Origin of the sequence: Streptomyces sp. NBC_00287 (genome assembly GCF_036173105.1) — a bacterium.
Lineage (GTDB): Bacteria > Actinomycetota > Actinomycetes > Streptomycetales > Streptomycetaceae > Streptomyces.
Map to the genome: position 1 here is coordinate 5,925,525 of NZ_CP108053.1, position 114,135 is coordinate 6,039,659.

Here is a 114,135-nt window from a genome sequence, read left to right on the forward strand (position 1 = left end):
CGGCCCGAGGCACAGTGGAAGCCCTGCCACCGCCGCACGTTTGCGTCGGTGGCGTATGCCCGTTTGTGGCTTCCGTAGCCGCGCTGGAACTGGTCGGCGGGCAGGACCGGGGGGTCGCCGCCCTCGACGAGGCCGGGCGGCCGTACGCCCTCAATGCCGTGGCCGGCGGTCTCCTGCCCGCCGTACTCGATCATCCGCTGCTCGGTGTCGGCGACTTCGCCACCCGGGACGTGGAGGTCCGGCATGTGCCGCCTGCCGCACCCGGGTTGCCCGTTCTGCTGCTGCTCCGGGATCTTGCGCGGGCCCGCACCACCGCCCGGCTCTTCGGGGTGACCGAGCAGGAGTTGCGTACCTTGCGGCACCTCGACGGCGGGTGTACGGCGACGGAGGCGGCCCGGCGGATGGGGCTGGCCCCGGCGACCGTGCGGGGGTATATCGCCTCCCTGCACCGGAAGTTGGAGGCGGGGCACACGGCGGCGCTGCTGCGCAGGGGGCGGGATCTCGGGATGCTCGGGGAATAGCGGGCCGCCTGAGGCGACATGTCGCGATACGTCAGAATTGACGGATGGTCATCGGCCTGGCGTGCTCGCTTCACTGGCGGAAGGCGCCCCGCGCGTGGGCAGCCGCCAAGGGGGACTCTCATGACCACGACTCCGTCGCGTGCGCCGACCTCGGCCGCCGAGCCGGGGGCGCCGGCCGGTACCGGGCGCGTTCTGCTGGGGATCACCACCGTGCTCGGGCCGTTCCTGCTGGCCCTCGGTGTCGGCATCATCCCGTACAGCACCGGGGGCTCGGAGGAGGAGATCGTCCGGGACATCGCCGACGACCGGACGCTCACCCAGGTGAGCCTGTGGTGCTGGCTGTTCGGGTCGATCGCGCTGGTGGTCGGCACGCTGGTGGTGGGGCTGCTGGCGATGCGGTACTCGCCCAAGCTCGGGCTGTGGGGGCTCGTCCTGCTCGGCACCGGGCTGCTGGCCATCTCCTCGGCACCGGAGCTGGACGCGGTCGCCCTGGGCGGGCTCGAGGAAGGCGTGAGCCAGGAAGCCCTGGCGAAGGCCGGGGAAGGGACGTACGGACTGCTGGTGGTCGCCGTACCGACCTTCTACTTCGTCGTCGCCCATGTCCTCGGGGCGATCCTGCTCGGCGTCGCCCTGCTGCGCGGCCGGGTGATCGCTCCCTGGGCGGCCTGGCTGCTGATCCTGTCCATGCCGGTCAACGTGGTCGGATACGCGGGCGGCATCATGCCCCTGACCGTCCTGTCCTTCGCGATGATGGGCGTCGCCTTCGCCCTGGCCGGACTCGTCGTCGTCCGGCACGGCATCGGCTGGACGCGCACCACCTAGGGTCCACCGAAGCGGGGGACGGGGAAAACGAGGCGCCCGGCGGACTGTCTGCTCCAGTCCGCCGGGCGCTTCGGGATGTCGTACGGCTGCTCAGTCCTTGATCTCGCAGATCGCCGCGCCCGAGGTGATCGAGGCGCCGACCTCGGCGGCCAGGCCCTTGATGGTGCCGGACTTGTGGGCGTTGAGCGGCTGCTCCATCTTCATGGCCTCCAGGACGACGACCAGGTCGCCCTCCTTGACCTCCTGGCCCTCCTCGACCGCGATCTTGACGATCGTGCCCTGCATCGGGGAGGCGAGGGTGTCGCCGGAGGCGACGGGGCCGGACTTCTTCGCCGCGCGGCGCTTGGGCTTGGCCCCGGCGGCGAGGCCGGTGCGGGCCAGCGACATGCCGAGCGAGGACGGCAGGGAGACCTCCAGGCGCTTGCCGCCCACCTCGACGACGACCGTCTCACGGCCCGCCTCGTCGTCCGTGTCCACGTCGGCGGGGGCGGCGAAGGGCTTGATCTCGTTGACGAACTCGGTCTCGATCCAGCGGGTGTGGACCGTGAAGGGGTCCTGGCTGCCGGTGAGTTCGGGGGCGAACGCCGGGTCCTCGACGACCGCGCGGTGGAACGGGATGGCCGTGGCCATGCCCTCGACCTGGAACTCCTCCAGGGCGCGGGCGGCCCGCTGCAGGGCCTCCTTGCGGGTGCGGCCGGTGACGATCAGCTTGGCCAGCAGGGAGTCCCAGGCCGGGCCGATGACCGCGCCGGACTCCACGCCCGCGTCCAGCCGGACGCCGGGGCCGGAGGGCGCGTTGAACGTGGTGACCGTGCCGGGCGCCGGGAGGAAGTTACGGCCCGGGTCCTCGCCGTTGATGCGGAACTCGAAGGAGTGGCCGCGCAGCGCCGGGTCGTCGTAACCCAGCTCCTCGCCGTCGGCGATCCGGAACATCTCGCGTACGAGGTCGATGCCGGCGACCTCCTCGGTGACCGGGTGCTCCACCTGGAGACGGGTGTTGACCTCCAGGAAGGAGATCGTGCCGTCCATGCCGACGAGGAACTCGACGGTACCGGCGCCGACGTAACCGGCCTCCTTCAGGATGGCCTTGGAGGAGGAGTACAGCTCGGCGACCTGCTCGTCGGAGAGGAACGGCGCCGGGGCCTCCTCGACCAGCTTCTGGTGGCGGCGCTGGAGCGAGCAGTCACGGGTCGACACGACCACGACATTGCCGTGCTGGTCGGCCAGGCACTGGGTCTCCACATGCCGCGGCTTGTCCAGGTAGCGCTCGACGAAGCACTCGCCCCGGCCGAAGGCGGCGACGGCCTCACGGACCGCCGAGTCGTAGAGCTCGGGCACCTCTTCGAGGGTCCGGGCGACCTTCAGACCGCGGCCACCGCCACCGAAGGCGGCCTTGATCGCGATCGGCAGACCGTGCTGCTCGGCGAAGGCGACGACCTCCTCGGCGCCGGAGACCGGGTCCGGCGTGCCGGCGACCAGCGGCGCACCCGCGCGCTGGGCGATGTGCCGGGCGGCGACCTTGTCACCGAGGTCCCGGATGGCCTGCGGCGGCGGACCGATCCAGATCAGCCCGGCATCGAGAACCGCCTGCGCGAAGTCGGCGTTCTCGGAGAGGAATCCGTAGCCGGGGTGGATGGCGTCGGCCCCCGACTCGCGCGCCGCCTTGAGGACCTTCTCGATGTCCAGATAGCTAGTGCCCGGGGTGTCACCGCCCAGGGCGAACGCCTCATCCGCGGCGCGGACATGCAGAGCGTCCCGGTCCGGGTCGGCGTATACGGCCACGCTCGCGATACCGGCGTCCCGGCATGCCCGGGCCACGCGGACAGCGATTTCGCCACGGTTGGCGATGAGCACCTTGCGCACGATTGAGGCTCCCTCCTTGAAACAAGCCGAGTTTAGGGACTGCCGACACGGCACTTCGACCCGTCCCCAATGGTGAGCTTGCCCACACGGAGCGTGATTCGAGGCTCGCTCGACCCGCGAAATCCCTTGTCGCACCGTGGTACGCGGGACTCCTCCCGGAAACCCTAGCCGCCCGCTGTGGTCAAGGTCTCTGTCATCAGGTGCTGCGGGCCACTCCGTTTCTTTGTGGAGTCCCTACGAATGGCCCAACGATTCTTTGCCCCTCTCAGAACCCTTGTCCCGAGGTTTACCCGTTAGTAGCGTTCGCTTGTCTCGAACGTACTTGGAGTAACCGCAGTCCTGCTAGGACGGCGCTAGAGCGCTCGGAAGTGGGTGGGGGCCGGTGGTGCGCAGACCGGTGGCATGGGTGGTGGCGGTCGTCCTCTTCACCGAGGCGTTCGGCATCGCAGCGGTCCAGTGGTTCCTGGGCGTCGTGGTCGACCGCCAGGACATGTCCCTGGCGGGGCTGGACCCGGATGTGATGTCGGTGTCGTCGAAGATCGGGGGCGTGGTCTTCGGCTTGTACTTCGCGCTGTGCGGCGTGGTGGCGCTGTTGGTCGCGCTACGGGATCGCCCGGCGGCCGGGCTCGGGCGGGTGCTGTTGATCAGCGCGGCGGTCGTGCACGGGCTGCTGGGGGCGTTCGCCTGGGGCCTGGTGGGCTGGACGGCGTTCCTGTTCATGGTGGTGGTGCTGGGGCTGATCGTGCTGTTGCTGATGACGTACGACGCCCAGGGCAACGGGGAGCCGGTGGACGCTCGGCCGGAGCCTACGAATGGGGCTGCGCCGGCGTAAGGACGTCCGAGGTCACGTCCACAGGTCGGTGATGGAGATCCCCAACTGGGCCAGCAGCCGTCGGACCAACGGCAGGCTGATGCCGATCACATTGCCGTGGTCGCCGTCGATGCCGTCGATGAACGGGGCCGAGCGGCCGTCGAGGGTGAACGCCCCGGCGACATAGAGGGGTTCGCCCGAGGCGACGTACGCGGCGATCTCCTCGTCGGTCGGCTCGCCGAAGCGGACGACGGTGGAGGCGGTGGCGGAGGCGTGCCGTCCGCTCACCGTGTCCCAGACGCAGTGGCCGGTCTGGAGGGTTCCGGCCCGGCCGCGCATCGACTTCCACCTCGCGGTGGCCTCCTCGGCGTCGGCCGGCTTGCCCAGCGGCTGTCCGTCCAGGTCGAGGACCGAGTCGCAGCCGATCACCAGCGCACCCATGACCTCCGGCTTCGCCGCCACGACGGAGGCCTTCGCCTCGGCCAGGGCGAGGGCCAACTCGGCGGGGGTGGGCGCGGTGACGGCGTCCTCGTCGACGCCGCTGACGATGACCTCGGGGTCCAGACCGGCCTGGCGCAACAGCCCCAGCCGGGCGGGGGACTGGGAGGCCAGGACGAGTCGGCGGCGGGGCTGATCAGTCATGGAGTCAGCGTAGTCCGGCCACGAGCATGGCGAGCACCATGGCCAACGCCACGAGCACGCCGAGTCTCCGCAGCATGTTCTGCACATCGCGGAGTTCTTTCGGCGGCTCGTCTTCGGGGTCGGACCAGAGCATGCCACTAGCGTGGGGCTTGGGCCGTTCAGGGCGCCTGAGTATGCGTACTTAATTGGCGCCCTTGGTTCCACGACTGTGCGCGGTTCCCCGCGCCCCTGAGGAGTTTTACCCAGGCCAGTACGTACGTGCCCACGTCGTCGGGCCCGGTTGCGGCAAGCGGTGTGCCGCGATCCTCGCCGGGTCGGACCACGAGTCCCGTTCCGTGGGCGCGCCGGGCGGCACCGATGCTGCCGCCGCGGCGCGGGCGCGGACCACCGCCAGGGCGGCGGCCAGCTCCTCGGGGGTCGGGTTGCCCCGCAAGACCTTGATCGTCACAGCGGCTCCTTAGAGGGGGATGTTGCCGTGCTTCTTGGGGGGCAGGGACGCCCGCTTGGTGCGGAGCTGGCGCAGGCCGCGCACGATGTGGCGGCGGGTCTCCGACGGCATGATCACGGCGTCGATGTAGCCGCGCTCGGCCGCGATGTAGGGGTTGAGGAGGGCGTCCTCGTACTCCTGGATCAGACGGGCGCGGGTCGCCTCCAGGTCGCCGTTCGTCTCGGCCTCGGCGATCGTGCGGCGGTGCAGGATGTTGACCGCGCCCTGGGCGCCCATGACGGCGATCTGGGCGGTCGGCCAGGCGAGGTTGAGGTCGGCGCCGAGGTGCTTGGAGCCCATGACGTCGTAGGCGCCGCCGAAGGCCTTGCGGGTGATGACGGTGATCAGCGGGACCGTCGCCTCGGCGTAGGCGTAGATCAGCTTGGCGCCGCGGCGGATGATGCCGGTGTGCTCCTGGTCGACGCCGGGCAGGAAGCCGGGCACGTCGACGAAGGTGAGCACCGGGACGTTGAAGGCGTCGCAGGTCCGCACGAACCGCGCGGCCTTCTCGGACGCGTCGATGTCGAGACAGCCGGCGAACTGCATCGGCTGGTTGGCGACGATGCCCACCGGCCGGCCCTCGACCCGCCCGAACCCGGTGAGGATGTTCGGCGCGAACAGCGGCTGCGTCTCGAAGAACTCGGCGTCGTCCAGGACGTGTTCGATCACCGTGTGCATGTCGTACGGCTGGTTCGCGCTGTCCGGCACGATCGCATCCAGCTCGCGGTCCTCGTCGGTGAGTTCGAGGTCCGCCTCCTCCGGGAAGGCCGGGGCCTCGGAGAGGTTGTTGGACGGCAGGTACGACAGCAGCTGCTTGACGTACTCGATGGCGTCCTTCTCGTCCCCGGCCATGTGGTGCGCCACGCCCGAGGCGGAGTTGTGGGTACGGGCGCCGCCGAGCTCCTCGAAGCCGACGTCCTCACCGGTGACGGTCTTGATGACGTCCGGGCCGGTGATGAACATGTGCGAGGTCTGGTCGACCATGACCGTGAAGTCGGTGATCGCGGGGGAGTAGACCGCCCCGCCCGCACACGGGCCCACGACGAGCGAGATCTGCGGGATGACCCCTGACGCATGGGTGTTGCGGCGGAAGATCTCGCCGTACGCGCCCAGCGACGCGACGCCCTCCTGGATCCGGGCGCCGCCGGAGTCGTTGATGCCGATGACCGGGCAGCCGGTCTTCAGCGCGAAGTCCATGACCTTGACGATCTTCTGGCCGTAGACCTCGCCCAGCGCGCCGCCGAAGACGGTGAAGTCCTGCGAGAACACGGCGACCGGGCGGCCGTCGACCGTGCCGTACCCGGTGACGACGCCGTCGCCGTAGGGGCGGTTGTGCTCCAGGCCGAAGTTGGTCGACCGGTGCCGGGCGAACTCGTCCAGCTCGACGAAGGACCCCTCGTCGAGGAGGAGCTCGATGCGCTCACGGGCCGTCAACTTGCCCTTGGCGTGCTGCTTCTCGACGGCACGTGCGGAGCCGGCGTGCGTCGCTTCATCGATGCGGCGCTGAAGATCCGCGAGCTTGCCCGCGGTGGTGTGGATGTCGATCTGCTCTTCCGGCTCGGACATCGGGATCGCGGCTCCCTGCCTGCTCAAAAGGGGGGACGGTTACTCATCCGTAGAGTAGTGGCGCGCCTACCAATCGGCAGTGCGGCGTTGGCCACACCTAGGGTGGCTTGCATGACGCCGCGCGATGCATCAGACGACAGCCGCTGGTCCGACCTGGAACGTCCTCCGCTCAATGGCTCGGCACTGCGCCGGGCGCTGGTACGGGCGGACGGACTGTGGTGCGACGTGGAGGTGGTGCAGCGCACCGGCTCCACCAACAGTGATCTGGTGGCTCTGGCCGCGAAGGGCGGGGCCGAGGAGGGCGCGGTCCTGGTCGCCGAGGAGCAGACGGCAGGCAAGGGGCGGCTCGACCGGCAGTGGACGGCACCGCCTCGCTCGGGCCTCTTCTTCTCCGTCCTGCTGAAGCCGACGGGCGTCCCGGTCACCCGCTGGGGCTGGCTGCCGCTGCTCACCGGGGTGGCGGTGGCGACGGGGCTTTCACGGGCGGCGGGGGTCGATACGGCACTCAAGTGGCCCAACGACGTGCTGGTGACCGTCGGCGGGGAGGAGCGCAAGGCCGGGGGCATCCTCGCGGAGCGGGCCGGGGACGACGGGGTGGTGGTGGGCGTCGGTATCAACGTCACCCTCAAGGAGGAGGAACTCCCGGTGCCGCAGGCGGGCTCGCTGGCGCTGGCCGGGGCGGTGAGCACGGACCGGGATCCCTTGCTGCGGGCGGTGCTGCGGTCGCTGGAGGACTGGTACGGGCGGTGGCGGTCGGCCGGGGGCGACCCCGCGGTGAGCGGTCTGCAGGAGACGTATGCGGCGGGGTGCGCGACGCTCGGGCGCGTGGTGCGGGCCGAGCTGCCCGGGGACCGGTCGCTGGTCGGGGAGGCGGTCGCGGTGGACGGGGACGGCCGCCTGGTGATCGCCACCGAGGAGGGGGTGCAGGAGCCCGTGGGGGCGGGGGACATCGTGCACCTGCGTCCGGCGTGAGTTCTTCGCCCTTGCCACCGTCACCCCCTCCGGAATCGCCCTGACGGAGTGAGCTAGGGCACACCTGCCGTAAAGTGAAGGCCGGTCGATACCTGACCGCGGCAGATCGGAAGGGCAGCAGGCGTGACCGTCGACGACACGGGCTCCGGCATGGACCCCTACGCCGCCGACCCCGGCGAAGATCCACTCGCCCTGCGTCTTGAACAGCTCATCCTCGGCGCGGAGCGGCGCTACACCCCCTTTCAGGCCGCCCGCAGCGCCGGTGTCTCGATGGAGCTGGCCTCCCGTTTCTGGCGGGCCATGGGCTTCGCCGACATCGGGCAGGCCAAGGCGCTGACCGAGGCCGATGTACTGGCGCTCAGGCGCCTCGCCGGTCTGGTCGAGGCGGGGCTGCTCAGTGAGGCCATGGCCGTGCAGGTGGCGAGATCCACCGGGCAGACCACGGCCCGGCTCGCCGAGTGGCAGATCGACTCCTTCCTGGAGGGCCTGACCGAGCCGCCGGAGCCGGGCATGACCCGGACCGAGGTCACCTACCCCCTGGTCGAGCTGCTCCTGCCCGAACTGGAGGAGTTCCTCGTCTACGTCTGGCGCCGCCAGCTCGCCGCCGCCACCGGGCGGGTCGTGCAGGCCGCCGACGACGAGGAGATGGTCGACCGGCGGCTCGCCGTCGGCTTCGCCGACCTCGTCGGGTTCACGCGGCTGACCCGCCGTATGGAGGAGGAGGAGCTCGGCGAACTCGTCGAGGCCTTCGAGACCACCGCCGCCGACCTGGTCGCGGCGCGCGGCGGACGGCTCATCAAGACGCTCGGTGACGAGGTGCTGTACTCCGCCGACGACGCGGGTGTCGCCGCCGAGATCGCGCTGCGACTCATCGAGACCATGGCGAACGACGAGACCATGCCCGAGCTGCGGGTCGGCATCGCCTTCGGCACGGTGACCACTCGTATGGGCGATGTCTTCGGTACGACCGTGAATCTGGCCTCCCGGCTCACCTCGATAGCTCCTCGGGACGCCGTCCTCGTCGACAGCGCCTTCGCGGAGGAGCTGATCCGTACCGGCGAGGCACCGGCCTCCGAGGCGGAGGCGGCGGAGGCCGCGGCGGCCGCCGAGAAGGAGGGCGAGGAGCCGCCGACGTACCGCTTCGCGCTGCAGCCGATGTGGCAGCGGCCCGTGCGTGGCCTCGGCGTGGTCGAGCCGTGGCTGCTCGCGCGGCGCGACGGGACTCCCTCGTAGCGGAGGCCGTCAGCGGGTCACGCACAGCCCCACGATCGGAAGGCACACACCCGGACGGTCGGTGGGGCTGGGCGACGGCTGCGGGCTCGGGGAGTTCGCGGGCGCGCTGGGAGCGGGCGTCGGCGCGGCTGCGGGCGGCTGTGGGGCGGGGCCCGTCGTCGCGGGCGGGTTCGGCCGGGGTGTGGCGGTGTTCGGGGCCTCGGGGATCGTCGTCGCGGGGTCCAGGGGTGTTACGGGGGTGACGGCTCCCGGAGTCGTCGTCGGTACGAGGCTCGGGGTCGCCGTGGGGGTGGCGCCCAGGCCGCCCATGGCGGTGGTCGCGGACGGGCTGACCTGCGGGACCGTGCCCACGGTCGCGGCGGCGTTCGTGGCGCGGTCCGCTGCCGGGTCCCTGTCCCCGCTGGGGTTCAGCCAGGGTTCCGCCTCCGGGGTGCCGAGGCTGCTGAGCCCCGACTCGGGGGTCAGTCGTACGAGGCTCAGGGCGCCGGCCGCCAGGGCGAGGCCGCCCGCGGCGAGCAGGACCTTGCGGGGACGGGGGCGACGGTGCCGGCCGCGGGCGCCGAAGAGGCGGGTTGGGGTGCCGGTCCCCGTGTCGTCCGTGGTCTGCGTCGCCGACGCTTCCGTAACCGCCATCACGATCCCTCCCCGATGCGCTCGCGCCCCCGTTGCGCCGTGGCGGACGCACGCTATGCGCTCCGGCGGGTGGGGGGAGCGCGGTTTCGGGGGATGTCACCCGAATGGGGTGCCTTCCCCCAGGGAGGCCGGGCTGCGATGATCGGGGCGATCGTTGTTAACCCGCGTTAACCGGAGGGTGTCATGAGCGAGGAGCGGTACGGGGAGTTCGTGCAGGTACGGCGGCACGGGGACGGCGGGCATGTCGCGGAACTCGCCCTGGACCGGCCGAAGGCCATGAACGCCGTGTCGACGGAGATGGCGCGGTCGGTGGGGGCGGCGTGTGCGGCGCTGGGGGCGGACGCGAGCGTGCGTGTGGTGGTGGTGACCTCTACGCATGAGCGGGCGTTCTGTGTCGGGGCGGATCTGAAGGAGCGGAACTCTTTCAGCGACGCGGATCTGGTGCGACAGCGGCCGGTGGCTCGGGGGGCGTACACGGGGGTGCTGGAGCTGCCGGTGCCGACGATCGCGGCGGTGCATGGGTTTGCGCTGGGGGGTGGGTTCGAGCTGGCGCTGTCCTGCGATCTGATCGTGGCGGACGCGACTGCCGTGGTGGGGCTGCCCGAGGTGTCGGTGGGAGTGATCCCGGGTGGTGGCGGTACGCAGTTGCTGCCGCGGCGGGTCGGGGCGGCTCGGGCGGCTGAGCTGATCTTCACGGCGCGGCGGGTCGAGGCTGTGGAGGCACAGGAGTTGGGGCTCGTGGATCAGCTGGTGGAGGCGGGGCGGGACCGGGAGGAGGCGCTGTCTCTGGCGTCGCGGATCGCCGGGAACTCGCCGGTGGGCCTGCGGGCGGCGAAGCGGGCGCTGCGTCTGGGGCACGGGCTGGATCTGCGGGCCGGTCTTGAGGTCGAGGACGCGGCGTGGCGGTCGGTGGCGTTCTCGGGGGACCGGGCGGAGGGGGTGGCGGCGTTCAACGAGAAGCGGAGGCCGGAGTGGCCGGGGGAGTGACGGCCCCCCTGGGTGGGCGCGGCCCGGCAGGTTGACACCTGTTCGCCGTATCAATGTCCCTATTTGTCGCGAACCTCCCTAGCCTGGAGTGATGGGTGAGGAGAACCGGCTGTCGGCCGTTGTGGGGTTGGCGCAGGGGATGGCGGCGGCGCACAGTTCGCGGGAGGCCTGGCGGGCGGCGGCGGTGGGGGCCTGTCGTGCGCTCGGGGGGAGTTTTGCCGCGCTGTCGGTGTGGGAGCGGGAGCTGGGGCGGTTGCGGGTGCTCGTCAATGTGGGGGACCGGGCCCCGGACGAGGTGGAGTTCCCTGATGGCGAGGCTTATCCCGTCCATCAGTTCCCGGAGATCACCGAGTTTCTGCACGAGCGCTGGGCGGGGGGCGGTGAGCCCAACGCCTGGGTCGAGACCGCGGAGGGGCCCGCGGCCGGCCGGCGGCCCGGGTACATCCATCAGCGCGTCGCTGCCCTACGGCGCCGGGGTCGCGGGTGTTGCGTCGTCGCGCCCATCGTGCTGCACGGCCGGGCGTGGGGCGAGCTCTACGTAGCCCGTCCGACCGGCGCCCCCGTCTTCGAACGGGAGGACGCCGACTTCGCCACTGTGCTCGCGGCCGTCGTCGCCGCCGGGATCGCCCAGGCGGAGCGGCTGGAGGAGGCTCGGCGGCTGGCGTTCACCGACGCGCTCACCGGTCTCGCCAACCGCCGAGCCGTGGACGGACGGCTGGACGAGGCCGTCGAACGGCACCGCAAGGAGGGTGTCGTCGTCAGCCTCGTCGTCTGCGATCTGAACGGGCTCAAGCGCGTCAACGACACCCGCGGGCACGCCGTCGGCGACCGCCTGCTGGAGCGTTTCGGCTCGGTTCTCTCCCTGTGCGGCGCCATGCTTCCCGGCACCCTCGCCGCCCGTCTCGGCGGCGACGAGTTCTGTCTGCTCGCCGTCGGCCCGCCCGCCGACGAGGTCGTTCGCGCCGCCGACGAACTGTGCCGCCGGGCCGCCGAGTTGGAGCTGGGCGACGGGGTGGCCTGCGGGGTCGCCTCCACGGCCGATCCCATCGGCCCGGTCCGCTCGGCCCGCCGCCTGTTCCGGCTGGCCGACGCGGCTCAGTACCAGGCCAAGGCGATGCGCGCCACGAAGCCGGTGGTAGCGGGCCGAGAGGGCCCCGACGACCCGGTCGTACAACTGGCCGACGCCCCCTCCACCGAGCCCCCCACAGCAGAGCGCCGCCGCTTCCGCGGCCGCCGCTGAGACCGTCACCGCACGCCCGAGCCCCCCGGGGCTGTCGCTCACCGCCGCTCCGGGCAAACGCCGCCGACCGAACCGATCGCCTCCGCCGTCCCCGACCGATCGCCTCCGGCGTCCCCGACTGATCGCCTCTGGCGTCCCCGACCACCGTTCCCGCCGCCTCCGGCGTCCCCGACCACCGTTCCCGCCGCCTCCGGCGTCCCCGACCACCGTTCCCGCCGCCTCCGGCGTCCCCGGTGGCCGCTTCCGCCGCTTCCGCCGATCCCGATCGCCGCTTCCGCCGTCCCCGCCGCCCCCAACCGCCGCTCACTCCACCCCGCCGCCCCACCGACGTGACCAATCGGTAAGGGGCAAACCCCGTCCCCACTGGTGACATCTTCGAATTCACTGCGTACGCTCCTGAATATGGATATGCACACTGTGGTGGTGGGGACGTCCGGAGTGACCGCGTCCGACGTTCTCGCCGTGGCGCGTGGTGGCGCCCGCGTCGAGCTCAGCCAGGAGGCCGTGGGCGCTCTCGCCGCGGCCCGGGAGATCGTGGACGCCCTCGCGGCCAAGCCCGAGCCCGTCTACGGCGTCTCCACCGGCTTCGGCGCCCTGGCGAGCCGGCACATCAGCCAGGAGCTGCGCGCTCAGCTCCAGCGCAACATCGTCCGCTCGCACGCCGCTGGAATGGGCCCGCGCGTCGAGCGCGAGGTCGTGCGCGCGCTCATGTTCCTGCGGCTCAAGACCGTCTGCTCGGGCCACACCGGCGTCCGCCCCGAGGTCGCGCAGACCATGGCCGACGTCCTGAACGCCGGCATCACCCCCGTCGTCCACGAGTACGGCTCCCTCGGCTGCTCCGGCGACCTCGCCCCGCTCTCCCACTGCGCCCTCGCGCTCATGGGCGAGGGCGACGCGGAAGGGCCGGACGGCGTCGTACGCCCCGCCGGCGAGCTGCTCGCCGAGCACGGCATCGCGCCCGTCGAGCTCCGCGAGAAGGAGGGCCTCGCCCTTCTCAACGGCACCGACGGCATGCTCGGCATGCTGGTCATGGCGCTGGCGGATCTGGAGACCCTCTACAAGTCCGCCGACATCACCGCCGCCCTCTCCCTCGAGGCGCTCCTCGGTACCGACAAGGTGCTGGCCCCCGAGCTGCACGCCATCCGCCCCCACCCGGGGCAGGGCGCCGCAGCCGCCAACATGCTCGCCGTACTGAAGGACTCCCAGCTCACCGGCCACCACCAGGACGACGCCCCGCGCGTCCAGGACGCCTACTCGGTGCGGTGCGCTCCGCAGGTCGCCGGTGCCGGACGGGACACCATGGCGCATGCCCGGCTGGTCGCCGAGCGCGAGCTGGCCTCCGCCGTGGACAACCCTGTTGTCCTGCCGGACGGACGCGTCGAGTCCAACGGCAACTTCCACGGCGCGCCGGTCGCCTACGTCCTCGACTTCCTCGCCATCGCCGCCGCCGACCTCGCGTCTATCGCCGAGCGGCGCACGGACCGGCTGCTCGACAAGAACCGCAGCCATGGGCTGCCGCCGTTCCTCGCGGACGACCCGGGCGTCGACTCCGGGCTGATGATCGCCCAGTACACGCAGGCCGCGCTGGTGAGCGAGATGAAGCGGCTGGCCGTACCGGCGTCCGCCGACTCGATTCCGTCCTCCGCCATGCAGGAGGACCACGTGTCCATGGGGTGGTCGGCCGCGCGGAAGCTCCGTAGCGCCGTGGACAACCTGACGCGGGTCGTCGCGGTCGAGCTGTACGCGGCCACGCGGGGCGTGGAGCTGCGGGAGGGGCTCACCCCCGCGCCCGCCACGCAGGCCGTCATCGACGCCGTACGGAAGGCGGGGGTTCAGGGGCCCGGGCCGGACCGTTTCCTCGCGCCCGACCTCGCTGCGGCGGATGCCTTCGTGCGTGACGGGCGGCTGGTCGCGGCCGTGGAGAGCGTCACCGGGCCGCTCCGGTAGCGGACAGCACGGAGCCCCGCTGCCGAGACGTGGCAGCGGGGCTCCTGATGACTTACTTGAGCTTGCCCAGCTGAGCCGTGACGATCTCCGCCGGGATCTCGGCCGCCTTGCTGGAGTCGAGCGCGGCGAGGTTCAACGTGTAGAACGAGGCGATGGTGTTGCCCTTGCGCACCACCTCGGTGCTGAAGTTGGCCGGGCCTGCGCCGTCCATGTCGACCGCCTGGACGAACGCCACGGACTCGTCGCCCTGGCCGGAGGCCTTCGCGGTGGAGACCTTGGTGACCTTCGTGGTCTCGCCCTCGCCGGTGAAGGTGTACCCGCCGGCGCAGGCCGAGACGCCGTCGGAAACGGCCTTCATGGCCTTCTCGGCGCCGTCACCCTCGTACGAGGACAGGCCCACGAACGTCACATTGATGTCGAAGGCGTCCGCGAAGTCCTCCGGGTCCGCGGCGGCGGTCGACGCCGGGGCCTCCGAGACGGTGTTGGACGCGTGCGCGTCCGTCTCCCCCGGAGGGAGAGCGGCCATGGCCCACACCAGCGGCTCGCACTCGGCCTGTTCCGACGTCACTCCGGTCTTGGACTTGGGGAGGGTGTCGTCCCCGTCCTCGACCTTGTACTTCTTGGCACCCAGGTCCCCCTGGGCAAGCAGCAGCTTCTCCAGCTCCGCGGCGCTCAGCGCCTTCGCGGCCTGCGTCGGAGAGGCGGACTTGTCCTTGCCCGTGCTCTTGGAGTCGTCGGACTCCTCGCTCGAACAACCCGTGATGAGGGCGAGCGTTATCGCGCTCAGGGCGACCGTGGCGCCCATGCGCGCCCCCGAAGATCTCTTCATGAGGCGGACTATGAAGGTTTAGTTAAAGAAACGTCAAGTCGGTTCAGAAACCGTGACGTTCCCGTCGTACCGAATACACCACGAAGCCCGCGCCGAGGGCGAGGGAGAAGGTCCCGCCGACGACGTAGGGCGTGGTGTCGAAGCTTCCGGTGTCGGCGAGTTCGACGGCTGAGGTGTCCGTGGCGGCGGCCCGGGCCTGCTGGGTGACCTGTGTGGAGGGAGCCGTCGAGGGCGCCTCTCTCGCCGGCTCGTCCCCGCTCGCATTCGCGGACGGGACGAACCACAGGGCGCCCAGGAGGGTCCCCGCGGCGGTGGCGGTCAGCAACGGACGGCGAGCGGATGACACGGAATATCGATCCCCTTGTGGCGCTGGCGAATTGGCCGTGTGGAGCGATGCTAATGAAAGCCCGGGGTCGTGGGAAAGTCGTGGGAGCCTCAAGCCATGTTCGGGCCGTACGCTCCGGGCATGAGCACTGAAGAGACATCACGTTTTGTACGGCTTCGGGTGGAACTTGTCCTCGAAGTGGACGACGCGGACGCCCTGACCAAGGCGGCCCTGAAGCGGATCGCGGACGACGCCGACATGCCCGGCGACGAGCGGGCGCACGCCGAGAGCGCTGTGACGGAAGACACCGCGGAGGCGCTCGCCTATCTCGTGGACCCGTTCGACCTGGTCAGTGAGGTGCCCGGGATCGACCTCGCGCAGGCCTCCTGGTCCAGCGAGCAGATCGACTACGACCCCGACTCGCCGGACTGGGACCTCGACGAGGATGATGTCGACGAGGACGACGAAGAAGAGACGGTTGGCTGAGCAGGCTTGGGGAAATCGTGACCCCGGTCGGCAACCGCCGTCCGGGGTTTCGTCGTCTCAAGGGGCGCACTGACCGACACCCACACCACCCGCCGCAGCGGACGTGGTGTGCCCCACACCTCCAAGGGATGTGGAACGGGACGAACCGGTCGTAGCGTTGAAGGTTCTTGACGGGGACTCTCGGGGTTGGGGATTCGGCAACGATGGAGAAGCGTGTGATGACGGACAGTAAGCGGCGCAAGGGCCTGATGGCCGCGTCCGCACTGCTCGGCGGTGTGCTGGTGCTCTCGGCGTGCTCCGGCGGCGACGAGGCCTCCGGAAGCGACGGCGGCAACGACACCTCGCAGGCCAAGGTCGACGAGGCGGCGGCCGAGAAGACCTCCGAGGCCCAGATCAAGATCACGCCCAAGGACGGCACCGACAACGCCTCCATCAACAACTCCGCCGCCGTCACCGTGAGCAAGGGCACGCTCACGGAGGTGACGATGACCGCCGCGGACGGTACCGCCGTCGAGGGCGAGATATCCGCGGACAAGCTGAGCTGGAAGCCGAGCGCCCAGCTGGAGCGGTCGACCACCTACAAGATCGCGGTCACGGCGGAGGACGCCAAGGGCCTCGAGGCCCATGAGAACGCCTCCTTCTCCACGCTCTCCCCGAAGAACAGCTTCCTCGGCTACTTCACGCCGGAGGACGGCTCCACCGTCGGCGTGGGCATGCCGGTCTCGCTCAACTTCGACAAGTCGATCACCAACAAGGCGGACGTCCAGAAGGGCGTCACGGTCTCCACGACCAGCGGCCAGGAAGTCGCCTGCCACTGGTTCAACGAGACCCGCATGGACTGCCGGCCCGACGAGTACTGGCAGGAAGGCTCCACCGTCACGCTGGAGCTCGCGCTCGACGGTGTCGAGGGCGCCGAGGGTGTCTACGGTGTCCAGCAGAAGACGGTCACCTTCAAGATCGGCCGCAACCAGGTGTCGTACGTCGACGCCAACACCAAGCAGATGAAGGTCACGCAGGACGGCAAGGTCGTCAAGACCATCCCGGTCTCCGCCGGTTCGCCCGAGAACAAGACGTACGAGGGCGTCATGGTGATGTCGGAGATGTTCAAGGAGACGCGCATGAACGGCGCGACCGTGGGCTTCACCGACGACGACGGCAAGGGCGAGTACGACATCAAGGACGTGCCGCACGCCATCCGCCTGACGAACTCCGGCACCTTCATCCACGGCAACTACTGGGGCGCCGACTCGGTCTTCGGCAACGTCAACACCAGCCATGGCTGCGTCGGTCTGAACGACACCAAGGGCGCCAATGACAAGGGCACCGAGGGCTACTGGTTCTACAGCAACTCGATCGTCGGTGACGTCGTGGTCGTCCAGAACACCGGCGACAAGACGGTCTCCCCGGACAACGGCCTCAACGGCTGGAACTTGAGCTGGGCGGACTGGAAGGCCGGTTCGGCGGTCTGACCGTCCGGCTCCTGACGCACTGAAGGCGGCTGCCCCTCGTGGGGCGGCCGCCTTCAGGCTTTACCGGTGAACTACCGGCTTACTTGCCGTAGTACGCGTTGTAGATCGAGATGGTCGCCTTGTTGCCCTTCTTGTCGGCGACCTTCGCGTGGAAGGAGATGCCCTTGTCCTTCTCCGGGTTCTTCACCGTGATCTTGCCGCCGGTGACGGTGACCTTCTTCCAGGTCTGGCCGTGGTCGTAAGACACCCACACCGACAGCGACTTGAGGTTGCTGCCCGCTGCGGCGCCCACGACGCTGACCGGGAAGGTCTGCTTCTTACCGGCCTCGACCCGGCTGTCCAGACCCGTCTTCGCGTTGAAGCGGACCGTGGAGGCAGGGAGCTTGAGCTGGTCGGCGGTCGGCTTCTTGGACTTGAACGTCCAGCTCGCGTCGATCCGCGTGGAGGCGGCGGCGACCTTGACGCTCCGCTTGACCGAGGTGGTCAGCTTGTACTCGGCCTCGGCGGACGGGACCTTGAACATCCCCTCGCCGAACAGCGGATCGGTGTTGGAGCCGATCTTCGTGCCGTTGCGGTACAGCTCCGTCTTCACCGAGGTGAAGTCCGAGGAGCCGGCGTGCTTGGCCGCGTCGGCGAACAGCGGCAGGAAGCCGTAGATGCTGTTGCCCTCGCGGAACAGGCCGTAGTCCGCGTTGATGTGCGGACCGAAGACCGCGTTGTTGAACGTCTTCTGGTAGGTCTGGCCCGCCTTGAAGGTCTGCGGGTTGCCCAGCGTGTAGAAGGCGTCGGGGATCGGGTAGCCCTCCGGGCTGCGGCTGCCGTACTGCTCGACGTCGAAGGTCCACTGGATCTTGTCGGCCGTCGAGACGTACAACGTGCGGGTGCCCGGCAGCTTCTGCTCGACCGGCGTGCCGATCACGAGGTCCGTCGGGAACATGCCCCAGGAGACCACGCCACCGGTCTTGCCCGGGGCCGAGGCGCCGAGCCGGTTCTTCACCGTGGCGAGCTCGCTCGCCTTGAAGTGGCGGACCTTGTCGCCCTGGATCTTCTTCACCTTGGCGGTGGTGGCCACGTCGTACTCGGCGCTCGCACCCTTGGTCCACTGGCCGCTCCAGGTCTGCTGGAGACCGGAGACCTCGCCGCCCAGGTGCTTCATCCGCACATTGGCGAAGGTGTCGAAGCCGACGCCGATGCCGATGCCCGCCGGGTCGTACATGTAGTTGATCATCGCCGAGAGCTGCTTGGCCCCGGCGTCCGGCACCGTGATGTCGGCCGCCTGGGTCTTACGGGCGTCGATCGTGACCGAGGTGTTCTTGGTGACGTTCAGCCTCGGCTGGACCAGCCAGTCCAGGCCGCCCTCCAGGTTGCTGAAGTCCTTGGCGATCCAGGCGTCCAGCAGGTACTGGCCCTTGGGCATCCGCAGCGTCGTGGTGCCGGAGGCGACCGGCGGAACGCCGTAGGAGCGGTTGGTGGCCAGACCCGTGTAACCGAGGAGGATGGTGTTGTAGACGTCGGTCGGCTTGCCGTCCTTGCCGATGTGCTTGACGGTGACGTCGTACGACTCCACCTCGCGCTGCACCGCGGCGGCCGTACGGACACTCTGCCCGCCGCCCGTCGCCGTCACATACGCCGAGTAGGCGCCGTCCAGCGTGCCGCCCAGCTTGGTGTTGACCGTCATGTCGACGGTGGCCTTGCCGCCCGCCGGGACGGTCACCGAGGTGGCGCCCAGCTTGAAGAAGCCCGCCGGGGCCGGCTCGCCCTTCGGGTTGGTGGCGGTCGACGACAGCTTCAGGGTGACGTCCTGCGTACCGAGGTTGCGGTACGTCAGCTCCTTGGTGACCGGGGTGTCGTCGGTGTGCGGCCACTGCTGCACCCCGAAGCTCAGCGACACCGGGTCGGCGACCAGGGTCTGCTTGATGGCCTTGTCGACCTGGATCCGGCCCGAACCCTGCTCGAACGGCGTGTACTTGCCGCCCTTGGTGGACGCGGTCAGCGCGCCCTTGAGCTCGGCGTACGTCCACTCCGGGTGCTGCTGCTTCAGGATCGCGGCGGCGCCCGCGACATGCGGCGTCGCCATCGACGTACCCGAGATGCTCAGGTAACCGGCCGGCTTCTCGCCGACCTCCTGCTCGATCAGGCTGCCCTTGGCGGAGGCGGCGGTGATGTCCACACCGGGAGCGGTGACGTCCGGCTTGATGGCGCCGTCGCCGAGGCGGGGGCCGGTGCTGGAGAAGTCGGCCAGCTTGTCCTTGTCGTCGACGGCGCCGACGGTGAGCGCGGCGTCCGCGCTGCCCGGGGAACCGACCGACTCCGGGCCGGAGTTGCCCGCCGCGATGGCGAACAGGATGCCCTTCTCGGCGGACAGCTTGTTGACCGCCGCCTCCAGCGGGTCCACCTCGGGGGTGTCCATGCCGCCGAGGCTGAGGTTGACGACCTGGGCGCCCTGCTCGGCCGCCCACTCCATGCCGGCGAGGATGCCGGAGTCGTCACCGGAGCCGGTGTCGTCGAGGACCTTGCCGTTGAGGACCTGGGCGCCGGGCGCCACGCCCTTGTACTTGCCGCCGGACTTCGCTCCGGTGCCCGCCGCGATGGACGCGACATGCGTGCCGTGGCCGACCTTGTCCTCCGCGGTGGCGGCCGGGGTGAAGTTCTTCGAGGCGATCACCTGGTCCTTGAGGTCCGGGTGGGTCGCGTCGACGCCGGTGTCCAGGACGGCGATCTTGACGCCCTTGCCGTCGTAACCCGCGGACCACGCCTTGGGGGCGCCGATCTGGGCCACGGACTTGTCGAGCGTCGCCTTGCGGGTGCCGTCGAGCCAGATGTGCGCGATGCCCGAGGCGGTCTTGTCGCCGTTGGTGACGGCGTCCCACAGGTCGGGTGTCTCGGTGTACGGCGTCTGGACCGCGTCCGCGTTCAGGGACTTCAGGGTCCGGCGGAGCTGGCCCGCGTCCCGGACGTCTTCCTTGGTGCCGCTCGCCGCGCCCTTGTAACCGACGATCACCTTCAGACCCTTGGCCTGCGACTTGCGGGTCGTCGACTTGTTGAGCTCGGTGACGTCGAACAGCCGCTGGTCGAGCTTGCCGGCGGTGATCAGCCGGGCCGCGTCGGCGGGTATGACGAGCGTGTGCCCGTCGGTCTTACGGATCTGGACGGGTATGTGCTTCCGTCCCTCCGCCCGCTCCAGGCCGATTACCCGGCCCTTGGTGTCCACGGTGACCCGGTCACCCGTGATGAGGGTGATGCGGTGGTGGGCGGAGAGCTGGGCGGCGGAATCGGTCCGCTGCTCGGGCTTCGCCGACGCCGGGCTGGTCATGCCGGCGGCGAGGGCGACGGCGGCTGCCGTGGCGACGGTGGCCGCGCATGCTCTTTTCACTTGTCTGCGCAAGTTTCCCCCTTGCTGAAGTACCGGGCGAATTCCCCTTCACCCGGCCGGGGATGGTCCTGCACAGACGTACGTGCACCCCCCGGAATACGCAGTATGCCGGGGGATGATCAGCGACCTCAATAGACAGGGGACGGACAGAATCGGACTGTTACGAGTCGGTCATTCTACGAGCCCGCGTTTTCCTTGACGGAGATCTTTCCCTTGCGGATGGTCGCGAGACGCGGGGCCTTCTTCGCGATGGCCGAATCGTGCGTGACCACGATGAAAGTGAGCCCGAGCTCCTTCCACATGCGTTCGAGTACGTCCATGATCTCGTCGCGCATCGACTCGTCGAGGTTGCCGGTGGGTTCGTCGGCGAGCAGCACCTTGGGTTGTTTGACCAGGGCTCGGGCGATCGCGACGCGCTGCTGCTGACCGCCGGACATCTCGGAGGGCAGGTGGGTGAGCCGCTCGCCGAGCCCGACGGACTTCAGTGCCTCGGCGGCTCGTTCGCGGCGTTCCTTCACCTTGACGCCCAGTGGGACCAGGGCGGTCTCGACGTTCTCCTGGGCGGTGAGGGTGGGAATGAGATTGAAACTCTGGAAGACAAAGCCGATGTTCTCACTGCGGACGCCGGTCAGTTTGGCCTCGGACAACTTGGCCAGATCTGTGCCATCCAGAACGACCTCACCGGAAGTCGGGCGATCGAGCCCACCGAGCATCTGAAGCAGGGTGGACTTGCCGCCGCCTGTGGGGCCTTGGATGACGAGCCGGTCGCCGTCGGGGATCGTGAGATCGACTCCGTCGAGGGCGTGGACGGTTTCTTTACCGCGTGTGTAGAGCTTGGTGACGTTTCTGAGTTCGTACATGTGGGGTGCTCCTGGGTGGGGTTCGGGGGTGGTGCGAGTGGTTTGCCGGCTGCGGGTGGGTGGGGGCTGGTCGCGCTCACGCGGCGGAGCCGTATATCGACACAGCCCCGCGCCCCTTGGGTGGGTGCAGGTCCGTCAGTTCTTCGTCCAGCCGCGATTGGCTGCGCCGCTCGAGCCGCGGGCCGGCTGCGCCGCTTCAGCCGCGCTGACTGCGCCGCTCGAGCCGCGGGCAGTCGTGCCGCTGGGGCGGCGCCCGCTGGCAAAGAAGGGTGGCAACCCGTCAGCGCCGGGCTGCGCGACCCATCCCCGCCGGCCGCAGCCGACCGGTGCTACTCGACTCGCCTCAGTGCGTCCGCCGGGCGGAGCCTCGACGCGCGCCAGCCGCCGAAGGCTCCCGCTATCAGGCCGCCTGTTACCGCCAGGCCCACCGCCAGGGCGATCGTCGTTGCGCTGACCGGGGCTGTCAGGGCTACTTCCAGGGCGTTCGAGGACTGCTGGGCTGCCGGGCCGCCGCCCATGCCTCCGCCGGGGCCGCCTCCGCCGAAGGCGCCGCCGCCCGTTGTGGCCAACTCCGCTTCCAGCGTCGGGCTGATCGCCGTCACCGCGTATGCGCCCGCCAGGCCCACCGCGATGCCCAGGGCGCCGCCCACCAGGCCGTTCACGATCGCCTCGCCGACGACCTGCCGGGTCACCCGGCCCGACTTCCAGCCCAGGGCCTTCAGCGTGCCGAACTCGCGTACCCGGCGCGACACCGCCGAGGACGTCAGCAGGCCGGCCACCAGGAACGCCGCTACCAGGACCGCGATCGACAGCCACTTGCCGACGCTCGACGCCAGGTCGGACGCCGTCGACAGGGACCCCGACACCGTGTCCGCCAGATCCGCCGAAGTCGTCACCGTCGTACCGGAGATGTTCTTCTGGATCTCCGACTTGACCGCGTCGATCCGCTGGGAGTCGGTCGCCTTGACGTAGATCGTGGTGACCTTGTTCTTCGAGTCGCTCAGCGTCTGCGCCTGCTTCAGCGGGACGTAGAGGTTGGCCGCCGCGTCCCCGCTCTCGGGCGTGGCGATGCCGATCACCTCGAACTTGGTGCCCTTGATGGTGACGGTGGAGCCGACCTTCAGCTCCTTCTCCTTGGCGTACGACGCGTCGGCGACGGCCACCTTGGCGTTGGTCTCCGACGACTTGAACGTACGACCGCTGGTGATCTTCGAGGAGGTCAGCGGACCCAGCGCCGGCTCGGTGACATCCGTGCCGTAGACCGAGTAGTTGTTGACGTCGAACTCGGCGCCACCGCCCTCGACCCGCCCCTCGGGCGCCTGCGTCCCGCCGCCGGGACCGCCCTGCCCCTGGCCGCCGCCCCCGTCCTGCTGGAACTCGCCGCGCCGGAACTGGCCGTTGACCTTGATGACTTGCAGACTCAGCCCGCCCACCGCGTCCGAGACGCCGTTCTGCGCACCGACCTTGTCGACGGTCGAGCTCGCCAGCGTCTGGAAGCCCTGGACCATGACCCGGTCGCTGCTCTGCTCCTCCTCGGAGTCGCTGTCCTGCGCGTCGAACTCGAAGCGTGGCCGCTCCGGTTGGCTGCCCTCGGCGGCGGCCGCCTTGGTGACGGTCATGTCGGTGCCGAGCCCGTACAACGATTCCAGGACCTTGTCCTGGGCCTTGCCCATGCCCGAGGACACGGAGTTGACCACGATGACCAGGGCGATGCCCAGCGCGAGCCCGGAGGCGACGACGAGGGCCGCCTTTCTGCGGCGGCGCAGCTCGCGCCTCAGGTAGGTGAAGAACATGGCCGCAAGCTAGGTACGGCGCGTGATGAAGGGATAAGGCCGAAATAAGAGAAGCATGAGAAGGCTGTCCGCCGGCCAGGAACCGGCCCGCATACGACTGTCAGCGCGGCTGGATTTCGCCCAGCGCTGACACGGACCCATGCCGCGCCGGAAGAGCAGCTTCCATCCGGCTCCCGTGCTTGTGTGGGCGCATGACGGCTCACACGGTGGAATACATCCGGTACCGCATCCCCGAGCAGCAGTCGGCGGAGTTCCTGTCCGCCTACACCCGCGCCGCGACCAGTCTCGCGGCGGCCCCGCAGTGCGTGGACTACGAACTGACCCGCTGCGAGGAGGACTTCGAGCACTTCATCCTGCGTATCACCTGGACCTCGACCGAGGACCACATCAAGGGCTTCCGCACCTCGGAGCTGTTCCCCGACTTCCTGGCCGAGATCCGCCCCTACATCGGCAACATCGAGGAGATGCGGCACTACAAGCCGACCAGCGTGCACGGCACGGGTTCGGCGGTGCCGACGCTGTACGCGTGGGCGGGCGGGGCCGAGGCGCTCAGCCGCCTGACCTCGGCCTTCTACGACAGGGTCCGCAAGGACGACCTGCTCTCCCCGTTCTTCGAGGACCTGGACCCGGCCCACGCCGAGCATGTGGCCGTATGGCTGGGCGAGGTCTTCGGCGGACCGACCGCCTACTCCGACACCCAGGGCGGCCACGGCCATATGGTCGCCAAACACATGGGCCTGGCCATCACCGAGCCCCAGCGCCGCCGCTGGGTCAACCTCATCCAGGACGCGGCGGACGAGGCGGGCCTGCCCACGGACGCGGAGTTCCGGTCCGCGTTCCTGGCGTATGTGGAGTGGGGTACCCGCCTCGCGGTCTACTTCTCCAGCGCCGACGCGAAGCCCCCGGCGGAGCAGCCGGTGCCGAAGTGGAACTGGGGGGCGGCGCCGCCGTATCAGGGCTGAGCGGCCCCGGTCCCCGCCCGCGTCGCGTCCGTGCCCCAGCTCGCCAGGAGCCGGAGCGCCTCCGCGGCCGGGGACCCGGGCTCCGCGTGGTACGTGATCAGGATCTGCTCGCCGTCGTCGGCCAGGCGGAACGACTCGAAGGACAGGGTCAGTTCACCCACCAGGGGATGGCGCAGGCGCTTGACGCCGTAGCTCTTCTCCTTGACGTCGTGGGTGGCCCACAGGCGCCTGAACTCCTCGCTCTTCACGGAGAGTTCGCCGACCAGGGCGGACAGCAGCGGGTCGTCCGGGTGGCAGCCCGCGTCCATACGCAGAAAGCTGACCATGTCGTACGCCTTCTGGTCCCAGTCCACGAACAGCTCGCGGGAGTCGCGGTTGAGGAACACCAGCCGCGCCCAGTTCCGCTCCTGCGCCGGCAGCTGTCCCCAGTCGCCGAAGAGGGCCGAGGCCATCCGGTTCCAGGCGAGGACATCGGAGCGGCGGCCCGTGACGTACGCCGGCACATCCGTCATCGAGTCCAGCAGGTGCTGTAGCGCCGGGCGCACGTGCTGGGTCCGACCCGCCTGCTTCTTCTTGTGCTGTTTCGGCTTCGCCAGATGCGTCAGATGCGCGTGCTCGGCGTCGCTGAGCCGCAGCGCCCGGGCGATGGAGTCCAGCACCTCCGCCGACACATTGCGCCCATTGCCCTGCTCGAGCCGCGTGTAGTACGCCACGGACACCCCGGCCAGCTGCGCCAGCTCCTCGCGCCTGAGCCCCGGCACCCTGCGGTGTCGCCCGAAGTCCGGCAGCCCTACGTCCTCCGGCTTCAGCCGGGCACGCCGGGTGCGCAGAAACTCACTGAGCTCGGCGCGCCGGTCCAGGCCGCCGCCGGGCTCGTGCGGGGATTCGGGCTGTTCGTCCATACCTCCAGTATTCACGGTCGTACGCACACCAGCCTGACCCCGTCAGTAGTAGGAACACCAGACGTACGCAAAGCTGTGACCTGGGTGAATGCTCGCCGACCCGGCAGGCTGGAGGCCGTGCCCGGTGAGAAGGCAAGAGAAGGCAGCCGGGCGCGCAACCCCTAGGAGAACCACTCCCATGACCACTGTCGCTGCATACGCCGCCCCCTCTGCCAAGGCCCCGCTGGAGCGCACCACCATCGAGCGCCGTGCGGTCGGCGAGTTCGATGTGCTGATCGACATCAAGTTCGCCGGTATCTGCCACTCGGACATCCACCAGGTCCGCGAGGGCTGGGGCGAGGCCATCTTCCCGATGGTGCCCGGCCATGAGATCGCGGGCGTGGTCTCCGAGGTCGGACCCGGTGTCACCAAGTTCGCCGTCGGCGACCGCGTGGGCGTCGGCTGCATGGTCGATTCCTGCCGTGAGTGCGACAACTGCAAGGCCGGTCTCGAGCAGTACTGCACCGGCGGCGGCGTGATCGGCACGTACAACGCCGTCGACAAGAACGGCGAGCCCACCTACGGCGGCTACTCCCGGCAGATCGTCGTGGACGAGAACTACACCGTCCGTATCCCGGACGGTCTGTCCCTCGATGTGGCCGCACCGCTGCTGTGCGCGGGCATCACCACCTACTCCCCGCTCAAGCACTGGAACGCCGGCCCCGGCAAGAAGGTCGCGATTCTCGGCATGGGCGGCCTCGGCCACATGGCCGTCAAGATCGCGCACGCGCTCGGCGCCGAGGTGACGGTCCTTTCGCAGTCCCTGCGCAAGCAGGAGGACGGGCTGAAGCTGGGCGCGGACCACTACTACGCGACCAGCGACCCGAAGACCTTCGAGGAGCTTCAGGGCAACTTCGACCTGATCCTGTCCACGGTCTCGGCCCCGCTGAACCTGGACCAGTTCCTGTCCCTGCTCAGGACGGACGGCGCCTTCGTGAACGTCGGCGCCCCCGAGGAGCCCGTCGCGCTCAACCTCTTCTCGGTGATCATGGGCCGCAAGACCCTCGCCGGGTCGGGCATCGGCGGCATCCAGGAGACCCAGGAGATGCTGGACTTCTGCGCCGAGCACGGCTTCGGCGCCGAGATCGAGCTGATCGCCGCGAGCGAGATCAACGAGGCGTACGAGCGGGTGCTGGCGAGTGACGTCCGGTACCGGTTCGTGATCGACACGGCCACGATCTGAGCGGTGTGACCTGCTGAGGGCCCCGGAGACTGCTCCGGGGCCCTCAGCGTCGTCCCTCGGAATGTGTGGTTCCGTGCGCCCCCGGCGTATGCCCGAAGGTCCGCCGGAATGCCTCGATGAACGCGCTCGCCGACGACCAGCCGCACGTATGCGCCACCGCGGTCACGGACATCCCCTCGGCCAGCAGCACCAGCGCGTGATACAGCCGGAGTTGGGTGCGCCACTGCGGGAAGGTCATCCCGAGGTCGGCACGGAAGAGCCGGGACAGCGTCCGCTCACTGGCGCCGACCTGTCGGCCGAGGGCGCCGAGGGTGCGGTTGTCGGCCGGGTCCTCGTGCAACAGGGCGCACAGGGAACGCAGTTGGGGTGCCGTGGGGGCCGGCAGATGCAGGGGCTGCTGAGGGGAGGCCCGCAACTGGTCGAGCAGGACCGCCCGTAGCCGTCCGCGCTCGGGGCTGTCGTCGTGCGGGGCGCGGGTGTAGGCGAGGATCAGCTCGCGCGGCAGCGGGCCGACGCTCAGGACGGTGGGCACGTCGAGGCCGAGCGGGTTGTCGTCGGCGGGCAGACCTACGAGGTGCAGGTCGAGGCTGCCGTGCGCCCGGTGCGCGTGCACGGTGCCGGCGGGTACCCAGACGGCCCGGGTGGCGGGCGCGACCCAGGATCCGGCGTCGGTGGTGACCGCCAGGACTCCGCGGGCCGCGTAGACGATCTGGTGCTCGTCGTGACGGTGGGCGTCGATGGCGGCGCCCGGGGCCAGCCATTGGGCGCGGGTGGGGGCGGTGGACTGATGGCGGACGGCGGCCCGGTGGCGGACGGCGGCCTGGTGGCGGACGGCGGCCTGATCGCGGGTCTGGCGGGTCTTCGGCATTGATTGGCAGATTATCGAAAGCCCGTCAGGCTGCGCGGCGCCGACGATGACGGGGTGCGAAGGAACAAGTCGATCATTCTGCTGTCGGCCGGGCATGCCTGTGTCGACGTCTACCAGGGCGCCGTCGCCTCACTCGTCCCGTTCTTCGTGGCCGAACGCGCCTACTCCTACGCCGCAGCCTCGGGCATCGTGCTCGCCGCCTCCCTGCTCTCCTCGGTGGCCCAGCCGCTGTTCGGCGTACTGACCGACAGGCGGCCCGTGCCCTGGCTGCTGCCCGTCAGCACACTGCTGGGCGGCACCGGAATCGCGCTGAGCGGGCTGTGGGACTCGTACGCGCTGACGCTGGGCCTGATGGCGCTGTCCGGGGTGGGAGTCGCGGCGTACCACCCCGAATCGGCGCGCGTCGCACGCCTCGCGGCCCAGGGCCGTCATACGGCGATGGGCTGGTTCTCGCTCGGCGGCACGCTGGGCTTCGCGGCGGCGCCGCTGCTGGTGGCAGCCGTAGTCGCCACCGGTGGCCTGCGTCTGACTCCGCTGCTGGTGATCCCGGCGGTAGTGGGCAGCGCGCTCTGCCTTCCGGCTCTGCGGGCGCTTCATGGGCCGAAGGGAGGGGGCTGTGACGCGCCGTCTGCGGTGGCACACGACGACCCCCGCTCCTTCGTACGACTGTCGCTGGCCGTGGTCTGCCGGTCCATCACGTTCATCGGCCTGAGCACCTTCGTCGCGTTCCACGTCATGGAGCGCACAGGCGGCGGTACGGCGGCCGGTAGCGCCGCGCTGTTCGTGCTGTACGCCGGGGGCGCGGTGGGCAGTGTGGTGGGCGGAGTTCTCGCCGAACGCCGGGACCGGGTCACGGTGGTGCGCCGGTCGTACCTGCTCACGGTCGTCGCGGTCGCGGGCGTGGTCCTCGTCCCCGGCCCGGTGGTCTACGTCTTCGTGGCGCTGGCCTCGGCGGGCCTGTACGTCCCCTTCTCCCTCCAGGTCACCCTCGGCCAGGACTATCTGCCCACGCGCGTGGGCACCGCCGGCGGCATCACGCTCGGCCTGACGGTGAGCGTCGGCGGCCTGGCCACGCCGGTGATCGGCGCGGTCGCCGACGCGAGCTCCCTGCAGACAGCGCTGGCGCCGTTGGCGGTGCTGCCCGCGCTGGGGTGGCTGCTGGTGCGGGGGCTGCGCGAACCGTCAGGGGTTGTGGCGGGTCCAGACGGTGAGGTCACTGCTCGTCGCCACAGCGAGGGTCTCGCCGGAAGGGGAGAAACCCGCGGCCCGGAAGGTTGAGTAGGAGGAGTGGAAGATGTGCCACCAGCCTTCTCCGTGAGGGCTGTTGTGGAACTGGCCATGGCCGTTGGAGAGCAGGACCCGCTCGTTGGGCCACTCCGGGGTCTGGACGTCCACCTGCCAGCCGTCGGTGCCCGTGTGCAGCCCGCCGCCGAAGAGCCCGGCGATATGAACCCTGGTGCCGGCGATCGGGCCGAGCCCCGGGCAGGTGAGATCGGCGGCCGTGTCGGGGGTGTCGGTCTCGGGGTCCGGGTCCCGGTCGCGGGCGATCTTCTCGCCGGTCACGGCGTCGAAGAGACCGTGCCCGTCGTGCGAGACGACCATCACCAGGTCGTGCCCGGTGTCGGGGTGCGTGGCGAAGCCGATGCCGAGGAGGCCGCCCACGGGGGCGTACGGCATCGGCTGGAACACCGGCCGCCAGGGTTCGGGCGCGGGGACCTCCGGGGCGGCGAGCAGCCGGTCCCGCAGTCTCTGTTGGTATGCGGTGATCACTTCTGCAGCGCCTGGATTCCGTCGTAGGCGGACATCACGAGATCCAATCCCCGGGTGTCCTCGGCGGGTTCGCGCATCTGGCTGGTCACATACGCCACCACCGACCGTGTCTCGGGCTCGATCATCACCAGCGAACCGCCCCAACCGCCCCACCCGTAAGTGGTACCGAACAGGCCATAACCGAGCCCCCAGCGGGCCGGCATGCCGAGCACGAGGTCCTCACCGCTGAACTGCTCCTCCCACGCCCGGTCACAGCCGCCCCGCGACAGCAGCCGCACCCCGTTGACCGTGCCGCCGCAGGCCATCGCCGACTGGACGAGGGCGACCGAGCGGGCGTTGCCGAATCCGCTCGCGGCGGGGATCTGGGCGCGGCGCCAGGCCGTGCTGTTGCCGTCGCGGAGACGGACCCTGGTGACGTCCGCTTCCGCGCTGGTGGCGTAGTCCTCGTCATGGGACGGGGGAGGGACGGTGAGCGCCACCCGGTGGTCGTGCTCGGCGGGCAGCCCGATGTGGAAGTCGGCGCCGAGAGGCCCGGCGATTTCGTCCGCGAAGAATGCGCCAGGGCTGCGCCCGGTGACCCGCCGTACGACCTCGCCCACCAGGAATCCCTGGGTGAGCGAGTGATACCCGGCGCCGGTCCCGGGCTCCCACCACGGGGCCTGCGCCGCGAGCCGAGCCGTGGCGGTGGTCCAGTCGTACAGCTCGTCGGTGGTGAGCGGCGGATCCCAGTCGGGCAGCCCGGCGGTGTGCGACAGCAGATGCCGTACGAGCACCTTCTCCTTGCCGCCCGCGCCGAACTCCGGCCAGTACCGCACGACGGGCGCGTCCACATCGAGCTCGCCGCGGTCGGCGAGGACGAGCGCGCACAGTGCCGTCATGGTCTTGGTGGTGGACCAGACGTTGACGAGCGTGTCCCGCTGCCAGGGCACGCTCCGCCGGGCATCGGCGAACCCGCCCCACACATCCACCACGGGCTCGCCGTCGACGTAGACAGCCACCGCGCCGCCGACGTCGCCGCCGTCCAGCAACTCGGCGAGTGCGGTGGGCACAGCGGCGAACAGATCGTCGTACGAGCCCTGAATGTCGGCCATACGGCCATCAAGCCCGCCCGGCGCTACCGGGCGCAACTGAATTCCGGAGTCACGTGTCCTGCTCAAACACGTTGTTGATCGCCGCTCGCAATTGGAGCCAGGACGGATCCGCCCCGGTCGCGGTGGTCACCGAGGCCAGGTCGTCCGGCTCCCAGGCCCGGTCGCCGTCGGTGATGACGAGGTGTTCCTCCAGGTCGCAGTCCTCGGGAACGTCGGAGGTGGCGTCCAGGAAGGCGGTGACCAGGGCCTCGCTGCCCTTTGCGGGGTCTCCGCCGGGCACGGACAGCAGCACGAGGTCGCCCTCACGACCGGCGACGAGGAGCTCGCCCGTCGCGGTGGCGGCGAGCGCGGTGACCCGGGAACCGGTGAGGACGTCGTGCTCGACCGCCTGCTGACTGTCGATGTTCAGCTCGATGAGCGTCCCGGTCGGCGTGCCGATCCAGAGCACGTCGGGCCGGGCGCCGAACGCGATGTTGTGCCGGGACCACGCGTGCATCTGCTCCAGCCACTCCGGCGGGTACGGGTAGCCCGGGCTGGGTTCGCCGAGGGTGGTCGCCAGAACGCGGTGCAGCGAGGGGAACGCGAATACCTCCAGTGTGTTCTCGTAGGCGTTGCCGCGGATCGCGAAGTGGCGCCCGTCCGCGCTGAAGACCGGCGTCTCGTAGCCGTCGACGTCCAGGATCAGCGCCCGGCGCAGCACGCGCATCGGAGCGGGCGCGGTCTCGTCGTCGACCCGCGCGAAGAGGCCGTGCGTCGCGCCTTGGTCGCTTTGGAGCGTGAGCACCAGCCCTCCGCCGGGATGCTCGGCGACCCCGGTGTCCCACCACAGGCCGGGACGCACTGCGCCCGTGGCCAGGTCGAGCGCGTCGGAACGCTCGTCACCACCCGACGACGGCGACGCCCACAAGGTCCGGCCGTCCGGGCTGAACGCCAGATTGCGGTAGCCGACGGCGGGTTCCAGTACGGAGCACCCCGCGGGAGTCCATCGGACCGCCCCCTCCTCGCCCGCCACCACGAGCAGCGGCTGCTCCGGATGCCAGGCCGCGGTGGGCGTGCGCTTCCACCGCTCCCAGCTCGGGGCATCGTCGTAGCCGGGCAAGTCGGCGCCGACAGTGCCGATTTCGCTCAGCTGCCCCGAGGAGTGATCCCAGATGTGGACAGCCGGGCGTTCCGCATCCAGTGCGGCCACGAGGGGAAGCCGCGGATGGCACATCAGCCGCTCGGCGCAAGCCCCACGCGCGCGTGCCACGTTCTCTGCAACAGTCACGCGGCCACCGTAGTGATCCTCCGACTGCCCAGTTCCGTCGCCCCACTTGATGACGCAAGACCCGCTTCCGAGAGCCACGACGCGACTACCCTGGGTCCACGGTTGGGAGATGGCGTACGGCGGGGGCGATGGGACATGCACATCCAGGTGCTGGCCGAGGGCGATGAGCGGGCGCTGACGGATCTCCGTTCCTGGCTGGGACGTGATCCCGGCACGGCCGGACTGCCCGTGGAGTCGGTGACCGGTGACGGGCCGACCATGGGGGCGCTCGAAGCGCTGGACGTGATCCTCGGCAACGCCACCAGCATCGCGAACTTCGCCGTAGCGTATGCGACTTGGCGTACCACCCGGTCTTCCGGGACGCCGACGGACGACGGGGCGAGGACGTTGGCGCACGGCGACAGCACCGTCGACATCGGCCACCTCTCGGCGGAGGAGCTCGCCGAGCTGCTGCGGCACCTGAACGGTGACGGGGACGGGGACGGCACGGCCGCCGGGCCGGTCTGATGGCGGTCGATCAGTCGGGGTCCCGTGCAGTGCTGTTCGGGGTCCACGCATATCAGCATCTGCCCGCCCTGGACGGCGTACGCCACAACGTGCCCGCCCTGCGGGATCTGCTGACCGCGCACGAGGCGGGCGGATTCGCCGGGGAGCACTGTGTGGCGGTGCCCGCCAACAGCACGCCAGGGGTTCTGCTGGACGCCGTGCAGGACGCCGCGGATCACGCGCGCGGTCTGCTGCTCGTGTATTACGCGGGGCACGGGCACTTCGGCCGGGACGGGCGCGCCCTGTTACTGGGAACCCAGGCCTCCCGTCCGGACCGCCCGCACCACTCGGTCGCCTACGACGAGATCCGCGCGATCGTGGCCGGCTCCCGGGCCCGGCATCGCGTCGTGATCGTCGACTGCTGCTTCAGCGGTGCCGCCCTGCACATGAGCGGACCTGAACAGGGCTTGGGGACACCGGACTTCGATATCGAGGGCGCCTGCGTACTGACCTCGTCCGCCGAGACCGAGCGGTCGTTGTGTCTGGCGGACGGCAGCGTCTTCACCCGGGAGCTGGTCCTGCTCCTGCGCGACGGCCTCTCCGGGGAACTCTCCGACGGGCGGCGCGGCGAGCATCTCTCGACGCTGACCATGGCCGACGTCTACGAGGCCCTGTGCGAGCGGTTGAAGGGCCGTACCGTGGAAGGCCATCGGGTGCCGACACCCCGGATGAGTACCCGGGACAGCGGTCACCGCATCCCCCTCGCCACCAACAGGGCCCGCGATCCACAGGCGGCGTCCGCGTCCGTGGGATTCTCGCGCCCCGTCGCACCGATCACCGCCTATGCGGCCACCCGGTACTTCACCGGCCGCGAGGAGGAGTTGGCGGCACTGGAGCGGGCGGCCGGGCAGCCGGGCGCGGTGTGCGTCGTGCACGGACGCGGCGGCCAGGGCAAGACGGAGCTGCTACGGGCCGCGGCCGCCCGCGTGGCTCCCCAATTCCCGGGCGGCTGCCTGGAGATCGACCTACGCGGCTGGACACCGGACGAACAGCCCCGTGACCCGCACATGGTCATAGCCGAGCAACTGCACCACATGGGCTACGGGCCCGAACGCATCCCCACGGACCTGACGGCGCGAACCGAAGCCTGGCGCCTGTTCCTGAAGCAGCACCCCGTACTGCTCCTGCTCGACAACGCCCGCGACGCCGCACAGCTGGCCCCGCTGCTGCCCTCCGCCGGATCACCCAGCGCGGCCATGGTCTCCAGCCGCTCCGAGCTCCTCGACCTGAGCGCCCACTGGCGGTGCGCACTGCCCCCACTGTCGGCCGAGCACTGCGTCACCGTCTGGCACAAGATGGGCGTCCCGCAGGACACCGGCGATCTCGACCGGATCGCCGCCCGCATCAACGGCAGTGCCCTGGCCCTGGGCCCGGTCGGCACCCGCCTGCTGCGCGGAGCCTCGCCCGCGGCCATCCTCGCCGCGCTGACCGGGCCCGACCGCTACACCGCCTTCCCTCGCCTGGACGCCGCCGAACGCGCCGCCTTTCAGAGCGCCTACAGCGCCCTCGACACCGACCTGCGCAACCTGATCCACCAGTGCGCCTGGCACCCGGGCCCCGATTTCGCCCCCGACTCCCTTGCCGCCATGGCCGGGCGGCCCGAGTACGAGGTCGAGGTCCGGCTCACCGAGATCGAACAACTCCTGATCCGTAAGAACAATCGCTACAGCCTCCACGACAGCAGCCTCGGGTACGCCCGCCAAACGGCCGCGCTCAACTGCGCGCCGGGGGAGGAAGAGGCCAGCAGATGGCGGCTGTACGACCATCTGCGCACGCGGCTCCAACGAGCCCGGAGGGCTCTGGACATCGCCGCTTCTAACGATGAGCAGGACGTGGGGGACGCACGCCAGTGGCTCGATGAACACACCCAGGAACTTCAGGCCGTCGCCCGCGCCGCCGGTACCGGGGGCTGGCCGCAGGCAGACGACTTCCGGGGAGCCGTCGGCGCATCGCTGTATCTGGACAGTCGCTACATCGAAGCCCAGGAGCTCTTCCACATCATCCTAAGCACCACATCCCAGGAGTCCCTGGACCACGCTTTGGCCGCCGAACGCCTCGGCGAGATCCACCGGGTGCAGGGTCGGTACGAGGAGGCCGCCACCGCCTACGAGGAGTCCCTGACCGTCTTCCGGACCCTCGGTGATCGCAGGCGCCTGGGCAACGCCACCCAGGGCCTCGGCGACGTCCGCCAGGTGCAGGGCCGGTACGAGGAGGCCGCCACGGCTTACCAGGACGCGCTGGGCCTCTGCCAGACCATCGATGATCGTCTGGGTCAGGCCAACGCCATCAAGGGCCTCGGCGACATCCACCACATGCAGGGCCGGTACGAGGAGGCCGCCACGGCCTACCAGGAGGCCCTGACCATCTACCGGACGCTCGGTAATCGTCTGGGTCAGGCCAACGCCATCAAGGGCCTCGGCGACATCCACTACACGCAGGGCCGGTACGAGGAAGCCACTACGGCCCACCAGGAGGCCCTCAGCATCTACCAGACCCTCGGCGATCGCCTGGGCCAGGCCAACGCCACCCACGGCCTCGGCAGCGTCCACCAGGCGCTGGGCCGCTATGAGAAGGCCATCGCCGCATTGAGCGCAGCAATGGATCTCTACGCACAGATCGGCGTCACCGACTGGGCCGACCAATGCCGACGGTCCCTCGACGAACTCGGCGACACCGGACCGCCGTAGCCCCCTCCCGCCCCCGGCCCCAGCGTGAGCGCCCCCGAACCGGGTACCTGGGTGCTGTCTGGAGGACCTGGGCCGTGGAACTCACCGACTGGCTGCTGACCCCGGGCGAACGCGGAAACAGCGCCACACGTTTGGACAGCCGCCGACCGGACCGAGCGGCTTGGTCGTACGGGAATGTCGTGCGGCCCCTCATCCACGGCGCGACGTACTTCCCGGCACTCCTCACCGCGATCCGCGCGCAGCGCGCCGGGGACCTGCTCCTGTTCACCGACTGGCGGGGCGACCCGGACGAGCGTCTCGACGGACCCGGCAGCGAAGTCGGTACCGTCCTGAGCGAGGCGGCCGAGCGGGGTGTGATCGTCAAAGGGCTGGTGTGGCGCTCCCATCTGGACAGCTTCCAGTTCAGTGAGGCCGAGAACCGTCACCTCGGCGCGGAGATCGAGGCGGCGGGCGGCGAGTGCCTGCTCGACATGCGGGTGCGCCCCGGCGGTTCGCACCACCAGAAGTTCGTCGTCCTGCGGCATCCCGACCGCCCCGAGCGCGACATCGCGTTCGTCGGCGGCATCGACCTGTGCCACAACCGCCACGACGACGCGTCGCACCGGGGCGACCCGCAGTCCCTGGCCATCGCCGACGCGTACGGCCCGCACCCACCGTGGCACGACGTCCAGCTCGCGCTGCGCGGACCGGCCGTCGGTGACATCGAGGCCGGCTTCCGCGAACGCTGGAACGACCCGGCACCGCTCACCCGCAGCCCGCTCGTCCGGCTGCGGGAGCTCGCTCACGGCGAGGACACCGAGGCGGACCCGCTGCCGCCCCAGCCACCAGACCCCGCGCCCTGCGGCACCCACACCCTCCAGGTCCTGCGCACCTACCCCAACCGGCTGCTGCGTGGCTACGACTTCGCCCCCGACGGCGAGCGCAGCATCGCGCGCGGCTACCGCAAGGCCCTGCGGCGGGCCCGGGCACTGATCTACCTGGAGGACCAGTACTTGTGGTCCCCGCACGTGGTGGAGTGCTTCGCCGAGGCGCTGAGAGCCAACTCCGGCTTGCGTCTGATCGCGGTCATCCCGGCGTTTCCCGAACAGGCGGGTCGGCTCACGCTCCCGATGAACCTGATCGGCCGGATCACGGCCCTGGACAGGCTCCGGCGCGCCGGTGGCGGGCGCGTCGCGGTGTATGGGCTGGAGAACCATGCCGGGACCCCGGTGTATGTGCACGCCAAGGTGTGCGTGATCGACGACGTGTGGGCCTCGGTCGGCTCCGACAACATCAATCTCCGTTCCTGGACCCATGACTCCGAACTCACCTGCGCCGTCCTCGACGAGACCACGGACCCACGCGAGCCGCGCGACCCCGGCGGTCTCGGCGACGGCGCGCGCCTTCGCCCGGAATCTGCGCCTGGAGCTCTCCCACGAGCACCTGGACATGGAGTCCCCCAGAACCTCCCAGGCACCTGACCCGCTCTGTGATCCCCGCACCGCCTACGACACCTTCGCGGCGACCGCCGCCGCACTGGACGAATGGCACGCGGGCGGCCGCCGCGGTCCGAGGCCCCCCGGCCGCCTGCGCACCTACCGACCGCCCACCCTCTCGCGTACGACCAAGGCGCTCTGCACGCCCCTGCACCGCCTCCTCGTCGACCCGGACGGCCGGCCCTTCATGCTGCGGCGCCGCAACGAGTACTGATGGGTTGGACGGGTGCGGAATCGCTCGGAACCCTCGCGCGTTGAGGACACTGGGCAGGGGATGCCGGTGGTGTGCGAGCCGAGTAGCCCGGGTGATCGAACCGACAGACATGGAGGGCCGTAATGGCTGCGCAGACGCAGAGGGCCGTGCTGGCCGGCGGGTGTTTCTGGGGGATGGAGGAGCTGATCCGCCGGCTCCCGGGCGTGACGTCGACCCGCGTCGGATACACGGGGGGTGATGTGCCGAACGCGACGTACCGTAACCACGGCACGCACGCGGAGGCCATCGAGATCCTTTTCGACCCCGAGAGGACCGACTTCCGCGCGCTCCTGGAGTTCTTCTTCCAGATCCACGACCCGAGCACCAAGAACCGCCAGGGCAACGACATCGGCCTCAGCTACCGCTCGGCGATCTACTACGTGGACGACGAGCAGAAGCGGATCGCCGAGGACACCATCGCGGATGTGGACGCCTCCGGACTGTGGCCCGGAAAGGTCGTCACCGAGGTGGAGCCGGTCGGCCCCTTCTGGGAGGCCGAGCCCGAGCACCAGGACTACCTGCAGCGTTACCCGGACGGCTACACCTGCCACTTCCCGCGCCCGGGATGGCGGCTGCCCGCCCGCGCGGAGGACTGACCGCGGGGCGCTCCGCGCCCCGCCCGCGCATTCCTCGGACTCAGTGCGGCAGCGTCGCCGGGCTGCCGCCGTTGGCCTCGTAGCCCGCCACCGCCAGCGCCCGGTACACCGCGAACTCCGCGGCCGGGTCCGGGGAGAGCGTCCAGGGCAGGGCGCCGACATGGCCGTCGACGTGTATCAGCTGGTTCATGGCCTCCGCCCAGCGCTCAGCGCGGACCAGGAAGAACACCAGCAGATGGCGGACGTGCGCCAGCATCGGGTCGTCGGGGCGCGCCGAGTGGACCGCGTGCAGCGCGCCGTGGATCGCCTTCGTCACGACCTCGCTCTGGTAGAAGCCGCTGACCAGATTGACCTCGGGCAGATGCTCGAAGACCGCGAAGAGGGGCATCGCGGCGAGCAGGGAACCCTGGGGTGCGCGGGCCGCCGCGGCCTCCGCGAAGCCGTACGCCTGCTCGCGCGAGCCGTGCCACTTTTCGCACCAGTAGTGCAGCGCGGCCAGATGGGCGCCCATGTGCGTCGGCGCCCGGTCCAGGATCTTCAGCCAGAGCTGCTCGAACTCCGGCTGCTCGTAGGCCAGTCCACGGGCCACCGACAGCTCGACGAGGTACGGGATCGGGTCACCGGGAGCCAGCAGAGCCGCCTCGCCGCAGGCCGCCTTGGCCTCCTCCATGATGATCCGGAACTCGTCCGTGCCGGGTGCCGCGGTGCGCCACGCCTGCTGTACCAGGAACTCCGCGTGCACCGCCGCGCCGCCCGCGTCCTTGGGCTGCTCGGCCCGCCACACCCGCAGCCACTGCCCGCCGGGCGTGTCACTGACCCCGCCGGGACGCTGCTGGAGCTCCAGCGAGGCGGCGCCCGCGAAGGCCTGCACCCGCTGCCAGCGCAGCTCGCCCTCCGTCTCGGTGCCCGCGAGCAGCTGCGAGGCCGCGCGATAGTCCTGGGTGCGCTGCACCAGGTCCAGCACGTCCAGCAGGTCCTGGTCGGGTCCGGGCATCCGGACGTCCAGCTCCTCCTGCCGTACGAAGCCGTAGTTCGCCGGGTCCGCGGCGTCCGGGTGCCCCGGCGGGACCTGCTCGATCATGCCTCGCCTGCGCCGCATGAACGGCAACACCACAAAGCCGATCATGACCAGCGCCACCAGAAGCCAGAGAATCTCCATGCCACAAGCGTTCCAGACCGGACTGACAATTGGCCAACCCGGTCCGCGGCCCTGTGGACGACTGCCTGGGGAAAACTCCTCCGCCCGCCATCAGCGTTGTCGGAGCATTACGCTCGTGACCCATGAGCGACAGGCACATCAGTCAGCACTTCGAGACGCTCGCCATCCACGCGGGCAACACGGCGGACCCCCTCACCGGGGCGGTCGTCCCGCCGATCTATCAGGTCTCGACCTACAAGCAGGACGGCGTCGGCGGCCTGCGCGGCGGCTACGAGTACAGCCGTAGCGCCAACCCCACCAGGACCGCCCTTGAGGAGAACCTCGCGGCCCTCGAAGGCGGCCGTCGCGGGCTCGCGTTCGCGTCCGGACTGGCGGCCGAGGACTGCCTGCTGCGTACGCTGCTCAGCCCCGGCGACCACGTGGTCATCCCCAACGACGCGTACGGCGGCACGTTCCGCCTCTTCGCGAAGGTCGTTGCCCGCTGGGGTGTGGAGTGGTCGGTCGCCGACACCAGCGACCCCGCCGCCGTACGCGCCGCGATCACCCCGAAGACCAAGGCCGTCTGGGTGGAGACCCCCTCCAACCCGCTGCTCGGCATCACCGACATCGCCGCGGTCGCCCAGATCGCCCGGGACGCGGGCGCGAAGCTCGTCGTCGACAACACCTTCGCCACGCCCTACCTCCAGCAGCCGCTGTCGCTCGGCGCCGATGTCGTCGTGCACTCCCTGACCAAGTACATGGGCGGCCACTCCGACGTCGTCGGCGGTGCGCTGATCGTGAACGACGAGGGCCTCGGCGAGGAACTGGCCTTCCACCAGAACGCGATGGGCGCGGTCGCCGGTCCCTTCGACTCCTGGCTGGTGCTGCGCGGCACCAAGACGCTGTCGGTGCGCATGGACCGGCACAGCGAGAACGCCACCAAGGTCGCCGACATGCTCACCCGGCACGCGCGCGTGACGAAGGTGCTCTACCCGGGCCTGCCCGAGCACCCCGGTCACGAGATCGCCGCCAAGCAGATGCGGTCCTTCGGCGGCATGATCTCCTTCCAGGTCGCGGGCGGCGAGGAGGCGGCCGTCGAGGTCTGCAACCGCGCCAAGGTGTTCACGCTCGGCGAGTCCCTCGGCGGTGTCGAGTCGCTGATCGAGCACCCGGGCCGGATGACCCACGCCTCCGCGGCCGGCTCCGCCCTGGAGGTGCCCGCCGACCTGGTCCGCCTGTCCGTGGGCATCGAGAACGTGGAGGACCTCCTGGAGGACCTCCAGCAGGCGCTCGGCTAGATCACCAGCCCGTGAGCGGTGGAGTCACCTCCGACGGTGGCTCCACCCACGGGCGTGCCATCAGCGCCCACACCACGAACGCCACCGTCGCGGCGAACATCAGCAGCCACATCAGCCGCAGCGCTGCTCTGCGGCGCCGCAGTATCTTGGCGCCGCGCCGGACGGCGTCCGCACCGAGGCCGGGCGGCACCGCCGGGGGCGTGCGCTCCATGATCCGCCGTACGGCGGCCTCCCGTTCGCTCCGGTTCATGACGCCGCCGCTCTCGCTCGTACGACCGCCGGGGCGGGCCCCCGCGGCGGATGCAGCAGGGTCGCCGTCGCCCGGTCGCAGATGGTCCGTACCCGCTCGACGGGCAGGCCGAGCAGGGCCGCCGTCTGTTCCTCGGCGACCCCCTCGTACAGCCTGAGGACGAGGATCAGACGTTCCTGCGGGCCGAGGACGGCCAGCGGGCTGTCGGGGTGCGGGCGGGCCCGGCCGAGACCGCCGTACTGATGCCACGCCCCGCGCGCGAAGCGGGTGGCCAGATACTGACGGGCGTGGTCGTAGGGATCCTCGCCGCGCAGCCGGTCCCAGCCGGCGTACGTATGGGCGAGGGCGAGCGCCAGCAGGCGCCGCGCGCGTGGGTTGTCGGCCGGTGCCTCCGCCGTGAGCAGCGTCGCGGTGTGCAGCAGCCGGCCCGCCGCGCCCGCGACGAACGCCTCGAACTCCCGGGCCCGGCGCGCGTCTTGGAACGCATGCCGTTCTCGCACCGCTCCTCCCGCCTGAGGGCGACCCCCTGAGTCAGCGGATCCCGGCCACGCACGGACGTACGAAGGGGACCCGGTTTCATATGAGGCCAGGGGCGGCCCGGGGTCAAGAGTCCGACGGCACGCGCGTGCGCGGGCTCAGGAGGCTCAGGCGGGTGTCGGCTCCGCCCCCGGCAGGCCGTGCGCGGCCATTCGGGCGGACAGTGCGGTGTTGAAGCGTGTGAGGAGCGTGCAGAACGCCTCGCGCTCCTCCGGCGCCCAGTCGTGTGTCAGCTCGGCCATCAACTGACGACGTGAGGAGCGCACTTCCTCCAGCCGGGACTGCCCGCGCGGGGAGAGCTGGAGCACCACGGCCCGCCCGTCCTCGGGGTGCGAGGTGCGCTTGACGAGCCCGGTGTCGACCAGCGGTGCCACCTGCCGGGTGACGGTCGACGAGTCGATCCCCATGCTTGCGGCGAGCGCCTTGACCCCCATGGGGCCTTCCTTGTCGAGGCGGTTGAGCAGCAGGTATGCGGCGCGGTCCATGGAGTTGCGCACCTGCCCGACCCCGCCGAGCCGGGTCTGTTCGGCACGGCGGGCGAACACCGCCACCTCGTGCTGCAGCGTGTCGAGGAGACCGGTGTCACCGACGGTCGACATGTCCATCGACATTCCAGGTGTTGTGGGCATGGCCGGGGGCTCACTTCATGAAGGGTGCTGGGTTGGGGGACAGGTTACGCGGATGGGAGGCGGGCCGTACCGGCGCTGCGCAAACCAGTCTCGGTGGTTGGTCACAGCGGGAGTCCGCACGTGTGAACTGCGAGACTTGAGTCATGAGCTACCGCAAGGCCGACCTACTGCCACCGGTCACGCTCGATGACGTGCGCGGCGCCCAGAAGATGCTCACGGGCGTGGCCCGCGTGACCGCGATGGAGGGCAGCAGACACCTGTCCCAGCTCGTGGGCGCGCCGGTGCACCTCAAGTGCGAGAACCTGCAGCGGACGGGCTCGTTCAAGCTGCGCGGCGCCTACGTCCGGATCGCCGGACTGCTGCCGGAGGAGCGGGCCGCGGGGGTCGTCGCGGCGAGCGCCGGCAACCACGCGCAGGGCGTCGCGCTCGCATCCGCCCTGCTCGGGGTGGCCTCGACGGTGTTCATGCCGAAGGGCGCCCCGCTACCGAAGATCAGCGCCACCAGGGAGTACGGCGCCGAGGTGCGCCTGTACGGACAGGTGGTCGACGAGACGCTGGCCGCCGCGCAGGAGTACGCGGCCGAGACCGGCGCGGTGTTCATCCACCCCTTCGACCACCCCGACATCATCGCGGGCCAGGGCACGGTCGGCCTGGAGATCCTGGAGCAGTGCCCGGAGGTGCGCACGATCGTCGTCGGCATCGGCGGCGGCGGGCTCGCGGCCGGGATCGCCGTCGCGGTGAAGGCCATCCGGCCGGATGTGCGGATCGTGGGTGTGCAGGCGGCGGGCGCGGCGGCGTATCCGCCCTCGCTGGCGGCCGGGCATCCGGTGTCGGTGGAGAATCCGGCGACGATGGCCGACGGCATCAAGGTCGGGCGGCCCGGCGATGTGCCGTTCCGGATCATCGGAGATCTGGTGGACGAGGTCCGTACGGTCACCGAGGACGAGCTGTCCACGGCCTTGCTGCTGTGCCTGGAGCGGGCCAAGCTGGTCGTCGAGCCCGCCGGGGCGAGCCCGGTCGCGGCGCTGCTGAGCGATCCAGGCGCCTTCGAAGGCCCAGTCGTCGCGGTGCTGTCCGGCGGCAACGTCGACCCGGTGCTGATGCAGCGGGTGCTGCGGCACGGCATGGCGGCGCAGGGCCGCTACCTGGCCGTACGGCTGCGTCTCACGGACCGGCCGGGCGCGCTCGCGACGCTGCTCGGGGTGTTGTCAGTGGTCGACGCTAACGTCCTCGACGTGAGCCATGTGCGGACCGATCCCCGGCTCGGGCTCACGGAGGCGGAGGTCGAGCTGCACCTGGAGACGAAGGGTCCGGTGCACTGCGCCGAGGTCGGCCAGGCCCTACGCGAGGCCGGCTACACGGTCATCGACTGAGGTCAGAGGCGCTCAGTCACTCGTTCGAGTAATTCCATTGAGAGACGCGATACATCGCGTTATGGTGTGTGTCGTGCAACCCAGGCTTACCGAAGAATCCCCGACGACGCGGAGACTCATATGCCAGGCGCCATCCATGCCGAAGGTCTGGTGAAGACTTTCGGCGACGTAAGGGCACTGGACGGTGTCGACCTCGATGTACCCGAAGGCACCGTCCTCGGCCTGCTCGGGCCGAACGGCGCGGGCAAGACCACCACCGTCCGCTGCCTGACCACCCTGCTGCGCCCCGACAGCGGCAAGGCCGTCGTCGCCGGTATCGACGTGCTCAAGCACCCCGATGCCGTGCGCCGCTCGATCGGTCTGTCCGGCCAGTTCGCGGCGGTCGACGAATACCTGACCGGCCGCGAGAACCTCCAGATGGTCGGCCAGCTCTACCAGATGAAGGCGAAGCAGGCGAAGGTCCGCGCGCAGGACCTGCTGGAGCAGTTCGACCTCGCCGACGCCGCCGACCGCCCCACCAAGACCTACTCGGGCGGTATGCGCCGCCGCCTCGACCTCGCGGCGGCCCTGGTGGTCTCACCGCCTGTGATGTTCATGGACGAGCCGACCACCGGTCTCGACCCGCGCAACCGCCAACTGCTGTGGGACGTCATCAAGCGACTGGTCTCCGGCGGTACGACCCTGCTGCTGACCACCCAGTATCTGGAGGAGGCCGACCACCTCGCCCATGACATCGCCGTCGTCGACCACGGCCATGTCATCGCCCAGGGCACCTCCGACCAGCTCAAGGCCCGCACCGGCGGCGAGCGCGTCGAGGTCGTGGTGCACGAGCGCGAGCACATGCGGACCGCCTCGGAGGTACTGAGCGGCTTCGGCAAGGGCGAGACCACCATCGAGGAGCACATGCGCAAGCTCACCGTCCCGGTGACCGGCGGCGCGAAGCTCCTCGCCGAGGTCATCCGCGAGCTGGACACCCGCGGTATCGAGATCGACGACATCGGGCTGCGCCGCCCGACCCTCGACGACGTCTTCATGTCCCTGACGGGACACGCGGCCGAGGCGAAGGACAAGGAACCCGAAGAGGAGGCAGTCAAGTGAGCGCCGTCACCGACGCCGTGCCGGTCACGGCCCCCGCACACCCGCTCGTCCAGTCCGCCAGGGACTCCCTGGTCGTGGCCAAGCGGAATCTGCTCCGTATGTCCAGGATCCCGGAGATGGTCATCTTCGGGCTGATCCAGCCGATCATGTTCGTGGTGCTGTTCAGCTATGTCTTCGGCGGATCCATGAACATCGGCGGCACCACGGACTCCTCCGTCTACCGCGAGTTCCTGATGGCCGGCATCTTCGCGCAGACCGTCACCTTCGCCACCGCTGGCGCCGGGGCCGGCATCGCCGACGACATGCACAAGGGGCTCATCGACCGCTTCCGCTCGCTGCCCATGGCCCGGGGCGCGGTGCTCACCGGCCGGACCCTGGCCGACCTGGTGCAGACGGCGCTCACGCTGTTCGTGCTGGCGATAGTCGCGCTTCTGGTGGGCTGGCGGACCCACACCACCTTCGGCGAGGTGCTCGGCGCCTTCGGGCTGCTGCTTCTGCTCGGATACGCGTTCACCTGGGTCGGAGCCCTGATCGGCCTGTCCGTGCGCACCCCGGAGGCGGCCACCTCGGGCGGACTGATCTGGCTGTTCCCGGTCACGTTCATCTCGAACGCGTTCGTGGACTCCAGCCGGATGACCCCCTGGCTGCAGCATGTCGCCGACTGGAACCCCTTCAGCGCCACGGTCCAGGCCTGCCGCGAGCTCTTCGGCAACCCCGGGGTCTCGAACTCCGACGCCTGGCCCATGCAGCACCCGGTGTGGGCGTCACTGATCTACTCGATCCTGATCGTCGCCATATTCCGGACGCTGGCGGTCCGCAAGTACCGCTCCGCGGCGGCATGACGACGCCCCCGGCGTCACTGGGACGCCGGGGGCGCGTCAAGGGCGTACGGGACCGGTGTGGTCAGCCGCTGTACGGCTCGGCCTTCAGGATCCGCACCGAGGCCTTCCTGCCGTTCGGCAGCTCGTACTCCGCGTCCTCGCCGACCTTGTGGCCGATCACGCCGGAGCCCAGCGGGGACTGCGGGGAGTAGGTCTCGATGTCGGAGCTCGCGTACTCACGCGAGGCGAGCAGGAAGGACATGGTGTCGTCCTCGTCACCGTCGAAGGCGATCGTCACGACCATGCCGGGCGCGACCTCGCCCTCCGCCGACGTCGGCGCCTCGCCGACCTGCGCGTTCTCGAGAAGCTGGGTCAGCTGGCGCACACGGAGCTCCTGCTTGCCCTGCTCCTCCTTGGCCGCGTGGTACCCGCCGTTCTCGCGCAGGTCGCCCTCCTCGCGCGCGGCCGCGATCTTGGCGGCGATCTCCGTGCGCGCAGGACCAGTAAGGTACGCAAGCTCGTCCTTGAGCTTGTTGTACGCCTCCTGGGTCAGCCAGGTGACGGACTCGCTGGTCTGGGTCACAGGTGCTCCTCGTCGGTACTGGGAATACAAAGCATCGCCCTACCCAGAAGAATGTTCCTTCACGGATGGGCGAAACCACGAGCCTAACAATTCCATGGCGCCAGGGGGAGGACATAAGCCACCAGAATTACGTCAACGCAGGTCAGCGCCTACGTATTGCGGGCGAACCCGTATCCCGGCCCGGCCGCGTCAGGCTGAGTCAGTCCGCGTGACAGCCGAGCAGCTCGGCGGTCGTGCCCTCCGACGTCGTACGCAGCGTGACGACCTTGTCGATCCGTGTGGCGTCCCCGTCGAAGCGGAAGTCCGCCCGGCCCACCTCGGCGCCGCTCTCCGCCTGCGAGCGGACGGTGCAGTAGCCGGAGGCGCCGGCGTCCTTGCGGACCTCCAGATGCACCTTCACCGAGGTCTTCGTGAAGTCGTACTCGATGATCTCGGCGCTGATCTTGTTCTGGCCGACGTAGTGGTAGCCGAAGAACCCCACCACCGCGATCAGCAGTACTCCGAGGACGGCGGCGGCGAGCTTGAGACGGCGGTCTGCGCGCTCGTCCGAGGAGCGGCCGTAGCGGCCCTCGGGCGGTCGCGTGCTCGCCGTGGTCATGATCGTCCTCTCGGCGGGGCCGGGCCCCGGAATTATTCGGCCCCCGATTCGGTCACTATAGAAGCCGCCGTATGCGCCCGTTCACACGGGGGGCGCCGACCGACGAGGATTGAGTCTTGACTGACCAGCTGCGACTGATGGCCGTTCACGCCCACCCCGACGACGAGTCGAGCAAGGGCGCGGCCACCATGGCGAAGTACGTGTCCGAGGGGGTGGACGTGCTGGTCGTGACCTGCACGGGTGGGGAGCGTGGCTCCATCCTGAACCCCAAGCTCCAGGGCGACACGTACATCGAGGAGAACATCCACGAGGTACGCAAGAAGGAGATGGACGAGGCCCGCGAGATCCTCGGCGTCAAGCAGGAGTGGCTCGGCTTCGTCGACTCGGGCCTGCCCGAGGGCGACCCACTGCCGCCGCTGCCCGAGGGCTGTTTCGCTCTGGAGGACGTCGACAAGGCGTCCGGCGAGCTGGTGCGGAAGATCCGCTCCTTCCGTCCGCAGGTGATCACCACCTATGACGAGAACGGCGGTTACCCGCACCCCGACCACATCATGACCCACAAGATCTCGATGGTGGCCTTCGAGGGCGCGGCGGACACCGAGAAGTACCCGGAGGACGAGTACGGGCCCGCGTACCAGCCGCAGAAGCTCTACTACAACCAGGGCTTCAACCGCCCCCGCACCGAGGCGCTGCACCAGGCGCTGCTGGACCGCGGCCTGGAGTCGCCGTACGGGGAGTGGCTCAAGCGCTGGGACGAGTTCGAGCGCACCGAGCGGACGCTGACCACGCATGTCCCGTGCGCCGAGTTCTTCGAGATCCGCGACAAGGCCCTGATCGCGCACCGCACGCAGATCGACCCCGACGGCGGCTGGTTCCGCGTGCCGATGGAGCTCCAGAAGGAGGTCTGGCCGACGGAGGAGTACGAGCTGGCGAAGTCCCTCGTCGATACCTCCCTCCCCGAGGACGACCTCTTCGCGGGCGTCCGCGACAATGCCTGACATGAGCGCAAGCGCAAGCCTGGCAATGACCCAGCTGGCCACCCTCGCCAAGGAGGTCGACGACGACAAGGTCACCCCCGGCGTCCTCGGCTTCATCGTCTTCGCGGTGATGGCCCTGGCCGTGTGGGGCCTGATGAAGTCGATGAACAAGCACATGGGCAAGGTGGCCTTCACCGAGACCCCGGACCCGAAGGCGGACGCCTCCGGGGACTCCGCGAAGGACTAGCTCACCGCGCGTGGTCGGCCAGTGACAGCAGCAGGTGCGCCGACTCCGGCCGGACATGGTCGGAGTGGGCGCCCGACCAGCCGCGCCGGTGGACGAACACGTCCGAGGCGTCGACGCTGACGAACCGGTGGTCGAGGGCGTCGTGCGGATACGGCTCGCCCGTGCCCCGCATCCGGATGCCGGAGACCGGTGCGGGCGCGGTCCCGATGCCCGCGTGGCCGACCCCCGCCCGTTTCTCTGCGCGCACATGCCAGAAACCGGTGGCGAGGTCGGCTTGCGCGTAGGTCGCCACGACCGGACCGTGCAGCGGGGCCTCGTCGAGCGCGGTGAACAGGGTCTCGAAGGCGTCGCGCGGCGCCGCCATCTGGAACAGCAGCAGCGAGTCCGCGGTGAACGGCCGGTTCGGCGGCCGGGGCATGCTCCAGCCCAGGGTGGCCGGCCCCTCGGCCGCCCACTGCACCGCCTCGCACAGCACCCGGCACCCGAAGGAATGCCCGACCAGGTGCAGATACTGCCCCTCGCGCGTGGCGAGCACCTCGGGCGCGGCCGGATCACCGCGCCGGACGTCCAGATACCCCAGCAGCCGCCCGATGACCCGGCCCGCGTGCCCGTCCGTACTCAGCGCGTGCGCCCGATCGCGCATCTTGCGGTACTCACCCATCCCGCGCCGCTTCCCCGAGGGCCAGCACAGCAGCACGGTCCACGGCCGCCACTCGGGCAACCGGGGATAGAGCGCCTGCTCGCGCGCGTACTGCTCGGCGGCGCAGGCCAGCAGACCGTCGGCCATCGCGCGGGCGTCCTCGGGCGGGGTGCGCCAGCCGTGCGCGTACACGACCAGGTCGGTGGCCCAGTCGGGCGGTGTCAGTTCCTCCGCGAGGTGGTCGGCCAGTCGGTCGGCGGGTACCGGCTCGAGCCCGTCGGTGGTCTCCTCCAGCAGCCTGCCGTCCGGGCCGAGGTGGACCGTGCGGATCTCGCTCCTCATACGGCGATTTCCTGTTCGGCGGCGCGTTCCAGGCGTGTGTCCATGCCGTGGTGGAGGGCGTAGGCGAAGCCCAGGGGGTTGTGCAGGGCGTCGGCGAAGTAGCGGGCCACGGCGTGGGCGATGCCGCCCGCGGTCTCGGTGCCGTGCAGATAGCGGGTCAGGAACTCCAGCGCATACTCGGCTGCGAAGGCCTGCGGCATCTCGATCTGCGGCCCCAGCACACCCCGCGCGCCCGCGTCGATCAGCGCGAGGCTCAGGAACTTGTGGTCGCCGCCGCCCTCGGGCACCCCGGCGTGACAGGCGTTCAGGACGACGAACGGCTGGAACGGCGTCTCGTTGCCGAAGTGGCGCCGCCGGTCCCGTACCGTCTGGGCGTCGATGGTCTTGTTGTCGGACAGTTTGAGCGCGAGCGAGGCGGGCTGGGAGCCGTTGGGGATGAAGTGGCCGTGGCACCAGAAGTACATCAACTGCTCGCTGAGCTCGGCCTGTTCCAGCGCCCTGACCAGTTCGCCGTGGGTCGTGCGCTCCACGAACCGGGTGTTCTTGGCGAGCGCGGCGGCGACCTCCGGGGCCCGGGTACGGCCCTTGCGGTCGACACGGGTGTCGTGGTTGAGGCTGACGACCGGGACCTCGGGGGCGTCGCGCAGGCCGACCAGCCAGGGGTAGGCGCCGCCGGTCTGCTCGATCTGGTGGCGGTGGCCGAGGAAGCGGCGGAACAGTGAAGCCAGGCTCCCATCGGATGGGAGCTGTCCTGGCAGGTGCTTCTGTTCCAGGCACACCATCGGCCACGGCACATGCAGATCCGAGTCGAAACGGACCCGCAGCCCCTCGCTCCGGCCGAGGGTCTCCGTGAGATAGCCGCGGAAGCGTTCGACGCGTTCGTCGGATCCGCCGAGCAGGGTGCCGTAGAGCAACTCCGAGCCGCACAGGGCGAGTTCTCTGACGATGCCCTCCAACTCCTCGGTGGGACGGGCGCGCAGGTCCACCAGTGAGGCGTACGGGGTCTCGGGCTCTCCGTCCTCGTCCACCGGCTGGTGATCGACGAAGTGCTCCTTCCACTGCCGGCACAGCCGGGCCGCCGCCGTCCGTACGTCGGCCGGGCGCACCGCAAGGTCCACGCGGTGCTCGGTGCCGTACAGCGAGGGCACGGCGGAGCCGTACAGGCGCGCCCTGATGCGGTCCTCGCTCAGGCTGTCCAGGCTTACGGTGACGTCGGGGCCGCGGGTCAGGCGGTCGGGCAGGGTGGTGAAGCCGCGGCTCGGGTCCTGTACGACGTGCACATGGAGTTCGGTGGGCATGGCGGGCTACCGTCCGCGGGGAGTGACGGCGTGCGGTGCGGCGTGGTTGCCCGGCCGGCCGTTGTCGAGGATGTCGAGCTCTGTTTCCACCTGTTGCAGGACCGTCCCGGTGCGTTCGAGGGCGATGGTGAACCGGATGCGGTGCGTTCCGGTGCGGTGCGGGGTGAAGTCGAACTCGGCGCCGTGGGCCTCCCGTTCGGAGGGCCGCAGCAGCGCGGAGGCGGGTTCGACCGAGGCGCGGGTCAGGGGGAGGGCGGTGGCGGTGAGCCACGGCACGTCCCGGGCCGCCCAGGGGTGGCCCTGCTCCGGTGCGACTCGTAAGAGGAGGCGGGCGGTCGTTCCGGTGGACGGCGACTCGTCGAGGAGGGTGAGCCGGACGCGGCAGCGGGGGCCGCCCGGGCCGGGGAGATCCATGAAGTCGGAGGCCGTCGCGACGGTGACCACGGTGTCGCGGGCGAAGAACGGGATGGGGCGACCGTTCAGGGGCCCGCCGTCGTCGCAGAACGCCTCGATGTCCAGCAGCAGTTGATCGCGGTCTGGCAGGTGGGGAGGCAGGAGGGTGATGAGGGTGGTGCGGTCCGGATGCGTCGGCGGGTTGCTCTGTACGGCGCGCACCGCCGCCACCCAGGCGACGCCGCGCACGTTGGACAGCGCCCGGAACTCGGACTCCGCGGTGTTCAGCAGGAGCTGTACGGCCTCCGGAGCGGTGTGGCGTGCCGCGAGTTCCAGGCCCGTCCATGCGGTTCCGATCGTGCAGCCGGTTTCCAGGAACTGCTCGTGGACCAGCTCCCACTGCTCCTGCTCGTCGCGGGGATCCAAGGAACCGAGCAATGCGAGCCGGTGACGTGTCCAGGCCGAGCCGAGCGCGTCCTGGCACCTGACGAAATGGACGTCGGCCCTGCCCAACATGGCGGGCGTGGGACCCATGGTGCCCGCCGCGGCGGTGACGAGCGCCAGATACAGCTCGGTCCAGCCCATGCCACGAGGGTCGTCGGCCTTCGCGTGCGCTGCCAGTGTCTTCCGCGCACCCGGGTCGGCGCGGAGTGATCCGGGGAGCCGGATACGTTCCGTCGCCACCCAGTTCTGCCCCCGCTGGTCGCCGACGGAACGCAGCGTCTCCTCGGCCTGCCCGAGCAGGCCCTCGGCCTCCCTGGCCGAGCCGCGCAACAGGTAGGTGCGGGCGAGGTGCAGCAGCGCCCAGCCCTCGCCGCGGCGACAGCCGAACCTGCGGTGCAGTTCGACGGCGGCCCGCAGTACCACTTCGGCGCCATGCGCATCGCCCTGGTCGCACAGCACGGCCCCGTGGACGAGCGCGTGCCAGGCCGCGTGGACGTCGTCCCGCTCGGGCAGCCGGCCGTCCAGTAAGTCCAGGGCAGCGCCCAGTCGGCCGGACTCGTGCTCGATGGCGGCGCGTTCATGGACGGCGTGCGCGCTGTCGTCGCCGTCGAGCAGCTTCCGGGCGTGCTCCGGCATGCCCAGGCCAAGCGCGAGCGTGGCCAGCGCCCGGGATACGGAGGGGATCAGACTTTGCCACCGGCGGTGGAGCCACACCAGTCGGTGGGCGTCCCCGAGTACGGCGAGGAGGGTGGCCAGTGCCGCGATCGGTTCCCGTCCCTGCCACTGGCGCTCGTCGTTGGCGACAAGGTCTATGAACTCATCGACATACCTGGCGAGTTCGGGGGGAGCGAGCGGACCGTCGGGCAACTGAGCCTGGTCCCGGCCGTCCAGGAGACTCGCCGAGTAGAGAAGAGTGCATCCTGCATCCTCGGCCAACTGCCGACTGACCGGGGAGACCAGATGAGCGCGGTCCCGCACCGCGTCGGCCACCGGTGCCGGAAGGAGGAACTCACCCTCCTCCTCGTTCCACGGCTGCACCAACTGCCATTTCACCAGCCGGTCAACCATCTCACCCGCATCAGGCGGTGCCGTGAGCAGTTGGAGCACAGCCTGAACCGTGAGCACGGTGAAGGGGGCGGGGGACTCTCGCTGCGCGAGAAGTTCCAGCACCTGGTACTCGTCGGGTGTGCACAAGTTCAGGACGAGATCGATCAGATCGTCCGGCTCTTCCACGACCTCACTGAGCACCTCGCGTGGCTCCTGCTTCACCAGCGCGCCCGCGATGCGTGCGAGGTACGGCAGCCCATGTGCCGCTGCCGTCAGCTCGGCCAGAGGTTCCGCCGAGTCCGTCATGGCGAAAGTCGCGGCGACCACCAAGGCGTCCACGTTCTCCAGCGGCAGCACCCTGTACAGACGTACTTTCTTGGTCCAGCCGGAAGCCTGGCGCGTCGTGAGGATCACCGTCAGCCGTGAGCAGTCCCGTAATACGGCGAGCAAGGGACGAGCGTCGGACGGATGCACGTCGTCGAGCACCAGGACATGAGCACCGACATAGTTGACGCACTGGTCCCGCAGTTCACGGCTGAACCCCCGGCTGCCCTTCAACGCCGCCCGCACGATGGGGACACGGGGCGCCTCGCACTCGGCGAGCAGTTGGAGCAGGATGCGATCGATGTCCACGGTTCGGCCGGGCGTGATCCAGTGCACCGTGGCGTCCAGCTTCCGGGCAACCTCCGCGGCCAGAGCCGACTTGCCGACGCCGGCCGGTCCGTGCAGGACGAGCGGCTCCAGACGCTCCCGCCTCCCGGACAGCAGGAGCAGCAGATCGCGGACTTCCCGTTCCCGCCCGGCGAACCCGCCCGGATCCGGCGGTCCCGTCGGCTCGCGCAGGTCACGTACCACCGGACCACCCCCCGAACTCGCACATGCCACCACGTTCCCAGCCCCGGCCCCCGCCCGCCAGCGAAACGCGATTCATCACCGCCCCGCAGTCACCACCGCCACCCCCATGACCTCCCGGGCATGCCGGCTCGGCACCATCCTCAACCGCCAGGCCTGCCAGCCCGCCTCCAGATTCACGCCCCGTTCCAGCAGCAGCTGATACGCCCCGACGTACTCCGCCAACTTCTCGTCCCGCACCGCGTGACCACCCCGTGCCAACTGCGCCAGCTCCTCCTGGGCCACTGCCGTACCGACCTCCACGCCACCCGGTGCCGCGTACGGCAGCAGCGTGCAGCGCAGGAAGTGGGCCCAGTCCTCGCCCCGGCGATCGCCGTAGGACGTGAAGAGGCCCACCGCCTCGTCGCAGAGGGACAGGGCCTGCTGGGTGCGGGAGTTGCCCGCCTCCACCACCGCCAGCTCCAGGCAGGTCCATGCCTCGCCGTGTGCGACACCGATGCGCTGGAAGTCGGCCCTCGCGTCCACCAGGAGCTGACGGGCGAAGCCCGAGTTCCTGAGCGAACCCGTCTGAGCCGCGCGCAGGTCCCGCGTCGCCCGCGCCGAGTGGTGACGGGCGCAGGCCAGGCCGTAGACGTCACGCATACGGGAGAACATCGTGCGGGAGCGTTCCAGTTCGCGTACCGCCTGGTCCAAGTTGCCTGTTTCCTCCAGGGCTTGGCCCAGGTAGTAGATCGTCCAGGCCTCTCCTCGCGCGTCCTCGTTGTCGCGGTGCCGGGACGCCGCCTGGCGCAGGCCGTCCACCGCCGGTGACGGGTCGCCGGCGACCAGGCGGGCGCGGGCCAGTTGGGTCAGGGCCCAGGCCTCGCCGCGTGCGTCGCGCGTACGGCCGTACAGGTCAAGGGCGGTGCGCAGTTCCCGTTCCGCCCGGGGGACGTCGCCCATCCGCAGGCCCAGCTGGCCCAGTTGGAAGTGGGCCCAGGCCTCGCCGTGCACCGACTCGCCCGCCCGGTGCAGTTCCAGGGAGCGGGTCAAGAGGTCCAGGGCCTCGGAGAGGTGGGCCCGGTCGCGTTCCACTGCCGCCAGCGCGTGCATCGTCCACGCCCGGTCCGTGGCCAGTTGCGGGGGTGCCTGCAGGTCCAGTGCCTCCCGCAGCTTCTTCGCCGCCTCCGTCAGCTGGCCCTGGTGGTGCAGGGTGATGCCCAGGGAGCACAGGGCCCGGGCCGCGCCCGCGTCGTGGTGGGCCTCCATGTACAGGTCCACCACCGAGGCCAGCGTCGTTCTCGCCTTGTCCAGTTCGCCGAGCTGCCGTGCCGCGATGCCCGTGCGCCACTGCACCGAGCGCAGCAGCAGGCCCTGGTCCACCGCCTGGGCCAGTTCGCTGATCTCGCCCAGGCGGTACAGGTCGCCGCGCAGCAGGCAGTAGTCGCACAGCGCGCCCAGCAGTTCCAGTACCGCCGCCTGGTTCACGCCCTCCGCGTGCCGCAGCGCCGAGGTGATGAAGCTCGACTCGTCGTCCAGCCAGCGCAGGGCCTCGTCCAGGGAGGTGAAGCCATGGGGGCTGAAGCGGTCGGAGCGGGTGGACATGTTGCCGTCGACCAGGCGCAGGACCGAGTCGGCGAGGTCGGCGTAGTTGACGATCAGCCGTTCCTGCGCCGAGGTGCGCTCGGCCGGCTCCTCCTCGTCGAGGAGACGGGCGTGGGCGAAGGCGCGGACCAGGTCGTGCAGGCGGTAGCGGCTGCCGCGGACATGGTCGATCAGGCCCGCTTCGGAAAGGGCGACCAGATGGCGGGTGGCCTCCGCCTCGTCCGTCGCCAGCAGCGCTGCGGCCGCCGCCGCGCCCAGCGAGGCCCGTCCGGCCAGCGCCAGCCGGCGCAGCAGACGCCGGGCCGGTTCCGACTGGTCGGTGTAGCGCAGCCACAGCACGCGCTCCACCGGTTCCACGGGGCCGTACGCGCCCAGGTCGGTGGCCAGGCGGCGCGGGGAGCGCGGGCCGAGCGAGGAACCGGCGATGCGCAGCGCCAGGGGGAGTCCGCCGCACAACTGGCGGATACGGTCGGCGGATTCCGCGTCGTACGGACCGGTCGCGTCCTGCGCCACCGCCGTCAGCAGCTCCTCCGCGCCCGCCGCCTCCAAGGGCTCCACCCGCAGTTCGTGCACCCAGGCGCGCAGGTCCCCGGGCGGGTCCAGGGGTTCGCGGGCCGTCACCAGGACCAGGCTGTCGGAGCGCTCGGGCAGCAGGGTGCGCACCTGCTCCGGGTCCGAGGCGTCGTCGAGGACGATCGTGACCGGCAGCCCGGTCAGATGCTGGTGGTACAGCTCGCTGAGCCGCTTGACCTGCTGGTCGGGGGAGGAGCGCTCACGGAACAGCAGTTGCTCGCGGGGTGCGCCCAGACGGTTCAGCAGATGCAGCAGGGCGTCCCGGGTGGACAGCGGCGGCTCCTCCGCCGTATCGCCGCGCAGATCGACCACGCACGCGCCGCGGAACTGGTCCCGCAGATCGTGCGCGGCCCGCACCGCCAAGGCCGTACGACCGCTGCCGGGCGCCCCGTGCAGCACGACCACCGTCGGACGGGTCTCGGTGCTCGCCCGCGCCGCCTGCACCCACTGCCGGATCCGCCCCAGCTCCTGGCGTCGGCCTGCGAACGGCTCCTCCGGCTCGGGCAGTTGACCGAAGGACTGCTCCAGCACGCTCCGCCCCCGGGCGGCCGCGCTCTTGTCGGTGCCGCGCAACTGCGGGTTCGCCCCAGTCGACGCGCTCAGCACCCGCTGCTGATCGAGGAAGGGCCGGATCCCGCGTACCTCCAGCGCGGTCAGCCACTGCAGCCGCAGCTGCTCGGGACCGCCGGGCTGCCCGACCGCCCCCGCCCGATGGTGCGCGGCCGGCAGATGCACGCCGGCCACCTTCACCACCGTCGCCGCGGCGCCCACGACACCCACGGTCACGCCCGCGCCCACCGCGGTCCCCGTACCGGTGCCGAGGGCCAGGTCGGCGACGACCGCCGCGAGGCCCGCCACCCCCGCCACCAGCAGCGGAGTCCCCCCGCCCTCCCGGGCGTAACGCTGCCCGAAGGTGAGCCGACCGGCCTCCGTCTCGTCCAGCGCGCGGGTGTACGCCTCGTACTCCTCGGCCGCCGACTGCGCCATGGCATCCAGCGCGCCGCGCGCCCGGGACAGCAGCACACCCCCGTCGGTGCGCCCGCCCGAGCGCCGTACCTCTTCCTCCACGGCCCGAGCCAACAGCCGCTCGGCCTCCGTCCGATGGCTGTCCCGCATGTCAGGTCCCCCTCCGGCGGCAACTGCGTTCTTGGTCAAGTGTCCTGCGGATGGGACGCCGTGGGGAGGGGGCCGGGAGATCGGCGGTCGCGCGGAGGCGGTGCGCTGCCGCATCGACGTCAAGAGTCACTCAGTGATGCCCTCGGCTATGCGCCTGCTCAGCTCCTCGGCCGTCAGGCCGCCCGGCTCCCGCTGCCGGCGCACGCTCTCCCGGGCGGCGTGCTGCAGGGTCGCGTTGACCGGGGTGGGCACGCCGTGCTCGCGGCCGAGCAGCACTATCTCCCCGTTGAGGTAGTCCGTCTCGATCGATCCCGTGCCTCGCGCCAGGCTCTGCCACGACGAGCCGCGGGCGCGTTCGCCGGCGATCGGCTGGAGGTCGACCGTCCCGCTGCGCAGCTCGGTGATCTCGGCCTCGCCGGCGTAGGCGATGCCCGCGGCGTCGAGGACGGCGGCACCCTCCGCCTTCGCCCGGGCGACCAGGTCCTGTGCGGTGGCGTCCGAGGCGGAGCCGCACACGGCCTCGACCACGTTGGCGAGGTTGCCGAGGAGCTTGCCGTACTTCCAGCGCATCACGTCCGACGCCACCGGAGCCAGGAAGCAGGCCTTCTCCAGGTCGTCCGCGATCCGCCGGGCGGTGTCGTCTGTGCCCGTCGCGTACCGGCCGATGACCAGGGCGCCGGTGTACGGGCCACAGGGTGCGACGACCTCGCCCGGGTTCAGGTGGCTGCTGGGCAGGATGACGCACATGCCGTACACCTCGCGGAAGCGGCGCAGCGCCAGGCGCTCGTTCTCCACGCCGTTCTGGGCGCACACCAGGGGTATGCGTTCGCCTGCCGTGCCGCCGCCCGCCACCGGCCGCGCGGCCCAAGTGTCCAGGGCGGCCACGCTGTCCTGGGTCTTGACGGCGAGCACGAGCACGTCGTCGGCGCGCAGTTCGACGTCCTCGGGCCGTGCCACCACGGGCACGTCGAGGGTGAGCGTGCCGGTGGGGACCGTGAACCGCAGCCCGTTGTCGCGCAGCGCCTCGAAGTGTGCGCCGCGGGCGACCAGGACGACGGACTGGCCGCTTTCGTGCAGCCGCCCCCCGATCGAACCGCCGATTGCTCCGGACCCGATGATGATGTAGCGCATTCCGCTCCCTGGCTCTCCGCTTCAGGTGCCGTACGAGGTCAGTCGAGGGACGCGTGGTCGCCCTCGCCGTGGCGTCCGGTCCAGCGCACCCCCGCGGCGTACCACTCGGCGAGATCCTGTGCGCGGCGCTCGACCTCCTGGTCGTCGGCACCCGTCAGGACGTAACCCGCCACGTACATACCGGACTTCTCGCCCCCTTGGTACGCCGTGGCCACCGTACCCCGCAGTCGTTCTTCCACCACGAAGGGTGGAGGAACCTCGGGCAGGGCCGCGAGTGTGCCCCGCTCGGGATAGAAGACGACCCAGCCCGCGCTCTGTCCGGGCTCGACGCCGTGCACCCCGGCATCGGTCAGGTCTTCTGGGGTGACCTGGGCCCGGAACCATTGCTCGTCGAGGTCGAAGCCGGTGGCGGCGCGGATGGCGGGGGCGGTCAGCGCGCCGCCGGTCCTGCTGCCGATCTCGCACAGCACGAGGCGGTCGTCGGGCGTGTGGAAGACCTCCAGGTGGAAGCTGGTGCACTCGGGGGTGGGCAGTGCGTCGAGGACCTCACCTTGATGTTCTGTTCGTTCACCCGCCGCCCCAAGATTCTCCGGCTGTACGGCACCGCTCGCTGCGTCTTCCCCGATGCACCCGAATGGGAGGCCCTGATCGGCCGGTTCGGCATACATCCGATCCCGCGCTCCATCATGGTCGTCTCGCTCACCCGCATTACCGACTCGTGCGGATTCACGGTGCCGGAGATGGACCTCGTCCGCGAGCGCGACCTCCAGGACCAGTGGGGCATGCGCAAGTCGGACCAGGAACTGGAGGACTACATGCGGCAGAAGAACTCGGCCGGCATCGACGGCCTGCCGGCCCGCCCGCACCAGGAGCAGTAGGGGTGCAAGCACGGCGGAGGGCTTGCGGGTCAAGCCGTCTGGGCCGTGTTGGTGTGGGAGGCTGGATCGTATGAACCGGTTGGCTGGTGTGACCTCGCCTTATCTGCTTCAGCATGCTGGCAATCCCGTCGATTGGTGGCCCTGGACGCCGGAGGCTTTCGAGGAAGCGCGACGGCGCGATACACCCGTGCTGTTGTCAGTTGGTTACTCTGCGTGCCATTGGTGCCATGTCATGGCTCACGAGTCCTTCGAGGACCAGGAGACCGCCGACTACCTGAACGAGCACTTCGTCAGCGTCAAGGTCGACCGCGAGGAACGCCCCGACGTGGACGCCGTCTACATGGAGGCCGTCCAGGCGGCCACCGGCCAGGGCGGCTGGCCCATGACCGTCTTCCTCACCCCCGACGCCGAGCCCTTCTACTTCGGCACCTACTTCCCGCCCGCCCCCCGCCAGGGCATGCCGTCCTTCCGCCAGGTCCTGGAGGGCGTCCACCAGGCCTGGACCGGCCGCCGGGACGAGGTCTCCGAGGTCGCCGGGAAGATCGTCCGCGACCTCTCCGGGCGGGAGATCTCCTACGGCGACTCCCAGGCGCCCGGCGAGGAGGAGCTCGCGCGGGCGCTGCTCGGGCTGACCCGGGAGTACGACGCGCAGCGCGGCGGATTCGGGGGAGCGCCGAAGTTCCCGCCGTCCATGGTCGTCGAGTTCCTGCTGCGCCACCATGCGCGGACCGGGGCCGAGGGGGCGCTCCAGATGGCCGCCGACACCTGTGAGCGGATGGCGCGGGGAGGCATCTACGACCAGCTCGGCGGCGGCTTCGCCCGGTACTCCGTGGACCGGGAGTGGACCGTGCCGCACTTCGAGAAGATGCTGTACGACAACGCTCTGCTGTGCCGGGTGTACGCCCACCTCTGGCGCTCCACCGGCTCCGAGCTCGCCCGGCGCGTCGCCCTGGAGACCGCCGACTTCATGGTCCGCGAACTCCGCACCAACGAGGGCGGGTTCGCCTCCGCGCTCGACGCCGACAGCGACGACGGCACCGGCAAGCATGTCGAGGGTGCTTACTACGTCTGGACCCCGCAGCAGCTCCGTGAGGTCCTGGGCGACGATGCCGAACTCGCCGCCCAGTACTTCGGCGTGACCGAAGAGGGCACCTTCGAGGAGGGCTCCTCCGTCCTCCAACTTCCGCAGCACGAGGGCGTGTTCGACGCCGAGAAGATCAAATCCGTCAAGGGCCGGCTGCTCGACGCCCGCTCCCGGCGCCCCGCCCCCGGCCGGGACGACAAGGTCGTCGCCGCCTGGAACGGGCTCGCCATCGCCGCGCTCGCCGAGACCGGCGCCTACTTCGACCGCCCCGACCTCGTCGAGGCCGCCGTTGCCGCCGCCGATCTCCTCGTACGGCTGCATCTGGACGAGCACGCCCAGATCTTCCGTACCAGCAAGGACGGCCATGTCGGCGCGAACGCGGGCGTGTTGGAGGACTACGCCGATGTCGCCGAGGGGTTCCTCGCGCTGGCGTCCGTCACCGGTGAGGGCGTCTGGCTGGAGTTCGCCGGGTTCCTGCTCGACCATGTCCTCGCCCGCTTCGTCGACGAGGAGTCGGGCGCCCTGTACGACACGGCCGTGGACGCCGAGCGGCTCATTCGCCGCCCGCAGGACCCGACCGACAACGCCGCCCCCTCCGGCTGGACGGCTGCCGCGAACGCCCTGCTGAGTTACGCCGCCCAGACCGGCGCCGAGCCCCATCGGACCGCCGCGGAGCGGGCGCTCGGTGTGGTGAAGGCGCTCGGGCCGCGTGTGCCCCGGTTCATCGGCTGGGGGCTTGCCGCCGCCGAGGCACGGCTCGACGGGCCGCGCGAGGTCGCGGTCGTCGGACCCTCGCTGGACGATCCGGCCACCCGGGCCCTGCACCGGACGGCATTGCTGGGTACCGCGCCCGGTGCAGTGGTCGCCGTCGGCACTCCGGAGAGTGACGAGCTGCCGCTGCTCGTGGGGCGGCCGCTGGTCGGTGGTGAACCGGCCGCGTACGTCTGCCGTAACTTCACCTGTGACGCCCCGACGACCGACCCGGAGCGACTGCGCGCGGCGCTGAGCGGCTGAGCCGCTGAGAGCAACGGTCGGGGGCGGTCTCCGCGCTGCCCAAATTGGGCATGTGTTCGGTTAGATCCCGCTACTCGCCGCACCGTTCCGAAACAAGCTATTTATCGGAACAGCGCCCACGCTTCACAGTTCCCCCTTAATCTCTGCACAGTGGCGCGACGGGTGTGACTGTCTGTCGCGACAGGGGGTTTTGGGGATCTGGGGGGATCTGTTGCTCACGTCTGTCTTCATCGCTGTCGTCTCGCTGGCTCTGTTCTGGATGGCGGCGTTCACCTTGTGGTGGCAGATGCACGCCTGGCGTACGCCGGAAGTGCTCGCCTCCACCCGGTTCAGCAGACCGGACGGCGGCGAACATCTGTCGTTCTCGTTGCTGCTTCCGGCCCGGCATGAACAAGCCGTGCTCGACCACACCATCCAGCGCCTGCTGGAGTCGAGCCACACCGACTTCGAGATCATCGTCATCGTCGGACACGACGACCCGGAGACCACGGAGGTCGCCGAGCGGGCCGCAGCCCGCGACCCACGGGTCCGGGTGGTCGTCGACACCCACGAGAAGAAGAACAAGCCGAAGGCCATGAACACGGCGCTGCCGCACTGCCGCGGCGATGTCGTCGGGGTCTTCGACGCCGAGGACCAGGTCCACCCGGAGCTGCTCGCCCACGTCGATCACGCCTTCCGCTCCACGGGCGCCGATGTCGTGCAGGGCGGGGTGCAGCTGATCAACTTCCACTCCAGCTGGTACAGCCTGCGCAACTGCCTGGAGTACTTCTTCTGGTTCCGCTCCCGGCTCCATCTGCACGCGCAGAAGGGGTTCATCCCGCTCGGCGGCAACACCGTCTTCGTACGGACGGACGTGCTGCGGGCAGCGGACGGCTGGGACCCCGACTGCCTCGCCGAGGACTGCGACTTGGGCGTACGGCTGTCCAGTGTCGGCAAGAAGGTCGTCGTCGCCTACGACTCCGACATGGTGACCAAGGAGGAGACCCCCGGCAGCCTGATGTCGCTGCTCAAGCAGCGCACCCGCTGGAACCAGGGCTTCCTTCAGGTCTACCGGAAGAAGGACTGGAAGCAACTGCCCACCTTCGGGCAGCGGATGCTCGCCCGCTACACGCTCGTCACGCCGTTCCTGCAGGCCTTCACCGGTCTGATCATCCCGCTCAACGTGGCGGTCGCCCTCTTCCTCGATGTGCCGGTGTCCATCGCGTTCATCACCTTCCTGCCGGCCGTCACCGCGCTCGTCACCTTCGTCTTCGAGGTCGTCGGACTGCACGACTTCGGCAAGCAGTACGGACTTCGCGTCCGCCTCGTGCACTACCTGAAGCTCATCATCGGCGGTCCCTTCTACCAGGTGCTGCTCGCCGGAGCCGCGATCCGTGCCGTCTGGCGCGAGCAACGCGGCCGTAACGACTGGGAGTTGACCTCCCATGTCGGCGCACACCTCAACCAGGCCGAAGTGATCCGAGAGGACGTTCCTGCGTGACCTCCACCCTCCCCGCGGTGACCACCGAGGTCCCCGCGCAGCGGCAGCCTGCGCCGGAAACCGGTTCGACCGATCGAACGGCCCCGCCGAAGAGGCTGCGTACCTCCCGACCCGACCTGATCCTGTGCTGTGTGCTCCTCGCGGCGATCCTCGTCGTGCAGGGCTGGAACATCGCCGCCTACCCGACGCTCAGCGACGACGAGGGCACCTATCTCGCCCAGGCCTGGGCGGTCCAGGAGGGCCGGGGGCTCGCCCACTACACGTACTGGTACGACCACCCGCCCTTCGGCTGGGTGCAGATAGCCCTGCTCACCTGGATACCGTCGCTGATCAGCCCCGATTCGATGACCGTCGGTTCGATGCGGGCCGTGATGCTGGTGGTCAGCGGGATCAGCGCGGTCCTGGTGTATGTGCTGGGGCGCCGGCTGTCGCTGCCGCGCTGGGCCGCCGGGCTCGGCATGGTCCTGTTCGGGCTCTCGCCGCTGTCGGTCATCCTGCAGCGCGAGATCTTCCTCGACAACCTCGCTGTGATGTGGACGCTGCTGGCGTTCACCCTCGCCGCGTCCCCGAGCCGTCACCTCTGGCACCACTTCGGCGCGGGCATCGCCGCCGCGACCGCGGTACTGACCAAGGAGACGATGCTCTTCGTCCTGCCGGCGGTCCTCGTCACCATGTGGCGGCACAGCCACCGCGACACCCGTAAGTTCGCGGTGACCGGCGCGATCACCGCCTGCGCGCTGATCGGTCTGTCGTACCCCCTCTTCGCCCTGCTGAAGGGCGAGTTGTTCCCCGGCAGCGGGCATGTCTCGCTCTGGGACGGCATCCAGTACCAGATGACCAGGCCCGGTTCGGGCTTCATCCTCGACCAGGGGTCCGGTTCGTACGGGGTGCTCCAGTCGTGGCTCTACTACGACCGTGTCCTGCCCCTCGGCGGCCTCGCGGGCGCGCTCCTGCTGCTCGCCACCTGGCGCTGGTCGGTCACCGCCCGCGCGCTCGCCGGGCCCTGTGCCGCGGTGGCGATCCTCGCGCTGGTCGCGATGCGCCCGAGCGGCTATCTGCCCGCGATGTACATCATCCAGGCGCTGCCGTTCCTCGCCCTCGTCCTCGCCGGGGGCACCGCATCGGTCGCCCACGCCGTCCTGCGCAAGGGACGGCTGCACCCGGCGGGCCGATACACCCTCGCGGCCGTCCTCGCACTCGGCGCGGGCGCCTACGTCGTACCGCGCTGGTACGACGGTGACCGCACCGCCGTCACCGCCGACGCCAACGCCCCTTATCGGGAGGCCTCGAAGTGGCTCAGCACCGAGGTGGAGGAGCCCGAGGAGACCCGGGTCCTCGTCGACGACGCGCTCTGGCTGGACCTGGTGCACGCCGGGTACCGGCCCGGCGACGGCGTCATCTGGTTCTACAAGGCCGACCTCGACCCCGCGGTGACCAAGACCATGCCGGGCGGCTGGCGTGACATCGACTACGTCGTCGCCTCTCCGACCGTACGGCGCGACGCGGCCGACCTGCCGAATGTGAAGGCGGCCATGGAGCATTCGACGCCCGTCGCCGTCTTCGGCAAGGGCGAGGACCGCATCGAGATCCGGCAGATCCAGACCGCGGGAGGCGCGCGATGAGCCAGGAATACACCACGCCCGTACCGGATCTGGAGGCCTCCGAGGTCCCCGAGCCCGGCGCGGTCACGATCGTCGTGCCGACCTTCAACGAGTCGGCGAACATCCGCCAACTGCTGCACCAGATCACCGAGTCGGTGCCGACCCGGCTGCCCTGTGAGGTCGTCTTCGTGGACGACTCCACCGACGACACCCCCGAGGTGATCAAGGAGGCGGCCAAGGACTGCCCGTTCCCGGTGGCCGTCATCCACCGGGACGAGCCGGTCGGCGGGCTCGGCGGCGCTGTCGTGGAGGGGCTGAAGGCGGCCACCTCGGACTGGATCGTCGTGATGGACGGCGACTGTCAGCATCCGCCGTCCCTGGTCCCGGAGTTGGTGGCCACCGGCGAGCGGGCGAACGCCGGACTCGTCGTCGCCTCCCGGTACATCAAGGGCGGCAGCAGGGCCGGGCTCGCGGGCAGTTACCGGGTCGCGGTGTCGCGTGGCGCGACCTGGCTGACCAAGTCCCTCTTCCCGCGGCGGCTGCACGGCATCAGCGACCCGATGAGCGGCTTCTTCGCGATCCGCCGCCAGGCCGTCACCGCCGACGTCCTCAAGCCCCTCGGCTACAAGATCCTCCTCGAACTCGCCGTCCGCAGCCGCCCGCGTCAGGTCGCCGAGGTGCCGTTCGTCTTCCAGGACCGGTTCGCGGGCGAGTCCAAGTCGACCGCCCAGGAGGGCCTGCGCTTTCTGCGCCATCTGGTCGGCCTGCGCACCGCGTCCCCGGCCGCCCGCATGATCGGCTTCGGTCTGATCGGCGCCTCCGGGTTCGTCCCGAACCTGCTCGCCCTGTGGATCCTCACCGGATTCGGCATGCACTATCTGCCCGCCGAGATCGTCGCCAACCAGTTCGGCGTGGCCTGGAACTTCCTGCTCATCGAACACCTGCTGTTCCGTGACCGACGGCTGCACCGGCGCTGGTGGGACCGCGCCGGACGGTTCGCGCTGCTCGCCAACGCCGATCTGGTGCTGCGCATCCCGCTGATCGCGCTGTTCGTCAGCGAGTTCGGGATGGGTGCCCTGTCCGCGACCGCGCTCGCCCTGGTCACCACGTTCGTCCTGCGCTTCGCCGCCACCGAGGCGCTGGTCTACCTGCCCCGCAGAACGTCCGGCGGGGAGCCGCACAGGAGCCGCACAGCAAGGAGCACCGCATGAGACACCGACGGAGAACGGCCCTGTTCGCGGTGGGCGCCCTCACCGCAGGCCTCCTCCTGATCACACCTCACCCCGCCTCCGCCGCCAACCTGATCAAGAACCCGGGCTTCGAGACCGCCGGCACCGGCGACATGCCGTTCTGCTGGTCCAAGTCCGGCTGGGGCGACAACGACTTCTCCTACGAGACCGTCGCCGACGCCCACTCCGGCTCGAAGGCCATGAAGGTCACGCTGACCCGCCGGGTCGAGGGCGACCGCAAGGCGCTGATCACCGAGTCCGCGGACTGCGCGCCGGTGGTGACGCCGGGCAAGCAGTACGACCTCGGCCTCTGGTACAAGACGACCACGCCGGACGCCAACCTCACGCTCTTCCGGCACGACACCACGGCCGGCTGGCAGTACTGGACCGACCTCAAGACGCTGGACCTGGCCGGGGACTGGACCGAGGCCACCGTCCGCACCCCCGAGGTCCCGGCCGGCACCGACCGGATCAGCTGGGGCGTCTCGGTGTACGGCACCGGCTCGGCGACCACCGACGACTACACGATGGACCAGGTCCCCGACGTCACGCCGCCGCCGGACTGCACGGGCACCGCCGAGGAGTGTGCGAACGGCCGCTGGGACGTGCTGCCGGTGCAGAACCCGGTGCGCTCGATGCACTCCGTCGTGCTGCACAACGGCAAGGTGCTGTTGATCGCGGGCTCCGGCAACAGCGAGGAGATGTTCGAGGCGGGCACCTTCACCTCCGCGGTGTACGACCCGGCCAACGGCTCCTACAAGATCGTCCCCACCCCGAAGGACATGTTCTGCGCCGGCCATGTCCAGCTCCAGGACGGGCGGGTGCTGGTGATGAGCGGCAACAAGGGCTATCCGTCGGCGGACGGCACGATCGGCTACCAGGGGTACAAGGACTCGTACATCTTCGACCCCGAGACCGAGACGTACACCAAGACCAACGACATGAACGACGGCCACTGGTACCCGTCGGCGACGATCCTCGGCAACGGTGACGTGATCTCCTTCGGCGGGCTGAAGGAGGACTCCACCGGGTCGGTGACGGCGGAGGTGTTCTCGCAGGCCGAGCAGAAGTGGCTCGAACTGTGGAAGGTCAACCAGACCTGGTCGTACTGGGGTCTGTACCCGTCGATGATCCTGATGCAGGACGGCCGCCTCTTCTACTCCGGCAGCCATGTCTTCGGCAACAACATCCCGGGCACCGGCTCCGCGATCTACGACTACGGCGCCAACTCCGTCACCCAGGTGCCGGGGCTGCAGAACAAGGACGAGCGGGACCAGTCGGCGAGCGTCCTGCTGCCTCCGGCGCAGGACCAGAAGGTGCTCACCCTGGGCGGTGGCAACATCGACTCCAACCCGGACGCCAACCGGCTGACCGACATCATCGACCTCAAGCAGCCGAACCCGTCGTACGTGGCCGGGCCGCCGATCCCGCAGGGCACGGTCGACCTCGGCAACGGGCCCGTGGCGCAGACCGGCGGCCAGGGCAAGATGTACGTCTCCGCCGTACTGCTGCCCGACGGCAAGGTGCTGGAGACGGGCGGCGCGCTGCACAACCGCGCCAACCCGGTCTACGAGACGTCGATCTTCGACCCGGCGACGGAGACCTTCGACGAGGTCGCCGCCGACCCCGAGGCCCGCGGCTACCACTCCTCGGCGTTCCTGCTCCCGGACGGCCGGGTGATGACCACCGGTGACAACCCGGGCAACGGCTCCTGGAACCACAACGTGTCGATCTACACCCCGCCCTATCTCCTCAAGGGCGCGCGTCCGACGATCACTTCGGTGATCGACACGGAGTGGAACTACGGCGACACCCAGCGGATCACCGTCGACCGGCCCATCGCCAAGGCGGAGCTGATCCGCCCGGCGGCTGTGACGCACTCCTCGGACCCGAACCAGCGGTTCGTCGATCTGCCGCTGTCCGTCGACGGCAACAACATCGACCTGAACGTGACGAGCAACCCCAACCTGGCCCCGCCCGGCTGGTACATGCTCTTCGCGGTCGACGCCAACGGAGTCCCGTCGGTGGCCAAGTGGGTCCACCTGCAAGGCCCCACGGCCCTCAAGTCGACGGACGCCTCGGCCCACGTCCACTCCTTCGCGGACGACCTGTCCGGCATGGTCACGGGGCCGGGCAAGAAGCGCGCGGCGCAGAAGGTCAGCCCGACGGTCGCCGGCTGCGACCGGCATTACGGCTCGGCGAACGTCTGCGTCCCGACGGCCTTCCCCAAGGAGGTCAAGAAGACGACGGCGGCTCGCTGCGCTTGGCTGAAGGCAAACGACTACGGCCGACTGAAGGTGAACGGCAAGGACGACCCGCTGAGGCTGGACCGGAACGGGGACGGAACAGCCTGCGGCAAGAAGGATCTGACGAGGCGCTGAGGCGCCCCGAAAGGGGCGGCGGGGCTGTATTTGATATGCGGCTCCGCCGCGCGGGCGCGACCAGCCACGGCCGGCCCGCAGTTCCCCGCGGCGCGTACCATCAACTGCGCTCGGAGCGGAGCGCAATCGCGCGTTCCACGATGGCTACCAGCTGCTCGTGGTGCGCGCCCTTCCAGTACGCCCGTCCGCACTCCTGGCACTGCGCGAACACGTCGTACGACCGCTGCGTCCCGCCCTGGAGCTGGTCCGCGACCTCCTCCTTCGTGGCCTCTTTCAGCAGGCCGTTGCAGGCGGTGCAGCGGGTCCACGGATGCAGCTCGGGGCGGAACCGCTCCAGGACGTCCCGGAGTTGGTCCTCGGGGCGGGTGCTGTACACATACGCGCCGGCCCACAGTTCGCGGCGCCGCAGCAGGCCCCGGTCGCGGCTGAGCATCACCCGCTGCTCGGCGGCTGAGCGCGCGGCGAGGGCCGGGTCGCCGATGTCCGTCGACTCGTAGGCCGTGTCCACGCCGAGCAGGCGAAGGCGCCGGGCGAGCGTGCCCAGATGGACGTCGAGGAGGAAGCGCAGGGGGGCGCCCGGCACCCGCTGGGGGCGCTCGACCGCCTTCACCCGGACCGAGTCGCCCGCCTTGGCGACGTAGGACACCGGCACCTCGCGGCCGTCCACCTCCAGCGCCCCGACCTCGGTGAGCGGCACGCCGAGGGACTCCACGACATGGCCGAGGGAGGAGACTCCGTCGGTGACGAGGGGGGTGGCGCCCGACCGGCGTCCGTGCGGGACGAACAGGGCCAGCTCGGGGGCGATTTCGAGGTGGATCTCCGGTGCGCTCACCCGGTCAGGATGTCATGGGGGAGGGCCGCGGGCTCAGGGCTTTTCGGTGGGAAGGCCGTGCTCGATGACGTCCAGGGCGCGGTGCAGGAGGTCGTGGAGGTCGTCGCGGAATTCGTGCTCCGCCCAGTACATGGTGATCTCCGCGAGGCCGCCGATCAGGGACATCGTGAAGACGCGGACCTCCAGGCTCTCCCGGTCCCGGCCGGTGCGCTCGGCGACGGCCTCGCTGAGCATCCGGCCGGTGACCGACATGGACTCCAGCATCCGAGACCGCACCGTGGGCACCTGGACCATCAGATGCGACCGCAGCCGCAGGACCTCGGCATCCTCTTCGAGAGCGAGGCCGATGGCCTTCGTCATCACATGCCGCAGGGTGTCCATCCACGGCTCGTCGGCGGGCCGCGCGCGGATCTCGTCGAGCAGGAGCGGGTCGAACTCGTCCGTGAGGACGATGTCCTCCTTCGTCGGGAAGTACCGGAAGACGGTGGACGGCGACACCTCGGCGCGCTCGGCGATCTGCTCGACGGTGGTGGCGTCGTAGCCCTGCTCCCGGATCAGCGCATAGGTCGCGGCACGGATCGCCGTCCGGGTCTTGATCTTCTTCCGCTCACGGAGTCCCAGCTGGGAGAGGTCGGCGGAGGAGGTGCGTGCGGCCGTCATGCAGGTCATTGTCGGGCATCGGCCGAGGCGGGGACCAACTCCTCGGTGTCCTTGGCGTCGGCCAGGAACACCGCGGCCAGCACGGACGCCACCAGGGACGCGACCGCGCACACCAGCAGGACGACACCCATGCCGTGCACATAGGCGCTGTTCGCGGAGGCCACCAGAGCTTCCGCGCCCGTCCGTTCGGCGACGACATGGGCGGCGACCACGGACTCCCCGGCGGTGTCGGCGGCCCCGGCGGGCAGCCCGGTGACGTCGAGCCGGTCCCGGAAGACCCCGGCGAGCAGACTGCCGAGCAGGGCGATGCCGATCGCGCCGCCGACCTGGCGCAGCGTCATCAGCAGCCCGGATCCGGAGCCGGCCCGGTCGGCGGGCAGGGTGCCGAGGGCGGCGTCCATGGCGGGGACGACCGCGAGACCGAAGCCGAGCCCGGCGACCGAGAGCCACAGCGCGGTGAAGCCGTAGCCGGACTCCACGGTCGTACGGCTGCCGAGGAGCGCGGCGAAGGACAGCACCGCGAGACCCGCGCTCACCACCGCACGCGCCCCGAACCGGGCGACGACCGGCTGAGCCGTGCGTGCCGCGACCAGCAGGCCGCCCATCATCGGCAGCAGCCTGACTCCGGTGCCGAGGGCGTCGTTGCCGAGGACGGCCTGGAGGTAGGGCGGGAGCACGAACAGCAGTCCCGACAGGACGAACATCACCAGGGTCGCGGCGAGGGTGTTGAAGAGGAAACCGCGATGGGCGAGCAGCGTCATGTCGAGCATCGGGCGCGTCAGGCGCCGCTCGCGCAGCACCAGGGCGGCGATCAGTACGGCCGCACCGGCGAGCATCACCAGCACCAGCGGGTCGCCCCAGCCCCGGACCGGGGCCTCGATGATCGCGTAGACCAGGACGCCGAGCCCGGCCGCGGTGAGCGCGGTGGAGACGGTGTCGACCTTGGGGGAGGCGGGGTCCCGGGTCTCCGGGAGCAGGAACACACAGGCGGCGATGCCGAGCGCGGCCATCGGGACATTCACCAGGAAGACCGAGCCCCACCAGAAGTGGTCCAGGAGCCAGCCGCCGATGATGGGGCCGAGCGGCAGGCCGAGCGCGGAGGCGGCGGACATGACGCCGACGGCCTTGGTGCGCTCGTCGGGGCCGAACAGCGAGGGCAGCACGGACAGCGCGAGCGGGGTGACCAGCGCGGCGCCCACGCCCATCACCGCGCGGGCGGCGATCACCGTGTTCACGTCCCCGGCGAGGGCGCCGACGACGGAACCGGCCAGGAAGATCCCCAGCCCGGCGATCAGCATCAGCCGCCGCCCGAACCGGTCGCCGAGCAGTCCGGCGGGGAGCATCAGCGCCGCGAAGACGACGACGTACGCGTCCGCCATCCACTGCTGCTCGCCGGTCGTGGCGCCCAGGTCGGCCGCCATCGTCGGCAGCGCGACGTTGAGGATCGTCATGTCGAAGCCGAGCGTGAGCATGCTCGCGACCAGGGCGCCGAGGGCCCACCAACGACGAGGGTCTGGAGTGACAGTGTCCATGAAATGAGAGTAGCTCTCAAAAGAGTCTTACTGTCAACCATCTCCGGGCGTGAAAAAGGGCCACGGCGGTTGCCGTGGCCCTGTGGAGCTTCGAGCGTCACGCGTGCTGGTACGCCACCAGCGAGATCCCGACGTAGTGCGCGACGAAGGCCGCCAGCGTGAGGGAGTGGAAGACCTCGTGGAAGCCGAACCAGTGCGGTGACGGGTTCGGGCGCTTGATGCCGTAGACCACGCCGCCCGCGCTGTACAGCACGCCTCCGACGATCACCAGGACCAGTACCGCGATCCCGCCCGTGCGCATGAAGTCGGGCAGGAAGAAGACGGCCGCCCAGCCCATCGCGATGTAGCAGGGCGTGTAGAGCCAGCGCGGGGCGCCGACCCAGAAGACCCGGAAGACGATCCCCGCGGCCGCCGCCGCCCAGATCCCCCACAGCAGCCACTGCCCCTTGGCTTCCGGCAGCAGCAGCATCGTCAGCGGGGTGTAGGTGCCCGCGATGATCAGGAAGATATTGGCGTGGTCCAGCCGGCGCAGGATGCCGTCCATCCGCGGGCTCCAGTTGCCCCGGTGGTACAGCGCGCTCACGCCGAACAGCAGGCAGGCCGTAAGGACATAGATCCCGCAGGCCAGGCGGCCTCTGGAGGAGTCGGCGAGCGCGGTCAGCACCAGGCCCGCGATGAGTACGGCCGGAAACATGCCGAGATGCAGCCAGCCCCGGAGCTTGGGCTTGACCGGATGCGGCAGGGAGAGCGCGACGGGACCGCGGCCGGAGGCCGACAGGTCCGTGTTCGCGTCGGGGACGGACGCAGTCATAGGCCGAATCGTACCTACGGAGCCGTAGGTTGCGTATCAGTCCGACGGTCAAGAGTGTCCATGGTCTCACGGGAGTTGGCGCCCGCGTGGCCGTCCTCCGAAGCGGACGTGGCCAGCCTCACGCTCGCTCACCTGTGACGCCCTCTGGACATATGGGCACTCCCGTCGGATGATCAAATGAGTGCGGTCGGCACCGGATGAGCGCCGGGTACCCCTTCTGGCAAGCGTCCGGGCCGCAGCCCCCACGGGGCCTCCAACCAAAAATCCCTCATTTAGGAGCAATCGTGGCGCGCGACATCGCGGCTCCCCCCGTCGTTCCCACCACTCACCAGGAACTGATCTCGTGGGTGAACGAGATCGCCGAACTGACCCAGCCGGACAGCGTGGTCTGGTGCGACGGTTCCGAGGCCGAGTACGAGCGCCTGTGCGAGGAGCTCGTGGCGAAGGGCACCTTCAAGAAGCTCGACCCGATCAAGCGCCCCAACTCGTACTACGCGGCTTCCGACCCGACCGATGTCGCCCGGGTAGAGGACCGCACCTTCATCTGCTCCGAGAAGGAAGAGGACGCGGGCCCGACCAACCACTGGAAGGCCCCCGCGGAGATGCGGGCCATCTTTACTGGAGAAAAAAACAGCTTCGCCGGCGAGAAGGGCCTGTTCCGTGGCTCGATGAAGGGCCGCACGATGTACGTCGTGCCCTTCTGTATGGGCCCGGTCGGCTCGCCGCTGTCCGCGATCGGCGTCGAGATCACCGACTCCGCCTATGTCGCCGTCTCCATGCGCACCATGACCCGCATGGGCCAGGCGGTCCTCGACGAGCTGGGCTCCGAGGGCTTCTTCGTGAAGGCCGTGCACTCCCTGGGTGCCCCGCTGGCGGCGGGAGAGGCGGACGTGGCCTGGCCGTGCAACCAGACCAAGTTCATCTCCCACTTCCCGGAGTCCCGCGAGATCTGGTCCTACGGCTCGGGCTACGGCGGCAACGCCCTGCTCGGCAAGAAGTGCTACGCCCTGCGCATCGCCTCCGTCATGGCCCGCGACGAGGGCTGGCTCGCCGAGCACATGCTGATCCTCAAACTGACGCCGCCGCAGGGCGAGTCCAAGTACGTCGCCGCCGCCTTCCCGAGCGCCTGCGGCAAGACGAACCTCGCCATGCTGGAGCCCACGATCTCCGGCTGGACCGTCGAGACCATCGGCGACGACATCGCCTGGATGCGCTTCGGCGAGGACGGCCGGCTGTACGCCATCAACCCCGAGGCCGGTTTCTTCGGCGTCGCGCCCGGCACCGGTGAGCACACCAACGCCAACGCGATGAAGACGCTGTGGGGCAACTCGGTCTTCACCAACGTGGCGCTCACGGACGACAACGACATCTGGTGGGAGGGCATGACGGAGGAGACTCCGGCCCACCTGACGGACTGGAAGGGCCGGGACTGGACGCCGGAGTCCTCGGAGCCCGCGGCTCACCCGAACGCCCGCTTCACCGTCCCCGCCTCGCAGTGCCCGATCATCGCGCCCGAGTGGGAGGACCCCAAGGGCGTGCCGATCTCCGCGATCCTCTTCGGCGGCCGCCGCGCCACCGCCGTACCGCTGGTGACGGAGTCCTTCGACTGGAACCACGGCGTCTTCCTCGGCGCGAACGTCGCCTCCGAGAAGACCGCCGCCGCCGAGGGCAAGGTCGGCGAGCTGCGCCGCGACCCGTTCGCCATGCTGCCGTTCTGCGGCTACAACATGGGCGACTACATGGGCCACTGGGTCGATGTCGCCAAGGACAAGGACGCCTCGAAGCTCCCGAAGATCTACTACGTCAACTGGTTCCGCAAGAACGACCAGGGCAAGTTCGTCTGGCCCGGCTTCGGCGAGAACTCCCGGGTCCTGAAGTGGATCGTGGAGCGTCTCGAGGGCAAGGCCGAGGGCGTCGAGACGCCGATCGGCATCCTGCCGACGAAGGACGCGCTCGACACCAAGGGCCTCGAACTCGCCGACTCGGACCTGGAGTTCCTGCTCACGGTCGACAAGGAGGTCTGGCGCGAGGAGGCCGCGCTGGTCCCCGACCACCTCAACACCTTCGGTGACCACACCCCGAAGGAGCTGTGGGACGAGTACCGGGCGCTGGTGCAGCGCCTGGGTTAGTCCCTCCAAGATCCCCCGCGGCCGGCCCCGATGGGAGCCCTGACCAGTGATCGTCACCGGTCGGCCGCGGGAGGCGGCACATCGTCACGAACCGTGGCCCCGCACAATGGCGTGCGGGGCCGTGCTGCACGCGCTCGCCCGCCCGGATGGATTTCCGCGTCCGGTGAGGGCAACGCCGCTCGTGGCGGCCGCCGGTGTGTGCGTACGGCGGAAGGCTGGCGCACATGTTCACACCTCATGTACGACGGGCATGGCGCCGCCGGTCCCTCCTGGCTCGCGCCGGGACCGTCGCGGCGACCGTACTTGCCCTCGTCCTGGCCCTTCCCGGCACCGCGACCGCGGCCCCCGGCGACCTTGATCCCACCTTCAGCGGCGACGGCACGGTGCTCACCGACTTCGCCGACGACGATCAGGCCTACGACGTGGCGGTGCAGTCCGACGGGAAGATCGTCTCTGTTGGCGCCTCCGCCGACCACTCGCTGCTGGAGGGCCGCTGGGCGCTGACCCGGCACAACGCCGACGGCACCCCGGACACCGGCTTCGGCGACGGCGGCACGGTGACGACCGCCATCAACAACATGGAGCCCGACCTCCAGTGGAGCGAGGCCAACGCCGTGGCGTTGCAGCCCGACGGCAGGATCGTCGTGGTGGGCTACAGCTGGCGGGGGTACGAGAACTGCTGCTGGTTCACGGTGGCCAGGTACAACACGGACGGCAGCCTGGACAACAGCTTCAGCGGTGACGGCAGGTACTTCGCCGACATCGCCGGTCCGACCGAGGCCCGCGACGTGGCGATCGACTCGGCCGGCCGGATCGTCGCGGCCGGTTACACCGGGGGCGAGGTGGCAGTGCTCCGCCTCAACGGGGACGGCACCCCGGACACCACGTTCGGCGGCGACGGCACGGTGACCGCCGACCCCTCGCAAGAGCCCGGTGAAGCGGGCGGCGGCGCGAACGCCATGGTCCTGCAATCCGACGGGAAGATCGTCGTCGGGGGCGATGTCGGTTCGACCCGCTTCGACTTCTCTCTGATGCGCTTCAACACCGATGGCAGCCTGGACACGGGCTTCGACGGCGACGGCATGGTCCGCACCGACTTCGGTGACTACGAGACCGTGCACGGGCTCGCGCTCCAGTCCGACGGGAAGATCGTCGCCGCGGGGGGCGACAGCATGGCCCGCTACCAGCCCAGCGGCGCCCTGGACACGGGCTTCGACGGTGACGGCAGGGTCGTCCTCTCCGGAGGCGCGGTCTGGGACGTGACGGTCCAGTCGGCCGACGGCCGGATCGTCCTCGCCGGAAGCAACGGAGGCGGCGGGAACCTCGCCGTCCTGCGCCACAACCCCGACGGCAGCCAGGACACCGGCTTCGGCACGGGGGGCGTGGCGACCGCGGACTTCGGCGGCAGCGACTTCGCCCGTGCCGTGGCCCTCCAGTCCGACGGAAAGATCGTCGCCGCCGGCCGGGGCGGACCGGACAGCGGCTTCGCCCTGGCCCGCTTCGAGGGCGGCGGCAGCACGCCCCCGCCGCCGACCGGCGTGGACCTTTCGGTGACGAAGTCCGGTCCCGGCACGGTCAGCATCGGCGACCGGGCCACGTACACCGTCCGCGTCACCAACACCAGTACGACGACCTCGGCGACCGGCGTCACCCTCACCGACACCCTCACAGGACCCGCGCACACCGTCGTCTCGGCGACCGCCACCCAGGGCACCTGCACGACCGCCGTGAGCTGTTCCCTCGGCACCCTCGCCCCGGGCGCCACGGTCACCGTGACCGTCGTCGCCGAGCCCCGCGCCACGGGCACCCTCACCCAGCGCGCCACCGTCACCGCCACCCAGACCGACCCGGCCACCGCCAACAACACGGTCACGATCACCACCACCGTCAACAACGCCCGCGGCTGCACCCGCATCGGCACCAGCGGCAACGACACCATCACCGGCACGTCCGGCACCGACGTGATCTGCGCCCTCGGCGGCACCGACACCGTCAACGCGAGCTCCGGCAACGACACCGTCCACGGCGGGTACGGCAACGACCGCCTCGACGGCGGCTACGGCAACGACACCCTCAACGGCGGTCCCGGCAACGACAACCTGATCGGCAACTACGGCTTCGACAACCTGAACACCGTCGACAGCGTCTCCGGCAACGACACCGCCAACGGTGGCCCCAACACGGACAGCTGCACGACGGACCCGGGCGACACCCGCATCAGCTGCCCCTGATCGCAAGCACCTCCACGCGCCCCCTTGATCACAGGATCTTCACCCCTGTTACATGGGGGACACACGGGCCTCACCGCTACCGGTGGGGCCCAACAAAGCCTGTGGGGGGCACAGTTGAATACCGCACACCGTCCCAGACGCCTCGCGGCCACGGTTCTCGCCGCCGCACTCGCCGGGACCGGACTGACCGTCGCCGTCGCGCCCGCGGCCCATGCGGCGGCCTCGGACATCGTCGCCAAGCTGCCGATCGAGACGTACTCGGCGCTGGCCGTCGACAACGTGCACCAGCGCGTGTACGTCGCCGACTCCCGCACCGACAGCTACTACAACAGCGGCATCATCGCCGTGTACACCTTCGACGGCGAGCGCGTCACCACGATCAGCACCCAGCAGCACGTCTCCGGCCTCGCGCTCAGTGCCGACGGCGCCACGCTGTACGCCGGCGGGCGGGACTGGATCTACCGGGTCGACACCACCACCTACCAGTTGGCCAATGCCAGCTACGCGTCCACCGACAACTGCGGCCGCAGCATGGCCTTCTCCGGCGGCCAGCTGTACTTCACCACGCCGTACTCCTCCTACACCTCCCTGTGCGACTCCTCGCTGACGTACCTGGACGGCTCGGCCGGGCGCTCCAACTGGCAGGACCACGGCAAGCTCCAGCTGGAGTCCGGCCCGGGCGACCGGATGCTCATGGGCCAGCCGCTCAACGCGAACGCGGCCGACCCCTTCGTCACCGTCTTCGACACCAGCAGCGGCACCCTCGTCCGCAACGCGGCCCGCCGTTTCGCCGACGCCGACGGCAAGGGCGCCCTGAACATGAAGGACCTGGTGTTCTCCGCGGACGGCAGCAAGGTCGCACTCGCCGACGCCGCCTACGGCCACCGGCTGCTGAACACCACCGACCTGTCCGACGCGGACACCGGCTACCAGGCCCTGCCGTCCGGGGCCACCGCCAGCGCGGTCGCCTTCAGCGGTGACGGCAAGTACATCGCGCGCGGAGCCTCGGCGACCGGCTCGACCCCGGACCTCCTGGTGCAGCCCGCCGATCCCGCCGACTCCACCGCGCCGCTGGAGTTCGTCTTCGAGGGCAGCCTCGACGGCAACCGGGTGGCGCCGCGCGGCATGGAGTGGTCCGCCGACGGCTCCCGGCTGTTCGCGGTCACCACCAACACGGCGGGGAACCAGTACTGGCTGCACATCATCCAGCCCCCGGCGGTCCAGTACGACGTCCGCCTCGACGGCACGTTCACGCACAGCCCCGCCCAGGCCGTCGCGGGCGAGCCGCTGTCGGTGCGGGGCCGGCTGGAGTACGACGGCCCGGCGCCCACCGAGCCGCTGAAGGTCAAGGCGACCCGCACGGACGCGAACGGCACCCATGATCTCGGCACCTTCACCGTGAAGGAGGACGGCTCCTACACCGTCCTCGACGAGCCCGACCTGGTCGGCGACGCCACCTACACCGTCTCCTACCTCGGCGACCTCACCCACCGCCCGGCGACCGACGTCACCCACACGGTGTCCGTCGGCAAGGCGCCCACCTCGATCGCGCTCACCGCCCCGGCGGAGGCCTCGATGAGCACGGGCGTCGAGATCACCGGCACCTTCACCGCCCAGGGCAAGGCGCTGCCGGACCGGGCGGTGCTGAAGGTGGAGCGCACCGACCGGCTCGGCACCGGCACGCTGTCGTCGGTGACGGTCGCCGCGGACGGCACCTTCACCATCAACGACATCCCGCGCACCCGGCGCGCCACCACCTACACGGTGAGCTGGCCGGGCGACGACCTGCACCAAGCCTCTACGGCCTCGGCGACGGTCACCGTCACGCGCTGATCCCCTCGTCCCCGCTCCGGTCCTCCAGGTATCGGGTGTGGGTCTCCTGGCGGCGGGCCTCCGTATCCCTGAGGGCCGCCGCCAGGCTCTCCGCCTCCTGCCGCAACAGGCCGAGCTGTCGCTCCAGATGCCGCTCCGGCGGCTCCTGCCCCGGCGTCAGCCGCGTCCACCACCTCGCCCGTACGAAGCTGTCGACGGCCTCGGGAAGGTCCTGCCGTACGGCCCGGCCCAGGCTGTGCAGGCCCTCCGGGTCCTGGGCGAGCAGCTGGGTGGCCCAGCCCGGGGCCAGCAGCGCGGTCAGCAGATTCGTCAGCTCGGTCAGCTGTCCTCCGGCGGCCGGGGGCAGGTCGACCTCCGCCAAGTAGACGCACAGCTTCTCGAAGTCGGCCCGCAGTTCCTCCAGTTGGGCCGTCGGGTCCGGGAAGTCCGGCAGCGCGGGCCGCTCCGGCGGGGCGATCAACGCGCCCGCGCCGTAGAGCCCCGCGACGACGACCGGCCAGTACGGGCCCGCCACCCCGGCGAAGGTCAGCCCGATCCCGGCGATCCCGCACACACTGCCGGCGATGTTCTTGCGTGACTCCAGATACTTACTGATACCCACGGATCTCCTCGAAGGCGCCGTCCAGCGAGCCCTGTTGGGCGTCGAAGAGACGGCCGCCGGTCAACTCGGCGATGTGCTCCAGCTCGGACCGGTCGGAGTCGCCGAAGAGGATGGGGAAGACGGGCGTCCCACGCCGGTCGCGGTCGAGCCCGGCATAGAAGGCGTCGAACTCGCCCGCCGCGACGCCCGCGGTGTTCTCGCCGTCCGTCATCAGCACGATCGACGTGAACGTGTCCTGGTCGGCGCCCAGATGGTCGTAGGCCTTCTGCAGCGAGGTGTAGATGGCGGTGTCGCCCTCGGCGGTCAGGGCCTCGGTGTCCTTCCTGATCGCGTCCAGGCCGGACTGCGGCTCGGCGGGGTCCACGACATGGGTGCGGACGCTCTTCACGTCCGAGCCGAACGGCATCAGCGTCACTTCCTCGCGTTCGCGGAAGTCGCTGGTCAGGCCGGTGAGCGCGGACTTGAGGCCGGCCAGGCGGTCGCCCTCCATCGAGCCCGAGGTGTCGAGGACGTACACCGTGCGGGACGGGCGGCGCAGCTCGTTCTCGTAGGCGTCGAGCAGCCCGTCGGCGACGGAACGGCTGCCGGGGAAGGGCAGTTCGCGCCGGCGGCCGGTGTCCAGGCCGACCCCCGGGGAGACGGAGGCGACGACCGGGCGGCGATGGGTGAGGTCGGTGATCTCCTTCTGCATGTCCGGGCTGCGCAGGGACTCGGTCAGCCGGCGGACGTTCTCGCGGGTGTCGGCGTCCGTGGACGCGAGCGAGGAGATCGGGTAGTCGGCGGTGACGACACCGTCGCTCGGGCGGATCACGGTCAGATCCGGGATGCCCTCGAGGACGGACTCGTAATTGAGCATCGCGTCGACGTCCCCGCGCCGCTCATAGGCCGCCGCCAGCCAGCCCGAGGAGCCCGAGGTCAGCCGCTGGCCCCGGAAGAACTCCTTCAGCCGGGGGCTCGCGTTGTCGACGTCCGCGTCGGTGAGCGCCGACTGGGCGCCGGAGAGGGCGGAGGCGACCGAGACGAGCGTGGCGAACCCGGAGTTGGAGCGGGCGGGGTCGGTCATGCCGTAGGTCAATTTCCCTTGGCTCACGGCCTGTTCGACCTGCGACCAGGTGACGTCCGACGGCTTCCACCCCAGTTTCCGCACGGTGTCCGGCTTGACGCCGATGGCGACCGGGCTGGACATGACGGGGGTCTCCGAGACGACCTTCTTCGCCGCCTCGGGACGCAGCCGCAGATAGTCGTTGGAGGACAGCCACAGGGCGTCGAACTTCCCGTCCGTCCCGCCCTTGGCCAGCAGGTCCACGGCGTCGAGCGTGCCCATGTACTTGGCCTCGACCTTGAGGCCGGTGTCCTGTTCGACCCGGTCCAGCACCGGGGTCATGTCGGCGAGCTCGCTGGAGGCGAGGACGCGCAGGGTGCCGGGCTCGGGGGAGTCGGGCTCCTTTTCCCCCTGCGTGGTGCAGGCGGTCGCGAGCAGGGCGACGGTGAGCAGGGCGGCGCCGCGTCTCATCCGAGCCCCCCTTCCAGCGCGCCCCGGTTCCGGCTGCGCTCCAAGTAGACGGAGGCCTGCTGGAGTTCGGACGTCAGGTTCTCCACGGTCGTCGCCATCGCCTCGGTCGCCTGGACCTTGTATGTGTCGATCGCGTCGAGGGTCCGGTAGATCTGCTGGAACGCCGACCGCAGCGTCTCCGCGCCGACCGCCGGATCGGCGGCGATGCGCTGGATCTCCCCGCTCTGCGTGGCGAGCATCTCGGCGTTGCCCCGGATGAGGTCCTCGGTGGTCCCGCGCAACGCGTTGACCTGCTCGATGACCTTCTTCTGGTTGTCCAGCGCGGACGCCAGCATCACCGAGATCCGCAGCGCCGAGACGGTCGTCGTCGCGGCCCGGTCGACGCCCTTGATCAGCTCGTCGTTGTTGCGTCGTACGACATCCATGGCGAGGTAGCCCTGCGCGCACACCGCGAGCTGGGTGAGCAGGTCCTGGTGCTTCTGCCGGACGGGGAAGAGGACGTCGGCGCGGAGCGAGTCGGCCGCCTCCAGCTCGCCGACGCCGGCGATGTGCTGCTCGACGGCCGTGTCGAGGGCCTCGGTGAGGACGACGTACTCCTGGAGCTTGCCCATGGTCTCCCACAGGCGGACCCGCTCGGTCTGCAACGCGGCGTTGTCCCGGCGCAGTTCGTCCTGGCCGCCGCGCAGCGAACCCACGATCTTGTTGAGGGTGCCCTGTGCGGAGGCGTACTTGGCGACATGGTCGCGCAGCTTGTTGCCGCCGGGGAGCTTGGAGAGGAACTTGCGGCCCTTGGAGGCGGGAAGGTCCCGGGGGTCCAAGTCCTCGACCACCCGGCGCAGTTCCACGAGTGAGCCCGCGACCTGCGACTGGGCGTCCCCGCCCTTGTCGGGCAGGCTGCGGATGGTCCGCTCCAGCATCCGGTTGGACTGCGCGGCCGCACTGCGCATCTCACCGGCGCCGAGCCCGGTGATCTCACCGACCTTGCCGGCGAACTCTGGGGAGCGGGCGTCCAAGGCGGCGAGCGTCCGGACGTAGTCGGAGGCCTTCTGTGCGATGCCCGCGCGGACGCTGTCGTCGACGGGGACGAGCCCGCCGGCCTTCTCCCGCGGCACCGGCGCGACGGCCTCGGGCGGGGTGAGCGTGAAGGTTTCTTCGGTCATGTGCGGTTCCCCCTAGGATCCGGCCCGGCGCGCCATGTCGTGCAGCACCGCGGAGGTGGGCACGGGCGCCTGCCGGACGCCGGTGAGCTTCTGGTTGAGATACGCCGTGTGCGCGTTGGTCGCCGAGGTGAACTCGGCGGTGGCGCCCTGCGGCCGGAACCCGTGCTTCACCGCGAGCGTGCGCAACTCCGGGTCCGAGCTGAGCAGTTCACCGAAGGCACGCCCCTCCTCGGTGAGCGGTACGACGGTGTGGTCGCTGTTGGCGGTGGTGTCCGGGTAGAGGACGGTCAGGTCGTCCAGGCCCTGGGCCTGCCCCTGTCCGAGCAGCGCGGCGACCTGCGACTCGTAGACGAGGACCAGCGGGTTCCCGGCGCCGCTGACGAAGTCCCGGAACGCCGCGTCCGTGCTGGACTGCTGGGCGCCCTGCACGCTGACCAGCTTGCGCATCAGCGGCGCGGTCGCGTCGACGTCCTTGTCGCTCGCGGCGACCCGGCCGCCGTTCGCGGCATAGGAGGCCGCGGCGAGATAGAGGGCGCCGGAGTTGGAGGTCTCGGGGTCGGTGGAGGCGATGTAGAGGGTGCCCGTCAACTCCCCATATTTCTCAGCGCCCTTGAGCTGCTGCCAGGTCTTGTCCGCGCGGGCGGCCTCGAGATAGGCCGCCATCTTCAGCGTGCCGCGGTGCTCCCCGGCCGGCGTGGCCAGACCGTTCGCCACGAGCACCTCGGCGGCGCTGCGGTGGGCCACGACGACCAGCGGCGAGTAGAAGGGCCGCGGCAACGGCTGGCGCACCTCGTACTTGGCGGCCAGCTCGTCGGCGGGCGCCTTGCTGGAGGGGAAGGCGAAGTCGTACCCCTTGAGGTCGAGCCCCTCCATCGCCCAGGACCCGGACGTCTCCGTCCGCACGGTGTAGCCCTTGGTGGCAAGGGCCTCCACCACGTCGGGATCGGCGAAGAACTCCGCCTTCTCCGAGCCGATGACTGCCTGCACGGTCTTCGTTGCCGTGCCCTTGTCCCCGGATTCCCGGCCCGCCACGACAGCTGCCACCACGCCGCCGATCAGCAAGACCGCGAGGACGATTCCGATGATTCGTCTCACACGGCGAGAGTGCTCGCGGAACCCAACATTCCCCGTCGCGGGCGATGAACGGGAGGTGTCATACGGACTCCGGTCCTGCAACACCCCAAAAGGGGCGCGGGGAACTGCGTGGGCAACCACAAGCGACAAGCAGCCGCCGACGCGACAGAACCCCTACGGCGACAAGGCGCCGCGGCTCAAGCCGACGCAGTGTGTGGCGCCCGGTCCGCGCGTCGCTGCGGGTGCACGCGGACCGGGGCCGTCTGCGGGAACCCCGGGAGGGGGCTCAGTGGGACGCGAGTTCGCGAGGCTCCAGGGCCGCCGCGTGTGCGTCCATGCGCTCGGCGGACAGGATGGCGGCCGCCGTGTCGGCGCGGGAGGCGGCGACGACCAGGGCGCGGCCGGCGAGGGTGTGGGCCCGCTGGTGCAGCGCGGTGAGGTCGCGCGCCTCGCCCGAGGGCACCGCGCGAACCAGCCCGCCCCGCAGCCGGGTCACCTGCTCCGCGAGCCGCTCGGCGGCGGCGTCCAGATCGGCGGACGGGGCCAGGGCGCGCAACTCGTCGGTGGCGGCCAGCAGCGCGGCGAGATGGCCCGCCAGCTGGATGTCCAGCTCCTCCTCGCGCGTCCGGTGGGGAAAGTCGGAGGTGGTGCCGGCCATCGTGCTGTGGACCGACTTGCTGCGGATCGGCTCGTACATGGGGATGGCCTCCTGTGCTCTCAGGAAGCCATCCTAGCTTAGATTCCGTCTAAAGTTGAGCGATCCATAGAACTACTGTCAGGGCTGGCTGTATCCGTCGAGGAAGGTCCCGATCCGGGTCACGGCGTCCCGGAGGTCCCCGACGGTTGGCAGGGTCACGACCCGGAAGTGGTCGGGCTCGCTCCAGTTGAACCCGGTCCCCTGGACGACCATGATCTTCTCGCGCCGCAGCAGGTCGAGGACGAGCCGGCGATCGTCCTTGATCTTGAAGACCTTGGGGTCGAGGCGGGGGAAGAGATAGAGGGCCCCCTTGGGCCGTACGCAACTGACACCGGGAATCTGCGTCAGCAGCTCGTAGGCGACATCCATCTGCTCCTTGAGCCGCCCGCCGGGAAGCACCAGGTCATTGATGGTCTGCCGCCCGCTGAGGGCGGCGACGACACCGTGCTGCCCCGGCATATTGGCGCAGAGCCGCATATTGGCGAGGATCGTCAGGCCCTCGATGTAGGAGTCGGCATGGGCGCGCGGCCCGGAGATCGACATCCAGCCGACGCGATATCCGGCGACCCGATAGGCCTTGGACATCCCGTTGAAGGTGAGGGTGAGCAGATCCGGCGCGACGGAGGCGGTCGGAATGTGGGTGGCCCCGTCATAGAGGATCTTGTCGTAGATCTCGTCGGAGCAGACGAGCAGATTGTGGCGGCGGGCGATATCGGTGAGCCCCTTGAGCATCGCCTCGTCGTACACGGCCCCCGTCGGATTGTTGGGGTTGATGATGACGATCGCCTTGGTGCGGTCGGTGATCCTCCGCTCCACGTCGGCGAGGTCGGGCATCCAGTCGGACTGCTCGTCGCAGCGGTAGTGCACGGCGGTACCGCCGGACAGCGAAACAGCCGCAGTCCACAACGGATAGTCGGGCGAGGGGACCAGCACCTCGTCCCCGTCGTCGAGCAGCCCCTGCATCGCCATGACGATCAGCTCGGAGACGCCGTTGCCGATGAAGACGTGCTCGACGTCGGTCTCGATACCGAGGGTCTGGTTGTGCATGACGACGGCGCGACGGGCGGCCAGCAGTCCTTTCGCATCCCCGTATCCATGCGCGGAGGACACATTCCGCAGGATGTCCTCGAGGATCTCGGGCGGGCACTCGAACCCGAAGGCGGCGGGATTGCCGGTGTTCAGCTTGAGGATGCGGTGGCCCGCCGCCTCAAGCCGCATGGCCTCTTCGAGAACCGGACCCCGGATCTCGTAACAGACATTGGCGAGCTTGGTCGACTGGATCACCTGCATGTCAGGGAGCTTACGGCCCGGTAACGCCGCATGGGCCGTGTTTTCCACCACGTGAGACGGGTGATTTGGGCGGTTATCGCCGGTGACTGTCCCGCAGGCCCCTCCCGTCTCTACAATGCGCGGCCATGTCCAGGCCACCTCAGTACGAAAACGGGGCGAATGGTGTGAATGCCGCGAATGGTGCGACGGGCGCTCTGGAGGGTGGCGGGCTCCAGGGCCCGCCGAACGTGTACGTCCCGCAGGCCGCGCCGTCCCCCGACTACCAGGAGTACGCCGATCCGGCCGTGGCGCACGGCTGGCAGAACGCATACGACGAGACGAGCGAGCTGCCGCACGTACCCGAGGAGCCGCCCGCGGCTCCGCCCCGGCCCGGCGAGCCAGTCGACGCGTACGTGGAAGAGCGCGTCGACTGGGAGACCTACTGGGAGCCCGGCGGCGGCAGCCGGACCGCCCGGCGCGCACAGCACCGACGCGCCCACCGGCGCCGCGCGCTGATGGCCGCCGGTGCCGTAGGTGTCGCGTCCGTCGCCGCCCTCGTCGCCGGATTCGCCTTCTCCTCCGACTCCTCCTCCGGCGGCTCGGACAAGAAGGATCCGGCGCGCTCGGCGACGGACGGCTCGGGCTCGTCCGAGGACCCGGCCACGATGGTTGACCCGTCCTCCCCGACCTCCGGTCCGTCCGCCACGACCTCCCCCGGTGCGGATGCGTCGGCCGGTGAGGCCGAGGACGACAAGACGTCCGCGTCCCCGTCGGCGAAGCCGACCACCACGGCTCCGGTGGAGACGTCCCCCGCCACCGCCGACCCGGACGACGGCTCGGGTCCGGGCAACGCCAACGGAAAGCCGGGCCACGGGTCGGGCAGCACCAAAGGGCCGAGGTAAGCACTGAGCGCACCCCTTCGGGGGTGCCCGGTCCTGCAGTCGGCGCCCCGGGCAACGCCTCCGCGCCGAAACCGGCCTTGGCCGGAAACGGCCGCTTGTTCTCACAGCCCCCTCACATAACAATGCGCATGACAAATCAGTGGGTGGCCGGAAGATCTCCGGTCGCCTTCGTCATGTAGAGGGGACCCCCACATGAGAAAGCCTCTCGTCGCCGCGCTCTTCGCCCTGGTGATCGCCGGGGCCGGCGCGGCACCCGCGGTTGCCGCTCCCGAGGACAGTGGCGTCGCGCCCGCGATCCAGGCCGTCAACTTCGCCGGGACCGTGTCGCTCAGCAACTGTTCCGGGTCCGTCATCCGGATGCCCGACTCCGAGGACAACGACCCCGCGCTCGTGCTCACCAACGGGCACTGCCTCGAGAGCGGATTCCCCGAGCCCGGCGAGGTCATCGTCGACCAGGCCTCCAGCCGTTCCTTCGGGCTGCTCAACTCCGCCGGCACCCGTGTCGGCACCCTGCGCGCCAGCAAGATCGCCTACGCGACAATGACCGACACCGACGCCGCGATCTACCAACTCACCCGCACCTACGCGCAGATCAGGACCTCGTACGGCATCAGCGCGCTCACCGTCAACGACACGCATCCCGTCGCCGGCACCGCCATCAGCGTCGTCTCCGGCTACTGGAAGCGGATCTACAACTGCTCCATCGACGGCTTCGCCTACCGTCTGAAGGAGGGTGACTGGACCTGGAAGGACTCCGTCCGTTACACCTCCTCCTGCAACACCATCGGCGGCACGTCCGGTTCGCCGGTGCTCGACCAGGCCACCGGTCGCGTCGTCGCCGTCAACAACACCGGCAACGAGGACGGGCAGCGCTGCACCGTCAACAACCCCTGTGAGGTCGACGCGAGCGGCAACGTCACCGTCCGCCAGGGCATCAACTACGCCCAGGAGACCTACCAGTTCCCCGCCTGCTTCGGCATCGACAACAAGCTGGACCTGAGCGCGAGCGGCTGCGTCCTGCCCAAGCCGTAACCGTTCACGGCGTGCGCCGCACCGCCCGGCCCGCCAGTACGTCCGTTCGACGGCCGTCCTCGATCACGAAACGGCCGTCGATCAGGACGTACGGGATGCCTGTCGGCAACGCCCTCGGCTTCTCGTACGTCGAGCCCGCCGCCACCGTCCGAGGGTCGAAGAGGACGAGGTCGGCCTGGTGGCCCTCGCGGATCAGGCCCCGGTCCGGGAGGCGCAGGCGGGCGGCGGGGCGGCCGGTCAGATGCGCCACGCACTCCTCCAGCGACAGCACCCCCAACTCCCGTACGTACCGGCCGAGATACTGCGGGAACGTGCCGCACGCCCGCGGGTGTGGCTTCGTGCCCTGCAGGATTCCGTCCGAGCCGCCCGTGTGGACCCGGTGGCGCATGATGGCCCGGACGTTCTCCTCGTGGCCGACGTGCTGGAGGATCGTCGTGCCCAGGCGGTCCGTCAGGAGCAGGTGGCGGGCCGTTGCCCAGCCGTCCAGGCGGGTGCCGACACAGGACGCCAGCCCCGGGTCGCTCACCCCCGAGATCTCGATCGTCTCCCACTCGATCGGCACCCCGTGGCAGCCGTCCGAGCCGATGACCTCCAGATGGTGGCGGATCCGTTCCGCAGTCTCCTCGTCCCGCAGCCGCGCCAGCACCGCCTCAGGACCGCCCTCGCTCGCCCAGCTCGGCAGCAGCGCGGCGAGTGTCGTGCAGCCCGGGGTGTACGGGTAGGTGTCGAGGCTGATGTCCGCGCCCGCCGCCAGCGCCTTGTCCAACAACCCCAGCAGCTCCGGCGCCCGGCCCTTGTTCACGCCGAAGTTCATGGTGGCGTGGGCGAGATGGAGGGCGCAGCCCGCCTCCCTCGTCAGGGCCACCATCTCCTCGTACGCCTCCAGCGCGCCCGCGCCGTACGAGCGGTGGTGGGGGCAGTAGTAGCCGCCGTACGACGCCACCACCCGGCACAGTTCCGTCAGTTCGGCGTCCTTGGCGTACATGCCGGGGGTGTACGTCAGCCCCGACGACATGCCCACCGCCCCCTGCTCCAGACCCTCGGCGACCAGCTGCCGCATCCGGTCCAGCTCGGCCGGCGTCGCCTCGCGGTCCTCCCAGCCGACGGCGAGCGCGCGGACCGTGCCCTGGGGGATGAGATAGGCCGCGTTCACGGCGATGCCGCGATCCAGGCGGTCCAGATACTCGCCCACCGACCGCCAGTCGAAGTCGATGTCGTCGCCGTGTCCGTTCCAGCCGGTGATCGCGCGGCGGACCTCGGTCAGCGTACGGTCGTCGACCGGCGCGTACGACAGACCGTCCTGGCCGATCACTTCGAGCGTCACGCCCTGCGCGGCCTTCGCGCTGTGGTCGGGGTCCCGCAGCAGGGCCAGGTCGCTGTGCGCGTGCATATCGATGAAGCCGGGGGCGAGGACCAGGGCATCGGCGTCCAACTCCCGCATCGCCGACGGCCGTTGGCAACCGGCTGCCGCCGCCTCCCGTACGATCGCGACGATCCGGCCTTCGTCCACCACCACATCCGCGCGGTACGAGTCGGCGCCGGAGCCGTCCACCACCTCGGCGTCCCGGATGACGAGGTCCTGCACAGCGGGCCTCCTAGAAGAAGGTACGGATGTAGTCGACGACCGTGCCGTCCGCCTCGGCGACCGGGATCAGCGGCCACTTGTCGAAGGACGTGCACGGGTGGGACAGGCCGAGGCCGACCCAATCGCCGACCTCGAGGTCCGCCTCGGGCCCGGTACGCAGCCAAGCGTGCTGGTCGGACAGGCCCGTCACCTCGATCCCGGCTGCCGGTCGCTCCACGCCGTCCCGGCGGACGACCTGGGCGAAGGGCAGGTCCAGGTCGTACGCCGCGTCCCGCTTGCCGGCGTTGAGGAAGGCCTGCTCGGCGGAGGGGCGGGAGACCACCTGCGCCCACAGCCGGAACGCGGGCTCCAGGGCGCCCTCCTCGGGGACCCGATTGAAGGGGGTCAGCTTCCGGTAGTGGCCGTCGTCGTGCGAGACGTACGCACCCGAGCGCAGCAACTTATGGACGGGACGGGAGAGTTCGGGGATTTCCCCGAAGACGTCGGCCACCGCGTCGAACCAGGCGCTGCCGCCCGCGCTGACGACGATCTCGTCCGTGTCCGCGAAGCGTCCCGCCTTGTCGAAGTCGACCGCCAGCGCGACCAGCCTGCCCAGCCAGGCGTGCACCCGCTCGGGCGTGGCCTGCGGCACCTCGCCCTCGTACCCGGCGACACCGACCAGCCGTAGCGCCGATGCGGCGGCCACCGCGTCGGCGACCGCCGCGCACTCGGCCTCGGTACGGACACCGGTCCGCGCGCCCTCGCCGGCGGCGAGTTCGACCACGACGTCCACGGGTCGGGCGGCGCCCGCCAGCGCCGCGTCCATCAGCTCCACCCCGCGCACGGAGTCGACGTAACAGACGAACCGGAAGTCGGGGTCGGCGGCCAGTTCCGCGGCGAGGCGGCGCAGGGCCGCCGCGTCCACCAGCTCATTGGCGAGGAACACCCGCTGGACACCGAACTCCCGTGCCACCCACACCTGGTGCGGCACCGCGAGCGTGATGCCCCAGGCGCCGTGCTCGATCTGGCGCTGGAAGAGCTGTGGGGCCATGGAGGTCTTGCCGTGCGGGGCGAAGGCGAGGCCGTGGCGTTCGGCGTACGTCTCCATGAGGCGGAGGTTGTGCTCCAGGCGCTCGGCCGAGAGGGCCAGTACGGGGGTGGCGAAGCCGTCGGTGAAGAGGTTGCGCCGCTCGGCGGTCAGCTCGGCGACCGTACGGCCCATGGCGTCCGACGGGAGGCCCTTGAAGCGGTGGTCGACGCGTTCCTCGGCCAGACGGGCGAGCGCTTCAGCGGCCATGGGGCCTCCCTGATCGGAGCGTTGCACTGTCTGCAACGTTCATTGCGTATGTCGCTTACTGCTGTCTAACATCTCGGCCAACATGAGCACAAGGCTGGGGAGCTACGACGATCGTGACCATCACCGGGACCGGCAATACCCCCGACGTCGTGGACGTCGTCGCGCTCGGCGAGTCCATGGTCGCGTTCCTGCCCACCCGACCGGGCCGCCTCGCCGACGTCCCCTCCTTCGACCGGTCGATCGGCGGCGCGGAATCCAATGTGGCCTGCGCCCTGGCGGCGGCCGGGCATGCGGTGCGGTGGGTGAGCAGAGTGGGGGCGGACGGTTTCGGCGACCATCTGGTCGAGGCGATCGGTGCGTACGGGGTGGACGTCTCCGCCGTACGCCGGGATCCGGTGCGGCCCACGGGCGTGTACTTCCGTACGGCGGGGGAGCGCGGGACGGATGCGCACGAGGTGGCGTACTACCGTGCCGCTTCGGCGGCGTCGGCGATGTCCGTCACGGGGGTGGATCTGGCGGCGGTGCGGGCGGGGCGGGTGCTGCATCTGTCGGGCATCACGGCGGCTCTGTCCGGGGGTTGCCTGAGCCTGCTGCGCGAACTGACGGCTCCGCGCGAGCGCCGCCCACTGATCTCCTTCGACGTGAACTACCGGCCCGGCCTGTGGCCCGACGGCACCGACTCCCGGGTGCTGCTGGAGCTGGCGCGGCGGGCCGACATCGTGTTCGTGGGGGAGGACGAGGCGGCGGAGGCGTGGGGCATCGAGGGCGGGCCGGAGGAGATCAGGGCTGTGCTTCCGGAGCCGGAGGCGCTGGTGGTCAAGCAGGGGGCTCGTGGGGCGACGACTATCGACACGAGGAGCACTTTTGAGTCCGCCCTCACTGTGGACGTCGTAGCAACCACCGGCGCCGGAGACGCCTTCGCCGCCGGATATCTCTCCGCCACCCTCCGAGACCTTCCCGTCCGGGACCGCCTTCGCCACGCTCACCTCTGGGCCGCCGCCACCCTCACCACCCCCGGCGACCTCGCCGTCCCCCCGACCCGCAACACCGCCGACCGCCTCGCCACTCTCAGCGAGGCCTCGTGGGGGACACTTCGACTCGGCCCCGGCTGGACACAGGCCGAGCACCGGGCCGAGGAGGAGGTACGCACCCCATGAGCCAGACCGTAGACCGCGCGCTGAGCATCCTGCCGCTGCTCGCCGAGGGCCCCGCCGACCTGGGCCAGGTCGCCGACCGGCTGGGCGTGCACAAGTCCACCGCGCTCCGCCTCCTGCGCACCCTCCACGAGCACGGCATGGTCTACCGCCAGTCCGACCAGCGCTACCGCCTCGGCGCCCGCCTCATCGCCCTCGCCCAGGAGGCGATGGAGAACCTCGACATCCGCGAGATCGCCCACCCCCACCTCGTACGCCTCAACGAGCAGTGCGGCCACACCGTCCACCTCGCCGTGTACGAGGAGGACGAGGTGCTCTACATCGACAAGGTCGAGAGCCGCTACCCGGTACGGATGTACTCACGGATCGGCAAGCCGGTCGCCATCACCGTCGCCGCCGTCGCGAAACTGCTCCTCGCCGACCTCACCGAACCGGAGCGCCGCGTCCTCGCGGAGAAGCTCGAATACCCCATGTACACGTCCCGTTCGACACCCAGCGCCCCCGCCTTCCTGAGGGAGTTGGACAAGGTGCGCGAACAGGGCTGGGCCACCGACCTCGGCGGCCACGAGGAGTCCATCAACTGCGTCGCCGCCCCCATCCGCGGCGCGGACGGCAGGGTCGTCGCCGCGATGTCGGTCTCCGCACCCAACGTCGTCGTCACCGCCGAGGAACTCCTCACCCTGCTCCCGCTGGTGCGCCGTACGGCGGACGCGATCAGCGGCGAGTACTCAGGCAAGACACCCAGTAAGGACTCTGCATGACCGAGAAGATCGCGCTCACCCCCAAGACCCACACCACCCCGCCCGCGAAGTTCTCGCACGGCGTGAAGAAGGGCAACATCCTCCAGGTCGCGGGCCAGGTCGGCTTCCTGCCCGCCGAAGAGGGCAAGCCGCCCACGCCGGCCGGCCCCACCCTGCGCGAGCAGACCCTCCAGACCCTCGCCAACGTCAAGGCGATCCTGGAGGAGGGCGGCGCGAGCTGGGACGACGTGATGATGATCCGCGTCTATCTGACCGACGTGGCCCACTTCGCCGAGATGAACGAGATCTACAACGTCTACTTCGAGGCGCAGAACCTCACCGCCCCGCCCGCCGCACGCACCACGGTCTACGTCGGTCTCCCCGCGGGCCTGCTCGTAGAGATTGATGCTTTGGCCGTGCTCGGCTGATTGTTCGCCTGCCGAAGTGACGATGGTCTTCGTATAACAATGCAGGGGCTGGCTGTGTGCGGCACAGGATCGTCGACCATACTGCCCGCTGTGGAGCAGCGCATAGGATCGAGCAGCCAGCCCCTGGAGGGCGCCGGATTCGACCCGGCTTTCGTCCCCGGGCTCACCTCTCCCGTGTCCAAGGAGACGGAGGCGGAGGAGCCGGAGGCGACCGCGGAGGAGGCGGCCCCCTCCTCCGAAGAGGTCGAGGAGACGGCCGAAGCGGAAGTGGCGGAGGAAGAAGACACGCCCGCCGACGACACCGCCGCCGACGGCCCCGTCTTCGAGGCCTCCGACCGCCGGGCGAAGATCGTCGCCGACCACCGCGGGGTCCGACTCTCCCTGGACGACCAGGAGTGCGAGTTCCGCTGGGACGAGATCGGTGCCGTGGAGACGGAGACCGCCCGCTTCGGCAAGCGGTTCACCATCACGGTGCACACTCCTGACCGCCGCTGGTACCCGATCGAGATCGAGGCGCCGGCCAGGAGCCGCTTCAGCGAGTGGGAGTCACAGCTCGACGCTGTGCTGGACGCCTACTTCGAAGAGTCCGAGGAGAAGTCCGACTAGCAGTACTGGGACTCCTTCCCGATCGACCGGTACATGCAGTCGGAGTTCTCCAGAAGCTGCAGCACCGCATCCCGGTTACGAGAGGTCTCCCGCTCGATCACCTCGTCGGGCGGGTAGAACCCACCCCCGGAGCTGGAGCGCGGATACATCTCGAAGGTGTACCCGAAGATCTTGTGGGCGCCCCAGAGATAGTCGTCGATCGACCCGTCGGTGATGTAGAGGTCGCTGGACTGCTCCGGCGTATAGCCGTTGCTGGCCGCCATCTTCCCGCCGACCGTGGCGAACGCGTTCCGGTCGTCGGCCGTCATCCCGGTCGTCGTGTCGGAGTACGTGTACCCGAAGGGCCACAGCACCAGTTCGCTGTAGGTGTGGAAGTCGATCCCGGCCTTGATCTGCTGCACCCCGCCGATGACCCGGCTGCGCACGAAGTTGGCGACCACCCGCACCTCGGGCGCGGACTCGGCCGCCGTACCCCGGTAGGTCTCCGAGGACGTGGAGCCGGAGGAGCCGCCGCAGCAGCCCCAGCGGTAGTTCCAGTTGCGGTTGAGGTCGGTACCGACGTACGAGGAACCGGAGTTGGGTTGCCGGTTCTTGCGCCAGGAGCGGTACGAGCCGGTGGCGATGTCGTACTCGCCGCCGTCCGGGTTGACGTCCGGGATGATCCAGATCTCGCGGTTGTTCACCATGCTGGTGACGCGGGAGTCGCTGCCGTAGTCGGAGGTCAGCTCGCGCAGCAGATACAGCGCCATCTCGACGGTGAGGTGCTCGCGGGCGTGCTGGTGGTGGGTGAACAGCACCTCGGGCTCGGACTCGTCCGTGGCCACGTTGTCGCTGATCTTGATGGCGGTGATGTTCCGGCCCTGGTACGACGTGCCGATCACCCGGGTGCTGGCGATGCTCGGGTTCGCCGAGACGAGCGAGTTGATCTCGGTCGTCATCTCCGCGTAGTTGTGGTAGCGGGAGTCCGCGGACGGGAAGTCGAGGATGCCGACGTCGTCCGTGCCGTTCGAGCGGTCCGGTACGGCCGCCAAGGGCGTGACCTCGTAGCCCATTTGACGCAGCTTGCGGATCTGTTCGGCGCGGCCGGAGACCACCAGGCCGTGCTGGTCGACCTCGTCCACGCTGACGCCCGCCCGCTGGATCGCGGTGCGGTCCCTGGCCGTCGAGTGGGTGTGGATCTCGTACTGCCGGATGTCGTCGGCGGAGGGTGCCGCCTTGGTGCCGCTGTCGGCGCTCGCCGTGACGTTCGCGGAGAGGGGTGCCGCGAGGGCCAGGGCGAGGAGGGTGGCGAGCGCGGCGGTGCGTCTGCCGCTGCGGGCGCCTGAGCCTCGTATGCGAAGTCGCATGAATTCTCCTTGTGTCTCCAGGACTTCCGGGATCTCCGGAAGGTGGGGAGTGGAGCAGGGGGGTGGTTCAGCGACGTACTCGTGCGGGTGGCGCTCAATCGTCCGCGCGTGGCATGAGCAGGTCAAGAGCGAATACGGCCGCGATGGCGCGAACTGTTCCAGGGGTGAGGGCCGCGCAGTGTACGCGTGCGGGCGGCAAGTGACACCGGCCTGGCGGAAGGTGCACTCGGGCGTGTGAGCTTCGTGTGCGTGTCCGGGGTGGGGCGGGGGACAGTGAGGGTCCGCGGGCTAGAGGAGCGCCGCACTCCGGGTCGCTTCTCGGGCCACATCCCAGAGGACTGGACTGGCTGATCATGGGCGGATCAGCGCCACGGCAAGGCGACCAGGGGTCGGCCGAGTCGACCAGCTTCGTCGACCGGCGCACCGAACTGGCCTTCGGGCGCAGGTTGTTGGCCGGATCACGACTGGTCACGCTGACTGGCCCGGGCGGCGTCGGCAAGACCCGCCTCGCCGCGCGCCTCGCGGACCGGGTCCGCCGTACCTTCCCGGACGGCGTCCGCTTCGTTCATCTGTCGGGGCTCGACGACCCGGCCCTCGTCCCCCTCGCCGCAGCCGACGCGCTGGGCCTGCACGACCACACCGACCGGCCCCCACTGGACGCGCTCGCCGAGCGGCTGGGGGACCGGCGGCTGCTCCTCGTCGTCGACAACTGCGAGCATCTGCTGACGGCTTGCGCGGAACTGACCGCGGCCCTGCTGGACGGCACCCCTCAGGTACGGGTCCTGGCGACGAGCCGACACCGGCTGGGTCTGACGGGGGAACACCTGCTGGAGCTACGGCCCTTGCCGGTCCCCGACCCGGACGGTGACCTCTCCGACGCCGACCGCCATCCCGCGCTCGCCCTGTTCGCCGACCGGGCCGCCGCCGTGGTCCCCGGTTTCCGGCTGACCCCGGACAACCGGGCGTCCGTGGCCCGTCTGTGCCGCCGCCTGGACGGACTTCCGCTCGCCATCGAACTCGCGGCGGGGCGGCTGCGGGACCTGGGTCTCGATCAGCTGATGGAGGATCTGGACAACCTGGACGACCATCACGAGCTGCGCGCGACGGTCGACTGGAGCCATGAACTCTGCACGGAACAGGAGCAGTTGACCTGGGCCCGGGCCTCGGTCCTGGCGGGCGGCTTCGACCTGGAGACGGCGGAGGCGGTGTGCGCGGACGGGGAACGGCTGCGCGGGGCGGACGTCGTGGCGGCGGTCACGGGGCTGGTGGACAAGTCGGTACTGACCAGCGAGCCGGCGTCCGGCGTCGTGCGCTACCGCCTCCTCGACACTCTCCGCCACTACGGCCTCGACCGCCTACGCGCCCAGCCCGGCGAGGAGATCGCCGTCCGGCGCCGCCAGCGGGACTGGATGCAGCGACGCGCAAGCGCCGACGAACAAGCCTGGTTCGGCCCGGGCCAACGAGAGATCGTCGCCCGCCTCCGAGCCGACCAGGACAACCTGCGAGCGGCCCTCGACTTCGGCCTTACGGCACGACGGGGGGAGGGGCTCGCGGCGCTGGGAGAGGGGCTCGCGGTGCCGGGCGAGTGCGGTGTCGTGCCGACCGGGTGCTCGGCCGCGCCCGGCGGGTGTCCTGCGGTATCGCGGGAGTGCTCTGCCGCGCCCGGCGAGTTTCCCTCCGTCACGGGCGGGCCTGCGGCGGCACCGGCCGAGCGCTCCGCCGCGTCCGGCGACCATCAGGTCACCTCCGACGACCGGCTCGCGGGACGGGGTGAGTGCGGTGTCGTGCCGGGCGGGTGCTTTGCCGCGCCCGGCATGCGTCCTGCGGTATCGCGGGAGTGCTCTGCCGGGCCCGGCGAGTTCCCCTCCGTCACGGGCGGGCCTGCGGCGGCACCGGCCGAGCGCTCCGCCGCGTCCGGCGACCATCAGGTCACCTCCGACGACCGGCTCGCGGGACGGGGTGAGTGCGGCGTCGTGCCGGGCGGGTGTCCTGCGGTATCGCGGGAGTGCTCTGCCGCGCCCGGCGAGTTCCCCTCCGTCACGGGCGGGCCTGCGGCCACACCGGCCGAGCCCTCCGCCGCGCCTGACGACCATCCGGCGGCACCGGCCAAGCCCTCCGCCGCGTCCGGCGACCATCCGGCGACACCGGCCCACCCCTCCGCCGCGCCCCCCGACCATCCAGCCACCCCCGACGACCGCCTCGCCGCCCTCCGCCTAGCCGGCACCCTCTGGTTCTACTGGCATGCCTGTGGCGCCCCCCGAGAGGGCCGTCACTGGCTGGAGCGGGCCCTCGACGCGAACCCCGAGCCCACGCCCGAGCGGGCCCGTGCCCTCTGGATCGCCGGGCTTCTCGCTGCTGTTACCCGGGATCTCGTCCACGGGCGGCGCCTTGCCGAGGAGGCCCGCGCGCTCGCCCACAGCCTTGGCGACGAGGCTGAAGTGGCCCACGCCGACTACGTCTTCGGCGTCATCACCCTCTTCCTTGATGATCTGCCCACCGCACTCACCCACTTCGAGGCCGCGCGAGCCCGTGGCCGTGTCCCCGGGCAGCACCTCAGCCTCGTCGGGCTCGACCGGGTGGAACTGGCCTGCGCGCTGGGCTTCCTGGGGGAGGCCGAGCGGGCCGTGGCCGTATGCGAGGAGGCCCGTCTGCTGTGTGAACGGCACGGGGAGGAGTGGGTGCACTCGTACGTCCTGCGGATGCTCGCTCTGGCCCACACGGTGCAGCGGGACTGGCCCGCCGCCGAACGCCACGCCCGCCACGCCCTGCGCCTCAAGCTCGCCGTGCACGACGTCACCGGCATCGCCCTCACGCTCGACCTCCTGGCCCGCATCGCCACCGAGACCGGCGCCCACGACCACGCGGCGCTCGTGCTCGGCGGCGCCGACCGGGTCTGGTCCAACATCGACCGCGACCGCTGGGGCTCGGCCGCCCTCAACAAGACCCGCCGGGACAGCGAGCGCCGAGCCCGGGAAGCCCTCGGCGAGGCCGCGTACGAGAGGGCGTACCGGCACGGCGGCGAGCTGGAGCTGACGGAGCTCGTGGGGCGGGCCCTCGAGGAGAGACGCGGGGCCCGGGAGCACGCCGGCGGGCCGAAGGGCTGCCACCTCACCCCCCGGGAGTCCCAGGTGGCCGACCTCGTGGCCCAGGGCCTGGCCAACCACCAGATCGCCGACCGCCTGGTCATCGCCCGCCGTACCGCCGAGGGCCATGTGGAACGCATCCTCGGCAAGCTCGGCCTCAACAACCGCAGCCAGCTCGCCGCCTGGGTGACGGCCAGGCGCTGAACCACCGCCGGACACGGCACAGAACCACCGGACGCAGCACAGACAGGGGATCGCGTGACCAACCAACCACAGGCGTTCGACCACCGCATGACCGTCCTCGGCGCCGACGACGCCTTCGTGGCCGCCGCCGTCCCCTTCATCGAGGAAGCCCTCTACAACCCCGACGAGCCCCCACCCGTCGCCATCGCGTCCCCCGAGAAGCTGGATCTGCTCAGGGACGCCCTCGGCGGCGACGCGAAGAGGGCGGTACTCGTCCCGCACACCGACTGGTACACCGGCTCCGCCGCCAACGCCGTTGCCCAGGCGGCCGGTTACCTCGCCGCGCACGGCGGCCCCGGCGGCCGTATCCACCTCCTCATGGAACCCGTATGGAACGGCCAGGCCGGATGCTCGCCGCGCGAGAGCGCCGAGTGGATCCGCTACGAGGCCCTGGCCAACCTTCTGTTCGCGCCGCTCGCCACCACCGCCCTGTGCGTCTACGACACCCGCACCGCGGGCCCCGCCCTCATCGCCGAGGCCCGCCGCGCCCACCCCGGCACGGGCGTGTACGAGGACCCGTTCCGGCTCGCCGCCGAGCTGGACGCCGTACCCCTGCCGCCGTCCCCCGCCGACGCGTATCCGCTCGCCCGGCCGGATGCCGAAGCCGTGCGGGCCTGGGCCGGCGGGAGTGGGCTGACGGACGCGGACGCCGAGCTGTTCGCGCTGGCCGTCACCGAGGCCGCCGCCGCGCTCGGCCCGGTCACCGGGGTCCGGCTGTGGGGACAGGCACCGGCCTGCGTCGGTGAGCTACGCTCCTCCCGCCGCGTCGAAGACCCGCTCGCCGGCTTCGTCCCGCCGGACACCGGCGAACTGGAACCGGGACAGGGCCTGTGGTACGCCCGCCAGGTCTGCGCCTACGTCGACGTCCGGGACGACGCGCAGGGGGCGACCGTACGCCTGCAATACGGGTAGTGCGCACGGGACGCAGGTAGGGAAACAGGTATATCTACCCGTGCGCCCGGTCCCTGGCCCGACGACCATGGACAGCATGCTGCAACTCCGGAACGGCCCCCACCGTCAACCGCCCGTCGGAGCAGGTCATCTGACCATGGAGTACGACCCGCGCCCCACCGCGGTCCGCGAGGCCCGCGCGGAGGTGCGCAGGCAGCTGGAGGGATGGGGGCTCGCGGGTCAGGACGACGTGCTGGACACGGCCGAGCTGCTGGTCAGCGAGCTGGCGACCAACGCGCTGCTGCACTCGGCGAGCCGCTTCCGGTTGACCCTGTCCGCCGCGCACGGCGTCCTGCGCTGCGAGGTCCAGGACGCCGGCCGGCGCACTCCGCAGGTGCTGGAGGCGGGCACTTCGGAGAGCGGGCGGGGGATGTTCCTGGTGGACGCGCTGGCCCGGAGATGGGGGTGCCATCAGGACGGACAGCGCAAGACCGTGTGGTTCGAACTCTGACGCGCCCTCTTGTCGGCCCGCGCCCGCTGCGGTTTCTTGATCTGCATGGCGGACAGCGAGGCAAACACACAGACAACACAGGCCGACGGAATCGACTCCTCCCCCCGTAAGTCCAGTTGGAAGTACATCGGCCCCGGCATCGTCGTCGCCGCGACCGGCGTCGGCGCCGGAGACCTGGTGGCCACGCTGATCGCCGGGAGCAGCTTCGGGTACACGCTGTTGTGGGCCGCGGTCCTCGGCTGTCTGGTGAAGATCTCCCTCGCCGAGGCGGCGGGCCGCTGGCATCTGTCCACCGGCCGCACCCTCTTCGACGGCTGGGCGAGCCTCGGCCGCTGGACGACCTGGTTCTTCGTCGGCTACGTCGTGATCTGGGGCTTCGTCTACGGCGCCGCGGCGATGTCGTCGAGCGCGCTGCCCCTCCAGGCGCTGTTCCCCGATGTCATGGACCTGGAGTGGTGGGGCATCGCCTGCGGTCTTGTCGGCCTGGTCTTCGTCTGGTTCAACAGGTACTCGGTCTTCGAGAAAGTCATGACGGTCCTGGTGGGCGTCATGTTCGTGGTGACCGTCTACTTGGCGATCCGGGTCACCCCGAACCTCGGCGAGGCCTTCGCGGGCCTGCTGCCGGTACTGCCCGACGAGAAGGACTCCGTCCTCAACACCCTCGGCCTGATCGGCGGGGTCGGCGGCACCATCACCCTTGCCGCGTACGGCTACTGGGTCAACGCCAAGGGCTGGACGAACACCGGCTGGATGAAGGTCATGCGGCTCGACAACCGGGTCGCCTACGCCACCACCGGCATCTTCGTCGTCGCGATGCTCTTCGTCGGCGCGGAGCTGCTGCACTCGGCGAACGTCGCCATCGCGAGCGGCGACAAGGGCCTGCTCCAGCTCAGCGACATCCTGGAGGCCGAATACGGCACGGCGACCGCGAAGTTCTTCCTGATCGGCTTCTTCGCTACGTCCTTCACCTCACTCATCGGCGTCTGGCACGGCGTGAGCCTGATGTTCGCGGACTTCGTCGAGCGCTACCGCAAGGGCGACGAGACCCGCGGCGAGGAGATCGCCACAGGCAGCCGCGAACGCAGCCTCCCCTTCCGCCTCTACCTCCTGTGGCTGACCTTCCCCCCGATCGTCCTGCTCTTCCAGGGCCAGCCCTTCCGCCTGATCATCATCTACGGCGTCCTGGGCGCGGCCTTCCTCCCGTTCCTGGCCGGGACCCTGCTCTGGCTGCTCAACTCCTCCCGCACACCCAGGGAGTGGCGCAACGGCTCCTTGAGCAACTCCATGCTGGCGATCGCGGGCCTGCTGTTCCTGGTGCTGTGCGTGAAGCAGATCTGGGACCAGCCGTGGTCGGAGTTCTTCTGAGCCCAAGACTCCGACCACGGACCGGGGTTGGTATTACGGCAGCGCGTGCACGTGCGGACCCACCGCGTTCGACCAGGCGTTGCCCGCCGTCGCGTCCCAGTTCGTCGACCAGGTCATCGCGCCCCGCAGATCGGGATACGTCCTGGACGGCTTGAAGGAACCGCAGTTGGTGCCCTTCGCCAGACAGTCGAGGGCGTTGTTCACCACCGACGGTGACACATACCCGCTGCCCGCGCCCCGGGTCGAGGCCGGCAGACCCAGGCCCACCTGGGACGGCGACAGACCGCCCTCCAGCTGGATACAGGCGAGGGCGGTCAGGAAGTCCACCGAGCCCTGGCTGTAGACCTTGCCGTCGCAGCCCAGCATCGAACCGCTGTTGTAGTACTGCATGTTGACGACCGTGAGGATGTCCTTGATGTTCAGCGCGGTCTGGAAGTAGGAGTTCGACGTCGACTGCATGTCGATGGTCTGCGGCGCCATCGTGATGATCAGCGACGACCCCGCCTTCGAGGAGAGCGACCTGAGCGCCTGCGTCATGTACGTCGCGTTGAGCCCGTTCTCCAGGTCGATGTCGACGCCGTCGAAGCCGTACTCCTGCATCAGCGTGTACACCGAGTTGGCGAAGTTCGTGGCCGACGCGGAGTCGTTCACCGCCACCGTGCCCCGCTCACCGCCGACCGAGATGATGACCTTCTTCCCGGCTGCCTTCTTCGCCTGGATGTCCGCCTTGAACTGGGCCACGGTGTAGCCGCCGAGCCCCGCCGAGTCCAGGTTGAAGGTCACCGCGCCCGGAGTCCCGGTCGCGTCGGCGAAGGCCACCGCGATGATGTCGTACTGCGACTGGACGTCCGAGAGTTTCTGCACGGTCGCGCCGTTGTTGAAGTTCTGCCAGTACCCGGTCACCGCGTGCTTCGGCAGCGCGGGGCCCGTCGGAGTCGCGGTCGTCGTCCCGGTCACCGCCGCCGACTTCGGCGACTCACCGGCCGAGTTGGTCGCCGTGATCTGGAAGGAGTACGACGTGGAGGCCGCGAGCCCGGTCACGGTCGCCGACGTACCGCTGACCGCCGTGACCTTGGTGCCGTTGCGGTAGACGTTGTAGCCGGTCGCGCCCGAGACCGTGTTCCAGGCCAGGGAGATCGACGACGAGCTCCGCCCGGACACCGTCACCCCGCTCGGCGCCCCCGGGATCGTCGGCGCCGGGTCGGTGCCGCCGCCCCCGTCGGGGCCGAACACCGAGAGGTCGTCGGCGTAGTAGGCAGCCTGTCCGTACCAGCCGTGGGTGTACACGGTCACCGACCTGGTCGCGGAACCGGTGGTGAAGGTGGTGGTCAGCTGCTTCCAGCTGCTGGAGTCCGGCGTCCACGTCGATACGTCCGTGGTGCCGGTGCCGGTCACGCCCAGATAGGCGTATCCGCCCTGCACCCAGGCGCTGAGCGTGTACGTCGAGTTCGGCTGGACCGCCACCGCCTGGGTACAGCGGGCGTTGTCCTGCCCGGCCGGGGTCGCCTTCAGGGCGGCCGAGCCGCCGTGCACCGGCGAGGAGACGGCCGTACCGCTGCTCGCGGAGCAGGTCCAGTTGGTCAGGCCGGACTCGAAGCCGGCGTTCTTGGCGTTGTTGACATCGGCGGCGGACGCCTGGCCGGTGCCCGCGAAGGAGAGGGCGAGGGCCGCGAGGACGGCACCCGTCATGAGACGTGTCGATCGTCTGCGTATGAACATGTCAAATTAAGTTGGTCCAGACCAATCCTCTTGTCAAGAGGAGCCGCCGAGATGCTCAACCTGCCCCGTTTTGACGCAACTTGTGAAACGGCAGTTCCTCCATAGCTACAGAAACGCTGTTCTCCGGTCATGGACCCGTGGATACAGTGCTCAGGTAGTCACGCAGTGAAGTCGACTGTGTGTCCTGGGTGTACCGGGCATGGGGAGTGGGGAGCTGCGCGTGCCAACTGCCATCGCCGTGACCAGTGCCGACCTGGCGCTGCCGCCACAGGACGAACGGACCGTCCCCGCCGTCGTGCTCCAGGGCCTGGACCGGCAACCGCTCGACCGGTCCTTGAGCGCCCTTCAAGCGGTCGTCGAGCAGTACGGCCATGTCATCGTCGTCTGCTCCGGGGCGCTCGACCCCGCCGTGGAGCGCCGACTGCACACCCTGCGCTCCCTCATGGAGAGCGACCGGATCGCCCTGTTCCGCCCCGAACTGCCGCCGCTCGGACTCGCCGTCCTGGTCCGCCAGTTGCGGCAGCTCGCCTCCTGCGACCTCAGCCCGGGCGTGCTCGCCTCGGCGGGCCGGCTGCTCACCCACTACATCCACGCCGGGGCGCTCCTCGGCTCCGTCGCCAAGCTCGACCGGGTCCCCGTCGGGCTCAAGTCCCACGCCAAGTCCTGGGTCCCGGGCGCCCACTTCGGCGTACTCGCCCACCCCGAGCCCCAGCTGGTCCGGATCGGCCCCGAAGCCGCCCTGGCCGGACCGGAGTTCGGCACCCGGATGCTCGTCGCCAGAGGCCAGCTCCAGTCCGACTGGGTCACCGACACCCTCGCCAAGTCCTGGAACGTCCAGGGCCTGCGCGAGGTGCCGCTGCCCGCCGAGTCGGCGCAGTGGTGGGGGACGGGCCGGCTGATCGAGTTCTGCGCCTACCTGTCCGACCTGTCCGTGCTGTACCAGCTCGTCACCTCGGTCCGCCAGAGCGCCTGCCACTGGTGCGGCATCGACGTCATCGGCGACCGCTGTGTGTTCTGCTCCGCGACCCCGCCCGTACCCGAGATCCGCGCAGGCTGACCGAACCCGTCAGGCCGCATCAGACCGATTCCGACCGATTCCCCCAATGAGGTTGCACGGTTCATGAACTCCCGTCAGCGCCGCGGCGTGATACTCCTGATCCTGTCGGTCGTCTGCGCCCTCGGCGCCTTCGCCGGCGTGCTGTCCGTCATCAACGACGCCGAGTCCAAGGTCGGCCCCGAGGTCACCGCCTACCGGCTCAAGGCGGACATCGACCCGTACTCGCCGCTCGGCGCGGGCCAGTTCGAGAAGATCTCGATGCCCGAGCGCTGGCTGTCCGAGAACGCCGTCACCGACCTCCGTGACATCCAGGGCAAGATCGCGGTGACGACCCTGAAGAAGGGCTCCCTGCTCCAGAGCGACATGATCGTGGCCCAGCCCGAGCTGGAGCCGGGGCAGCAGGAGGTCGCCATCATGATCGACGCGGCGACCGGCGTCGCGGGCAAGATCACACCGGGCGCCAGGGTCAACGTGTACGCCACCTTCGAGGGCGCGCGCGAGGGCGATCCCGCCCAGTCCAAGATCATCGTCACCAACGCCCGGGTTCTCGACGTGGGCGATCTGACCCCCCTGCAACCCGACGCCGACGACCGCACCCGTCAGCCCACCGACGCCGTCCCGATCACCTTCGCGCTGTCCACCATCGACGCCCAGCGCCTCACGTACGCCGAGTCGTTCGCCCAGCGGGTCCGGCTCGCGCTGGTGGCGCCCGGCAGCGACACCACGGTCCCCGAGTCGGACCGGACGTACGAACTCGCGAAGGACAAGTGAGAGGCCCGCATGCCCACGAGGATCCTCCCGGCGGTCGGTGACGCGGACGCGGTCCGTTCGGTCACGACCCTGCTCAGCCAGCTCCCGGACGCCGAGCCGGTGGCCCCGGTGGTCGACTCCACCCAGCTGATCGACACCCTCGCCCGGCTGGCCGCCGAGTCCGTCGACGAACTGCCCGAGGTGGTCGTCGTCCACGAACGCATCGGCCCGGTCCCGGCCCTGGAACTGATCCGCGAAGTCGCCCTGCGCTTCCCGGCGGTCGGCGTCATCCTCGTCACCTCGGACGCGTCCCCCGGCCTCTTCCAGGCGGCCATGGACTACGGGGCGCGGGGCCTGGTGGCGCTGCCTCTGTCGTACGAGGAACTCGCCAGCCGAGTCCAGGCGGTCGCCTCCTGGTCGGCGGGCGTACGGCGTCATCTCGGCGGCGCCCTCGAGGTGTTCACCGGCGTCGGCGGCACCGTCGTCACGGTGAGCGGCGCGAAGGGCGGGGTCGGGACGACGCTGGTGTCGATCCAACTCGCCCTCGCCGCCCAGGCCTCCGGCCGTCCCGCCGCTCTGCTCGACATGGACCTCCAGACCGGGGACATCGCCGCCTACCTGGACGTCCAGTTCCGCCGCTCCGTCGTTGACCTCGCCACCATCACCGACATCTCCCCGCGCGTCCTGGCCGACGCCGTCTTCCGCCATGACACCGGGCTCGCCCTGCTGCTCGCGCCGGGCGACGGCGAACGCGGCGAGGAGGTGACCGATCGCGCGGCCCGCCAGATCGTCAGCGCCCTGCGCTCCCGCTACGAGGTCGTGATCGTCGACTGCGGCGCCCAGCTCAGCGGCGCGGGAGCGGCGGTCGTGGAGATGGCGGACATGGCGTTGCTGGTCACCACCCCCGACGTGGTCGCCGTCCGGGGCGCCAAACGGGCCGTACGCATGTGGGACCGCCTCCAGGTCCGCAAGGCGGAGGAGACCACGGTCGTCGTCAACCGGCACACCCGCGGGACCGAGATCCAGCCCCCGCTGATCCAGAAGATCACCGGCACCGGTCTTGCGGCCACCGCGATTCCGTCGAACTTCAAGGAGCTCCAGGGCGCCGTGGACGCGGGCCGGCTCCACGAACTGGACGCCAAGAGCACCGTCAAACAGGCCCTGTGGACCCTCGCGGGCGAACTGGACCTGGTCAAGGCCGCGGCGGTCGACCGCAGGGGTGGGCGGGGCTCGGTGAGCTTCCGCCGCCGCAAGGAGATCGGGGGGTAGGCATGCGCGCACTCCGCCGCGGCGACGACCGGGGCCAGGTCACGATCGAGTTCCTCGGCATGACTCCGCTGATCATCCTGACGCTGGTGCTGCTGTGGCAGTGCGCGCTGCTCGGCTACACCTTCACGCTCGCCGGAAACGCCGCCGACGAGGCGGTACGGGCGGGTACCGCCGCGGACCCCGGTGCCCGGCAGGGCGCATGCCAGGCCGCCGGGCTGGACAAGCTGCCGGGTGCGTGGGAGGGCGGCGCGCAGGTGGAGTGCGCGACGGGCGGGGGGTATGTGACGGCCGAGGTCCGGCTGGAGGTCCCGGTGCTGTTTCCGGGGTCGATCGGGTTCCCGTTCACGGTGGAGGGGCATGCGGGGGCGGTTGAGGAGGCGACGGACTGAGATGTCGTACGGGCGCTTTCGCCGTGGCCGTGGCCAGGGGGCCGTGTTTCGGCGTGACCGTGGCCGTGGCCGGGTGGGTCTGTTTCGCCGTGGCCGCTGCCAGATGGGCCTGCCTCGCCGTGACCGTGGCCAAGTGGCACTGGAGTACCTGGGGTTCATCCCCATCCTCGTCCTGGTCGCCATGGCGGCCGTACAGATCGGCCTCATCGCCTATACCGCTCAGCAGGCGGGCACCGCCGCGCGTGCCGGAGCGCGCAGTGCCTCGCTGGACGGGCCGTTCGCCCAGGACTGTCAGGCCGCGGTGAGCGGCTGGCTGGCCGACGGGACCGCGTGCGCGAGCGCCGGGCTCGGCGACGAGGTGCGGGTCACCGCGACCGTCGACATCCCGTCCATAGTCCCCGGCTGGGACTTCGGCGACGCCACCAAGTCCGCCACCATGCCGCTCGACCACTGAGGAGCACGAGAGCCATGAGCCTGCGGGCACGGATCAACTCCCCCGAGGAGAACGGACACAGGGGCGAGGACGGCCATCTGGTCGCCTCCTACCGGGCCAAGCTCCTGGAGGAGATCGACCTCGCGGAGATGAGTTCGCTCGCCGCGGCCGAACGCCGGGCCCGTCTGGAACGCGTCCTCGGCCACATCATCAGCCGCGAGGGCCCGGTGCTGTCGACGGTCGAGCGCTCGCAGCTGATCCGCAGGGTGGTGGACGAGGCGCTGGGCCTCGGCATCCTGGAGCCACTGCTGGAGGACGCGTCGATCACCGAGATCATGGTGAACGGCCCGGACGCGATCTTCGTGGAACGGGGAGGCCGGGTCGAGCAGTTGCCGCTCCGCTTCCCCTCCCACGACCAGCTGATGCAGACCATCGAGCGAATCGTGTCGACGGTGAACCGCAGGGTGGACGAGTCGAACCCGATGGTGGACGCGCGCCTGCCGTCGGGAGAGCGCGTGAACGTGATCATCCCGCCGCTGTCGCTGACCGGCGCGACCCTGACCATCCGCCGCTTCCCCCGCTCTTTCACCCTGCACGAGATGATCGGCCTGGGCTCGCTCGACGAGCACATGGTGTATCTGCTGGCGGGCCTGGTGCAGGCCAAGTTCAACATCATCGTCTCGGGCGCGACCGGCACGGGGAAGACGACGCTGCTCAACGCGCTCTCGGGCCTGATCCCCGAGGTGGAGCGCATCATCACGATCGAGGACTCGGCCGAACTCCAGCTCCAGCAGGGCCATGTGATCCGCCTCGAGTCCCGCCCCCCGAACGTGGAGGGCCAGGGCAGGGTCACCATCCGCGACCTGGTCCGCAACTCCCTGCGGATGCGCCCCGACCGCATAGTCGTGGGTGAGGTCCGGGGCGGCGAGTCCTTGGACATGCTCCAGGCGATGTCGACCGGCCACGACGGCTCTCTCGCCACCGTGCACGCCAACAGCACGGAGGACGCGTTGATGCGCCTGAAAACCCTGGCCTCGATGTCCGACGTAGAGGTCCCCTTCGAGGCGCTGCACGACCAGATCAACAGCGCGATCGACGTCATCATCCAGCTCACCCGCTTCGCCGACGGCGCCCGCCGGATCACCGAGATCGCCATCCTCGACAGCCACGGCGGCGAACCGTACCGACTGGCCACGGTCGCCCGCTTCCACGCCCAGCCGATGGCGGCGGACGGCCGGGTCTACGGCGCCTTCGAGTACTACCCCCTCCCGCCCCGCACCGCGGACCGCCTCTACATGGCGAACCAGCCGGTGCCACAGGCGTTCGGGGTGGCGCGGTCCACGGAGCAGTTGGCCATCCGAGCGGCGAGGTAGGGAGGAACCGATGGAGTTCGAGACGCTGATCACGCTGACCACCGGGATTTCATTGCTGACCTGCGCCCTCGCGGTGGCCGGCGTCCATGCCTACGCGGCCGGCCGGGCCCAGCGCCAGGCACTGGTGGAGCGACTGTCCTCCTCGGGCCAGATCGCTGTGGGGGGCCGCAGGCGCCGCTTCGGCGACCTGGACCGCAGACTGCGCCGTACGAAGCTGGGCCGCAAGCTGGAACTGCGGCTGGCGGCGACGGGCCTGGATGTGACGCCGGGGGAGTTCTTCGTCTACATGCTGACGGCGGTGGCGGGCCTGTGGCTGGTGGGCCAGGCGACGCTGGCGCCGTTCTTCGGCCCGATAGCCGGGATGTTGGGGGTGTGGGCGGCGGTCCAGTTCCTGAACTGGCAGCGGCAGAAGCGCATCGAGCGCTTCATCAACCAACTCCCGGAGTTGGCCCGCATCCTGGCGAACGCGACCCAAGCGGGTCTCGCCCTCCGCACGGCCATCGGCATGGCGGCGGAGGAGCTGGAGGCCCCGGCGGGCGAGGAACTGGCCAAGGTGGCCAACCAGCTGGCGATCGGCGCCTCGATGGACGACGCGCTGGGCGAGCTGGCGGACCGACTTCCGTCCCGCGAACTCGTCGTCCTGGTGACGACCCTCGTCCTCTCGAACAGGGCGGGCGGCCAGGTGGTCAGCGCCCTGCGCAACCTCACGGAGACCCTGGAGGAGCGCAAGGAGACCCGCCGGGAGATCCGCACCCAACTCTCCCAGGTGAGCATGACCTCGTACGCCGTCCCGGCCCTCGGCATCGGATCCCTGTTCCTGATGAACGGCGTGAAGGACGGCGCGCTCGACCGTATGACGGGCTCACCGGCGGGACAGGTGGCGGTGATCGTCGCGTTCGCCCTGTACGCGATCGGCTTCGTGATGATCCGGCGCCTGTCGCGGATCGACGTCTGAGAGGGGCTGACATGGCACTGCTGCTGGCCCTGCTGATGGGCGTGAGCGTGTGGGGCGTCTTCGCGGGAATCCGCATGTACCGGGCGGACGCGAAACTGCCGGGTGACTTGCAGCTGGCGCTGGAGGTGGGCGCCACGCGCACGGGCGCGGTGGACTCCCTCATCGACCGCATGGGCATGCGGTACGCGCCCGCGGTGCTGCGCCTGATGGGCCCCAAGCAGGTGGCGAAGTACCGCCGCAAGATCGACCTGGCGGGCAACCCCGGGGGCCTGACGATCGACCGCTACGCGGCGCGCCGAGCGGTGTACGGCTTCCTGGGCGCGGTGGGCGGACTGGTGTTCCTGATGAGGGGCCAGTACCTGGTGACTCTGCTCCTGTTCGCCTTCGGCGCGTTCTGGACGGAGGTAGGAATCTGGTCGGCGATCCGGATCCGCAAGGACGTCATCGAACGGACGCTGCCGGACTTCCTCGACGTACTGGCGGTGGTGGTGAGCGCGGGCCTGGGCTTCCGCCAGGCCCTCGACCGCGTGGCCTCGCGCTACGAGGGCCCCTGGGCGGACGAACTGCGCATCACGCTCCGCCAGATGGACCTCGGCATGAGCCGCCGCCAGGCCTTCGCGGAACTCCGTCGCCGCAACGACTCGGAACAGGTCGCCATGTTCGTAACGGCACTCCAGCAGGGGGAGGAGCTGGGGGCGCCGATCGTGGACACGCTGGTGGCCCTGGCGAAGGACATGCGCAGAACGGACGCCCAGAACGCCCGCCGGAAGGCGGCGAGGGCGGTACCCAAGGCCACGATGATGATCACGACGTTCATGGTCCCGGCCACGATGATCCTGTTGGGGGCGGGGTTGCTGCTGGGGTCTGGGACGGACTTCGGGTCCATTACGGGGGAGTAGGGGATCGGGATGGGGATGGGGATGGGCCTGGGGATTCGGGTGAGGGGGTTGAGGGTGGGGGGTGTGCCGGTGAGGGTGACCACGTCTCCGTATCTGAACGAGCCCCAGGGCTTGAGCGGACAGCTGCCGTGGAACGCGCCGTTGGCGGCCGACGGCACTCAAGGCCGGATGCCCACCAAAACAAACCCCGCACTCAAAGACCCCGCAATCCCCCTCCAGATAAACGCCCTACAGGCAACCACCCGCATGGTCTTCGCCTTCCGCCTGGCCATGCTCGCCCTCTCCGCCCCCGCCGCCCTCCTGAACGCCGCCCCCGGCCTGGGCACCCGCCTCGTAGCCGCAGCCGTAATCGCCACCTTCATGGCCAGCTACGCCCTCTTCAGAGACTGGGAACGCTTCGGCCCCCTACTCCTCCGCCACCCCACCCTCCTCGCCGCAGACACCCTCTTCGGCGCCCTGCTCCTGGTCTCCGCAGGCCCGGACACCCCCCTCGCCTACGTCAGCGTCTGCACACCCCTCCTGGCCGGCATCGCCTACGGCTACCGAGCCGCCGCGATCTTCGCCAGCCTCCAGTCCCTGATCCTCCTCCTCGTCTACGCCACCACAGCAGACGCCGACACAAGCCTCGCTGAGAAACTCCTGCTCCCCGGCTTCTGCGTCATCACAGGCGCAGCAGGCTCAGCCCTACGCAACTTGATGCTCCGCTTCGGCGAAGCAACCCAGGCCCTGACCACCACCAGAGCCCGCCTGGCCGCGACAGAAGCCGTGAACGCCGAACGGGCCCGCCTGGCAAGGGAAATGCACGACTCGGTGGCAAAGACACTGCACGGAGTAGCCCTGGCGGCAGACGGCCTGGCAGCAACGGCAACCAGAACCCCCCTGAACCCCACCCTGATCAAGGACCAGGCGGAACTGGTAGCGATGGCAACACGCCAAGCGGCAGGGGAGTCCCGCAAACTCCTCATGGACCTACGCACAGAGCCGAAGCCGCCGCCCCCCAAGACGGACGTCCTAACGCAACTGAAGTCCCAGACAAGGGACTTCACAACCCGCACGGGCGTCCCCACGACCTACAACCCGACAAGCACCCGCACCCCCACCCCCCACCTCCCCCCCGAGGTAGCCGACCAACTCCTCTCCATCGCCGCAGAAGCCATGGAAAACGCCCACCGCCACGCCACCCCCACCACGGTGGACGTCAGCGCGGGAGTACACGGCAACCTGCTCCGCATCAGCGTCTACGACGACGGCAGCGGCCTCCCCCCGAACACCTCCCTCGAACGACTCCGCAGCACAGGCCACTTCGGCCTGGTCGGCATGGTCGAACGAGCCGCATCGGTGGGCGCCCGCATCCGCATGGGCCGAGGCGACCACACGAAGGGCACGGAAGTCCTCCTGGAACTCCCCTTGCCGACCCTGAGGAACTGACGGAGGCACCCCCCATGCCAGACGCCACAAGAAGCACCCAACCACCGCCCCCCTTCCCCCCACCCCCACCACAGACCACCCCCCTCCGAGTAGTGGTGGCCGACGACAACCCGGTGGTCCGAGCAGGCCTGACGGCACTGCTGACAGGCCGCGAGGACATCACGGTCGTAGCGGAAGCGGCGGACGGCCGAGAGGCATACGAGGCAGCGAGCCATCACCGCCCGGACGTGGTGTTGCTGGACGTCCAGATGCCAGGCGTGGACGGCATCGCGGCACTCCCGTACCTGGTAGGCATAGCGCCGGTGATGATGCTGACGTACAGCAGGGAATCGCAAACGGTGGAGGAGGCCCTGCGCAGAGGAGCCAACGGCTACCTGGTCCACGGCGAGTTCACGGCAGCCCAACTGGTGGACGCCGTAAAGGCCGTTAAGCAAGGCAAACCCCACTTCACCACGACGGCGGCGGACGCGCTCCTCGCGCAACTCCGCAGGACCGCGGATTCGCATCAGCATACGGAAGGATCCGCTCCACCCCCCAATAATCCCGAACCCCTTTCGCAAGTGCAACCGAATGTGGGACAGTCCTCCGGCAGGGCAAAGTTCCAACTCAGCACGAGGGAGGCGGAGATCATGGACCTCATCGCATCCGGCATGACCAACCACCAGATCGCCGCCACCTGCTTCATCAGCGAGAAGACGGTCAAGAACCACATCAACCGCATCTTCGCCAAACTCCACAGCACCACCCGGGCCCAGGCCGCCGCCAAGTGGCTGGGGGTGACCTGACATGCCCCGACTTTGGGCCCACGGTTGGGCCCCAGGACCCTCGACCCCCCACCACCCCCACCCCTACGGTGCCCGCACCGCAGCCGCTACCGGAGGGGAACACCATGAACAACTGGTTCAACACCCGCGCAGCCCAGGACGACAAGGGGCAGACGGCGGTGGAGTACCTGGGGATCATTGCGGTGGTCGTTGCGATTGTGTTGGCGATTACGGGGACGGACATCGGTCAGACGATCTACGACGCCATCGTGGACAAAATCGACGAGGTCACCGGTTGATCAGGAGCCGCGGGTACGGCGACGCAGGGCAGGCATTCCCCATCTACATCACTGTGGTGGGGGGCCTGCTCTTTCTTGCGTTGGCCTACCTTGCGGTCGGCCAGGCGGCAGCGAACCGCAACGGAGCACAGACGGCTGCGGATGCGGCGGTACTCGCGGCGGCACAGGACACCCGGGACCAGCTTGCGGGCAAGTGGGTGGAGGACGTACTCGACCCGACGCAGTGGCAGGACATCTTCGACGGTTACGCGGCTGGACTCACTCCTTCGTGCTGGCGGGCGTATCAGCTCGCGGGCCAGAACGACGCGCACGTGGAAGCGTGCGAGCAGACGGGTCCCTTGGAGTACGAGGTCGCAGTCCAGATGGACAAGCCGGTCGGAGACTCCATCGTCCCCGGCACGGAGGGCAAGTACGCGAAGGCGTCTGCCATCGCCGTGATCGAGTCCCGCTGCACGTTCGAGCTTCCCGGCGAGGACGCCGGAGACGAAGTGCTGCCGCAGTTGACCTGCGAGGACAGGAATTGGGACCTGGATCCGGACGACCTCACGGATCTGCCAGGTCCGGAGGACCTCTTCGACGTTCATCTGGCCGACTGACAACCGAACGACAAGTGATGAAGGAAGCAGAGGCATGAGCATTCGGTTCACTACGAAGGCCCGTAGGGGGATGGTCGCGTTGACCGTTGCGGCCGGTCTGGCCGTCGGTGTGGCCGGCTGCGGAGGCGGGGGGGATGACGACAAGAAGCCCGAGGCGTCGACGTCGGCCTCGAAGGACAACGGGTCCAATCCGAGTGCTCAGGAGGGGACGGACGAACTGCTGGCCGAGCTCAGGGGCGAGGAGGGCTTGGTGCTCCGGATCGCCTCTGCCCAGAGGGACTCCGGCGGCTTCGTGACCGTAAGCGGTGAACTGAAGAACGACGGCGACGAGGCAGCTCGCGTTTCGGTACGCACAGCGGGCGACGAGACCGAGATCCTGAGGCACGGATCGTCACTGGGCGGAGCCACTCTCGTCGACTCTGCCAGCAAGAAGCGCTATTACGTGCTGCGTGACACCGACGGCCGCCCACTGACGACCACCGACATGCCGAGGATCAAGGCAGGCGACTCGATCCCCGTCTTCATGCAGTTCCCCGCCCCGCCCACCAGCACAACCGACGTAACCTTCCAACTCCCCACATTCGCCGCCGCCACCATCCAGATCTCCGGCTGAGGCAGCCGCCATGACGACCAAGACCCTCACCACAGCCATGGCCGCCGCCACCGTCATGCTCGCCACGACCCTCTACGGCACAACCGCGGCCCACGCGGACGAAAACCCGAGCGTCCCCCCGGGCACCGAAGCAACAGCCACCGCCCCCGTAGAAGTAGACCCCAACGACCCCGACCTGAAGCTCCCCGAGGGCGCCACCCTCGCCGAAGCCAAGGTGCTGGACATCAAACAGGTCGTCGAAGACCAGAGCGGCGACGAACGCCGAGAAGACACCAACGCGGACGTGAAGTTCGCGCTGCAGGCAGAGGTCCTGTTCCCCAAGGACAGCGCAAGACTGAACGACGAAGCAAAAGCCCGTATCGCCGCAATCGCGGAAGAGATCAACACTCAGAAGGCAACAAAGATCCGAGTCTTCGGCTTCACGGACAACCTGGGCTCGTCGGCCCACGGCGACGTCCTGTCAAAACAGCGCGCCAACGCCGTAGAAGACGTCCTGAAGTCGGAACTGAACGACCCGAACATCACGTACGAAGTGCGAGGTTACGGCGAGCAATACCCCATCGCGTCGAACACAACAGAGGCCAGCCGCAAGAAGAACCGAAGGGTAGAGGTCAGCTTCCCGCGCTCAGAGAACTGACGCAGACGCGACGCCGCCACGGGGAGAACGCACGTGACCGTACTCATGGTCGCAGCGGCACTGTACGGAGTAGTTCAGCTCCTCGCCCTCTCGTGGCCGACTCGTTCCGTGCGCCTTTCCACCGTGCTGCTGACCGTCGTGGTGGGCGTCTACGCCTGTGGAACGGCGGCCGCGGCCCTGGAGTTCACCTACACAAGGGTGATCGCAGCCCAGACGGACCGCTCTGTGATCGAAGTGGTGAACACCACCGCGTACACGACGGCCCCGTGGGTGGAGGAGCTGGTCAAGGTCTCCCCCCTGCTGCTGGCAGGCATGTACGCCAAGGTCCGTCGCCAATGGGGCCTGACGGACTTCACGATCCTGGGAGCAGCCCTCGGCGCGGGCTTCGGCCTACTGGAAGCACTCCTTCGCTACTCCCTGGACGCTGACCGGGCCCTGTCCCGACACGGCGGCTGGATCGTCCCGGACAGCCTGTCGGCGCCATACATCCCGGGCCCTGCCGAGGTGTTCACTTCCTGGCTCCCGTCCCCGGCAGCCCCCTTGAACCTGGGGCGTACGGGCGAAGTCATGGTCCCCACGTTCACGCACCTCGTATGGACGGCGCTGGCAGGCCTGGCGGTCGGCATCCTGTGCCGCGCGCGAAGCCGGCTGAAGCCGCTCGCGCTGATCCCCTTCGGCGCGGCAGTGGCCCACCACACCCTGAACAACTACGTGTCCGGCCGCCCGGCCCGCGAGGCCCGCGACTGGCTGGAGACCCTGGACGCCAAGCTGTGGGCCGTACCCTGCTGGCGCTGCTTCTGGCCATGACGGCGGACATGCTCTGCCTGCACCGCGGAAAGCGAAGAGTCCCCGGCGTACTGCTGGCGGCGGAGCGGACGGACGGCGACACCGCGGCCGCGCTGATCCGGTACGCGTCCCGACGCTTCCCCTGGACCCCACTGATAGCCCTGCGCTTCCTCCTCCTACGCCGAGCCCTCTGCTACGGCTCCGGGACAACGCACACGACGTCCTCCCCACCCACCACCGTCAATTCCTTGCACCGCGCGGTGGCCGACATCGCCACCCGAATCGACACCACGGACAACGCACATTCCTGGCGGCGCGTTCGATCCGCCGTGAGAGCGGCACCCCGCAGCAGATGGCTGCTCGTCCTCGTCCCTTACGTTCTCGTGCTCCCGTCCGTCCTCTTCCTCGGACTCGGCTCGTTCAGGTCGACGGCCGAGCTGCAGGACTTCTTCACGTCGGGCACCGGCCCGAAGATCCTGCGGGCCTTCGCCATAGCAGCCCTGATGTGGACGGCCTGGATCCTGACCACGCTGCTCCGCACCTGGCGGCGCAGACGGCCGACCACCCACTGGCCGAACAATTGGCCACCCACCGCTTCCGCACCGCATCAGCACTGGGTTCCGCCACGGCGGGAACGCTGCTGCTCTGGCGAAGCCTGAGCGAAGCCGGCACCGACGGACCAGCGATCCCCACCGCACATCTCCTGGAAGCACTCGACCGCTTCCTCATCTACCTCGGCTTCGCCCTGCTCCTGTTTTCCCTGCTGGCCCTCTTCCCACCAGGTGCCGGACTGGCCCTGGCCGGGAGCGGCGCGGTGAGCGGACTGACGGCCGGAGCCCTTGTCACGGCCGGACGCCTCGGCATTGCCGGAATCGCGCTGATGGCCGCCGCAGCCGCCGGCTCCCGAGGGGATGCGGCGACCGGCGACGAAGCGGCACCGTCGGGGAAGAAGGAGACGAGCTCAACGGATCCCGAGCGTGCCGAGCGCATCGGCGCCGCCCGAGAGCAGAAGGTGGCGGAATTGACGCAGGGCACGATCCCGTCGGGAGCTCCGGGTAAGCCGGGTATGAAGGTGACAAAACCGGGTGCCGGTACGACCGACGTTGACGTCATCGGTGGAGACGGGTCGTATATTGCCGTGGGCGGACCGGCCAAGGCCCGGAATCTGGCGAAGTTCGGGGAGAAGTGCCACATCCTGAAATACGCGGCGGAGCAGCAGGGCGTACGAGCGCAGGTCTACCTCGAAGAGGGGACACCAGAACCCGCGCTGCGGCCGGCCAGAAGGATCCTGGGAGATACGAATGTGCACACCTTCACGAGGTGAGTCGCCATGAGTGACGGATTCTTCCACTGGTACCGACGGACCTGGTCGGCCGGCAGCGCGGAGCGTGTCGTGGAGGCATTCGAAGCGAACGGCATCGTTCTGACCAATCCATCGACCGGTGTGATCACCGCGATCAGCAATGGTCCTGAGTCATGGGGGGAACAGATTGCGGTGGAGCGCTCTGAGCTGTTTGCCGCCCTGGAACTGAAATTCGCAGACGAGGTCAACTTTCAGTTGTGGCTGGATGCTGACACGGATGTCTTCACCAGAATCCGCCGTCTGGACCAAGCCGACATGACCGTCGTCGAGTTCGGGCTCGACGGGATGACGGCTGACGAGAGAGAGACAGTGATTCGCGCCGCCCGTCAGGCCTTCGCGAGGGACAGGGAAGACACGACCGGCCTGGTGATCGACCGTCGTGGGCTGTCGGAGGACGTGGACTGGGACGGCGTGATGACGGGGCAGGACGTTCGGCTGGACATCCACCCCGACTTCTTCGGCGTACGCCCAGAGGTAGTGGCCCGGCACCCACAACTGGCCGACGCACCAGGCAGGGCGGAGCCGCCCCTGGTTGTGTTCTCCCGCGACCTGCTGTGAACAGTGAGAAGGCCGACTATCCAAGCCTGGTCGGCCATGAGTACGTCTGGCCGAGGCCGCATTTGCGAAGCGGACCTCCCAGTGGCCGTCTGGTGCTGGTGGCGCTGCGCGGTCGCCGCGGCCCGCGGTCATGCGGCGCCCCGCGGGTCCGGTGCCGGGCCGTAGTCTTCGCCGTGGTCCTCGGTCAGTGCGGCCAGCAGTCCGGGGTCGGAGTAGACCTCGGCGGTGTGCTGTCAGGCGATGAGCAGCTGAGCGACGGACGCGCTGTCGCCGATTGAGTCGGCGGCGCGCATGGTTTCGACCATGGCCGCAATGGCGCGCCGGGAGCCCGGTTGAAATTTCTTCGAAAGTCTCCACGGCGCCATCACCCAGAAGAGGTGAGCAGCGCGGCGCGTGCGGTCTTGAGTACTTCGCTGATCGGGGAACGGTCCTCGGGCCCTCAGTCAGGATGAAGCGGGTGCCGCTGCTCAGCACCGGTCGACTTGAACCGGGGCGAGTATGAAAGCGGCCGAATGGACGACCGGTCGTAAGCCGCCAGTCAGCGCCGCGTCCGGCCACACTCGCTCTGTCCACGCCGCTCGCGCGCTTCTCGCCCGGCGAGGACGCGGGAGTGCCACACGCCCATGACGCGGACCCGATCCCCGCACAGCTTGTTCATGTCGCCGAGGTCGGAGGTGACGATGATGCGGGGACCCGAGTAGCCCAGAGCCGTCGCGGCCACCAACGCATCAATGGCGTACTTGTGTCCGTGTAGTTCGGCACCCACCGCATCGAAAAGGCGGCCGGCGCCGCCGGGACGGAGAAGTCTCGGCGGCGCCGGAGTCAGTGGCTATGGGTCAGCTGAGGTGATGGGGCCGTCACCACGATGTGTAGTAGTACAGAGAGGAGACGGTCCAGACAACGGGCGAGGAGCGCTTCTTCCAACTGCTCGCGTTGGAAGGAGAGTTGCGGTACTGCATGTTGTGGGTTCCCGTCCGGACGTCCTTGAGCCCCATGTGGTCTTCGTCCGGGAGATTGTCGTAGCGGACCCAGTGCTTGAAGCCGCCTGCGGTCGCCGACGTTTCCGAAACGATCACATCGCTCTTGCTGCCGATCGCCGTCCAGTCGGTGCCCTGGGTGGTCTGCGGGTTGTCCTTGAGCCACTTGATCAGTGAGGAGTCCTTCCGCATGTCCTTGGTCTGCTGGTAAGAGTGGCCCCAGCCCCAGTTCGTGCCGGCGTGCGGCGCTCCCAGCGTCACCGCGTCCTCGACGAACAGCTTCGTCGGGAACCCGGACTCTCCCTTGGCGACACCGGTCAGTGCGGCCTGGATGATGAGCCCGCCCATGGAGTGTCCGACGAGGTCGACGGACTTCCCCTTGGAGGTGTAGTCCTTGTAGATCTTGTTGGCGAGGGCCTTCCCCAAGGACTTGAGGCCGGTGTCCCGATCTCCGCTGGAGATCCTGAAGTCGCAGTTCCAGTCGTCCTTGTAGAAGGCGACCCCGCGGATCTTCCCCGTCCAGTTGCCGTCCTTGAGACCCTTGATGACGTCCTTGAAGTAGTCCTTGCAGTCGAACTTCGCCACCCACCACGGGTCATAGCCGTGCACCAGCAGCACGTCCTCGGATTTGC

General features: G+C 69.9%; 105 protein-coding genes (1 of these 105 cut by a window edge). 61 read left to right on the forward strand and 44 right to left on the reverse strand.

Going from position 1 to position 114,135, the window contains the following annotated elements; all coding sequences use genetic code 11:
- The first annotated feature begins 65 nt into the window (after window positions 1-65).
- A complete protein-coding gene (locus OHT76_RS27135; protein ID WP_328873464.1) occupies window positions 66-521 on the forward strand; it encodes a helix-turn-helix transcriptional regulator in 456 nt (151 codons plus the stop codon).
- 120 nt (window positions 522-641) lie between these two features.
- Window positions 642-1,343, forward strand: a complete 702-nt coding sequence (locus OHT76_RS27140; RefSeq protein WP_328873465.1) for a hypothetical protein — start codon at window positions 642-644, stop codon at window positions 1,341-1,343.
- Window positions 1,344-1,433: 90 nt separating this feature from the next.
- Here OHT76_RS27140 and OHT76_RS27145 read toward each other — a convergent pair whose 3' ends face one another.
- On the reverse strand, window positions 1,434-3,206 hold the full coding sequence (locus OHT76_RS27145) for an acetyl/propionyl/methylcrotonyl-CoA carboxylase subunit alpha (RefSeq protein ID WP_328873466.1): 1,773 nt from the start codon (window positions 3,204-3,206) through the stop codon (window positions 1,434-1,436).
- A 382-nt stretch (window positions 3,207-3,588) separates the two neighbouring features.
- On the opposite strand from OHT76_RS27145, the gene OHT76_RS27150 reads away from it, so the two are divergent.
- Window positions 3,589-4,038: a hypothetical protein gene (locus tag OHT76_RS27150; RefSeq protein WP_328873467.1), complete on the forward strand. Its 450-nt coding sequence runs from the start codon at window positions 3,589-3,591 to the stop codon at window positions 4,036-4,038.
- 12 nt (window positions 4,039-4,050) lie between these two features.
- On the opposite strand, the gene OHT76_RS27155 is transcribed toward OHT76_RS27150, so the two are convergent.
- The 4 genes from OHT76_RS27155 to OHT76_RS27170 form a co-directional block, all read right to left on the reverse strand.
- Window positions 4,051-4,659 carry a Maf family protein gene (locus tag OHT76_RS27155; protein WP_328873468.1) on the reverse strand — a complete coding sequence of 203 codons (609 nt, stop codon included), beginning with the start codon at window positions 4,657-4,659 and terminating at the stop codon, window positions 4,051-4,053.
- Between the two features lie 4 nt (window positions 4,660-4,663).
- Window positions 4,664-4,792, reverse strand: coding sequence for a morphogenic membrane protein MmpB (gene mmpB, locus OHT76_RS27160; RefSeq protein WP_328873469.1), 129 nt, complete (start codon window positions 4,790-4,792; stop codon window positions 4,664-4,666).
- Window positions 4,793-4,897: 105 nt separating this feature from the next.
- The gene (locus tag OHT76_RS27165; protein ID WP_315887284.1) at window positions 4,898-5,107 is read right to left on the reverse strand and encodes an acyl-CoA carboxylase epsilon subunit; all 210 of its coding nucleotides are present in this window, start codon (window positions 5,105-5,107) and stop codon (window positions 4,898-4,900) included.
- Window positions 5,108-5,116: 9 nt separating this feature from the next.
- Window positions 5,117-6,712 carry an acyl-CoA carboxylase subunit beta gene (locus OHT76_RS27170; RefSeq protein WP_328873470.1) on the reverse strand — a complete coding sequence of 532 codons (1,596 nt, stop codon included), beginning with the start codon at window positions 6,710-6,712 and terminating at the stop codon, window positions 5,117-5,119.
- 111 nt (window positions 6,713-6,823) lie between these two features.
- Here OHT76_RS27170 and OHT76_RS27175 point away from each other — a divergent pair, with 111 nt between their 5' ends.
- Entirely contained in the window at window positions 6,824-7,684 is an 861-nt protein-coding gene (locus OHT76_RS27175; RefSeq protein ID WP_328873471.1) for a biotin--[acetyl-CoA-carboxylase] ligase, read from the forward strand.
- A gap of 123 nt (window positions 7,685-7,807) precedes the next feature.
- Window positions 7,808-8,917, forward strand: a complete 1,110-nt coding sequence (locus tag OHT76_RS27180; protein ID WP_328873472.1) for an adenylate/guanylate cyclase domain-containing protein — start codon at window positions 7,808-7,810, stop codon at window positions 8,915-8,917.
- Between the two features lie 9 nt (window positions 8,918-8,926).
- Here the strand turns inward: OHT76_RS27180 and OHT76_RS27185 are convergent, their stop codons facing one another.
- Complete coding sequence (locus OHT76_RS27185) at window positions 8,927-9,550, reverse strand: hypothetical protein (protein WP_328873473.1); 624 nt, start codon at window positions 9,548-9,550, stop codon at window positions 8,927-8,929.
- A 183-nt stretch (window positions 9,551-9,733) separates the two neighbouring features.
- Here OHT76_RS27185 and OHT76_RS27190 point away from each other — a divergent pair, with 183 nt between their 5' ends.
- From OHT76_RS27190 to hutH, 3 genes are all read left to right on the forward strand, one after another.
- Window positions 9,734-10,537: an enoyl-CoA hydratase/isomerase family protein gene (locus OHT76_RS27190; RefSeq protein ID WP_328873474.1), complete on the forward strand. Its 804-nt coding sequence runs from the start codon at window positions 9,734-9,736 to the stop codon at window positions 10,535-10,537.
- A 91-nt stretch (window positions 10,538-10,628) separates the two neighbouring features.
- Window positions 10,629-11,777, forward strand: coding sequence for a GGDEF domain-containing protein (locus OHT76_RS27195; protein WP_328873475.1), 1,149 nt, complete (start codon window positions 10,629-10,631; stop codon window positions 11,775-11,777).
- A gap of 408 nt (window positions 11,778-12,185) precedes the next feature.
- On the forward strand, window positions 12,186-13,724 hold the full coding sequence (hutH, locus tag OHT76_RS27200) for a histidine ammonia-lyase (RefSeq protein ID WP_328876630.1): 1,539 nt from the start codon (window positions 12,186-12,188) through the stop codon (window positions 13,722-13,724).
- 52 nt (window positions 13,725-13,776) lie between these two features.
- Here the strand turns inward: hutH and OHT76_RS27205 are convergent, their stop codons facing one another.
- Window positions 13,777-14,553, reverse strand: coding sequence for a hypothetical protein (locus OHT76_RS27205; RefSeq protein WP_328873476.1), 777 nt, complete (start codon window positions 14,551-14,553; stop codon window positions 13,777-13,779).
- Between the two features lie 43 nt (window positions 14,554-14,596).
- Window positions 14,597-14,899 carry an LPXTG cell wall anchor domain-containing protein gene (locus OHT76_RS27210; protein ID WP_328873477.1) on the reverse strand — a complete coding sequence of 101 codons (303 nt, stop codon included), beginning with the start codon at window positions 14,897-14,899 and terminating at the stop codon, window positions 14,597-14,599.
- Window positions 14,900-15,019: 120 nt separating this feature from the next.
- On the opposite strand from OHT76_RS27210, the gene OHT76_RS27215 reads away from it, so the two are divergent.
- Together OHT76_RS27215 and OHT76_RS27220 are read left to right on the forward strand one after the other, a co-directional pair.
- Window positions 15,020-15,364 (forward strand): hypothetical protein, encoded by a 345-nt coding sequence (locus OHT76_RS27215; protein WP_328873478.1) that lies wholly within the window; start codon window positions 15,020-15,022, stop codon window positions 15,362-15,364.
- 218 nt (window positions 15,365-15,582) lie between these two features.
- Complete coding sequence (locus OHT76_RS27220; protein WP_328873479.1) at window positions 15,583-16,833, forward strand: L,D-transpeptidase; 1,251 nt, start codon at window positions 15,583-15,585, stop codon at window positions 16,831-16,833.
- A gap of 79 nt (window positions 16,834-16,912) precedes the next feature.
- Here the strand turns inward: OHT76_RS27220 and OHT76_RS27225 are convergent, their stop codons facing one another.
- The 3 genes from OHT76_RS27225 to OHT76_RS27235 all read right to left on the reverse strand — a co-directional run bounded on the left by OHT76_RS27225 (window position 16,913) and on the right by OHT76_RS27235 (window position 22,859).
- Window positions 16,913-20,146, reverse strand: coding sequence for a S8 family peptidase (locus tag OHT76_RS27225; RefSeq protein WP_328876631.1), 3,234 nt, complete (start codon window positions 20,144-20,146; stop codon window positions 16,913-16,915).
- Window positions 20,147-20,382: 236 nt separating this feature from the next.
- Window positions 20,383-21,066: an ABC transporter ATP-binding protein gene (locus tag OHT76_RS27230; RefSeq protein WP_328873480.1), complete on the reverse strand. Its 684-nt coding sequence runs from the start codon at window positions 21,064-21,066 to the stop codon at window positions 20,383-20,385.
- A 329-nt stretch (window positions 21,067-21,395) separates the two neighbouring features.
- Window positions 21,396-22,859 (reverse strand): ABC transporter permease, encoded by a 1,464-nt coding sequence (locus OHT76_RS27235; RefSeq protein WP_328873481.1) that lies wholly within the window; start codon window positions 22,857-22,859, stop codon window positions 21,396-21,398.
- A gap of 191 nt (window positions 22,860-23,050) precedes the next feature.
- Between OHT76_RS27235 and OHT76_RS27240 the strand changes: the two genes are divergently transcribed.
- Window positions 23,051-23,821, forward strand: coding sequence for a group II truncated hemoglobin (locus tag OHT76_RS27240; RefSeq protein WP_328873482.1), 771 nt, complete (start codon window positions 23,051-23,053; stop codon window positions 23,819-23,821).
- Here OHT76_RS27240 and OHT76_RS27245 read toward each other — a convergent pair.
- The gene (locus tag OHT76_RS27245) at window positions 23,812-24,723 is read right to left on the reverse strand and encodes a helix-turn-helix domain-containing protein (protein WP_328873483.1); all 912 of its coding nucleotides are present in this window, start codon (window positions 24,721-24,723) and stop codon (window positions 23,812-23,814) included. The two genes, OHT76_RS27240 and OHT76_RS27245, sit on opposite strands and share 10 nt — an antisense overlap.
- A gap of 178 nt (window positions 24,724-24,901) precedes the next feature.
- On the opposite strand from OHT76_RS27245, the gene OHT76_RS27250 reads away from it, so the two are divergent.
- A complete protein-coding gene (locus OHT76_RS27250) occupies window positions 24,902-25,945 on the forward strand; it encodes an NAD(P)-dependent alcohol dehydrogenase (protein WP_328873484.1) in 1,044 nt (347 codons plus the stop codon).
- Window positions 25,946-25,988: 43 nt separating this feature from the next.
- Here OHT76_RS27250 and OHT76_RS27255 read toward each other — a convergent pair whose 3' ends face one another.
- On the reverse strand, window positions 25,989-26,813 hold the full coding sequence (locus tag OHT76_RS27255; protein WP_328873485.1) for an AraC family transcriptional regulator: 825 nt from the start codon (window positions 26,811-26,813) through the stop codon (window positions 25,989-25,991).
- Window positions 26,814-26,867: 54 nt separating this feature from the next.
- On the opposite strand from OHT76_RS27255, the gene OHT76_RS27260 reads away from it, so the two are divergent.
- A complete protein-coding gene (locus OHT76_RS27260) occupies window positions 26,868-28,091 on the forward strand; it encodes an MFS transporter (RefSeq protein ID WP_328873486.1) in 1,224 nt (407 codons plus the stop codon).
- Here OHT76_RS27260 and OHT76_RS27265 read toward each other — a convergent pair.
- Genes OHT76_RS27265 through OHT76_RS27275 form a run of 3 tightly spaced genes read right to left on the reverse strand, consistent with a single transcriptional unit; the run spans window position 27,996 to window position 30,941 of the window.
- Entirely contained in the window at window positions 27,996-28,583 is a 588-nt protein-coding gene (locus OHT76_RS27265) for a hypothetical protein (RefSeq protein WP_328873487.1), read from the reverse strand. The genes OHT76_RS27260 and OHT76_RS27265 overlap by 96 nt on opposite strands.
- The gene (locus OHT76_RS27270) at window positions 28,580-29,674 is read right to left on the reverse strand and encodes a serine hydrolase domain-containing protein (RefSeq protein WP_328873488.1); all 1,095 of its coding nucleotides are present in this window, start codon (window positions 29,672-29,674) and stop codon (window positions 28,580-28,582) included. Before OHT76_RS27270 ends, OHT76_RS27265 begins: the two co-directional genes overlap by 4 nt.
- Before the next feature lie 49 nt (window positions 29,675-29,723).
- Complete coding sequence (locus OHT76_RS27275) at window positions 29,724-30,941, reverse strand: hypothetical protein (protein WP_328873489.1); 1,218 nt, start codon at window positions 30,939-30,941, stop codon at window positions 29,724-29,726.
- A 135-nt stretch (window positions 30,942-31,076) separates the two neighbouring features.
- On the opposite strand from OHT76_RS27275, the gene OHT76_RS27280 reads away from it, so the two are divergent.
- From OHT76_RS27280 to msrA, 5 genes are all read left to right on the forward strand, one after another.
- Window positions 31,077-31,448 (forward strand): effector-associated constant component EACC1, encoded by a 372-nt coding sequence (locus OHT76_RS27280; protein WP_328873490.1) that lies wholly within the window; start codon window positions 31,077-31,079, stop codon window positions 31,446-31,448.
- Window positions 31,448-34,174, forward strand: coding sequence for a caspase, EACC1-associated type (locus tag OHT76_RS27285; protein ID WP_328873491.1), 2,727 nt, complete (start codon window positions 31,448-31,450; stop codon window positions 34,172-34,174). Before OHT76_RS27280 ends, OHT76_RS27285 begins: the two co-directional genes overlap by 1 nt.
- Window positions 34,175-34,248: 74 nt before the next feature.
- Window positions 34,249-35,634 carry a phospholipase D family protein gene (locus tag OHT76_RS27290; protein WP_328873492.1) on the forward strand — a complete coding sequence of 462 codons (1,386 nt, stop codon included), beginning with the start codon at window positions 34,249-34,251 and terminating at the stop codon, window positions 35,632-35,634.
- Window positions 35,603-35,863 (forward strand): hypothetical protein, encoded by a 261-nt coding sequence (locus tag OHT76_RS27295; RefSeq protein WP_328873493.1) that lies wholly within the window; start codon window positions 35,603-35,605, stop codon window positions 35,861-35,863. The genes OHT76_RS27290 and OHT76_RS27295 overlap by 32 nt, the downstream gene beginning before the upstream one ends.
- Before the next feature lie 122 nt (window positions 35,864-35,985).
- On the forward strand, window positions 35,986-36,498 hold the full coding sequence (gene msrA / locus OHT76_RS27300) for a peptide-methionine (S)-S-oxide reductase MsrA (protein ID WP_328873494.1): 513 nt from the start codon (window positions 35,986-35,988) through the stop codon (window positions 36,496-36,498).
- A 40-nt stretch (window positions 36,499-36,538) separates the two neighbouring features.
- Here msrA and OHT76_RS27305 read toward each other — a convergent pair whose 3' ends face one another.
- Window positions 36,539-37,657 (reverse strand): hypothetical protein, encoded by a 1,119-nt coding sequence (locus OHT76_RS27305; RefSeq protein WP_328873495.1) that lies wholly within the window; start codon window positions 37,655-37,657, stop codon window positions 36,539-36,541.
- A 122-nt stretch (window positions 37,658-37,779) separates the two neighbouring features.
- On the opposite strand from OHT76_RS27305, the gene OHT76_RS27310 reads away from it, so the two are divergent.
- On the forward strand, window positions 37,780-38,934 hold the full coding sequence (locus OHT76_RS27310; protein WP_328873496.1) for a cystathionine gamma-synthase: 1,155 nt from the start codon (window positions 37,780-37,782) through the stop codon (window positions 38,932-38,934).
- Between the two features lies 1 nt (window position 38,935).
- On the opposite strand, the gene OHT76_RS27315 is transcribed toward OHT76_RS27310, so the two are convergent.
- The 3 genes from OHT76_RS27315 to OHT76_RS27325 form a co-directional block, all read right to left on the reverse strand.
- A complete protein-coding gene (locus OHT76_RS27315; RefSeq protein ID WP_328873497.1) occupies window positions 38,936-39,184 on the reverse strand; it encodes a hypothetical protein in 249 nt (82 codons plus the stop codon).
- A complete protein-coding gene (locus OHT76_RS27320; protein WP_328873498.1) occupies window positions 39,181-39,684 on the reverse strand; it encodes a sigma factor-like helix-turn-helix DNA-binding protein in 504 nt (167 codons plus the stop codon). Before OHT76_RS27320 ends, OHT76_RS27315 begins: the two co-directional genes overlap by 4 nt.
- Before the next feature lie 144 nt (window positions 39,685-39,828).
- The gene (locus OHT76_RS27325) at window positions 39,829-40,332 is read right to left on the reverse strand and encodes a MarR family winged helix-turn-helix transcriptional regulator (RefSeq protein WP_328876632.1); all 504 of its coding nucleotides are present in this window, start codon (window positions 40,330-40,332) and stop codon (window positions 39,829-39,831) included.
- A 161-nt stretch (window positions 40,333-40,493) separates the two neighbouring features.
- Between OHT76_RS27325 and ilvA the strand changes: the two genes are divergently transcribed.
- From ilvA to OHT76_RS27340, 3 genes are all read left to right on the forward strand, one after another.
- The gene (gene ilvA / locus OHT76_RS27330) at window positions 40,494-41,723 is read left to right on the forward strand and encodes a threonine ammonia-lyase (protein ID WP_328873499.1); all 1,230 of its coding nucleotides are present in this window, start codon (window positions 40,494-40,496) and stop codon (window positions 41,721-41,723) included.
- Between the two features lie 120 nt (window positions 41,724-41,843).
- Window positions 41,844-42,821 (forward strand): ATP-binding cassette domain-containing protein, encoded by a 978-nt coding sequence (locus tag OHT76_RS27335; RefSeq protein ID WP_328873500.1) that lies wholly within the window; start codon window positions 41,844-41,846, stop codon window positions 42,819-42,821.
- Window positions 42,818-43,663 carry an ABC transporter permease gene (locus OHT76_RS27340; RefSeq protein WP_328873501.1) on the forward strand — a complete coding sequence of 282 codons (846 nt, stop codon included), beginning with the start codon at window positions 42,818-42,820 and terminating at the stop codon, window positions 43,661-43,663. Before OHT76_RS27335 ends, OHT76_RS27340 begins: the two co-directional genes overlap by 4 nt.
- 61 nt (window positions 43,664-43,724) lie before the next feature.
- On the opposite strand, the gene greA is transcribed toward OHT76_RS27340, so the two are convergent.
- Window positions 43,725-44,225, reverse strand: coding sequence for a transcription elongation factor GreA (gene greA, locus OHT76_RS27345; protein WP_328873502.1), 501 nt, complete (start codon window positions 44,223-44,225; stop codon window positions 43,725-43,727).
- A gap of 199 nt (window positions 44,226-44,424) precedes the next feature.
- Window positions 44,425-44,823 (reverse strand): DUF4307 domain-containing protein, encoded by a 399-nt coding sequence (locus tag OHT76_RS27350; protein WP_328873503.1) that lies wholly within the window; start codon window positions 44,821-44,823, stop codon window positions 44,425-44,427.
- Window positions 44,824-44,960: 137 nt separating this feature from the next.
- Between OHT76_RS27350 and mca the strand changes: the two genes are divergently transcribed.
- Together mca and OHT76_RS27360 are read left to right on the forward strand one after the other, a co-directional pair.
- On the forward strand, window positions 44,961-45,821 hold the full coding sequence (gene mca, locus OHT76_RS27355) for a mycothiol conjugate amidase Mca (protein ID WP_328876633.1): 861 nt from the start codon (window positions 44,961-44,963) through the stop codon (window positions 45,819-45,821).
- Window positions 45,814-46,047, forward strand: a complete 234-nt coding sequence (locus tag OHT76_RS27360; RefSeq protein ID WP_328873504.1) for a hypothetical protein — start codon at window positions 45,814-45,816, stop codon at window positions 46,045-46,047. The genes mca and OHT76_RS27360 overlap by 8 nt, the downstream gene beginning before the upstream one ends.
- A gap of 1 nt (window position 46,048) precedes the next feature.
- On the opposite strand, the gene OHT76_RS27365 is transcribed toward OHT76_RS27360, so the two are convergent.
- From OHT76_RS27365 to OHT76_RS27390, 6 genes are all read right to left on the reverse strand, one after another.
- Window positions 46,049-47,029: a hypothetical protein gene (locus OHT76_RS27365; RefSeq protein ID WP_328873505.1), complete on the reverse strand. Its 981-nt coding sequence runs from the start codon at window positions 47,027-47,029 to the stop codon at window positions 46,049-46,051.
- Entirely contained in the window at window positions 47,026-48,327 is a 1,302-nt protein-coding gene (locus tag OHT76_RS27370) for a CHAT domain-containing protein (RefSeq protein WP_328873506.1), read from the reverse strand. Before OHT76_RS27370 ends, OHT76_RS27365 begins: the two co-directional genes overlap by 4 nt.
- A 6-nt stretch (window positions 48,328-48,333) precedes the next feature.
- Window positions 48,334-51,066: a tetratricopeptide repeat protein gene (locus tag OHT76_RS27375; protein WP_328873507.1), complete on the reverse strand. Its 2,733-nt coding sequence runs from the start codon at window positions 51,064-51,066 to the stop codon at window positions 48,334-48,336.
- Between the two features lie 75 nt (window positions 51,067-51,141).
- Window positions 51,142-54,336 (reverse strand): tetratricopeptide repeat protein, encoded by a 3,195-nt coding sequence (locus tag OHT76_RS27380; RefSeq protein WP_328873508.1) that lies wholly within the window; start codon window positions 54,334-54,336, stop codon window positions 51,142-51,144.
- 126 nt (window positions 54,337-54,462) lie between these two features.
- The gene (locus OHT76_RS27385; RefSeq protein ID WP_328873509.1) at window positions 54,463-55,467 is read right to left on the reverse strand and encodes a ketopantoate reductase family protein; all 1,005 of its coding nucleotides are present in this window, start codon (window positions 55,465-55,467) and stop codon (window positions 54,463-54,465) included.
- Between the two features lie 38 nt (window positions 55,468-55,505).
- Window positions 55,506-55,937, reverse strand: coding sequence for a hypothetical protein (locus tag OHT76_RS27390; RefSeq protein ID WP_328873510.1), 432 nt, complete (start codon window positions 55,935-55,937; stop codon window positions 55,506-55,508).
- Window positions 55,938-55,970: 33 nt separating this feature from the next.
- Here OHT76_RS27390 and OHT76_RS27395 point away from each other — a divergent pair, with 33 nt between their 5' ends.
- The 6 genes from OHT76_RS27395 to OHT76_RS27420 all read left to right on the forward strand — a co-directional run bounded on the left by OHT76_RS27395 (window position 55,971) and on the right by OHT76_RS27420 (window position 65,134).
- Window positions 55,971-56,345 (forward strand): hypothetical protein, encoded by a 375-nt coding sequence (locus OHT76_RS27395; protein WP_328873511.1) that lies wholly within the window; start codon window positions 55,971-55,973, stop codon window positions 56,343-56,345.
- A gap of 70 nt (window positions 56,346-56,415) precedes the next feature.
- Entirely contained in the window at window positions 56,416-58,443 is a 2,028-nt protein-coding gene (locus OHT76_RS27400) for a thioredoxin domain-containing protein (protein WP_328873512.1), read from the forward strand.
- A gap of 211 nt (window positions 58,444-58,654) precedes the next feature.
- Window positions 58,655-59,923 carry a glycosyltransferase gene (locus tag OHT76_RS27405; RefSeq protein ID WP_328873513.1) on the forward strand — a complete coding sequence of 423 codons (1,269 nt, stop codon included), beginning with the start codon at window positions 58,655-58,657 and terminating at the stop codon, window positions 59,921-59,923.
- The gene (locus tag OHT76_RS27410) at window positions 59,920-61,545 is read left to right on the forward strand and encodes an ArnT family glycosyltransferase (RefSeq protein ID WP_328873514.1); all 1,626 of its coding nucleotides are present in this window, start codon (window positions 59,920-59,922) and stop codon (window positions 61,543-61,545) included. Before OHT76_RS27405 ends, OHT76_RS27410 begins: the two co-directional genes overlap by 4 nt.
- On the forward strand, window positions 61,542-62,735 hold the full coding sequence (locus tag OHT76_RS27415; protein ID WP_328873515.1) for a glycosyltransferase family 2 protein: 1,194 nt from the start codon (window positions 61,542-61,544) through the stop codon (window positions 62,733-62,735). The genes OHT76_RS27410 and OHT76_RS27415 overlap by 4 nt, the downstream gene beginning before the upstream one ends.
- On the forward strand, window positions 62,732-65,134 hold the full coding sequence (locus OHT76_RS27420; RefSeq protein WP_328873516.1) for a galactose oxidase-like domain-containing protein: 2,403 nt from the start codon (window positions 62,732-62,734) through the stop codon (window positions 65,132-65,134). Before OHT76_RS27415 ends, OHT76_RS27420 begins: the two co-directional genes overlap by 4 nt.
- Window positions 65,135-65,234: 100 nt before the next feature.
- On the opposite strand, the gene OHT76_RS27425 is transcribed toward OHT76_RS27420, so the two are convergent.
- The 4 genes from OHT76_RS27425 to trhA all read right to left on the reverse strand — a co-directional run bounded on the left by OHT76_RS27425 (window position 65,235) and on the right by trhA (window position 68,969).
- On the reverse strand, window positions 65,235-65,966 hold the full coding sequence (locus tag OHT76_RS27425; RefSeq protein ID WP_328873517.1) for a Mut7-C RNAse domain-containing protein: 732 nt from the start codon (window positions 65,964-65,966) through the stop codon (window positions 65,235-65,237).
- Between the two features lie 33 nt (window positions 65,967-65,999).
- Entirely contained in the window at window positions 66,000-66,626 is a 627-nt protein-coding gene (locus OHT76_RS27430) for a TetR/AcrR family transcriptional regulator (RefSeq protein ID WP_443049840.1), read from the reverse strand.
- Between the two features lie 5 nt (window positions 66,627-66,631).
- Entirely contained in the window at window positions 66,632-68,158 is a 1,527-nt protein-coding gene (locus OHT76_RS27435) for a DHA2 family efflux MFS transporter permease subunit (RefSeq protein WP_328873519.1), read from the reverse strand.
- Window positions 68,159-68,255: 97 nt separating this feature from the next.
- Window positions 68,256-68,969: a PAQR family membrane homeostasis protein TrhA gene (gene trhA, locus OHT76_RS27440; RefSeq protein ID WP_328873520.1), complete on the reverse strand. Its 714-nt coding sequence runs from the start codon at window positions 68,967-68,969 to the stop codon at window positions 68,256-68,258.
- A gap of 284 nt (window positions 68,970-69,253) precedes the next feature.
- On the opposite strand from trhA, the gene OHT76_RS27445 reads away from it, so the two are divergent.
- The 3 genes from OHT76_RS27445 to OHT76_RS27455 all read left to right on the forward strand — a co-directional run bounded on the left by OHT76_RS27445 (window position 69,254) and on the right by OHT76_RS27455 (window position 75,162).
- Window positions 69,254-71,098 carry a phosphoenolpyruvate carboxykinase (GTP) gene (locus tag OHT76_RS27445; protein ID WP_328873521.1) on the forward strand — a complete coding sequence of 615 codons (1,845 nt, stop codon included), beginning with the start codon at window positions 69,254-69,256 and terminating at the stop codon, window positions 71,096-71,098.
- A 224-nt stretch (window positions 71,099-71,322) separates the two neighbouring features.
- Window positions 71,323-73,329, forward strand: coding sequence for a calcium-binding protein (locus tag OHT76_RS27450; protein WP_328873522.1), 2,007 nt, complete (start codon window positions 71,323-71,325; stop codon window positions 73,327-73,329).
- A gap of 114 nt (window positions 73,330-73,443) precedes the next feature.
- Complete coding sequence (locus OHT76_RS27455) at window positions 73,444-75,162, forward strand: Ig-like domain repeat protein (RefSeq protein WP_328873523.1); 1,719 nt, start codon at window positions 73,444-73,446, stop codon at window positions 75,160-75,162.
- Here OHT76_RS27455 and OHT76_RS27460 read toward each other — a convergent pair.
- From OHT76_RS27460 to OHT76_RS27485, 6 genes are all read right to left on the reverse strand, one after another.
- Entirely contained in the window at window positions 75,152-75,763 is a 612-nt protein-coding gene (locus OHT76_RS27460; RefSeq protein WP_328873524.1) for a hypothetical protein, read from the reverse strand. The two genes, OHT76_RS27455 and OHT76_RS27460, sit on opposite strands and share 11 nt — an antisense overlap.
- Window positions 75,750-77,276: a substrate-binding and vWA domain-containing protein gene (locus OHT76_RS27465; RefSeq protein ID WP_328873525.1), complete on the reverse strand. Its 1,527-nt coding sequence runs from the start codon at window positions 77,274-77,276 to the stop codon at window positions 75,750-75,752. Before OHT76_RS27465 ends, OHT76_RS27460 begins: the two co-directional genes overlap by 14 nt.
- Window positions 77,273-78,436 carry a toxic anion resistance protein gene (locus OHT76_RS27470; RefSeq protein WP_328873526.1) on the reverse strand — a complete coding sequence of 388 codons (1,164 nt, stop codon included), beginning with the start codon at window positions 78,434-78,436 and terminating at the stop codon, window positions 77,273-77,275. The genes OHT76_RS27465 and OHT76_RS27470 overlap by 4 nt, the downstream gene beginning before the upstream one ends.
- A gap of 12 nt (window positions 78,437-78,448) precedes the next feature.
- The gene (locus tag OHT76_RS27475) at window positions 78,449-79,531 is read right to left on the reverse strand and encodes a substrate-binding domain-containing protein (protein ID WP_328873527.1); all 1,083 of its coding nucleotides are present in this window, start codon (window positions 79,529-79,531) and stop codon (window positions 78,449-78,451) included.
- Window positions 79,532-79,796: 265 nt separating this feature from the next.
- Window positions 79,797-80,207, reverse strand: a complete 411-nt coding sequence (locus OHT76_RS27480; RefSeq protein ID WP_328873528.1) for an SCO4983 family protein — start codon at window positions 80,205-80,207, stop codon at window positions 79,797-79,799.
- Window positions 80,208-80,285: 78 nt separating this feature from the next.
- On the reverse strand, window positions 80,286-81,497 hold the full coding sequence (locus OHT76_RS27485; RefSeq protein ID WP_328873529.1) for a pyridoxal phosphate-dependent aminotransferase: 1,212 nt from the start codon (window positions 81,495-81,497) through the stop codon (window positions 80,286-80,288).
- A 164-nt stretch (window positions 81,498-81,661) separates the two neighbouring features.
- Between OHT76_RS27485 and OHT76_RS27490 the strand changes: the two genes are divergently transcribed.
- Together OHT76_RS27490 and OHT76_RS27495 are read left to right on the forward strand one after the other, a co-directional pair.
- Window positions 81,662-82,378, forward strand: a complete 717-nt coding sequence (locus OHT76_RS27490) for a hypothetical protein (protein WP_328873530.1) — start codon at window positions 81,662-81,664, stop codon at window positions 82,376-82,378.
- Between the two features lie 192 nt (window positions 82,379-82,570).
- On the forward strand, window positions 82,571-83,410 hold the full coding sequence (locus OHT76_RS27495) for a S1 family peptidase (protein ID WP_328873531.1): 840 nt from the start codon (window positions 82,571-82,573) through the stop codon (window positions 83,408-83,410).
- Between the two features lie 4 nt (window positions 83,411-83,414).
- Here the strand turns inward: OHT76_RS27495 and OHT76_RS27500 are convergent, their stop codons facing one another.
- Window positions 83,415-84,995 (reverse strand): N-acyl-D-amino-acid deacylase family protein, encoded by a 1,581-nt coding sequence (locus tag OHT76_RS27500; protein WP_328873532.1) that lies wholly within the window; start codon window positions 84,993-84,995, stop codon window positions 83,415-83,417.
- A 10-nt stretch (window positions 84,996-85,005) separates the two neighbouring features.
- A complete protein-coding gene (locus OHT76_RS27505; RefSeq protein ID WP_328873533.1) occupies window positions 85,006-86,271 on the reverse strand; it encodes an alanine racemase in 1,266 nt (421 codons plus the stop codon).
- Window positions 86,272-86,384: 113 nt separating this feature from the next.
- Between OHT76_RS27505 and OHT76_RS27510 the strand changes: the two genes are divergently transcribed.
- The 4 genes from OHT76_RS27510 (at window position 86,385) to OHT76_RS27525 (ending at window position 89,199) form a co-directional block, all read left to right on the forward strand.
- The gene (locus OHT76_RS27510) at window positions 86,385-87,428 is read left to right on the forward strand and encodes a sugar kinase (protein ID WP_328873534.1); all 1,044 of its coding nucleotides are present in this window, start codon (window positions 86,385-86,387) and stop codon (window positions 87,426-87,428) included.
- Complete coding sequence (locus tag OHT76_RS27515) at window positions 87,425-88,186, forward strand: IclR family transcriptional regulator (RefSeq protein WP_328873535.1); 762 nt, start codon at window positions 87,425-87,427, stop codon at window positions 88,184-88,186. The genes OHT76_RS27510 and OHT76_RS27515 overlap by 4 nt, the downstream gene beginning before the upstream one ends.
- Window positions 88,183-88,593, forward strand: a complete 411-nt coding sequence (locus OHT76_RS27520; RefSeq protein WP_328873536.1) for a RidA family protein — start codon at window positions 88,183-88,185, stop codon at window positions 88,591-88,593. The genes OHT76_RS27515 and OHT76_RS27520 overlap by 4 nt, the downstream gene beginning before the upstream one ends.
- A 90-nt stretch (window positions 88,594-88,683) precedes the next feature.
- Window positions 88,684-89,199 (forward strand): hypothetical protein, encoded by a 516-nt coding sequence (locus OHT76_RS27525; RefSeq protein WP_328873537.1) that lies wholly within the window; start codon window positions 88,684-88,686, stop codon window positions 89,197-89,199.
- On the opposite strand, the gene OHT76_RS27530 is transcribed toward OHT76_RS27525, so the two are convergent.
- Window positions 89,196-90,545 carry a M14 family metallopeptidase gene (locus OHT76_RS27530; RefSeq protein ID WP_328873538.1) on the reverse strand — a complete coding sequence of 450 codons (1,350 nt, stop codon included), beginning with the start codon at window positions 90,543-90,545 and terminating at the stop codon, window positions 89,196-89,198. The genes OHT76_RS27525 and OHT76_RS27530 overlap by 4 nt on opposite strands.
- Window positions 90,546-90,898: 353 nt before the next feature.
- Between OHT76_RS27530 and OHT76_RS27535 the strand changes: the two genes are divergently transcribed.
- From OHT76_RS27535 to OHT76_RS27550, 4 genes are all read left to right on the forward strand, one after another.
- Entirely contained in the window at window positions 90,899-93,832 is a 2,934-nt protein-coding gene (locus OHT76_RS27535; protein WP_328873539.1) for a LuxR C-terminal-related transcriptional regulator, read from the forward strand.
- 54 nt (window positions 93,833-93,886) lie between these two features.
- The gene (locus tag OHT76_RS27540; RefSeq protein ID WP_328873540.1) at window positions 93,887-94,783 is read left to right on the forward strand and encodes an MEDS domain-containing protein; all 897 of its coding nucleotides are present in this window, start codon (window positions 93,887-93,889) and stop codon (window positions 94,781-94,783) included.
- Window positions 94,784-94,859: 76 nt separating this feature from the next.
- Window positions 94,860-95,273 (forward strand): ATP-binding protein, encoded by a 414-nt coding sequence (locus OHT76_RS27545; RefSeq protein ID WP_328873541.1) that lies wholly within the window; start codon window positions 94,860-94,862, stop codon window positions 95,271-95,273.
- A gap of 45 nt (window positions 95,274-95,318) precedes the next feature.
- Window positions 95,319-96,638 carry an Nramp family divalent metal transporter gene (locus OHT76_RS27550; protein ID WP_328873542.1) on the forward strand — a complete coding sequence of 440 codons (1,320 nt, stop codon included), beginning with the start codon at window positions 95,319-95,321 and terminating at the stop codon, window positions 96,636-96,638.
- A gap of 33 nt (window positions 96,639-96,671) precedes the next feature.
- Here the strand turns inward: OHT76_RS27550 and OHT76_RS27555 are convergent, their stop codons facing one another.
- Window positions 96,672-98,357, reverse strand: coding sequence for a chitinase (locus OHT76_RS27555; protein WP_443049841.1), 1,686 nt, complete (start codon window positions 98,355-98,357; stop codon window positions 96,672-96,674).
- 199 nt (window positions 98,358-98,556) lie between these two features.
- On the opposite strand from OHT76_RS27555, the gene OHT76_RS27560 reads away from it, so the two are divergent.
- The 18 genes from OHT76_RS27560 to OHT76_RS27645 all read left to right on the forward strand — a co-directional run bounded on the left by OHT76_RS27560 (window position 98,557) and on the right by OHT76_RS27645 (window position 112,526).
- Complete coding sequence (locus OHT76_RS27560) at window positions 98,557-99,414, forward strand: hypothetical protein (RefSeq protein ID WP_328873544.1); 858 nt, start codon at window positions 98,557-98,559, stop codon at window positions 99,412-99,414.
- A gap of 63 nt (window positions 99,415-99,477) precedes the next feature.
- The gene (cpaB, locus tag OHT76_RS27565; RefSeq protein ID WP_328873545.1) at window positions 99,478-100,185 is read left to right on the forward strand and encodes a Flp pilus assembly protein CpaB; all 708 of its coding nucleotides are present in this window, start codon (window positions 99,478-99,480) and stop codon (window positions 100,183-100,185) included.
- A 9-nt stretch (window positions 100,186-100,194) separates the two neighbouring features.
- A complete protein-coding gene (locus OHT76_RS27570; protein ID WP_328873546.1) occupies window positions 100,195-101,433 on the forward strand; it encodes an AAA family ATPase in 1,239 nt (412 codons plus the stop codon).
- Window positions 101,434-101,435: 2 nt separating this feature from the next.
- The gene (locus OHT76_RS27575) at window positions 101,436-101,822 is read left to right on the forward strand and encodes a TadE/TadG family type IV pilus assembly protein (protein WP_328873547.1); all 387 of its coding nucleotides are present in this window, start codon (window positions 101,436-101,438) and stop codon (window positions 101,820-101,822) included.
- 103 nt (window positions 101,823-101,925) lie between these two features.
- Entirely contained in the window at window positions 101,926-102,276 is a 351-nt protein-coding gene (locus tag OHT76_RS27580; protein ID WP_328876634.1) for a TadE/TadG family type IV pilus assembly protein, read from the forward strand.
- A gap of 14 nt (window positions 102,277-102,290) precedes the next feature.
- Window positions 102,291-103,628 (forward strand): CpaF family protein, encoded by a 1,338-nt coding sequence (locus OHT76_RS27585; protein ID WP_328873548.1) that lies wholly within the window; start codon window positions 102,291-102,293, stop codon window positions 103,626-103,628.
- Between the two features lie 10 nt (window positions 103,629-103,638).
- Window positions 103,639-104,583, forward strand: coding sequence for a type II secretion system F family protein (locus OHT76_RS27590; RefSeq protein ID WP_328873549.1), 945 nt, complete (start codon window positions 103,639-103,641; stop codon window positions 104,581-104,583).
- 11 nt (window positions 104,584-104,594) lie between these two features.
- On the forward strand, window positions 104,595-105,482 hold the full coding sequence (locus OHT76_RS27595; protein WP_328873550.1) for a DUF5936 domain-containing protein: 888 nt from the start codon (window positions 104,595-104,597) through the stop codon (window positions 105,480-105,482).
- 246 nt (window positions 105,483-105,728) lie between these two features.
- Window positions 105,729-106,910 (forward strand): sensor histidine kinase, encoded by a 1,182-nt coding sequence (locus OHT76_RS27600; protein WP_443049842.1) that lies wholly within the window; start codon window positions 105,729-105,731, stop codon window positions 106,908-106,910.
- A 14-nt stretch (window positions 106,911-106,924) separates the two neighbouring features.
- Complete coding sequence (locus OHT76_RS27605; RefSeq protein ID WP_328873551.1) at window positions 106,925-107,695, forward strand: response regulator transcription factor; 771 nt, start codon at window positions 106,925-106,927, stop codon at window positions 107,693-107,695.
- A 104-nt stretch (window positions 107,696-107,799) separates the two neighbouring features.
- Window positions 107,800-107,973, forward strand: coding sequence for a Flp family type IVb pilin (locus OHT76_RS27610; RefSeq protein WP_328873552.1), 174 nt, complete (start codon window positions 107,800-107,802; stop codon window positions 107,971-107,973).
- A complete protein-coding gene (locus OHT76_RS27615) occupies window positions 107,973-108,569 on the forward strand; it encodes a pilus assembly protein TadG-related protein (RefSeq protein ID WP_328876636.1) in 597 nt (198 codons plus the stop codon). Before OHT76_RS27610 ends, OHT76_RS27615 begins: the two co-directional genes overlap by 1 nt.
- Before the next feature lie 34 nt (window positions 108,570-108,603).
- On the forward strand, window positions 108,604-109,182 hold the full coding sequence (locus OHT76_RS27620) for a hypothetical protein (RefSeq protein ID WP_328873553.1): 579 nt from the start codon (window positions 108,604-108,606) through the stop codon (window positions 109,180-109,182).
- A 10-nt stretch (window positions 109,183-109,192) separates the two neighbouring features.
- Window positions 109,193-109,819, forward strand: a complete 627-nt coding sequence (locus OHT76_RS27625; RefSeq protein WP_328873554.1) for an OmpA family protein — start codon at window positions 109,193-109,195, stop codon at window positions 109,817-109,819.
- 108 nt (window positions 109,820-109,927) lie between these two features.
- Window positions 109,928-110,626, forward strand: coding sequence for a PrsW family glutamic-type intramembrane protease (locus OHT76_RS27630; protein ID WP_328873555.1), 699 nt, complete (start codon window positions 109,928-109,930; stop codon window positions 110,624-110,626).
- A complete protein-coding gene (locus OHT76_RS27635) occupies window positions 110,590-111,264 on the forward strand; it encodes a hypothetical protein (RefSeq protein WP_328873556.1) in 675 nt (224 codons plus the stop codon). Before OHT76_RS27630 ends, OHT76_RS27635 begins: the two co-directional genes overlap by 37 nt.
- A complete protein-coding gene (locus OHT76_RS27640) occupies window positions 111,186-111,929 on the forward strand; it encodes a hypothetical protein (RefSeq protein WP_328873557.1) in 744 nt (247 codons plus the stop codon). Before OHT76_RS27635 ends, OHT76_RS27640 begins: the two co-directional genes overlap by 79 nt.
- A 6-nt stretch (window positions 111,930-111,935) precedes the next feature.
- On the forward strand, window positions 111,936-112,526 hold the full coding sequence (locus OHT76_RS27645; protein ID WP_328873558.1) for a hypothetical protein: 591 nt from the start codon (window positions 111,936-111,938) through the stop codon (window positions 112,524-112,526).
- A gap of 538 nt (window positions 112,527-113,064) precedes the next feature.
- Here OHT76_RS27645 and OHT76_RS27650 read toward each other — a convergent pair.
- Both OHT76_RS27650 and OHT76_RS27655 read right to left on the reverse strand, forming a co-directional pair.
- On the reverse strand, window positions 113,065-113,247 hold the full coding sequence (locus OHT76_RS27650; RefSeq protein ID WP_328873559.1) for a hypothetical protein: 183 nt from the start codon (window positions 113,245-113,247) through the stop codon (window positions 113,065-113,067).
- 136 nt (window positions 113,248-113,383) lie between these two features.
- Window positions 113,384-114,135 carry the 3' portion of an esterase/lipase family protein gene (locus tag OHT76_RS27655; protein ID WP_328873560.1) on the reverse strand. Its footprint extends 85 nt past the window's final position, so the window shows 752 of its 837 coding nt (coding positions 86-837); its start codon lies off the right edge, out of view; it ends in the stop codon at window positions 113,384-113,386.

Bases quoted from the DNA above. Each gene is read 5' to 3' on its own strand.
- OHT76_RS27175 (WP_328873471.1), top strand. From the start codon at position 6,824: ATGACGCCGCGCGATGCATCAGACGACAGCCGCTGGTCCGACCTGGAA.
- OHT76_RS27360 (WP_328873504.1), top strand. From the start codon at position 45,814: ATGCCTGACATGAGCGCAAGCGCAAGCCTGGCAATGACCCAGCTGGCC.
- OHT76_RS27205 (WP_328873476.1), bottom strand. From the start codon at position 14,553: ATGAAGAGATCTTCGGGGGCGCGCATGGGCGCCACGGTCGCCCTGAGC.
- OHT76_RS27530 (WP_328873538.1), bottom strand. From the start codon at position 90,545: ATGCGACTTCGCATACGAGGCTCAGGCGCCCGCAGCGGCAGACGCACC.
- OHT76_RS27560 (WP_328873544.1), top strand. From the start codon at position 98,557: ATGGGGAGTGGGGAGCTGCGCGTGCCAACTGCCATCGCCGTGACCAGT.
- OHT76_RS27325 (WP_328876632.1), bottom strand. From the start codon at position 40,332: ATGTCGATGGACATGTCGACCGTCGGTGACACCGGTCTCCTCGACACG.
- OHT76_RS27270 (WP_328873488.1), bottom strand. From the start codon at position 29,674: ATGGCCGACATTCAGGGCTCGTACGACGATCTGTTCGCCGCTGTGCCC.
- OHT76_RS27305 (WP_328873495.1), bottom strand. From the start codon at position 37,657: ATGGAGATTCTCTGGCTTCTGGTGGCGCTGGTCATGATCGGCTTTGTG.
- OHT76_RS27465 (WP_328873525.1), bottom strand. From the start codon at position 77,276: ATGAGACGCGGCGCCGCCCTGCTCACCGTCGCCCTGCTCGCGACCGCC.
- OHT76_RS27495 (WP_328873531.1), top strand. From the start codon at position 82,571: ATGAGAAAGCCTCTCGTCGCCGCGCTCTTCGCCCTGGTGATCGCCGGG.
- OHT76_RS27295 (WP_328873493.1), top strand. From the start codon at position 35,603: ATGGAGTCCCCCAGAACCTCCCAGGCACCTGACCCGCTCTGTGATCCC.
- OHT76_RS27280 (WP_328873490.1), top strand. From the start codon at position 31,077: ATGCACATCCAGGTGCTGGCCGAGGGCGATGAGCGGGCGCTGACGGAT.
- OHT76_RS27605 (WP_328873551.1), top strand. From the start codon at position 106,925: ATGCCAGACGCCACAAGAAGCACCCAACCACCGCCCCCCTTCCCCCCA.
- mca (WP_328876633.1), top strand. From the start codon at position 44,961: ATGGCCGTTCACGCCCACCCCGACGACGAGTCGAGCAAGGGCGCGGCC.
- OHT76_RS27600 (WP_443049842.1), top strand. From the start codon at position 105,729: ATGGTCTTCGCCTTCCGCCTGGCCATGCTCGCCCTCTCCGCCCCCGCC.
- OHT76_RS27645 (WP_328873558.1), top strand. From the start codon at position 111,936: ATGAGTGACGGATTCTTCCACTGGTACCGACGGACCTGGTCGGCCGGC.
- OHT76_RS27310 (WP_328873496.1), top strand. From the start codon at position 37,780: ATGAGCGACAGGCACATCAGTCAGCACTTCGAGACGCTCGCCATCCAC.
- OHT76_RS27580 (WP_328876634.1), top strand. From the start codon at position 101,926: ATGGGCCTGCCTCGCCGTGACCGTGGCCAAGTGGCACTGGAGTACCTG.
- OHT76_RS27585 (WP_328873548.1), top strand. From the start codon at position 102,291: ATGAGCCTGCGGGCACGGATCAACTCCCCCGAGGAGAACGGACACAGG.
- OHT76_RS27155 (WP_328873468.1), bottom strand. From the start codon at position 4,659: ATGACTGATCAGCCCCGCCGCCGACTCGTCCTGGCCTCCCAGTCCCCC.
- OHT76_RS27415 (WP_328873515.1), top strand. From the start codon at position 61,542: ATGAGCCAGGAATACACCACGCCCGTACCGGATCTGGAGGCCTCCGAG.
- OHT76_RS27435 (WP_328873519.1), bottom strand. From the start codon at position 68,158: ATGGACACTGTCACTCCAGACCCTCGTCGTTGGTGGGCCCTCGGCGCC.
- OHT76_RS27195 (WP_328873475.1), top strand. From the start codon at position 10,629: ATGGGTGAGGAGAACCGGCTGTCGGCCGTTGTGGGGTTGGCGCAGGGG.
- OHT76_RS27215 (WP_328873478.1), top strand. From the start codon at position 15,020: ATGAGCACTGAAGAGACATCACGTTTTGTACGGCTTCGGGTGGAACTT.
- OHT76_RS27245 (WP_328873483.1), bottom strand. From the start codon at position 24,723: ATGGACGAACAGCCCGAATCCCCGCACGAGCCCGGCGGCGGCCTGGAC.
- OHT76_RS27480 (WP_328873528.1), bottom strand. From the start codon at position 80,207: ATGTACGAGCCGATCCGCAGCAAGTCGGTCCACAGCACGATGGCCGGC.
- OHT76_RS27555 (WP_443049841.1), bottom strand. From the start codon at position 98,357: ATGTTCATACGCAGACGATCGACACGTCTCATGACGGGTGCCGTCCTC.
- OHT76_RS27575 (WP_328873547.1), top strand. From the start codon at position 101,436: ATGCGCGCACTCCGCCGCGGCGACGACCGGGGCCAGGTCACGATCGAG.
- OHT76_RS27545 (WP_328873541.1), top strand. From the start codon at position 94,860: ATGCTGCAACTCCGGAACGGCCCCCACCGTCAACCGCCCGTCGGAGCA.
- OHT76_RS27350 (WP_328873503.1), bottom strand. From the start codon at position 44,823: ATGACCACGGCGAGCACGCGACCGCCCGAGGGCCGCTACGGCCGCTCC.
- OHT76_RS27450 (WP_328873522.1), top strand. From the start codon at position 71,323: ATGTTCACACCTCATGTACGACGGGCATGGCGCCGCCGGTCCCTCCTG.
- trhA (WP_328873520.1), bottom strand. From the start codon at position 68,969: ATGACTGCGTCCGTCCCCGACGCGAACACGGACCTGTCGGCCTCCGGC.
- OHT76_RS27170 (WP_328873470.1), bottom strand. From the start codon at position 6,712: ATGTCCGAGCCGGAAGAGCAGATCGACATCCACACCACCGCGGGCAAG.
- OHT76_RS27235 (WP_328873481.1), bottom strand. From the start codon at position 22,859: ATGTTCTTCACCTACCTGAGGCGCGAGCTGCGCCGCCGCAGAAAGGCG.
- OHT76_RS27550 (WP_328873542.1), top strand. From the start codon at position 95,319: ATGGCGGACAGCGAGGCAAACACACAGACAACACAGGCCGACGGAATC.
- OHT76_RS27335 (WP_328873500.1), top strand. From the start codon at position 41,844: ATGCCAGGCGCCATCCATGCCGAAGGTCTGGTGAAGACTTTCGGCGAC.
- OHT76_RS27610 (WP_328873552.1), top strand. From the start codon at position 107,800: ATGAACAACTGGTTCAACACCCGCGCAGCCCAGGACGACAAGGGGCAG.
- OHT76_RS27285 (WP_328873491.1), top strand. From the start codon at position 31,448: ATGGCGGTCGATCAGTCGGGGTCCCGTGCAGTGCTGTTCGGGGTCCAC.
- OHT76_RS27400 (WP_328873512.1), top strand. From the start codon at position 56,416: ATGAACCGGTTGGCTGGTGTGACCTCGCCTTATCTGCTTCAGCATGCT.
- OHT76_RS27240 (WP_328873482.1), top strand. From the start codon at position 23,051: ATGACGGCTCACACGGTGGAATACATCCGGTACCGCATCCCCGAGCAG.
- cpaB (WP_328873545.1), top strand. From the start codon at position 99,478: ATGAACTCCCGTCAGCGCCGCGGCGTGATACTCCTGATCCTGTCGGTC.
- OHT76_RS27255 (WP_328873485.1), bottom strand. From the start codon at position 26,813: ATGCCGAAGACCCGCCAGACCCGCGATCAGGCCGCCGTCCGCCACCAG.
- OHT76_RS27535 (WP_328873539.1), top strand. From the start codon at position 90,899: ATGGGCGGATCAGCGCCACGGCAAGGCGACCAGGGGTCGGCCGAGTCG.
- ilvA (WP_328873499.1), top strand. From the start codon at position 40,494: ATGAGCTACCGCAAGGCCGACCTACTGCCACCGGTCACGCTCGATGAC.
- OHT76_RS27370 (WP_328873506.1), bottom strand. From the start codon at position 48,327: ATGCCCACCGAACTCCATGTGCACGTCGTACAGGACCCGAGCCGCGGC.
- OHT76_RS27230 (WP_328873480.1), bottom strand. From the start codon at position 21,066: ATGTACGAACTCAGAAACGTCACCAAGCTCTACACACGCGGTAAAGAA.
- OHT76_RS27315 (WP_328873497.1), bottom strand. From the start codon at position 39,184: ATGAACCGGAGCGAACGGGAGGCCGCCGTACGGCGGATCATGGAGCGC.
- OHT76_RS27570 (WP_328873546.1), top strand. From the start codon at position 100,195: ATGCCCACGAGGATCCTCCCGGCGGTCGGTGACGCGGACGCGGTCCGT.
- OHT76_RS27140 (WP_328873465.1), top strand. From the start codon at position 642: ATGACCACGACTCCGTCGCGTGCGCCGACCTCGGCCGCCGAGCCGGGG.
- OHT76_RS27620 (WP_328873553.1), top strand. From the start codon at position 108,604: ATGAGCATTCGGTTCACTACGAAGGCCCGTAGGGGGATGGTCGCGTTG.
- OHT76_RS27190 (WP_328873474.1), top strand. From the start codon at position 9,734: ATGAGCGAGGAGCGGTACGGGGAGTTCGTGCAGGTACGGCGGCACGGG.
- OHT76_RS27220 (WP_328873479.1), top strand. From the start codon at position 15,583: ATGACGGACAGTAAGCGGCGCAAGGGCCTGATGGCCGCGTCCGCACTG.
- OHT76_RS27515 (WP_328873535.1), top strand. From the start codon at position 87,425: ATGAGCCAGACCGTAGACCGCGCGCTGAGCATCCTGCCGCTGCTCGCC.
- msrA (WP_328873494.1), top strand. From the start codon at position 35,986: ATGGCTGCGCAGACGCAGAGGGCCGTGCTGGCCGGCGGGTGTTTCTGG.
- OHT76_RS27595 (WP_328873550.1), top strand. From the start codon at position 104,595: ATGGCACTGCTGCTGGCCCTGCTGATGGGCGTGAGCGTGTGGGGCGTC.
- OHT76_RS27520 (WP_328873536.1), top strand. From the start codon at position 88,183: ATGACCGAGAAGATCGCGCTCACCCCCAAGACCCACACCACCCCGCCC.
- OHT76_RS27590 (WP_328873549.1), top strand. From the start codon at position 103,639: ATGGAGTTCGAGACGCTGATCACGCTGACCACCGGGATTTCATTGCTG.
- OHT76_RS27185 (WP_328873473.1), bottom strand. From the start codon at position 9,550: ATGGCGGTTACGGAAGCGTCGGCGACGCAGACCACGGACGACACGGGG.
- OHT76_RS27250 (WP_328873484.1), top strand. From the start codon at position 24,902: ATGACCACTGTCGCTGCATACGCCGCCCCCTCTGCCAAGGCCCCGCTG.
- OHT76_RS27485 (WP_328873529.1), bottom strand. From the start codon at position 81,497: ATGCAGGTGATCCAGTCGACCAAGCTCGCCAATGTCTGTTACGAGATC.
- hutH (WP_328876630.1), top strand. From the start codon at position 12,186: ATGCACACTGTGGTGGTGGGGACGTCCGGAGTGACCGCGTCCGACGTT.
- OHT76_RS27625 (WP_328873554.1), top strand. From the start codon at position 109,193: ATGACGACCAAGACCCTCACCACAGCCATGGCCGCCGCCACCGTCATG.
- OHT76_RS27225 (WP_328876631.1), bottom strand. From the start codon at position 20,146: ATGACCAGCCCGGCGTCGGCGAAGCCCGAGCAGCGGACCGATTCCGCC.
- OHT76_RS27505 (WP_328873533.1), bottom strand. From the start codon at position 86,271: ATGGCCGCTGAAGCGCTCGCCCGTCTGGCCGAGGAACGCGTCGACCAC.
- OHT76_RS27420 (WP_328873516.1), top strand. From the start codon at position 62,732: ATGAGACACCGACGGAGAACGGCCCTGTTCGCGGTGGGCGCCCTCACC.
- OHT76_RS27470 (WP_328873526.1), bottom strand. From the start codon at position 78,436: ATGACCGAAGAAACCTTCACGCTCACCCCGCCCGAGGCCGTCGCGCCG.
- mmpB (WP_328873469.1), bottom strand. From the start codon at position 4,792: ATGCTCTGGTCCGACCCCGAAGACGAGCCGCCGAAAGAACTCCGCGAT.
- OHT76_RS27430 (WP_443049840.1), bottom strand. From the start codon at position 66,626: ATGACGGCCGCACGCACCTCCTCCGCCGACCTCTCCCAGCTGGGACTC.
- OHT76_RS27380 (WP_328873508.1), bottom strand. From the start codon at position 54,336: ATGCGGGACAGCCATCGGACGGAGGCCGAGCGGCTGTTGGCTCGGGCC.
- OHT76_RS27385 (WP_328873509.1), bottom strand. From the start codon at position 55,467: ATGCGCTACATCATCATCGGGTCCGGAGCAATCGGCGGTTCGATCGGG.
- OHT76_RS27365 (WP_328873505.1), bottom strand. From the start codon at position 47,029: ATGAGGAGCGAGATCCGCACGGTCCACCTCGGCCCGGACGGCAGGCTG.